Here is a 113,666-nt window from a genome sequence, read left to right as displayed (position 1 = left end):
CGCGAGCCTGGGCTCGATCGAATGGGCTTCCAGCCGCGAGATGTCGAGCAGGGTGTCCAGCAGGCCGCTGCTCTGGCGCAGCGCGCTGCCGATGCCGCGGCTGATTTCCTTGAGCAGGACGTCGTTGCCGCGCTGCGCGAGGATCTCCAGCGTGGTCGCATTGATCGACAGCGCGTGCAGCGGCTGGCGCAGGTCATGGCTGGCGGCGGCGAAGAAGCGCGTCTTGGCGGCGCTGGCGGCCTCGGCGCGGTCGCGCTCGAGTTCGACCGACTCCGAGAGCTTGGCGTTGTCCTCCACCAGCGCCATCAGTTCCTTGAGGTTGCGGTCATGGTCGCGCACGCTGGCCAGCAGCACCACGTACATGATCAGGACGCCGATGCCGAACGAGATGCCCAGCGTTCCGCCGCGCAGGAACCAGCCGCCGGCGATGAGCCCGAATGTCGGCGTGCACAAGCCCAGGAAGGCGGGCACCGAGCCTGCCATCGACGCGGCCGCCACCGTGCAGCCGGTCACCAGCATGATGCCCATGAGCAAGGGCGCCTCGTCGTTCGGAGCGGAGTAGGCGAGCAGGACGATCGGCGCGGTCACCAGCCCGCTCAAGGCGAATCCGCGGTTGAGCCGGGGCAGGGCGGCGGCTTTCTCGACCGCGGATTGCTTTTCCACGCGGCGCGCCAACGTCCAGCGGTAATACATCATCACGCCGGTGAGGGCCAGCCACACCCATGGCCACACCACCAGCCCTTGCCGCATGGCGACCACCGCCAGGATGACGTAACCCACGAACAACGCCGGCAAGCGCTTCAGGTAGCGCAGCATCAACTCGACACGCCGCTCGGCAATCCGACGCTCGATCCGCTCCGCACGAGGGATCGGGTCGTGCATTGGCACCTCAACCAATGTGCATGCCCTCGCGCGATGCCTGGTAGGCGGCCTCGGTGCGATTGCGCACGCCGAGCGCGCTGTAGACCGCACTGAGATGCGCCTTGACAGTCGATTCGGCAATGTCCAGCTGCCGCGCGATCAGCTTGTTGGACAGGCCCCGGGTGGCGGCGCGGTACACGGCCATCTGCCGCGCGGTCAGCCCTGCCAGGCGGGGGTCGAGTGCCGTTTCCGAATGAGGCCCGCTGGCCGCAGCTGGCGCGCCCGCGCCCGCTGCGCTACCGATGCCGCGCGCCGGGTAGGTTTCGGATGGCAGGAAGACGCGCCCCGCGAGCACGTGCCTGAGGGCTGCCACCATCATCTCGGAACTGTATTTCTTGGGAATGAAGCCGGCGGCGCCGAGCTCGATCGAGTGCCGTATCAGGGTGGCGTTCGTTTCGCCCGACAGCACCACGATGCGTGCCGTGCAGCCCGCGTCGCGCAGCCAGCGGATCGATTCCGTGCCTTCGCAATCGCTCAGGTGCCAGTCGAGCAAGACGATGTCGAACTCGGTCAGTTGCACCAACTGGACCGCATGGGCCATGTCACCGGTGGTTTCGACGCGAAGCTCGGGCACCAGTACGTTGAGCAGGTTCTTCATGCCCTGCAAAAACATCATGTGGTCGTCGACCATCAGCAAGTTCATTTTTGTATCCCCCCAACCGCAGTATTCACCAGATTCGCATTGTGCGAGTGCTCACTCATACTTTGGTCGTACTGTCAACGCCCCCATGGATGGGGAAACCGCAGCGCGCCACTCGTATGCTTGGGCATGAATGCCAGTTCCGACAGGCTTATAACCCCAACGCCCCTACGGTCAAGCGGCGGGCTCGTCGATTCGTACCTGATCAGCCACTACCCGACGAGCCTGATCGACGTGCGCCGGTTCAATGGCGACCATCGGCTCACGCTGCGGCCAGTGATGCCCCAGGACAACCGCCTGTTGGCGGAGTTGATCAACCGGATGTCGGAGCGCTCGCTTTCACACCGCTTTCCCAACGCGCAACTGCCTGCAACGGCTGACGAACTGGCGAGCCTCGTCTGCATCGATTACCGCCGCCATCTCGCGATGGTGGTGGCCGTGCATGAAGGCGGGCGCGAGCACCTGGTGGCGGAAGCGCGCTACCTGATCGATCCCGATGGGCAGTGCGCGGAGTTCATGCTGATGGTGGACGATGCCTGGCAACGTCGCGGCATCGCGACATGGGCGCTGCAGTCCCTGAGCCATGCGGCCTGCATGGCCGGCGTCAACTGGATTCGCTGCGACGTGCTGGCCGACAACGCACCGATGCTGGCGCTGATGCGGCGCCATCGCTTCTGCTGCACGGTCGATCGCGGCGACGACGATATCGTGCATGCCGAGACACGCCCGCGTGTCTTGCTGGCCTCGGCCTCGGCGCCTCGGCCCAAGCCAATTGCGCGGGCATTGCGCTGGCTGGAGGCCGCGCTCGCGGTGGACGCACCTTTCAGCCGTTCGACAACGCAGCGCTGACCTGGGCGAAGTCGGGACGCAGGGCGACGGCGTCCTCCAGGCAGCGTGACTGAAGCGCCCGCCATGGCGCCAACGCGGCTTCGTCGGCGTCGATGCAGCGATCGAGCAGCTCTTCCAGCAGGCAGCCGAAGGCGCGCACCTCGATGCGCTCGAGGGCGGGGGCTTGTGCACCCGTACCGACAAAGGATGCCGCGCCGAAGTCGCCAAGCAGCGCCTGGCCCGTTCCGTCGTGCAGGATGTTGTGGCCGTAGAGGTCGCCGTGCAGGATGCCGCGCGCATGCAATTGCGCGGCGGCTGAAGCCACCTGCCGCGCCATCGCCAGCGCGGTGGCCAGCGGCCAGCGGGCGTGCTCGTCATAGACGTCGCGCGTGCACGATCGGAAGCTCGGCGGCCCGGCCAGGTTGCGAAAGTGCGGCGGCACCAGTGCGAGCACCAGGGCTTCGACGTCCTCCGGGTGGTGGGCGATGCGGCCATGCACAGCGATCAGTCCACCGTTCTCCCCGGCCGCCATGCAGGCCGCCATCTCGCTGTGCGGCCAGCCGTCGCTGGTCACGGCGCCCTTGAACAGCTTCACCGCGACCGCCTCGCGCGCATCGGCCGTCCGCTGCCACGTGCCCCGGTGAATGACGCCGGACGCGCCTTCGCCAAGCCGCTCGTCGAGCGTGAGTTGCGACCAGTCGATGACCGGCACCGCTTGCCGCGACAGTGCGGCGGCCTCGTTGGCATCGCTGAACGGATTGCCCGCGCAAGCCAGCCAGGCGAGCCGTGGCATTTGCAGCAGCCAGTCCGGCAGGGTCTCGAATCGGTTGGCGGAGATTCGCAGCAGTTCGAGACGCTGGCAGCCGGCCATGTCATCGGGCAGCGAACGCAGGCGGTTCCCGGCCAGCATCAGCTTCTGCAAGCGCGGGAAGCGGCTCCAGCCGTTCGGCAAGGATTCGATGGCGTTGTCGGTCAGGATCAGCCAGCGCAGCCGCGGGGGCAGGGCGCTGGCGGACACGTCGCGAATCCGGCAGGACTTGAAGCCGATCATCTCCAGCGAGGCGCACGCGCCGAGCGACGCCGGCAATTCAGTGAAGGGGTTCTGGGAGCAGAACAGGATGCGCAGGCGGTGCAGCCGGCCCAGGTCGTCGGGCAGGGTTTGCAGCGCATTGCCCGAGAGGTTCAGCACCTCGAGCGTGTCGGCCAGGTCGAAGATCTCCCGCGGGAACTCGGTCAGCCCGCAGGAGACGAGGTCGAGCGCGCGGTGGCCCGCCAGTTCACCGCTGCGGAGCTGGGCGAGTGTGTGCCCCTTCGCCACTGCTCAGGGAGCGCCGAAGCGGTAGACGCCCTGTGCATCGACCGTGCGCCTGAGCTGCCCCGCGAAGCGCAGCAGGTGCAGGTGCGCCACCGTCTCGCCCATCGCAAAGGTCACCTGATGGAAGTCGAGCGGGCGCTTGAACATGATCGGCATCGCCTCGGCCGCGGTGTGCGGGCGCTCCGTGCAGGCCGCCAGCATCTCGGCAAGCCGGTCGCGGTGGTGTTCCTGCAACTGCCCGACGCGGCGATGCACGCCGGTGAAAGGTTTGCCGTGCGAGGGCAGGCACAGCGTGTCTTCTGGCAAGGTGAGAAAACGCTCGATGCTGTCGAGGAACAGGCGCAACGGGTTGGCATCCGGCTCGCCCGAATGCACGCTCACGTTGGTCGAGATGCGCGGCAGCATCATGTCGCCGCCGATGAGCGCGTGCAGCTCGTCGCAATACAGCGCGATGTGCTCGGGCGCGTGGCCGTAGCCGCTGATGCACTGCCAGTCGCGGCCGCCGATGCGCACCGTGTCGCCGTCGAGCATGCGCACGAAGCTGTCGGGCACCTCCGGCACCATGTTGGCGTAGTAGTTGCTGCGGCCGCGGATCTTTGCGATGGCCTCGCGATCCGTCATGCCATGCGCGGCGAAGAAATCGGCGGCGCCGTCGCCACCCGCCAGGCTGTCGCTGGCGCCGGGGCTCGTGAGCGTGCGGGCCACGTGGTAGTCGGTGGAGCTGATCCACAGCGGTGCGTTCCAGCGTGCGCAGATCCAACTGGCCAGGCCGATGTGGTCGGGATGCATGTGCGTGACGATCACGCGCAGGATCGGCAAGCCCTCCAGCTGCGTCGCGAAGATGTCTTCCCATTGCTTGCGCGATGCGTCGTGCGCGATGCAGCAGTCGACGACGGTCCAGCCCTCGACGCCATCGATGGTGTCGCGCAGCAGCCAGAGGTTGATGTGGTCGAGCGCAAAGGGCAGCGCCATGCGGATCCAGCGCACGCCGGGCAGGACCTCGTGGGTGGTGCCGGGGGCCGGCAGAAGGTCGCCCAGGGGGTAATGGAGTTCGCGTTCGAGCAAGTTCATGTACGATTGACGTTTACGTAAACGTCATGGGTGAATCGCCCATTGTAGAGACAGCCGCCTGATCGCGCTGTCACGCCCGCAACGCCCCTCACTTCGACCGGATGGATCCGCAGACCTTCACCATCAGCGACCTTGCCAGGGAATTCGACCTGACCACGCGCGCCATCCGTTTCTACGAGGACGTGGGCCTGCTCGCGCCCATGCGCAGCGGCCCGGGCGGCCGGCAGCGCGTCTACACCGCGCGCGACCGGGCGCGCCTCTTGCTGACCCTGCGTGCCAAGCGCCTGGGCCTGAGCCTGACCGAGGCGAAAGACATCCTCGACATGTACGACAGTCCGCGCGACACGGTGCTGCAACTCAAAAAATTCCTGGGCGTGCTGGGCGCGCACCGGGCACAGTTGGAGAGTCGGCACGCCGAGTTGCAGGCCAACCTCGACGAGGTGCGCGAGCAGGAGAAGAAGACGCGCGCCACCCTGGCCCGGGCGCTCAAGGCCAAGGCCGAATGAACCGGCCGCAAGAAATGTTCAATCCCGTTCATTAACGCTCATCGGACAATATCCGCCATGTCAGACAACCTCCCCGACCTTTTCGCACACAACCGTCACTGGGCCGCCCAGGTCGAGCGTGATCGCCCTGGCTTTTTCACCAGCCTGGTGAAGCAGCAGACGCCCAAGTACATGTGGATCGGCTGCTCCGACAGCCGCGTGCCGGCCAACCAGATCACCGGGCTGGAGCCCGGCGAGGTGTTCGTGCACCGCAATGTGGCCAACATCGTGGTGCACTCCGACCTGAACGCGCTGTCGGCGATCCAGTTCGCGGTCGAGCGCCTGAAGGTGCAACACATCATGGTGGTCGGCCACTATGGATGCTCCGGCGTGCAGGCCGCCATGGAGGGTGCCCGCATCGGCATCGCCGACAACTGGATCCGGCATATCCAGGACGTGCGCGACCGCCATCGCGTGCTGCTGGAGTCCGTGCCGGCCGAGTCGCGCGCCGATGCGTTGTGCGAGCTCAACGTGGCCGAACAGGTGGTCAACGTGGCGGTCAGCACCGTGATGGTCGATGCCTGGAGCCGCGGCCAGAACGTGAGCATCCATGGCTGGGCCTTCGGCGTGCACGACGGCCTGCTGCAGGACCTGGGAATCACCGCCGACAACACCAAGCCGCTGGAGACGCAGTACAAGGCCGCGGTGCAGCGCATCCGCTACAAGTGGACCGGCAACGGGAATGGGAACGGCAACGGCAATGGGAACGGCAACGGCAATGGGAACGGCAACGGCACACACAATCCGGAGGTCACCAAGGAGGCATAAGAACAAATGTTCCCGCAACGCCTGGATTCCCCGCTCGCGTACGACATCGCCAAGGCGCTGATCGACGGCTTCAACCGACATTACCGGCTGTTTCGCGCGGAGTCGTCACGGGCCAAGCATCGGTTCGAAACGGCGGACTGGCATGGCCAGCAACGCGCCCAGCGCGAGCGCATCGAGTTCTACGACCTGCGGGTGAACGAGGCCGTTGCCCGGCTGGAGAAGGAGTTCAAGGCGGGCGACCAGCCGATGGACGTGTGGCACCAGATCAAGCTGCACTTCATCGGCCTGCTCGTGAACCATCACCAGCCCGAACTGGCCGAGAGTTTCTTCAACTCGGTCACGACCAAGATCCTGCACCGCGCGTATTTCCAGAACGACTTCATCTTCGTGCGGCCCGCAATCAGCACCGAGTACATTGAGCCGCGCGGCGCGCCGCATTTCCGCGCCTACTACCCCACGCACGAGGGGCTGGCCGACACGGTCGAGCGGATCATCGAGGACTATGCGCTGCTGGGCACCTTTGCCAACAAGCGGCGCGACGCGGAGCGCGTGGCGGCCGCGATCCTCGGGCGCTTCCACCAGGTCAAGCTGCGTGCCAACTTCCAGCTGCAGGTGCTCTCGGGCCTGTTCTATCGCAACAAGGGGGCGTACCTGGTCGGCAAGATCATCAACGGCTTCGTCGAACTGCCTTTCGCGCTGCCGATCCTGCACGACCGCAAGGGCCATTTCTACGTCGACGCGGCGCTGTTCGGCGAAGACGACCTGCAGATGCTGTTCAGCTTTGCGCGCGCCTATTTCATGGTCGACATGGAAGTGCCATCGGCCTACGTGCAGTTCCTGCGATCGCTGATGCCGCGCAAGCCCCGCGCGGAGATCTACAACGCACTCGGGCTGGCCAAGCAGGGCAAGACGCTGTTCTACCGCGACTTCCTCTCGCACCTGAACTACTCGAGCGACAAGTTCCGCATCGCGCCCGGCATCAAGGGCATGGTGATGCTGGTGTTCGACCTGCCGTCGTTCCCGTACGTGTTCAAGGTGATCAAGGACTACTACCCGCCGCAGAAGGAAACCACGCGCGAGCAGATCAAGGGCAAGTACATGCTGGTGAAGCACCACGACCGCGTGGGTCGCATGGCCGACACGCTGGAGTACAGCGACGTTGGCTTCCCGCTGGACCGCTTCGAGCCCGACCTGATTGCGGAGATCGAGAAGTTCGCGCCGAGCCAGCTGGAAATCGGGGACCGCGACGCCAACGGGGAACTGGAAGTCGTCCTCAAGCACGTCTACATCGAGCGCCGGATGATCCCGCTCAACATCTACCTGCAGGAAGCCTTCGACCAGATCGCCTCGCCCGACAGCGCGACCATGGGCAAGCGGGCCCGGGACCAGCTGGAGCGTGCGGTGACCGAATACGGCAACGCCATCAAGGACATGGTGGCGGCCAATATCTTTCCGGGTGACATGCTGTGGAAAAACTTCGGTGTCACGCTCAACGGCAAGGTCGTTTTCTACGACTACGACGAGATCGAATACATCACCGACTGCAACTTCCGCAAGGTGCCCACGCCACGCAACGAGGAAGACGAGATGAGTGGCGAGGTCTGGTACAACGTCGGCCCGAAGGACGTGTTCCCCGAGACCTTCGGCCCGTTCCTGCTGGGCAACGATTCGGTGCGCAAGGCATTCATGGCGCACCATGCCGACTTGCTGGATGCCGCCTTCTGGCAAAGCCACAAGGAGCGCATCCAGGCGGGCCAGATGCTGGATGTTTTCCCTTATGACGAGGCGCAGCGATTCGAGCACGATGGCCACGCGCCGTATTTTTGAAATTCGAACACGAACAGCCGAACACGGATAGCCGAACGCAGAAGACGACCAATCGGAATTCCTTTTGCGACTTCTGCGAAACCTTTGCGACCGTGCGTTCGGCTGCGCCAATTTCCCAACCTTGAAAGAGACCGTCTATGTCTGAATCCATCGTTATCGTCGGCGCCGCGCGCACCCCCATGGGCGGCTTCCAGGGCGACTTTTCTTCATTGGCCGCGCACGACCTCGGCGGCGCGGCAATCAGGGCCGCCATCGAGCGCGCCGGCGTTGCGCCGGACTCGGTCGGCGAGGTGCTGTTCGGCAACTGCCTGATGGCGGGGCAGGGCCAGGCGCCGGCACGGCAGGCGGCCTACAAGGGCGGGCTGCCCGACGGCGCGGGGGCAGTCACGTTGAGCAAGATGTGCGGCTCGGCCATGAAGGCCGCGATGATGGCGCACGACATGCTGCTGGCCGGCACGCACGATGTGATGGTCGCGGGCGGCATGGAGAGCATGACCAATGCGCCCTACCTCATGCTCAAGGGCCGCGGCGGCTACCGCATGGGCCACGACCGGATCTTCGACCACATGATGCTTGACGGCCTCGAAGACGCGTACCAGCCGGGCCGCTCGATGGGCACTTTCGGCGAGGACTGCGCGGCCAAGTACAGCTTCACGCGCGAGCAGCAGGATGCGTTTGCCATCGCCAGCGTCGAGCGCGCGAAGAAGGCGACCGACACCGGGCTGTTCAAGGACGAGATCACGCCGGTCACGGTGAAGGGCCGCGGTGGCGACACGGTCGTCTCGATCGACGAAGGCCCTGGCAAGGTCAAGCTCGACAAGATCAAGACGCTGAAGCCCGCGTTCAAGAAAGACGGCGGCACCATCACGGCCGCATCCAGTTCCTCCATCAACGACGGCGCCGCCGCGCTGGTGATGATGACCGAGTCGCATGCGAAGAAGATCGGCGCGAAGCCGCTTGCACGCCTGGTCGGCCATGCCACGCACGCACAGCAGCCCGAATGGTTCTCGACCGCGCCGGTGGGCGCCGTGGGCAAGCTGTTCAAGAAGACCGGCTGGAGCGTGAAGGACGTGGACCTGTGGGAAGTCAACGAGGCCTTTGCCGTGGTGCCGATGGCGCTGATGCATGAGCTCAGCGTCTCGCACGACATCGTCAACGTGCATGGCGGCGCCTGCGCGCTGGGCCACCCGATCGGCGCCAGCGGCGCGCGCATCATGGTCACGCTGATCCATGCGCTGAAGTCGCGCGGGCTGAAGCGCGGCGTGGCCACGCTTTGCATCGGCGGCGGCGAAGGCACGGCCGTGGCGCTCGAAGTGCTTTGAGGCAGACTGCCGCCTGTGCGCAGGGGGCTTTGTGCAGACAACGATTCACGAGCGAGGAGATCCCGTGCGCCCGACCTTTTTCCGCACCACCCTGGCGATGGTGCTTGCCTCGGCCTTCCTGGCCCCGGCCACCCTTGCCCAACCCAAGCGCGACAACGCGCTGTTCGACGCCGCCACCGCCGAGCAGCCGGCCGTGCTCAAGACGCTGGAAAGACTCGTCAACATCGAAACCGGCACGGGCGACGCGGATGGCATCGCCGCCGCCGGCAGGTTTCTCGAAGAGGAACTCAAGGCCCTGGGCTTCACCGTCGCGCGGAGCAAGTCCGCGGGCCTCGTGGTCGGCGACAACATCGTCGGCAAGATCAAGGGCAAGGGCGGCAAGAACCTGCTGCTGATCTCGCACATGGACACCGTGTACCCCAAGGGCACGCTGGCCAAGGCGCCGTTCCGCATCGAGGGCAACAAGGCCTACGGCCCCGGCATCGCGGACGACAAGGGCGGCAATGCCGTCATCCTGCACACGCTCAAGCTGCTCAAGGCCTACGGCGTACGCGACTACGGCAGCATCACGGTGCTGTTCAACACCGACGAGGAAAAGGGCTCCTTCGGCTCGCGCGACCTCATCCAGGAAGAGGCGAAACAGGCCGACTACGTGCTCTCCTTCGAGCCCAGCCCGGCCGAAGCGGAGGTGTTCCCGAGCGGCACCTCGGGCATCGCCTACGTGCAAGCCAACGTCAAGGGCAAGGCCTCGCACGCCGGCGCCGCGCCCGAGCTTGGCGTGAACGCGGTGGTCGAGGCATCGGACCTGGTGCTGCGAACCATGGACCTGGACGACAAATCGAAGGGCCTGCGCTTCAACTGGACCATCATCAAGGGCGGTGGCCCGGCCAACAACATCATTCCCGAAAGCGCGACGGTGAACGCCGACGTGCGCTACGCGCGCAACGAAGATTTCGAAGCAGCGATGAAGACGCTGGAAGAGCGCGCGCAGAAGAAGAAGGTGCCGGGCGCCGAAGTCTCGATCGTCGTCACGCGCGGACGCCCCGCGTTCTACGGCGGCGAGGGTGGCCGGAAGCTCATCGACAAGGCCGTGGGTTTCTACAGGGAAGCCGGTGGCACGGTCGAGGTGGACGAGAAGATCACCGGCGGCGGCACCGACGCGTCCTATGCGTCGCTGTCCGGCAGGCCGGTGATCGAAAGCATGGGCCTGCCGGGCTTCGGCTATCACAGCGACAAGGCGGAATACGTGGTGGTCGATTCGATCCCGCGCCGGCTCTACATGGCTGCACGAATGATCATGGACCTGGGGCAAGGCAAGTAGGCATGATCGGCACGCTCTCCGAACTGCGCGCCTTGTATGCCGCACCGGGCGAACGGGCCGTGCGCAAGCAATTGGCGCAATTGGACGTGCATTGCAGGCGGTTCATCGAACTGTCGCCGTTCTGCGTGGTGGCGAGCGCGGGCACCTCGGACTGCCTGCTCGATGCGTCGCCACGCGGTGGCGCACCGGGCTTCGTCAAGGTGCCGGATGCTTCCACCCTGCTGCTGCCCGACAGCGGCGGCAACAACCGCCTCGACACGCTGGAGAACCTGCTGGCCGACCCGCGCATCGGCGTGATTTTCATGGTCCCGGGCGTTGACGAGACGCTGCGGGTCAACGGCACCGGGCGCCTGCGTGACGAACCTGCCTTCGTCGACCTGTTCGCGCAGGAACGCCAGCGGCCGAAGCTCGTGATCGAGGTGTGCGTGCAGGAGGCGTACCTGCATTGCGCCAAGGCCTTCATGCGCTCCGAGTTGTGGCAGCCGCGCACCTGGCCCGCGCGCGATGCATTGCCGACGATGGGCCAGATGATCCACGACCAGATGCGCGCCGATGCAGCGCCTGAATCCCAAGCCGAGATGCTCGCGCGCTACCGTGCGCAACTCGCCGACGAGCGCACGACTGCGCCCTGAACAACAACCTGGTTTCGGCACAGCTGCCGATTCCGGGTCTACCACGAGATACAACGCCATGCTGCTGACCCCCGACCAGGAAGCCATCCGCGACGCCGTCCGCGACTTTGCCCAAGCCGAGCTGTGGCCGCACGCGCCCACGTGGGACCGCGACCACAGCTTCCCCAAGGCCGTGCACCAGGGCCTGGCCGCGCTCGGCGCGTACGGCATCTGCGTGCCCGAGGAAGACGGCGGCGCCGGACTCGACTACCTCACGCTCGCGCTCGTGCTCGAGGAAATAGCCGCCGGCGATGGGGGCACCAGCACTGCCATCAGCGTCACCAACTGCCCGGTCAACGCCATCCTCATGCGCTACGGCAACGCGCAGCAGAAGAAGCAGTGGCTGCATCCGCTGGCGCAGGGCCAGATGCTCGGCGCCTTCTGCCTGACGGAACCGCAGGCCGGCAGCGACGCATCGTCCCTGCGCACCACGGCCAGGCGCGATGGCGATGGCTATGTGATCGACGGCGTCAAGCAGTTCATCACCAGCGGCAAGAACGGCCAGGTGGCCATCGTCATCGCCATGACCGACAAGGCCGCCGGCAAGAAGGGCATGAGCGCCTTCATCGTGCCCACCAACGCGCCCGGCTACAACGTGGCGCGGCTGGAGGACAAGCTCGGCCAGCACAGCAGCGACACGGCGCAGATCAATTTCGACGCTTGCCGCATTCCGTCGGAAAACCTGGTCGGCCAGGAGGGCGAGGGCTACAAGATCGCCCTGGGCGCGCTGGAAGGCGGGCGCATCGGCATCGCCGCGCAAAGCGTGGGCATGGCCCGTAGCGCCTTCGAGGTGGCGCTGGCCTATGCCAAGGAGCGGCAAGCTTTCGGCGGCGCCATCTTTGATCAGCAGGCGGTGGGCTTCCGGCTGGCCGAATGCGCGACTCAGCTGGAGGCGGCCCGGCAACTCATCTGGCATGCGGCCAGCCTGCGCGACGCCGGCCGGCCCTGCCTGAAGGAGGCCGCCATGGCCAAGCTGTTTGCCAGCGAGATGGCCGAGAAGGTGTGCAGCGCCGCGATCCAGACGCTGGGCGGCTATGGCTATGTCAACGACTTCCCGTTGGAGCGCATCTACCGCGACGTGCGGGTGTGCCAGATCTACGAGGGCACCTCGGACATCCAGAAGCTGTTGATCCAGCGCGCGCTGGCCTGACGCCGCCCGGGAACGACTGCGGAAAGTTCGGCTGAGGAGCGGGTCGGCTCGGCCTTGCGCGGGCCTGCTGGCTTGGCCCCTCGGTGGCCGACCGGCATGCAGAGTTCGACCAGCACCCCGTCCCGGCAACGGACATGGCGCCGCAAGCCCCTGGCGCCGGCAGCGACTGCCCTGGCATGGGCGGCCGGGACGTCGGCCGTGACGAATGATGATGTTCCCCTGAAAAGGACATGATAGGTATCCGCCACGTCGATGCCAACGCCGGTGGTCCTCTGCCGGCGACGGCGCCAGAATCGCTTCCTTTGACCGCGATCCATCCCAATGGCCGACCTTCCATGCCCTTGCGGCCTCGCCGATGCGCGCAAGCAGCCCTTGCCTTACGCCCAGTGCTGCGGCCGCTACCTCGACGACTTCGACGCCACGCCCGCGCCGGATGCCGAATCGCTGATGCGCTCGCGCTACACGGCCTTCGTGCGCGAGCGGGCCGACTACCTGCTGGCGACCTGGCACGCGAGCAGGCGGCCGTCGCGGGTGACTTTCGATGCGGGCGCGCGCTGGCTCGGCCTGGAGGTGCGGGCGCGGCGGCTGGTCGATGACGCGCATGCCGAGGTCGAGTTCGTGGCGCGCCAGCGCGATGCCTCCGGCCGCGCGAGCCGGCTGGTCGAGCACAGTCGCTTCGTGCGCGAGGGTGGGCGCTGGTTTTACGTCGATGGCGACCTGGGCTGAAGGGCTGGAGCACGGGTGGCCAAAAGAGCGGCCCCGGCGCGCCAGGCTTGCGTGATGCGCTATCAACTCAGGAGCAGGCCGCGCGATTGTCCGCAAGGCGGTGACAGACTGATTCCATCTGACGTATTTATCTCCGGGTGCGCGAGCGGCACACTCTGAGGCTCCGGTGATTCAGCCGCGTTGCGCGCTTGCCGGTCCACCCTTGCAGCAAGACTCGAAAGGCACATCACGATGTTCTCCACGGAAGGATCCTCCGGTATCCCGCTGCGGCAGCAACAGCAACAGGGGCTGCGGCATGGGCCGGCGGTGGCGGCAGCCTTGTGCCTGATCGGGTTCGCCGCCCTTGCGCAGGCGGAGGAATCGATCCGCGCGTTCTCCAACGCGATCGGCGACCAGCCGCCCGCACCCTGGCATTTCAGCGGCTTGCCGAACAAGGTGCCGACCAGGTTCGAAATAGTGCAGCAGGGCAGCCAGCGCGTGCTCAAGGTGGAATCCGACAAGTCCTACGGCACCTTGGTCCATCGCACGCTGGTTCCGCTGCAGCGCGATCCCACGTTGACCTGGCGCTGGCGCGTCGAGCAGTTCGTGCAGGGCACCGACCTCCATGCCAAATCCGGCGACGACAGCGCGGCCAAGCTCTGCCTGTTCTTCAACTTGCCGTCGGAAAGGCTATCGGTGACCGAGCGCGCCCAGTTGAAGCTGGCCCGCGCGCTGAGCGGGGAGGATGTGCCGACCGAGATCCTCTGCTACGTCTGGGACGCCAGGGAGCCCAAGGGCAGCCAGTTCGTGAATGCCTTTACCAACCGCATGCAGATGCTGGTGCTGCAGTCCGGCCCCACCACCGCGTCCGGCGGCTGGGTGAGCGAGAAGCGCAATGTGCTGGAGGACTACCGGCGCGCCTTCGGCCGCGAGGCGGGCACGACGGTGCCGGACGTGGCGGCGGTCGCGGTGGCGGCGGATTCGGACAACACGCAGGGCCACGGCCTGTCCTTCTTCTCCGACATCGACCTGCGCGCCAATGCGCCGGCGGAAATCGTCGGCGCCAAGTCGGCCCCGGCACCGGGCGCAGCCGAATAACCGCGGGCGAACCGCTTTTCCGTACCGAACCATGAACGATCTCCTCGCACTCCTCGCCAGCCAGGGCGCCGCCGTGGTGTTCCTCGCCACGCTCGCGGCTCGCCTGGGCGCGCCGGTGCCGGCGGTGCCGTTCCTGATCGTGGCGGGCGGGCTGTCGGTGGGCGGAGGGGTCTCCTTCGCGGCGGTGACGGCGGCCGCCGTGGTCGGCAACGTCCTGGGCGACGGTGCCTGGTTCCTGGCCGGGCGGCGCTGGGGCTACCGGGTGATGCGGCTGCTGTGCCGCATATCGCTCTCGGCGGACACCTGCGTGCAGCGCAGCGAATCGATCCTCGGCCGCTGGGGTGGGCTGTCGCTGGTTGCCGCCAAGTTCGTGCCGGGCGTGTCGGTGGTGGCGCCGCCGATGGCCGGCGCGCTGGGCATGTCGAATGCGCGTTTCCTGTCGTACGAGACGGCGGGGGCCTTGATCTGGACGCTGGGCTTCCTGCTGGTCGGCGTGGTCTTCCATGCGGCCATCAAGGACGTGCTGGCGGTGCTGTCGGAGATCGGCCTTGCCGCGGCTGCGATCTGCGGCGCGCTGCTGGGTCTGTTCATGGCATGGCGCTACCGCCTGCGCCGGGCCGCGCTGGCGGCGGACGGTATCGAGCACATCGCGGTCGATGTGCTGCGCGCGGCGCTGGCCGGCGCCAGTGCGCCGTCGGTGATCGACGTGCGCGGCGCAGCGGCTCGCGCGCTGGACACGCGGACCATACCGGGCGCGGTCGGCATCGAACTCAAGCACTTGCCGCAACGGCTCGGGCCCCTGGCGGACGGGCGCGAACTGGTGGTGTTCTGCGACTGCCCGGACGATGCCTCGGCGCTGGCCGCCGCGCGACTGCTGCTGGCCGCGGGCCTGCCGCGCGTGCGCGTGCTGGCGGGCGGCCTCGATGCCTGGGTGGCGGCGGAGGCCGCCGCGGCCGCGCCGGAGATCGAACCCGCGCCGGCCTGAACCCGCGGCAACGCGCCAGGGGCGTTGTTACGATCGGCGCATGCCCCGATTCCCCTTTGACGCCGTGCTGTTCGACTGCGACGGCGTGCTGGTCGACTCCGAACCCATCACCAACACCGTGCTGCGCGACATGCTCGAGGAACTCGGCTGGGCGCTGACACTGGAGGAATGCATGCGGACCTTCGTCGGCAAGGCGGTGAAGGACGAAGCCGCGCTCATCCAGCAGAAGACCGGCGTGGCCATCACGCCCGAATGGCTCAAGGGCTTCCAGGCGCGACGCAACGAGGCGCTCGACCGCGACCTGCTTGAAGTACCCGGCGCGCCCGAGGCGGTGCGCTCGCTACATGCCACGCTGCAGGGCCGCATCGCCTGCGCCTCGGGCGCCGACCTCGGCAAGGTGCGATTGCAACTGCAGAAGGTCGGCCTGCTGGATGCATTCGAGGGCCGCATATTCAGCGGCCACGACACGCCGCGCAGCAAGCCGTTTCCCGACGTCTATCTTGCGGCGGCTACATCGCTGGGCGTCGACCCGACGCGCTGCGCGGTGATCGAAGACACCGTGACGGGCGCCGCCGCAGGTGTCGCCGCGGGCGCCACGGTGTTCGGCTACAGCCCCGGCGGCCTGAGCCACAGCAGCGCCGACGCGCTGCGCGCCACCGGTGCGAGCCAAGTGTTCGTCGACATGGCGCAATTGCCTGCATTGCTGGCGAACTGGCGCCCCGCATCGCAGCCCCGCTGAACCGGTCGGCGCCGCGGCGCTGATCCAATCGGAGCGGCCCTGCGTATATGCATCAGATGTCCGGCCGGCGCACGAACGCGTGTGTCACGGACATGGAGATGCACATGCCGCAAAACGTCGCCGTCGCGATTCATTGGGTTGAGCAGGGGCTGGTTCCCGACCGCGTCGTCCGGCTGGGCATCCAGCGATTGCTGAAGGCGCGACTCGCCGAGTTGCACAGCGGCGACGCAGAGGCCACCGCGTCGCTGACGCGCGAGTTCATCAATGCGATGCGCACGGCAGAGGTCGCGCCATTGCCGGACAAGGCGAACGAGCAGCACTACGAGCTTCCCGCTGCCTTCTTCTGCGCGGTGCTGGGTCAACGTCGCAAGTACAGCAGCTGCCATTGGCCCGAGGGCGTCGACACTTTGGCGCAAGCCGAGGTCGCGGCCCTCGAAGCCACCTGCGAGCGCGCCGGCCTGGCCGACGGCCAGCAGGTGCTGGAACTGGGTTGCGGCTGGGGCTCGCTGACCTTGTGGATGGCCGAGCGCTACCCGCGCAGCCGGATCACCGCGCTGTCGAATTCGCAGGCCCAGCGCGCGTACATCGAGGCACAGCTGGCTGAGCGTGGCCTGGCCAACGTGAACGTGGTCACGCGCGATTTCAACGTCTTCGACACCCCGGAGCGATTCGACCGGATCGTTTCGGTCGAGATGTTCGAGCACCTGCGCAACTGGCCGCGGGCATTCGCCAACGTGGCCCGGTGGCTGTTGCCGGAGGGGCGCTTCTTCATGCACGTCTTCGCATATCGGGAGGCGCCCTATGCCTTCGTCGAGCAGGACGCGAGCGACTGGATGAGCAAGTATTTCTTCTCCGGCGGCATGATGCCGAGCGACGACCTCGCCCTGTATTTCCAGGATGATTTGCGCCTGTTGCAACGGTGGCGCTGGAGCGGCACGCACTACCAGCGCACGGCCGAGGCCTGGCTGCACAACATGGACGAGCGCCGCGGCGAATTGCGGCCGCTGTTCGACCACGTCTATGGCGACGACGCCGATGTGTGGTGGACGCGCTGGCGCTTGTTCTTCATGTCGGTGGCCGAACTGTTCGGCTACGACGGCGGGCAGCAGTGGTGGGTCGGCCACTACCTGTTCGAGAAACGCGCATGACGGGCCGCCCCACGCGCCCCATGCAGGTCGCGAACCTGGTGGTGTTCCAGCTGGCATGGTTCGCTGCCGTGCTGGGCGCGGCGCACGGGTTTCCGCTGCCGGGAACCGCCGGCGTCGTGGCGGCGATCGGCTGGCACCTCGGCATGTCCGCGCGGCCTGCAGCTGAAGCGAAGCTGGTGGGCCTCGCATGCCTGATCGGCTTCGCGTTCGAGTCCTTCACTGCGATGCGAGGCGTGGTCGCCTATCCGTCGGGCCAGCCGGATCCGCGCCTCGCGCCGTACTGGATGGTTGCGCTGTGGGGGCTGCTGGCCATCGCGCTGAACGTGACGATGCGCTGGCTCCGGCCGCGCCTCTGGCTGGCCGCGGTGCTGGGTGCGGTGGTGGGTCCTGCCTCGTTCGCGTCTGGCGTGAAGCTGGGCGGCGCGCGCTTCGTCGATGCGCCTTCCGCGCTGGCCGGACTGGCGTGTGCCTGGGCCGTCGCGTTGCCGCTGCTCGTCTGGCTGTCGATGCGTTTCGACGGCGTGGCCGTGCCGGAGCCAGCCCATGCTTGAACACTCGACGACGATCGGCGTGTCGCTCGCGGGCCTTGCCTTGACGCTCGTGCTGGCCTGCCTGACATGGCTGGCGAGTCTGGTGCGCCACGACGTGAGCCTGGTGGACCGGACCTGGTCCCTCTATATCGCCGGCGCCGGACTCCTGTACTTCGCGCTGCTTGCCGCGCCCGGCGCGCGCGGCCTGTGCATGGTCGTGCTGGCCGTGGCCTGGGCGCTGCGCCTCAGTCTCTTCATCAGCTGGCGCAACTGGGGCCATGGCGAGGATCGTCGATACCGGGAGATCCGCGCGCGCAACGAGCCCCACTTCGCGCTGAAAAGCCTCTACCTCGTCTTCCTGTTGCAGGGCGTGCTGGCATGGATGGTCTCTGCGCCCTTCCTGGCGGGCATGGCGGCAGGCGGGCCGATGAACGGGCTCGATGCCGCGGGGTTGGCGCTGGCTGCTTTCGGCATCGTCTTCGAGGCTGTCGGGGACTTCCAGATGTCGCGATTCCGGGCCGACCCCGCGAACCGGGGCAAGGTGATGGACCAGGGCCTGTGGCGCTTCACCCGGCATCCGAACTACTTCGGCGAGGCCTGCGTCTGGTGGGGCTTCTGGCTCGTGGCCATGGCCGGTGCGGGCTGGGCCGGTGCCTGGAGCGCGGTCTCGCCAGTGCTCATGACCGTATTGCTGCTGCAGGTCTCCGGCGTGCGCCTGCTCGAGAAGGACATTGCCGAACGCCGCCCCGGCTACCGCGAATACGTGCTGCGCACCAACGCCTTCATTCCGGGCCGACCGCACAGGGCGTCGCCGTGAGGGCGTCGACCCGGACCCGAGCACGCGCGTGGGTCCTGGCCGCGGCAGCTTCGGCTTCGGCTTCCGCAGCCACGGGCGGCGAATGGCGATTCCGCGTCCTGCTCGACAACGCGGAGATCGGCGAGCACCGGTTCAGCGTCGCGGCATCGGGCGACGACGAACGCAAGGTGACGAGCGAGGCGAACTTCGTGGTCCGCTTCCTGGGCATCGTGGCCTACCGCTACAGCCACAAGGCGACCGAGCGATGGCGCGGTAACTGCCTGGTGGAACTGCAGTCCACGACCGACGACGATGGCAAGTCGACGCGCGTGCATGCCGAAGCCCGCGACGAAGCAAGCCCGGCTTCCCTCGGTGCGTCGGTGCAGCCGCTGCCAGGTTGCGTGATGAGCTTCGCCTACTGGAACCCCTCGATGCGGAACCAGACGCAGCTGTTCAATGCACAGACCGGCCGGACCGAGGCGGTGCAGGTGAGCCGGGACGGCAGCGGCACCGTCGACGTCCGCGGCCAGCCGACCACCGCGACGCGCTGGCGCATCACCGGGCCGGCGAGGCCGGTCGACGTGTGGTACTCGGCAGGCGGTGAATGGATCGGGCTGGACTCGACGGTCGCCGGGGGTCGCAAGCTGAGCTATCGACTGAAGTGAAACAAGTCCGACGCTTGCAATCTTTTCTGCCGGCTGAGTTTGTCGGCGGTGCGCTGGATCACGCCGACGGCGTACTCTGCTCCGCGAATGCCCCCCGCCGTCAGCCTGCGGCTGCCGGCCCCTCCTCTATTTCGCTGCGCAGAGCACACCATCGACGTGATCCGGAGGCGCGGCGGTTGATCGGCCGGCACGACGCGACGTGTCCTGGGTCGAGGGCATCGGGTGTTCCCCGCAGCGAAATAAAGGAGGAGCCGAAGGCGGGGGACATTCGCGGAGGGGAATACCCGGTGTCCTCGGCCCGCGCCCCTGCTCGAGGTTCAGGTGCGTACCGCAATTGAAAGACTGAAGTGCCCCACGCAACAACCACAGCGAGCCCATCCATGTCCCTCCGACAAAGCGTCATCGCCTACTTCGCCACCGCGGTGGTCTTCCTCTCGCTCGACGCCCTGTGGCTGGTCACGATGGCCGACCGTCTCTACCGACCTGCGCTGGGAGACCTGATGCTTCAGCAGTTCGCCATCGGCCCTGCGCTGGCCTTCTATGCCATCTACTTCACCGGCATCGTCGTGTTCGCCATCGCGCCGGCTCTGCAGGCCGGGCGCGGGCGCTTGGCCTTTGGCCTGGGGGCGCTGCTGGGGCTCGTCGCCTACGCCACCTACGACCTCACCAACCAGGCCACGCTGAAAGACTGGCCCTTGCAGGTGACGCTGGCCGACCTGGTCTGGGGCACCTTCGTCACGGCAGTCTCCGCCACCGCCGCCTTCGCCATCACGCGCAGGCTCGCACGCGATCGACCCGGGTAGGAGGCGTCGTCGGCGAGGCGCCTACATGCCCACCATCGCGCCCAGCACCCGCGCGACCGCGCCATCGAACAACACCTTGCCCTGGACCGAGGCCAGGCAGATGCATTCGCCCGCGGCCTCCACCGTCGGCTGATGCCGGATGCTGCCGTCGGTCTCGTCGAAATCGCCAGGACCGAACAGGGCGCGGCCGTCGTGGAACTGGCCGTAGAGCACCTGCGTCAGCTCGGATTCGCTGTGTGTGTGCTGGGGCAGCATCTTGCCCGCGCCGATGCGCAGCAGGAACACGTTGGCCGCCTTGTCCCAGGGCAGCGTCACGCGGCTCCAGTGCATCCCCGGTCCGAGCCAGCGCCAGCGCGTGGCCACGCATCCGCGCATCGCGCGCGGCCAGGACATGCCCTCGGGCGCTGCCGGCAGGACGCCTGCTTCGGCAGGCGTGCGCGGCGCGGATGGTGAAAGAGCAGGTGAAGGCGCATCGATCGCGGCGAGGGTTCGCGCCAGCGCCTCTGCCTGCAACACTTCCGGCGACAGCGCTTCGAGCAGGGACCCGCCGGCCGCCTCGAAAAGGCGCATGCGCTCGCGGCAATGCGCGCAGCCCTCGACATGGGTGGCCACGAGCAATGAATGCCCGTTCAGGAGGCTGCCGGCCGCATGCGCCAGCAGGAGTTCGTCGTCGGGATGGTGGAGGATCATGATTCGGGTGCGTCGAGCAAACGGCGCAGGTGATTCACGGCAAGGCGCACGCGCGACTTGACGGTGCCGAGCGGAATGCCCAGCTCGCGCGCGATCTGCGCATGGGGCCGGTCTTCGAAGAAGGACAGTCGCAGCACCTGGGCCTGCTCGTCGGACAACTGCTGCAGGGCATCGCGCACGCCGACTTCGCGTTGCCGCGTGTTCATCTGCTCGTCGGGCGACGGTGCATCGCTGGCCACGGCGTCGCAGTCCAGGTCCTCGACGCCGACCGGCGCCCGGCCCTGATGCCGCAGATGATCGACGCGCAGGTTGCGCGCGATGGTGAAGATCCAGGTGGAGACGCTGGCCCGGTCCGCGTCGAACATCGCCGCCTTGCGCCAGACGCTCACCATCGCTTCCTGGGTCAGTTCCTCGGCAAGCCCTTCGGCGGTGCCCGAGCGCATGAGGTACGCCTTCACGCGGGGCGCGAAGTGCTTGAACAGGGCGGCAAAGGCCTCGCGGTCGCCGGCCAGCGCCACCGCCCTGGCCAGGGCGTTCAATTCCTCGATGGTTGGCATCGGTCCGCGGCCCTGCTGGAGTGTCACGACAGACAGGCAGGGCGAGCGCGACCGGATCGCGGTCACTGCCGATGGCGGTCGGACGGTGTTCATGCTGCTCTTACGCAGAGTCGGCCGGATTAGATCACAGCGAATTTGTGATCCGACCGGCCATCGGCCGCGTACAAGCACCAAGCCTTGCAACCCGCAGACCCGAGGATGACGCCATGACCCACGCCGCCGCGCCCCTTCGGCCGCCTCAGCCGCCCCATGCCGACGACAGGGTGCTGGACGTGGCCGTGATCGGGAGCGGCATCTCGGGCCTGTCGGCAGCCTGGTTGCTGGCACAGCGACACCGCGTGACGGTGTTCGAGGCGGACGGCCGTGCCGGCGGCCACAGCAACACGGTCGACGCGCCCGCGGCGGGCGGCGCGGTGCCGGTCGACACGGGATTCATCGTCTACAACGAGGCGGCCTACCCGAACCTCACGGCCTTGTTCGCGCATCTGGGCGTGCAGACCCAGCCGTCGGAGATGTCGTTCGCCGTCAGCATCGACGACGGCGCACTCGAATACGCCGGCACCAGCCTGGGCACGCTGTTCGCGCAGCGCGGCAATCTCGTCAGCCTGCGTTTCTGGTCGATGCTGCGCGACCTGGTCCGCTTCTACCGCCAGGCGCCGGCGGACGCCGCCGCCGTCGGCCTGATGCCGCTCGACGACTACCTCCGGCTGCGTGGCTACGGCCGCGCCTTCCGCGAAGACCACCTCTATCCGATGGCCGCCGCGATCTGGTCGACCCCGGCGGCACGCATCGGCGAATACCCGACCGAGGCCTTCGTGCGTTTCTGCGAGAACCACCGGCTTCTGAGCCTCGGCGAGCGACCGGCCTGGCGCACCGTCAGCGGCGGCAGCCGCCGCTATGTCGAACGCCTGGGCCAGGTGCTGGGCGAGCGCCTGCGGCTCGACAGCGCTGTCGTGGATGTGCAGCGCCGAGCGGATGGCATCGATGTGCGCACCGACGTCAACCGCGCGGCCCAGAGATTCGACCACGTCGTGATCGCGACCCACGCCGACCAGGCCCTGCGGCTGCTGGGCGATGCCAGTGCCGAGGAGTCGCGCGTGCTGGGCGCCTTCGGCTACAGCCGCAACCGCGCGCTGCTGCACAGCGACCCCTCGGTGATGCCGCAGCGCCGTGCCGTCTGGTCCAGCTGGAACTACGCAGCCGACCGCGCGAGGCCGGAGGCACTGAGCGTGACCTACTGGATGAACCGGCTGCAGGGCATCCGCGAGGACCTGCCGCTGTTCCTCACGCTCAATCCCCTGCACGAGCCGGCAAGCGCGCATGTCATTCACTCGGAAATCTACGAGCACCCGGTGTTCGATGCCGCGGCGGTGCGCGCACAAGGCCAGCTGCGGTCGCTGCAGGGGCAGCAGCGGACATGGTTCTGCGGCGCCTACTTCGGCGCGGGCTTCCATGAGGACGGGCTGCAGGCCGGGCTTGCCGTTGCGGAAGCGCTGGGCGGCGTGCGCCGGCCCTGGACCGTGGCGAACGAATCCGGCCGCATCCGATTGGGCATCCGATCCGTATCGACTACATGACAGTTCCTCAACCACGCAGCGTGCTGCCCGCAATGCGGGAACCCGGCCAGTCGCGCGAAGCCCCTTCGCGGGCACCCGCGGAACCGGCTTTGCCGGGCCGCCGGGTGCGCCCCCTTGAGGGGGCTGAGGGCCGCGGCTCCAAGCCTGCCCGCGCAGGCTTGGACGGCCCGCAAGAGCAGCCGCATCTGGCGGCCGCCCGGGCGCCGCAGGCGCATTCGGGGGGGAGCTTGTACGTCGGCACGGTGATGCACCAGCGGTCGCGGCCTGCGCGCCATCGTTTGCGCTACCGCGTGTTCTCGCTGCTGATCGATGTCGACGAGCTTGGGGCGCTCGCGCAGCGACTGCGGCTGTTTTCGCTCAACCGCTTCAACCTGTTCAGCCTGCACGAGCGCGACTACGGCACCGGCGACGGCCACGGGCTGCGGGCCCATGTGGAGCGGCAACTGGTCGCGGCCAATCTGTGCCCCGGCGGCCCGATCCGCCTGCTGACCATGCCGCGCATCCTCGGCTACGCATTCAACCCCCTCAGCGTGTACTTCTGCCACCACCCCGAAGGCGGCCTGCAGGCCATCCTCTACGAGGTCAACAACACCTTTGGCGAAAGGCACAGCTACTTCGTCGCGGTGGACGAATCCCGGCGTGACGACAGGCAGATCAGGCAGCGCTGCGACAAGCAGTTCCACGTCTCGCCCTTCCTTCCGATGCAGATGGCCTACGGCTTCTGCATCGAGCCGCCGCATGCCGACAGGGAGGGCCTGCGCGTCGAAGTGACGGTCGAGGATGCGCAGGGTGTGGTGCTCACCGCCCGCTTCGACGCCCGCCGGCGCGCGCTGAGCGATACGGCGCTGGCACTCGTCTTCTTCTCTCATCCACTTCTCACGCTCAAGGTCATGGCAGCAATTCACTGGGAGGCATTGCGCCTCTGGTTCAAGGGTGTGCGTCCGCATCGACATCCGCCCGCTCCGGCGCGTGCGGTGACCATCGTCGAGCCGGTGGAACGATGAGTGCGTCTTCGTCATCCTCGGGCAGCCGTCATCGGCCAGTTCGTCCGCACGGGTGGGTGGGCGCAACGCTCTCGGCCTGGGCCGGCTGGCCGCTCCGGCGACTGTTGCTGAGCCTGCTGCAAAGGCTGTCGATCGGCACGCTGACGGTGGAACTGCCGGGCGGCGAACGCATCGAAGGCCGCGGTGCGGGCCCGGGGCCGCAGGCCTCGATCTCGCTGCATCGCTGGCGCCCTCTCTGGCGCTTGCTGCTGCGCGGCGACATCGGGCTGGCGGAGTCCTATCGCGACGGGGACTGGTCGAGCCCGGACCTGCCGGCGTTGCTGGACCTGGGCCTGCGCAACGAAGCGGGCTGGGGCCGCGCGCTCGATGCCTCCTGGCCGGCGCGCTGGCTCGGGCGGCTGCTGCACTTCGGCAATGCCAACACACGCCGCGGGAGCCGGCAGAACATCGCGTTTCACTACGACCTCGGCAATGCGTTCTACGCGCTGTGGCTCGATCCGGAGCTGATCTATTCGAGCGCCCTCTACGCGCAGGGCGACGAATCGCTGGAGCAGGCGCAGGCCCTCAAGCTCGCGCGCATCGTCGGGTTGCTCGACCTGGAAGAGAACGCGAAGGTGCTGGAGATCGGCTGCGGATGGGGTGCGCTGGCCCTCGCGCTTGCGCGCCGGCCGGGCGTCCAGGTCACCGGCTTGACGCTGTCCGCGCAGCAGCTGACCCACGCACGGCGGCGGGCAAGCGAGCTGGGGCTGGAGGCATGGGTCGACTTGCGGCTGCAGGACTATCGCGACGTGGAGGGCCAGTACGACCGCATCGTTTCCATCGAGATGCTCGAAGCGGTGGGCGAGCGCTACTGGCCGCGCTACTTCGAGACGCTGCGGCAGCGCCTGCGCCCCGGCGGCACGGCAGTCGTGCAGGTCATCACGATCGCGGACGAACACTTCGACCGCTATCGCAGCCAAGCCGATTTCATCCAGCACTTCATCTTCCCCGGCGGCATGCTGCCGTCCTTCGCCGCGATGCAGTCGCAAGCCCGGCGCGCAGGCCTGAGCCTGCGGAAGGACCTTTGCTTTGGCGAGAGCTATGCAAGCACGCTGGCCGAATGGCGGCACCGCTTCCTGCAGGCCTGGCCGCAGGTCGCGGCGCTCGGCTTCGACGCCTCGTTCCGGCGGCTCTGGGAGTACTACCTGTGCTATTGCGAAGCCGGCTTTCGCTCAGGGCGGGTGGACGTGGGGCTCTACACCCTTGCCCATGCCGAGCAGCCGCCGATTGAGCCCTCACTTCCTGACACAACTCCGCGCGCATCTGTCAGGGTTCGGCGAGCAGGCAGGCCTAGAATCCGCCCCGCTCCGGGGTACACGCATCAGCGTGCTGAGATGGTCGTCAGGCGACCGAACCCGCGAACTTGAACCGGTTAGTACCGGCGGAAGAAGAGCTGCAGTTCCCCAGGATTCCACAGGCCGTCAGGGCCGGGGGTCCGTCGAGCGATCGCGGAGCACCCCTCATCAACCTGGAGTGCCCCACATGAATGCAGTCGACAAGTTTGCCTCGTTGCTCACACTGACGCGCGAGCCCTTCCCCGCTTCCACCAAGTCCACCATCACCGGCAGCCGGCCCGACCTGCGCGTGCCTGTGCGCGACGTGGCGCTGACCAATGGCGAGCGCGTGTCGCTCTACGACACCTCGGGGCCGTACACCGATGCCGCCGTCGACATCGACGTGCGACGCGGCCTGCCCGACGTGCGCGCCGCATGGATCGCCGAGCGCGGCGACACCGAGCGCTACGAAGGCCGCCTGCGCGCGGCGCTCGACGACGGCGTGAAGCATGAGGAACGCATGTCCGACAAGGAGGGCGAGCGCATCGCGCAACTGCGCGCCGAAGCCTCCGCCCTGCAACGAACGCCGCGCCGCGCGCGCAGCGGCGCCAACGTCACGCAGATGCACTACGCCCGCCGCGGCATCGTCACGCCCGAGATGGAATACGTGGCCTTGCGCGAGAACGGCAAGCGCGAGTGGATGGCCGAATACCTCGACAACGACGAGCGCGCCAAGCGCGTGGCCGGCAATCCGATGGGTGCGCGCATCCCGCAGATCATCACGCCCGAGTTTGTGCGCGACGAGGTGGCGCGCGGCCGCGCGATCATCCCGGCCAACATCAACCATCCCGAGGTCGAACCGATGGCGATCGGGCGCAACTTCAGGGTAAAGATCAACGCCAACATCGGCAACTCGGCCGTCACGTCGAGCATCGAGGAAGAGGTCGAGAAGCTGGTCTGGGCGATCCGCTGGGGCGCGGACAACGTGATGGATCTTTCCACCGGCAAGAACATCCACACCACGCGCGACTGGATCGTGCGCAACTCGCCGGTGCCCATCGGCACGGTGCCGATCTACCAGGCGCTGGAGAAGGTCGGCGGCGTGGCGGAAGACCTCACCTGGGAGATCTACCGCGACACGCTGATCGAGCAGGCAGAGCAGGGCATCGACTACTTCACCATCCACGCCGGCCTGCGCCTGCCCTTCATCCACCTGACGGCGAACCGCATGACCGGCATCGTCTCGCGCGGCGGATCGATCATGGCCAAGTGGTGCATCGCCCATCACAAGGAGAGCTTCCTCTACACGCACTTCGAGGACATCTGCGACATCATGAAGGCCTACGACGTGAGCTTCTCGCTCGGCGACGGCCTGCGCCCCGGCTCGGGCGCCGATGCGAACGACGAGGCCCAGTTCGCCGAACTGCGCACGCTCGGCGAACTCACGAAGGTGGCATGGAAGCACGACGTGCAGACCATGATCGAGGGCCCCGGCCACGTGCCGATGCACATGATCCAGGCCAACATGGACGAGCAGTTGAAGACCTGCCACGAGGCGCCGTTCTACACGCTCGGCCCGCTGACCATCGACATCGCGCCGGGCTACGACCACATCGCCAGCGCGATCGGCGCCGCGATGATCGGCTGGGCCGGCACCGCGATGCTGTGCTACGTCACGCCGAAAGAACACCTGGGCCTGCCGGACCGCGACGACGTGAAGCAGGGGATCATCGCGTACAAGATCGCCGCGCACGCGGCCGACGTGGCAAAGGGCCACCCCGGTGCGCGCTCGCGCGACGATGCGTTGAGCAAGGCGCGCTTCGAGTTCCGCTGGCAGGACCAGTTCAACCTCGGCCTCGACCCGGACACCGCGCGCGATTTCCACGACGAGACGCTGCCGAAGGACGCGAGCAAGACGGCGCACTTCTGCTCGATGTGCGGACCGAAGTTCTGCTCGATGAAGATCACGCAGGAGGTGCGCGAGTACGCCGCGGCGAAGGGGCTGGCAGAGGATGCGGCGCTCGCGCAGGGCATGAGCGCCAAGTCGGCCGAGTTCAAGGCCGGCGGCGGCGAGTTCTACATCCCGCTACAGCCTGCGGCTTGAGCGGCGGCCGTTGACGGAGCGCGACTTGCGTCGACTCGCTGCGACTTGCAGGTCGCCCCCGGAATTCGCGGGTTTGCACGGGTCTGCAGGGCACGCCCGCGTCTGGACTGCGGACGATGCCGGCCCGTAGACTTCTCCGATGATCGTTCTCCACCACTGCATGAGCGCCCGCTCCTTCCGCCCGCTCTGGACCCTCGAGGAACTCGGCGTGCCCTATGAATTGCGCATGCTGCCCTTTCCGCCGCGCGTGTTTGCCAAGGAGTACCTCGCCCTCAATCCTCTGGGGACGATTCCGCTGCTGGAAGACGGCGCCACCCGCATGACCGAGTCGGCCGCGATATGCCAGTACCTCTCGGTGCGCTGCGATCCCGACAACCGCACCGGCATGCAGGTGCGCCCCGACGAGCCGGCCTACGGCGCATGGCTCAACTGGCTGCATCACGGCGAGGCGACGCTGACCTTTCCGCAGACCATCGTGCTGCGCTACCGCTACTTCGAGTCGCCCGAGCGCAAGCTGCCGCAGGCGGCGGAGGACTATGCCAAGTGGTTCCTGTCGCGCCTGCGCGGGATCGAGGCGGCGCTGGAGGGCAACGAATGGCTTTGCGCGGGCCGCTTCACCGCCGCCGACGTGTCGGTGGGCTATGCGTTGCTGCTCGGCAACCAGATCCATCTCGCGAAGCAGTTCCCGCCGAACGTGGCAGCGTATTGGGAGCGGCTGCAGCAACGCGAGGGCTACAAGCGCGCGATGGTCGCGCAGCAGGAGGCAGCGGTGGCGCAGGGCGTCGCGACGAATGCCTCGGCGGCACTGCAGGACTGACATCGCCCATGTCGACCCACGATAGCCTTCCGGCGCTGGCGGACCTGGCTGCGCGCGTCGGTGCCACGCTGCGCGAACGGGGCCAGCGGGTGGCCGTGGCCGAGTCGTCCGCGGGCGGACTGGTGTCGGCGGCGCTGCTGGCCGTGCCGGGCGCGTCGGCCTACTTCCTTGGCGGCGCGGTCGTCTACTCGCGGCGCGCCGGCCGCAACATGCTCGGCGTGACCGCGGAGGACATGGCCGGCATGCGCGCCGAGACCGAGCCCTATGCCACCTTCATCGCCGGCCGCATGCGCGACCGGCTGCATGCGACCTGGGGCATCGCCGAGAGCGGCGCAGCCGGCCCGATGGGCAGCCCCTACGGCGATGCGCCGGGGCATGTGTGCGTCGCAGTCGTCGGCGAAGCCTCGTCGCGCGTGCGAACCATCGAGACCGGCGACACGAATCGTGCAGCCAACATGGATGTGTTCGCGCGCCAGCTGCTCGCGCTGTTCGACGAAGTGCTGCAATCGTCGGGCTGATACGACTTCGCGATCAAACGCATAACTGCGTTGGATCGCCTTGCCGTGCTGCAGCACTGTCTGCGGCGCAAGTCAGCTTCCTTCAAGCATTGCGAACGTAAGGTGCGGCCTCCCGACACACTGCGGGCCAGCGCACGGCCCGACCGTCCGCTGCATGCCGTCCGCCCAGATCACCACAGTCTCCAGACCCGAACCCACGCCCGTGCAGAAGGGCATGGTGCTCGCCTGCGCGTTGCTGTTCATCGCCGGCCTGGTCTATGCCAGCAAGCTGCCACCCTTCCTGCCGGATGAATTCCTGCTGGCGCTGGCCTGGAAGTATTCGGCGCTGCTGTCGATACCGCTGGCCTACCTGCTGCTGCACGCCAACCGGGATAGGCACATGCCGAAGGGGCCGTACCTGGTGATCCTTCCGTTCGTCCTCTACTTCGGACTGGCGCAGTTCGTGCTGTTCGTGCCCGACCTCCTCGCGGGCTTCACCAGCGGGCCGGGGGCGAGCAGGATCGTGTCGGTGTCGCAAGTGCAGGAGAACAGCACGATCTGCGGCAAGCAGGCGCACATCGAGGTGGCCGGCTATTCACCGGTGTCCTTCGACCTCTGCGTGTCGCAGGCGCTTGCGCAGACGCTGCTGGCGGGCGACAAGCTGCTGCTCGAAGGCAAGGCCGGGCTGGGCGGCCTGCTCGTGCTGCGGCAGGTCAAGCTGTAAGCATGTCCTCGATCCATTCGCCGATGTCGGCGCCGGGGTCGGAGATGGGGTGCAGCTTGTCGCTGCGGCAGAAGTACGTCCAGCCTTCGAAAGCCACGTCGTAGTAGGTGCCGGGCAGGTAGCTCAGGTCCGGCGCCTCGTAGGGCGCCGACACCACTTCGACGATGCGATTGACCGCGCCGCGGGTGGCGGGGCTGGCCTCGCAGCTGCTGTCGACGTAGCAGAGAGTGCCGATCTGGATGGTCATCGCGAATCCTCCTTGGGAGAAATGACGGTGAAGCGGCCATTGTGGGGTGCGTGGCTACTTCTTGTGGAGTTCCGGGGCTATTCAGCCGCGGCCGCGCGGCGCCGCAGCGCGCCAGGCGACTCGCCCGTCCACTCGCGGAAGGCGCGGGAGAAGCTCTTTTCGTTGCGAAAGCCAACCGCCAGCGCCACCTGCTTGATGGGACGCGCGGTGCGGCGCAGCTGCTCGATGGCCTGGTCCTTGCGCACTTCGTCCTTCAGCGCCTGCAGGGACACGCCTTCGTCGTGCAGTTGCCGGTGCAGCGTGCGCGCGGAGATGTGGAGCAGGGCGGCCAGTGCCTCTGCATGGATCACCTCCGCAGGGCGTGCCCGCATCAGCTCGCGCACGCGCTGGCCCAGCAGCCGGTCGCGGCGGTACTGCAGGACGGTGAGCGGCAGCGCGCGCTTGAGCATCGTGCGCAAGGCGCGCTCGTCGCGTTGCAGCGGCAGCGCCAGGTAGCGCGCGTCGAAGCTGTAGCTGGCTTTCGGCGCACCGAAGTGCAGGTCGCCGCCGAACATCAACGGGTAGGCATCGCGGTGCGGCGGCGCGTCGAATGGAAAGCGGGCCTCGCGCAACGAGATGCGCGAGTCGATGGCCCAACAGGCGTAGCCGTGCAGGAAGCGCAGGTTCGACACCAGGCAGAACTCGCGGAACGCGCCAAGGTCGCGCTGCTCGGTGATGGTCACGGTGGCCATGCCTCCGGCAACGTGCAGGTCGAGCAGGATGTCGTCCGTCAACAGGCGCAGATGGCGGCACCAGCGCTTGATGGCCACGCCGAGATCTGGCGAACCGAGCGAGGCGCGGCACAGCATGCCGTAGGAGCCCCAAGGCAACTTGCGCGAGAACCAGCCGAGCGCCTCATCGTCCAGTTCCTGCATCGCATGGGCATTGAGCGCCTCGAACTGCGCGGCGGTCACGCGCGCCTGTGGGCGGGCCAGTTCGCGCGGCGCAATCTGTGCCTGCCTCAGTGCTTCTGCCGGGTCCCTGCCGTAACGCTGGTAGCCCTGCACGATCGCTCGCACAAAGGCCATCGGCGTGGCCGCGCGGCCGGACGGAAGGAGCTGAGAGGAAGACATCGGGCGGGGCAATCCAGGTGGCGCAATTTGCAACCATTGTGGCGCCAATTGAGGCGGCACAGGGCGTAAGCTGCGGTTCTGCAAGCGCCGACTCGCGGCGTTCCGTGACCCCACAGGAGACAAAAACCCATGCACGATCCCGGCCTGAACTTCGACCTGGGCGACACCATCGACTCGCTGCGCGACGCCATCCAGGACTTCGCCGCCAACGAGATCGCGCCGCGCGCGGCCGACATCGACCGCGACAACCTGTTCCCGCACGACCTGTGGAAGAAGCTCGGCGACCTCGGGCTGCATGGCATGACGGTGAAAGAGGAATACGGTGGCACCGAACTGGGCTACCTCGCGCACATCGTGGCGATGGAAGAGGTCTCGCGTGCATCGGCCTCGGTGGGCCTGTCGTATGGCGCGCACTCCAACCTGTGCGTGAACCAGATCCACCGCAACGGCACCGATGCGCAGAAGAAGAAATACCTGCCCAAGCTGGTGAGCGGCGAGCATGTCGGCGCGCTGGCGATGAGCGAGCCCAACGCCGGCTCCGACGTGGTCAGCATGAAGCTCAAGGCCGAGAAGAAGAGCGGCTACTACGTCCTCAACGGCGGCAAGATGTGGATCACCAACGGCGGCGACGCCGACACGCTGGTCATCTACGGCAAGAGCGAGCCCGAGATGGGCGCGCGCGGCATGACGGCCTTCATCGTCGAGAAGAACTTCAAGGGCTTCAGCGCCGGCACCAAGCTCGACAAGCTGGGCATGCGCGGTTCCAACACCTATCCGCTGTTCTTCGACAATTGCGAAGTGCCCGAAGAGAACGTGCTCGGAGGCGAAGGCCAGGGCGCCAAGGTGCTGATGAGCGGCCTCGACTACGAGCGCGCCGTGCTCTCCGGCGGCCCGCTGGGCATCATGGCCGCCTGCATGGACGCGGTGCTGCCGTACATCCACGAGCGCAAGCAGTTCGGCCAGAGCATCGGCGAGTTCCAGTTGATGCAGGGCAAGCTGGCGGACATGTATTCGACCTGGCAGGCCACGCGCGCCTATGTCTACGCGGTCGGCAAGGCCTGCGATCGCAACGACCATGCGCGCACCTTCCGCAAGGACGCGGCCGGCGCCATCCTGTACTCGGCCGAGAAGGCGACGTGGATGGCCGGCGAGGCGATCCAGACACTGGGCGGGGTGGGCTACACCAAGGACTTCTCGGTGGAGCGCCTGTGGCGCGACGCCAAGCTGTACGAGATCGGCGCGGGCACGAGCGAGGTGCGGCGCATGCTGATCGGCCGCGAGCTGTTCGCCGAGACGGCCTGAGGAGCACGCCGCATGGTGACCGATGAACTTCGGCAGCGCATCGCAGCCAGCTTCGACAAGCAGGGCCTGATGGCGACCCTGGGCGCCCGGATCGTCCGGGTGGCTGCCGGTGAAGTGGACATCGAACTGCCATTTGCCGCGGCGTTGTCGCAGCAGCATGGCTACGTCCATGCAGGCGCCATCACGAGCGTGGTCGACAGCGCCTGCGGCTATGCGGCGCTGACTGTCGCGCCACCGGACTGCGGCATCGTCACGGCGGAGTTCAAGGTGAATTTCCTGCGACCCGCCATCGGCCAGCGCTTCCTGGCGACGGGCAGGGTGCAGAACGCAGGCAAGCTCATGACGGTGTGCACGGGCGAGGTCCGTGCCATCACCGATGAAGGCGAGGGCAAGGTGGTGGCATTGATGCAGGCCACCATGGTCAACGTGCGCCAATGAAGCCATCACAGAGGAGACATCCCGGATGAACCCGACAACCAGCCTGGCCCACGGGGCCACCGACATTGCGCTGATCGAGCAGACCATCGGCGACTTCTTCGACGACATGGTGGCCAGGCAGGGCGACCGCGAGGCGCTGGTGAGCCGCCACGAAGGCAAGCGCTTCAGCTACCGCGAGTTGCAGGCCGAATCCAACCGGCTGGCCAGCGCATTGCTGAACCTCGGCCTGGTGCCGGGCGACCGCATCGGCATCTGGTCGCACAACAACGCGCCGTGGGTGCTGTTGCAGATCGCGACCGCCAAGATTGGCCTGGTCCTCGTCAACATCAACCCGGCGTACCGCACGTCCGAGGTCGAGTACGCGCTCAACAAGGTCGGCTGCAAAGCGCTGGTGTCGATGGCGCAGTTCAAGACCAGCGACTACCTCGGCATGCTGCGCGAACTCGGCGCCGCCAAGCTGCCGTCCTTGCTGCACACGGTGTGGATCGACAAGCCGGGCGAAGGCCCCAAGCAAGGCCTGCTGCGCTTCTCCGACCTGCTCGCGAGCGGTGACCCGGCCGATCCACGCATCGCGCAGATCGGCAAGACATTGAAGGCGACCGATGCCGTCAACATCCAGTTCACCAGCGGCACCACCGGCTTTCCGAAGGGCGCGACGCTGACGCACCGCAACATCCTGAACAACGGCTTCTTCATCGGCGAGTGCATGAAGCTCACGCCGGAAGACCGCCTCTGCATTCCCGTACCGCTGTACCACTGCTTCGGCATGGTGCTGGGCAATCTGGCCTGCCTCACGCACGGTTCGTCCATCGTGTACCCGAACGACGGCTTCGACCCGCTCACTGTGCTCGAAACGGTGCAGGCCGAGAAGTGCACCGGCCTGCACGGCGTGCCGACCATGTTCATTGCCGAGCTCGACCATCCTCGCTTCAAGGAGTTCGACCTGTCGAGCCTGCGCACCGGCATCATGGCTGGCTCGCCGTGCCCGACCGAGGTGATGAAGCGCGTGGTCGAGCAGATGCACCTGCGCGAGATCACCATCGCTTATGGCATGACCGAGACCAGCCCAGTCAGTTGCCAGAGCAGCACCGACACGCCGCTGGCCAAGCGCGTGTCGACCGTCGGCACCGTGCAGCCGCACATCGACATCAAGATCGTCGATCCGGAGACGGGTGCGGTGGTGCCGCGCGGGCAGTCTGGCGAGTTCTGCACGCGCGGCTATTCGGTGATGCTGGGCTACTGGGAAGACGAGGCGAAGACCCGCGAAGCCATCGACGCCGAGGACTGGATGCACACCGGCGACCTCGCGACGATGGACGACGAGGGCTACGTCAACATCGTCGGGCGCATCAAGGACCTTGTGATCCGCGGCGGCGAGAACATCTACCCGCGCGAGATCGAGGAGTTCCTGTACAGACATCCGAAGGTGCAGGACGTGCAGGTGGTCGGCCTGCCTGACAAGAAGTATGGCGAAGAGCTGTGCGCCTGGATCATTTCCAAGCCCGGCCAGACCGTGAGCGAAGACGAGGTGCGCGACTTCTGCAAGGGCCAGATCGCGCACTACAAGGTGCCGAAGTACATCAAGTTCGTGCCGGAGTTTCCGATGACGGTGACCGGCAAGATCCAGAAGTTCAAGATCCGGGACGCGATGAAGGATGAGCTGGGCTTGAACGAGGAGAAGACGGCATGAATGCGGACTTGACCGTACGCGAAGGGCGCGAAGGTACGCGAAGGACGCGAAAAAGGCAAAAGAAGGAGAAACAAGTTTCTTTGGTTTTCTTTCGCGTCCTTCGCGGTACCTTTGCGTCCTCTGCGTCCGGTACCCGCATTTCCTGACGCCCTCCGTACAGAACAACACCACCCATGAGCAAACTCGAATCCAAACTCAACCCCCGTTCGGCCGACTTCCAGGCCAACGCCGCTGCGATGCGCGCCTTGGTCGATGACCTGCACAAGCAGTTCGCGAAAGTCGAGGCCGGCGGTGGCGAGGCCGCGCGGGCCAAGCACGTGGCCCGCGGCAAGCTGCTGCCCCGTGACCGCGTGGCCGAGTTGCTCGACCCCGGCACGCCCTTCCTGGAGATCGCGCCGCTCGCTGCGCACGCGATGTACCTCGACGGCAAGGGTGTCGAGTCCGCACCCGGCGCCGGCATCATCGCCGGCATCGGCCGCGTGAGCGGGGTCGACTGCATGATCGTCTGCAACGACGCGACGGTGAAGGGCGGCACCTACTACCCGATGACGGTGAAGAAGCACTTGCGCGCGCAGGAGATCGCCGAGCAGAACCGCCTGCCGTGCATCTACCTCGTCGACTCGGGCGGCGCCAACCTGCCGAACCAGGACGAGGTTTTCCCCGACCGCGAACACTTCGGCCGCATCTTCTACAACCAGGCGCAGATGAGCGCGCAGGGCATTCCGCAGATCGCGGTGGTGATGGGCTCCTGCACGGCAGGTGGCGCCTACGTGCCGGCGATGAGCGACGAGTCGATCATCGTGAAGAACCAGGGCACGATTTTCCTGGGCGGCCCGCCGCTGGTGAAGGCAGCGACCGGTGAAGTCGTCACGGCCGAAGACCTCGGCGGCGGCGACGTGCACACGCGGCTCTCCGGCGTGGTCGACCACCTCGCGCAGAACGACCTGCATGCGCTGGCGCTCGCACGTTCGGCCATCGCCAACATCAACCGCAAGGATGCGACCGACGCGCCGCACCCCGGCGTGGCCGCGCCGGACTTTCCGCGCGAAGAGCTGTACGGCGTGATCCCGACCGACACGCGCAAGCCCTTTGACGTGCGCGAGATCATCGCCCGCATCGTCGACGCCAGCGAGTTCCACGAGTTCAAGTCCCGCTTCGGCGCGACGCTGGTCTGCGGCTTTTCCGAGATCGAGGGCATGCCGGTCGGCATCATCGCCAACAACGGCATCCTGTTTTCCGAGTCGGCGCAGAAGGGCGCGCACTTCATCGAGCTGTGCTGCCAGCGCAAGATCCCGCTGGTGTTCCTGCAGAACATCACCGGCTTCATGGTCGGCCGCAAGTACGAGAACGAAGGCATCGCGCGCCACGGCGCCAAGATGGTGACGGCGGTGGCCACGGCCAATGTGCCGAAGTTCACCATCATCATCGGCGGCAGCTTCGGCGCGGGCAACTACGGCATGTGCGGCCGCGCCTACTCGCCGCGCTTCCTCTGGATGTGGCCCAACGCGCGCATCAGCGTGATGGGCGGCGAGCAGGCCGCGAGCGTGCTCGCCACGGTCAAGCGCGATGGCATCGAGCTCAAGGGCGGCCAATGGAGTGCCGAAGAGGAAGAAGCCTTCAAGGCGCCGATCCGCCAGCAGTACGAGGACCAGGGCCATCCGTACTACGCCACCGCGCGCCTGTGGGACGACGGCATCATCGATCCGGCCGATACGCGCCGCGTGCTGGCGCTGGGCCTGTCCGCCGCGCGCAATGCGCCGATCCCCGAGCCGAAGTTCGGCATCTTCCGCATGTGATGGATGCAAAGGGAGGTCGCGATGCAGCTCCAGAAATACTTTGCCTCGCTCGCGCGCTATCACGCGTGGGCGACGGCGCGGTTGCTCGACACCAACCTCGCGCCGATCAGCGACGACGAGTGGCATCGCCCCAGCGGCCTGTACTTCGGCTCGGTGCATCGCACGATCAACCACCTGCTGGTGACCGACAACATCTGGTACGCACGCTTTGCCGAGAGCCATTCGTTGCGCCTGCCACTGGACACCGAGCTGCACGCCGATCGCGAATCGGTGGTCGCCGGGCTCGGCGCTGCCGTCCAGCGTTGGTCGCCCTGGATTGCCACGCTCGATGCGCCACGTTTCGAAGGTGAATTGATCTACACGCGCAACAACGGCGAGACGGTGCACATTCCCTTCGCGCCCGCGCTCGGCCACGCCTTCAACCACGCGACCCATCATCGCGGCCAGCTTTCGGCCGCGCTCACGGCCATGGGCCGGCCCGGCCCTGAACTCGACTGGGTCTACCTTCTTCAACAAAAGGCACGCGTCTCATGACGACCGCTACGCTTCCTTCATTCACCACGCTCGAAGTCCAGGCCGAGGGCCCGGTCGCGCGTATCTGGCTCAACCGGCCCGAGCTGCGCAATGCCTTCGACGAAGTCGTCATCGCCGAACTGAGCGCGGCCTTCGCGGCCGTGTCGGCGATGGCGGCGGTGCGCGTGATCGTGCTCGGCGCACGCGGCCCGGCGTTCTGCGCCGGCGCCAACCTGAACTGGATGCGCCGCGCCGCGGACTTCACGCGCGAGCAGAACATCGCCGATGCTGGCGGGCTCGCCCGCATGCTGCGCGCCATCCACGAATGCCCCAAGCCGGTGGTCGCGCGCGTGCAGGGCGACGTGTATGCCGGCGGCCTGGGACTGGTCGCCGCCTGCGACATGGCGGTGACTGCCGACACGGCCTGGTACTGCGTGAGCGAAGTGAAGATCGGCCTCATCCCCGCGACCATCAGCCCGTATCTGCTGCGCGCGATGGGCACGCGCGCGGCGCAACGCTACTTCCTGACGGCCGAACGCTTCACCGCGGCCGAGGCGCATCGCATCGGGCTGGTGCATGAAGTGGTCGCTGCCGATGCGCTGGATGCCAAGATCGAGGAACTCGTCAAGGCGCTGTGCAATGCCAGCCCCGCGGCCGTGCGCGCCTGCAAGTCACTGATCGCCGACGTCGCGGGGCGGGAGATCGACGACGCGCTGATCGCGCAGACCGTGGACGGCATCGCCGACATCCGTGCCAGCGAAGAGGGCCGCGAAGGCGTGCAGTCCTTCCTGCAGAAGCGCAAGCCTTCGTGGCTGACGTGACGGCCACACAGCGGCGCACGCCCTCATGACCTCGCTCGACATGCCACAGCTGCTCGCCCTGGCCGGCGCCATCGGCTGGGCCAGCGGCGTGCGCCTCTACCTGGTGATCCTGCTCGTGGGGCTGGCCGGCTTCTTCGGCTGGATGCCCTTGCCCGGCGGGCTGCAGATGCTGTCGCATCCGGTGGTGCTGGCGGCCAGCGGCTTCATGGTGTTTGTAGAGTTCTTTGCCGACAAGATCCCCGGCCTCGATTCGCTGTGGGACATGGTGCACACCGTGATCCGCGTGCCGGCCGGCGCGGCGCTCGCGGCCGGCGTGTTCGGCGCGGACAACGGTGCGATGGCGCTGGTGGCTGCGGTGCTCGGCGGCGGGCTCGCGGCGACGGCGCACACCGCCAAGGCGACCACGCGGGCGGCCATCAACACATCGCCGGAGCCGTTCAGCAACGTGGGCGCCTCGCTGGTGGAAGACAGCCTGGTGCCGGCCAGCCTGTGGCTCGCGGTGGCGCACCCGGTGGTGTTCTTCATCGTGTTCGCGATCGTGCTGGTGATGAGCGTGTGGCTCATCCGCAAGAGCTGGCGATTCCTGCGCGGGCTCGTCAGCCGCGTTCGCAAGATCTTCAGCGGCAAGCCGGACCCGGGCGTGGTGCCGGCGTTCCAACTCAAGAAACCCTCCTCGGAAGACAAGTCCCATGTTTAGGAAGACCCGCCATGTTTAAGAAGATCCTTATCGCCAACCGAGGCGAGATCGCTTGTCGGGTTGCGGCCACCGCACGCCGCATGGCCATCCGTACGGTCGCCGTGTATTCCGACGCGGACGCCCATGCCAACCATGTGCGTGCCTGCGACGAGTCGGTCTACCTCGGCGGCAGCGCCCCGAAAGACAGCTACCTGCGCTGGGAAAAGATCCTCGAGGCCGCAAAGGCCACCGGCGCCGAAGCCATCCACCCCGGCTACGGCTTCCTCAGCGAGAACGAGGAGTTCGCACAAGCCTGCGCCGACGCGGGCCTGGTCTTCATCGGGCCGCCGCCGTCGGCGATCAAGGCGATGGGCCTGAAGGCCGAGTCCAAGCAGCTCATGGAAAAGGCCGGCGTGCCACTGGTGCCCGGCTACCACGGCAGCGAACAGGATCCCGCGCTGCTGCAGCGCGAGGCCGACCGCATTGGCTACCCGGTGCTCATCAAGGCCAGCGCGGGCGGCGGCGGCAAGGGCATGCGCGCGGTCGACAAGTCGGAGGACTTCGCCGCGGCGCTCGCGTCGTGCCAGCGCGAGGCGATCAACAGCTTCGGCGACGACGCGGTGCTCATCGAGAAGTACGTGCAACGCCCGCGCCATATCGAGATCCAGGTGTTCGGCGACACGCACGGCGACTGCGTCTACCTGTTCGAGCGTGATTGCTCGGTTCAGCGCCGGCACCAGAAGGTGCTGGAGGAAGCGCCCGCGCCGGGCATGACCGAGGCGATGCGCGCGGAGATGGGCGCCGCGGCGGTGGCGGCTGCGAAGGCTGTGAACTACGTGGGTGCTGGCACCGTGGAATTCATCGTCGAGCAGCGCGATGGTGGCGCGACGAGCGCCGCGCCGGGCCGCCCCAAGCAAGCGAGCACCCCCTCGGGGGGCAGTGAGGACACGTCAGTGCCGAGCGTGGGGGCCAACATGTCCTTCTTCTTCATGGAGATGAACACCCGCCTGCAGGTCGAGCACCCGGTGACCGAAGCCATCACCGGCCTCGATCTCGTCGAATGGCAACTGCGCGTCGCCTCCGGAGAGCCGTTGCCGCTCAAGCAGGAGCAACTGCAGATCCACGGCCACGCGATCGAGGCGCGCATCTGCGCCGAGAACCCCGACAACAACTTCCTGCCCGCCACCGGCACGCTGCACGTCTACCGCAAGCCGCACGCGACGGCCTTCCAGCGCAGCCGCGTGCGCATCGACGACGGCGTGCGCGAAGGCGGCGAGATCTCGCCGTTCTACGACTCGATGATCGCCAAGCTCATCGTGCACGGCAGCACGCGCGCCGAGGCCCTGGCCCGGCTCGACGCCGCGCTGGCGCAGGTGCACATCGTCGGTGTGGCAACCAACGTGCAATTCCTGCGCGGCATCCTCGCCACCGATTCCTTCGCCCACGCCAACCTCGATACGGCATTGATCGAACGCGAGCGCGCCGTGCTGTTCGACCGCGAACCGCTGGGCTTGCCTCTCGCCGCCGCGGCAGCCATCGCGCGCCAGTGCATCACCGAATGGCCCGCGGCCATGCCCGAGCCCTTCGCGCGCCGCGACGGCTTCCGCGCGCTCGGCGAATACAAGCGCCGCTTCGACTACGAGTTCCGCGGCGAACCAGCGTCGGCCACGCTGACCTACAAGCGCGACGGCAGCTTCTGGCTCGAAGCCGGCGGGGTCTCGGGTGCGCTGGTGGTCGGGCAGTTCCCCTCCGGCGAGTTCGAAGTCGAGTTCAACGGCGGCCGCCATACCCTGAACGTCTACGAACGTGATGGCAGTTCGCACGTCTTCGCGGCGCAAGGCGCTACGAAGATCCTTGCCGTCGACCGTCTCGCGCATGCCGGCGACACGCAGGCCGAAGGCGGCCGGCTCACCGCGCCGATGCCCGGCAAGGTCGTGTCCTTTGCGGTGAAGGCCGGGGACAAGGTCAGCAAGGGCCAGCCGCTCGCGGTGATGGAAGCGATGAAGATGGAGCACACCATCGCCGCGCCGGCTGATGGCACCGTCGAGGAACTGATGTTCGCGCCGGGCGACCAGGTGGCCGAGGGCAATGAGTTGCTGCGCATCAGCGCCTGATTGGATCGAGTGGCATCGAGTTCGCCCTTCTGCTTCAGAATGCCGGGTTGCCGGAGATACTCCTCCCCTTAAATTTGCTAGGCGCAAACGCGTTGGGCGTCGATCGGGCGCCAACGAAGAAGGCAGTTGTCCATCAATGAGTCAAATCCCATTCCTGACGCGCGTCGTGCTTCGCAACTACAAGAGCATCGGTGCTTGCGACGTGCGTCTAGGCCCGCTGACTTATCTTGTGGGCGCGAATGGCTCCGGCAAGAGCAACTTTCTCGATGCGCTGCATCTCGTGCGCGATGCATTGTCGTCGTCCCTGGACAATGCACTGAACGAACGCGGGGGACTCACTGAAGTCCGGCGAAGGTCCAGCGGCCACCCGACGCACTTTGGAATCCGAGTTGAATTCGTCTTGCCTGACCTAAGACTGGGTCACTACGCTTTCAATATTGGCGCATTGCCCGGCAGAGGCTATGAAGTACAACGTGAGGAATGCGCTGTGGGTGGGGCGAGCGGCGGCCCGTTCTACAAAATTGAGCGGGGCCAGTTATTGGCCAGCAGCGAGGCCACGTTTCCGGCTGTCACGTCCGATCGCTTGGCACTCGTCAGCGTTTCAGGCCTGGCGGTCTTTCGACCCGTCTTCGATGCATTGATTGCGATGGGGTTTTACAACCTCAATCCCAAACTCATGCGTGAACCACAAAAGCCTCAGGACGGTCGCTTGCTCAAGCCCGCTGGCGAAAATATCGTCAGTGTGATTGGCCATCTCGAACGAGTCGCCCCGGAGAGCATGAGTTCGATTCAGGAGTACCTTCAAACGGTCGTTCCGACGGTGCAGGGCGTGCGGCGGGAGCAAATGGGACCGCTGGAGACTTTGGAATTTCGGCAGGACATGGCAGGTTCAAAGCATCCGTGGCGATTCCCGGCCCAGAACATGTCGGACGGCACCTTGCGCGCATTGGGAGTCCTTACAGCACTCTTCCAAGCGAATCGAGACTATGCGCCTTTGCTGGTAGGTATCGAGGAGCCTGAGACTGCATTGCACCCCGCCGCAGGTGCAGCATTGCGCGAGGCGTTGCTGCAGGCCTCGCGGGGAACCCAGATCATCGTCACAAGTCACAGCCCCGATCTACTGGACGACCGCGACATTGATCCCGCCCATTTTCTGGCGGTGATCTCTGAAGGTGGCGAGACTCGCATAGGTCCGCTGGACGAGGCATCGAAGTCAATGATGCACAAGCAGCTTTTCTCTGCCGGGGAGTTGCTGCGCCTCAATCAGCTTGAGCCCGATCGCGCAATTCTCAACGCGCAGTTGCAGAAACAGGCCGAATTGTTCGGCAATTCCACACCGTGATCACCGTTGCTTCGATTGTGGAGGGCGATGGCGAAGTCCTCGCTTTGCCGGTGCTGTTGCGACGCCTGCAAGTATGGCGAACGCCCGAAGTGCAAGCGGATATTCTTCGCCCGATTCGTGTTCGACGAGACCAGTTTCTCAACAAGGAATCCGAATTCAATCGACACCTTCAGTTGGCCGCCGCGAAATGCGGAGAGTCAGGCTGGATATTGATTCTGATGGATGCCGACGACGATTGTCCGGCGGACAAAGGCGCCGAAGTCCTGAAGCGAGCTACGGAACTCGCGCCTCACCGCAGACTCGGCGTTGTCTTCGCCAATCGGGAGTATGAAGCCTGGTTTATCGCTGCGTCGTCGTCGCTCCATGGTCGCAGGGGCTTTGAATCCCGTGCAGATGACGAGCAAGTGGACCCGGAATCGCCCAGGAATGCGAAGGGTTGGATCAATGACCGCCTCGTAGATGGGACCTACGGGGAAACGACGGATCAGCCAGCGTTCTCGCACGTCTTCGACCTTGAATTGGCGCATCACAGAAGCAGGTCATTTCGCAAGCTGTGCGATGAATGGACCAAACATGCCTTCGCACTCGAGTCTTAGCAAACCATGCGTATCACCGTCTGCCTCACCGACAACAACCGCCCCGAACCTTGGGTCGACAACCTGCGGGCCGAACTGCCTGACGCCGACATCGCGCCCTGGTCGCCGGGCGATGCGCCGGCTGATCACGCGGTGGTGTGGGCGCCGGCGCAGGAGTTCCTCGACGAGCAGCAGACGCTGCGCGGCCTGTTCAACATCGGCGCCGGCGTGGATGCCTTGCTCAAGCTCAAGCTGCCGCCGCAGACCCGCATCGTGCGGCTCGACGACGCCGGCATGTCGGTGCAGATGGCCGAGTACGTCTGCCATGCGCTGATCCGCCATTTCCGCGAGTTCGACGGCTACGAGGCCGACGCGCGTGAAGGCAAGTGGAGCTACCGCCGCCCGCGCGCCCGCAACGACTTCCCGGTTGGCGTGATGGGCCTCGGCGTGCTCGGCGAACGCGTGGGAAAGGCGATCGGCCAGTTCGAGTTTCCGGTGATGGGCTGGAGCAGATCGCCAAAGCAGATCGACGGCATCCGCTGCTTCTCGGGCGACAAGGGCTTCGATGACTTCCTGGCCGCCAGCCGCGTGCTGGTCTGCCTGCTGCCGCTCACCCCCGGGACGCGCGGCATCCTGCGCCGCGACAACCTGCTGAAGCTCAACGCCGGCCAGCCCGGCGGCTACATCATCAACGTCGCCCGCGGCGCGCACCTGGTCGACGAGGACCTGATCCCGCTGCTGGACGCCGGCCAACTCGCGGGCGCGACGCTCGACGTGTTCCAGTCCGAGCCCCTGGCCTCCGACCACCCCTTCTGGCGCCACCCCAGGATCACCGTGACCCCGCACGCATCCGCTCGCACCCAGCGCGAAGAGTCTGTCGCCCAGATCGTCACCAAGATCCGCGCCCTCGAAGCAGGTGCCAGCTTCGACGAATTGCCCGGCGTGGTCGATGCCTCCCGCGGCTACTGAGAACGCAAGGGTGTGCCTGCCGCCCGACACGGGCAATTCATTGCGGGTATCGTTGGTGCCCGCCGGAGAGAGACCATGAAACTACCCACACGCGTGAAGATCGTCGACGTCGGGCCGCGCGACGGCCTGCAGAACGAAAAGCAACCCGTGCCCGCCGAAGTCAAGATCGGCCTGGTGCATCGCCTGCAGGACGCGGGCTTGCGCGAGATCGAGGTCACCAGCTTCGTCAGCCCGAAGTGGGTGCCGCAGATGGCCGACAACGCCGAGGTGATGCACGGCATCCAGCGCAAGCCGGGCGTGCGCTACTCGGTGCTCACGCCCAACATGAAGGGCTTCGAGGCCGCCATCGCGGCGCCGCGAGAGGAATGGCCCGACGAGATCGTGGTGTTCGGCGCCGCCAGCGAGGCCTTCAGCCAGAAGAACATCAACTGTTCCATTGCCGAGAGCATCGAGCGCTTCGCACCCGTGGTGGCCGCCGCGCGGGACAAGGGCATCTACGTGCGCGGCGCGATGTCGTGCACGGTGGGCTGCCCGTACGAAGGCGAAGTCGCGCCCGAGGCCGTGGGCCGGCTCGCGAAGCTCATGAAGGACATCGGCGTGCAGCACGTTGGGGTGGCCGACACCATCGGCGTCGGCACGCCCGTGAAGGTGCAGCGCGCCATCGAGGCCACGCTCGCGCACTACGACATCGACGACATTTCCGGCCACTACCACGACACCTACGGCCAGGCGCTGGGCAACACGCTGGCCAGCCTGGAGATGGGCGTGTGGCAGTTCGACACCTCGTCGGCCGGGCTGGGCGGCTGCCCCTACGCGAAGGGCGCGACCGGCAATGTTGCGACCGAGGACGTGGTCTACATGCTGCACGGCATGGGCATCGAGACCGGCATCGACCTCGACAAGCTCATCGACGCCGGCGTCTACATCAGCGATGCGCTGGGCCGCGAGCCGAACTCGCGTGCGTCGAAGGCGATTCGCACGAAACGCGCGGGGTGAGGCATCCATGAACGCGGACTTGGCCGTACGCGAAGGACGCGAAGGTTTCGCGAAGGACGCGAAAGAAGACAATTCAAGAATGACTTCCTTGCAATCCTTTCGCGTCCTTCGCGGAACCTTCGCGTCCTCTGCGTCCGGCTCCCGTATTCCTTGCCTTGATCATGTGCGGCTCTGAACTTCATTCCCTGCCCGAGGGCGTTCAGCGCGTGGCGCGCGTGTTGCAGGAGGCCGGCCATCCGCATGCGCCGCAAATGCTCGACGATGCCGCCCGCACCGCGCAACAGGCGGCCGACGCGCTGGGTATTGCGGTGGGGCAGATCGCCAAGAGCATCATCTTCCGCCGCAAGAGCGACGAGTCGGCCGTGCTGGTCATCACCTCGGGCGACAAGCGTGTGGACGAGAAGAAGGTCGACGCCATCGTCGGCAAGACGGGCCGCGCCGATGCGGATTTCGTCAAGTCGAAGACGGGCTTCTCCATCGGCGGCGTCTCGCCCTTCGCGCAGGCCACGCCGGCCGTCACGCTGATCGATCGCGAGCTGTTCCGCTTCGACGAGATCTGGGCCGCCGCCGGCCATCCGCATGCGGTGGTTCGACTTGCGCCGCAAGACCTCGAACGCCTGACCGGCGCGCCCGTCGCCGACGTGGTGTGAACGCCGTGCGCGGCGAGGGCGCGGCCGTGCCGGATGCACCGGCCTCGATACGCGACGACGCCGACTTCGATCCGATGGCTGCCCGTGCCGTCGCGGCGCGTGCAGTCGAGGTGGGAGATTCGGAGTCGGTGCCATCGCCATGCACTTCCGTTTGCCGCATCCACGAAGGCAGCGGCCTCTGCCGCGGGTGTTTTCGGACGCTGGCCGAAATCGCGCAGTGGAGTCGCATGGACGACCCCGGCAAGCGCCGGGTCTGGGCCTGCATCGCACGACGCATCGAAGAGGCGACAGCGCCATGAAGCACATCGACTTCTACCTGGATTTCATCTCGCCCTACGCCTACCTCGCGTTCGAGCAACTGCCCAAGGCGCTGGAGGGGCTGAGTTGCAGCGTGGCCTACAAGCCGATCCTGTTCGGCGCGGTGCTCAAGCAGCATGGGCAGCTCGGCCCCGCGGAAATTCCGACGAAGCGCGAATGGACCTACCGGCAGGTGCTGTGGCTCGGGCATGTCCACGGCATCCCCATCGAGATGCCGGCCGCGCATCCGTTCAACCCGCTGGCCCATCTGCGGCTGGCGCTGGCCACCTCGCCGGACGGCAACATCAGCCGCTACGTGGCCGAGACGGTCTTTCGCGAGGTGTGGCGCGGCGGCCAGGAGGCAACTGATGCCGCGCGGCTGGCGGCGCTGGCCGAGCGCCTGGAATTGCGTCGCGAGCCCGGCAGCGATGCGGTCAAGGCGCAACTCAAGGCCAATACCGACGAGGCGCTGTCGCGAGGTGCGTTCGGCGTGCCGGCCTATGCGGTCGACGGCCGGCTGATCTGGGGATTCGACAGCCTAATGATGCTGCGTGCGGCGCTGCTGGATGACCCGTGGTTCGACGGCCCGCAATGGCACGGCGCGGCAGACCGGCCATCGCTGCAGCGGGGCCAACGCTGACACTGAAAAATCGCGCAACCGTGCCATATGGCGGTTTTTCCCAGTGTTGAATTCCGCATCTTGAAACCCTCCCAAGGGGTTTCACCCTAGTTTGTAAGCATCTGTCAGTTTCGCGAAAGTCTCGGGTCAGTCCCAAGGCGAAGAATTTGGCACGGTTCCGACTGGGGCCGCATTCATTTTCAGGAGACGACGATGGCAGCAACACTGGATTCCAGAGGAGTGCCGATAGCCGGGCCGATGACGGCGGAAGAAAAGAAGGTCATCTTCGCTTCCTCGCTCGGCACGGTGTTCGAGTGGTACGACTTCTACGTCTACCTGGCGCTCGCGACGATCATTTCGAAGCAGTTCTTCTCGGGCCTCGACCCGACGGCCGGCTTCATCTTCACGCTGCTCGGCGCCGCCGCCGGCTTCGTGGTGCGGCCCTTCGGCGCGCTGGTGTTCGGCCGGCTCGGCGACATGATCGGACGCAAGTACACCTTCCTGGTCACCATCATGATCATGGGCTTGTCGACCTTCGTGCTCGGCCTGTTGCCCAGCTACTCCACCATCGGCGTCGCCGCCCCGGTCATCCTGATCGCGTTGCGCCTGCTGCAGGGCCTGGCGCTCGGCGGTGAGTACGGCGGTGCCGCCACCTATGTCGCCGAGCACGCCCCCAAGGGCAAGCGCGGCGCCTACACGGCGTGGATCCAGACCACGGCCACGCTCGGCTTCTTCCTGTCGCTGATCGTGGTGCTGGCCATCCGCAGTGCGATGGGTGCCGATGCGTTCGGCGACTGGGGCTGGCGCCTGCCGTTCCTGATGTCGATCCTGCTGCTGGCCATCAGCATCTGGATCCGCCTGTCGCTGAATGAATCCCCCGCCTTCCAGAAGATGAAGGCCGAAGGCAAGACCTCCAAGAAGCCGCTGATCGAATCATTCGGCGAATGGCGCAACCTGAAGATCGTGATCATCGCGCTGCTCGGCCTCACCGCCGGCCAGGCCGTGGTCTGGTACACGGGCCAGTTCTATGCGCAGCTGTTCCTGATCCAGTCGCTCAAGGTCGACCTCGATACCGCATACATCCTGCTGGGCGTGGCGCTGCTCATCGGCACGCCCTTCTTCGTGGTGTTCGGTACGCTGTCGGACAGGATCGGCCGCAAGCCGATCATCATGGCCGGTTGCCTGATCGCAGCGCTCGCCTACATCCCGCTGTTCCACATGCTGACGCAGTACGCCAACCCGGACCTCGCGAAGGCCCAGGAAGTGAACAAGGTGGTGGTCCATTCGAACCCGGCGGAGTGCTCGTTCCAGGGCAACCCGGTGGCACGCGACATCGACTTCACGACCTCCTGCGACATCGCCAAGCGTTTCCTGGCGCAAAGCTCGGTGAGCTACGACAACGCAGAAGTCCCGGCCGGCGCGCCCGCCACCGTGACCATCGGCGACAAGGTCATCACCGCGCCGTCGGCCCTCGTGACGAATTCGCGCTTCGACGCCGACAGCACCAAGAAGATCGCCGACTTCAAGAAGGAAATGGGCGAGTCGCTGAAGACGGCCGGCTACCCGACCAAGGCCGATCCGGCCAAGATCAACAAGCCGATGGTGGTCTTCATCCTGACGCTGCTGGTGATCCTGGTGACCATGGTCTACGGCCCGATCGCCGCCATGCTGGTGGAAATGTTCCCCACGCGCATCCGCTACACCTCGATGAGCTTGCCGTACCACATCGGCAATGGCTGGTTCGGCGGCTTGCTGCCGAGTACCGGCTTTGCGATCGTGGCGCAGACCGGCAACATGTACAACGCGCTGTGGTATCCGATCGCGATCGCCGCGATGACCTTCGTGATCGGCATGATCTTCGTGCGCGAGACGAAGGACGTCGACATCTACGCCGACGACTGATCCAGCCCACGCGGCACCCGGCTGGCCGGGTGCTTCGCAAGAAGAAGCCTCATGCCGCGCGAGCGCCATGAGGCTTTTCACATGGACTTTTCTTCAGGCAGCGGCGCGTCTTGGCAGGCGCCAGCCTTTCCGGACGAAGTGACAGGTATAGCCGTCGGGAAGGCGCTCCAGGTAGTCCTGGTGCTCAGGCTCGGCCTCCCAGAACGTCGGCGCTGGGGTCACTTCTGTGACCACCTTGCCGGGCCAGAGCCCCGAGGCATCGACATCCTGGATGGTGTCGAGGGCCACGGCCTTCTGCGCTTCGCTGGTGAAGAAGATGGCCGAACGGTAGCTGGTGCCCACATCATTGCCCTGGCGGTTCTTCGTGCTGGGATCGTGAATCTGGAAGAAGAACTCCAGCAGGTCGCGATAGCTGATGGCCTCGTTGTCGAAAACGATCTCGATGCCTTCGGCATGCCCCGGATGACTGCGGTAGGTGGGGTGGTCGTTGCTGCCGCCCACGTAGCCCACGCGCGTGGCTTTCACGCCCGGCAGCTTGCGGATGAGGTCTTGCATGCCCCAGAAACAGCCACCAGCGAGCACTGCGGTTTCGGTCGTCATTTGGAGGCTTCCTTTTCTCAGAGTTGAGGGATGTATTCGCCGTAGCCTGCCGCTTCCATTTCCGCTTCCGGAATGAAACGCAGCGAGGCCGAATTGATGCAGTAGCGCAGGCCGCCGAGCGCCTTGGGTCCATCGTCGAAGACATGGCCCAGGTGGCTGTCGCCATGCGTCGAACGCACCTCGGTTCGCATCATGCCGTGGCTGCGGTCCTTGATCTCGTTGACGTTCTCATCGACAACCGTCTTGGCGAATGCGGGCCATCCGCAGCCGGAATTGAACTTGTCGCGCGACGAAAACAGCGGCTCGCCGGAGACGATGTCGACGTAGAGGCCGCGCTCGAAGTGCTCGTCGTACTCGCCGGTGAACGGGCGCTCCGTGCCGCTTTGCTGCGTCACGCGCCGCTGCTCCGGCGTGAGACGGGCAATTGCCTCGGCGCTCTTCTCATACCTGTTGCCTGCCATTCGAGCCTCCGTAAAGTTGAACGAACACCCTACATGGTGCTTCAGGTTGGAATATCCAGTGTTTGGTGTGGGCGGTGTTCGTCACAGGACCGGCCCGTGCAGGCGCCTGGATATGCAGGTCAAACGGCGTGGCGGCCGACGGATGCAAGCGCAAGACCCTGCCACGGCGGGGTCGCAGTGTGCTCCCTAGAATGTTTGCCCCACACCCAAGGCACGCATGACACAGGGCTCCATCCGGATTCGCGGCGCACGCCAGCATAACCTCCAGAACATCGACATCGACATCCGCACGGGCGAGATGACGGTGGTCACCGGCCCGAGCGGCTCCGGCAAGTCCAGCCTGGTGTTCGACACGCTGTACGCGGAAGGGCAGCGTCGGTATGTCGAGACCTTCTCGGCCTACGCGCGCCAGTTCCTCGATCGCATGGACAAGCCGGCGGTGGACAAGGTCGAGGGCGTGCCGCCCGCGATCGCCATCGACCAGACCAACCCGGTGCGTTCCTCGCGCTCCACCGTGGGCACGATGACGGAGCTGAACGACCACCTGAAGCTGCTGTTCGCACGGGCCGCCGAGCTGTTCGACCGCGAGACCGCGCTGCAGGTACGGCATGACTCGCCCGATTCGATCTACGCGGCGCTGGTCGAGCGCGCGAAGGACGCGGGCGACCCGCGCGTGGTGCTGACCTTTCCGGTGGAGCTGCCGGCGACGACCAGCGCGGAGGAAGTGACGCAATGGCTGTCCGCCAGCGGCTTCACGCGCGTGCACGGCGAGCGCGAGGTCGCCACGCCGACCGGGCCGCGCAAGGTGCTCGACGTGGTGGCGGACCGCTTCCGCATGGCGGGTGCGGAACGGGCGCGCGTGATCGAGGCGATCGAAGTGGCGTTGAAGCGTGGCAGCGGGCGGCTCACGGTCTATGCGCTGGCGGCGGACGAAGGGCGCCCCGCGGGGGGGAGCGAAGCACAGGCGGCGGCGAGCGTGGGGGCGGCAGGCACGCCCGAGGCGTGGAAGTTCTCCACCGGCCTGCACTGCCCCGAGAGCGACATCCGCTACGGCGACCCGCTGCCGTCGATGTTCTCGTTCAACTCGGCCGTCGGTGCCTGCGAGACCTGCCGTGGCTTCGGCCGCGTGATCGGTGTCGACCTGGGGCTCGTCATTCCCAACGACAAGCTCACGCTGCGCGCCGGCGCGATCAAGACGATCCAGACGCCCGCATGGAAGGAGGCGCAGGACGATCTCATGCGCCACGCGGAAGCGGCCGGTGTCCCGCGCGACACGCCCTGGGCCAAGCTCACGCAAGAACAGAAGGACTGGGTCATCGAAGGCTCGCCCAACTACAAGGGCAAGTGGAACCAGCAGTGGTACGGCATCAGGCGCTTCTTCGGCTACCTGGAGAGCAAGGCCTACAAGATGCACATCCGCGTGCTCCTGTCGAAGTACCGCAGCTACACGCCATGCCCGGTGTGCGCGGGGGCGCGGCTCAAGCTGGAAAGCCTGCTGTGGCGCATCGGCAGCAAGGAAGACGCCGACGCGGTGCTGCCGCCGGAGAAGCGCTTCATGCCGGTGGGCGTGAAGTGGTCGCGCGCGCAGCTGGAGGCGCTGCCGGGGCTTTGCCTGCATGACTTGATGCTGCTGTCGATCGAGCGGCTGCGGCGGTTCTTTGATCGGCAGGTTGCAAGCGGAGAGAGACCCTCACCCCAACCCTCTCCCGCAAGCGGGAGAGGGAGTGAATTGCCTTCTCCCGCGCGCGGGGAAGGGGCTCGGACGAATCTCCTCCCTCTCCCGCGCGCGGGAGAGGGCCGGGGTGAGGGCGAGTTGCAAGCCCTCAAACTCCTCTTCGACGAAATCACCACCCGCCTGCGCTACCTGCACGATGTCGGCATCGGCTACCTCACGCTCGACCGCCAGAGCCGCACGCTCTCCGGCGGCGAAGTTCAGCGCATCAACCTCACGACCGCGCTCGGCACTTCGCTTGTCAACACGCTGTTCGTGCTGGACGAGCCCAGCATCGGCCTGCACCCGCGCGACATGAGCCGCATCACCGAGGCCATGCTGCGCCTGCGCGATGCGGGCAACACGCTGGTCGTGGTCGAGCACGACCCGGCCGTGATGCTCGCGGCCGACCGCGTCATCGACATGGGCCCGGGGCCCGGCGTGCGTGGCGGACAGGTGGTGTTCGACGGCACGGTCGATGCGCTGCGCAATGCCGACACGCTCACCGGCGCCTACCTCGGCGGCCGCAAGCAGATCGGCATGGGCTTCAAGCGCCTCGTGAGCGAGAACACGCACCGCCTGATCCTCGAAGGCGCGCGCGAGCACAACCTGCAGGACGTGACGGTCGAGATACCGCTGCATCGGCTCGTCGTGGTCACTGGCGTCAGCGGCTCCGGCAAGTCGACCTTGATCCAGGACGTGCTGGCGCCGGCGCTGATGCGTCACTTCGGCAAGCAGACCGAGACGCCGGGCGCGCACGACCGCCTGCTCGGCGCGGACTACCTGAGCGACGTGGTCTTCGTCGACCAGTCGCCCATCGGCAAGACCGCGCGCTCCAACCCGGCGAGCTATGTCGGCGCCTGGGACGCGGTGCGCGAGATCTTCGCGACCGCGGGCCTGTCCAGGCAACGCGGCTACACCGCCAGCAAGTTCAGCTTCAACAGCGGCGATGGGCGCTGCCCGACCTGCGGCGGCTCCGGCTTCGAGCATGTGGAGATGCAGTTCCTGAGCGACGTGTACCTGCGCTGCCCCGACTGCGATGGCCAGCGCTACCGGCCGGAGATCCTGGAGGTGACGATCGAGCGCGCCGGCAAGACGCTCAATGTGGCGGACGTGCTCGAACTCACCGTGGCCGAGGCGGCGCAGGTGTTCGTGGAAGACCGCGATGTGCTGCGCATGCTGCAACCCATCGTCGATGTCGGCCTGGACTATGTGAAGCTGGGCCAGCCCGTGCCGACGCTCTCGGGCGGCGAGGCACAGCGCCTCAAGCTCGCGGGTTTCCTGGCAGAGGCTGCGAAGAACGCGACTTCGAGCAAGCAGGCGGTGGCGCGCAAGGGCACCTTGTTCCTGTTCGACGAACCGACTACCGGCCTGCACTTCGACGACATCGCGCGCCTGATGCGGGCGTTGCGCAAGCTGCTCGAGGCCGGGCACTCGCTGGTCGTGATCGAGCACAACCTCGATGTGATCCGCGCGAGCGACTGGCTCATCGACCTGGGGCCCGAAGGCGGGGAGGGTGGCGGCCGCGTCGTGGCCGAAGGAACGCCTGAGCATGTGCGCGAGATGAAGGGCACCTTCACCGGCGAGGCCTTGCGCGACTATGAGCTGGCCATCGGGCCGTCGCGCCTGCGCGCAGCCGAACCTACCGCGCGGTATGGCGCCCCCTCCGAGCGGGAGAAGGCGGGCGCGGGAGAGGGAGCAAGAGGGGAGGGGGCCATCCAGATCGTCAACGCGCGAGAGCACAACCTCAAGAACCTGACGGTCGACATCCCGCGCGGCAAGTTCAGCGTGGTCACGGGTGTGAGCGGCTCCGGCAAGTCCACGCTCGCTTTCGACATCCTCTTCAACGAAGGCCAGCGCCGCTACCTCGAATCGCTCAACGCCTACGCCCGCAGCATCGTGCAGCCCGCGGGCCGGCCCGAGGTCGATGCGGTCTACGGCATCCCGCCGACGGTCGCGATCGAGCAGCGCCTCTCGCGCGGCGGCCGCAAGAGCACCGTCGGCACCACCACCGAGGTCTGGCACTTCCTGCGCCTGCTCTACGTCAAGCTCGGCATCCAGCATTGCATCCACGATGGCGCCGCGGTGCAGCCGCAGACGCCGGACAGCATTGCGGCGCAGTTGTTGAAGACCTTCCGCGGCCAGCACATCGGCCTGCTGGCGCCGCTGGTGAGCAACCGCAAGGGCGTCTACACCGAACTCGCCGATTGGGCGCGACCGCGCGGCTACACCCACCTGCGCGTGGACGGCGCCTTCCTGCCGACGCTGAACTTCCCGCGCATCGACCGCTTCAAGGAGCACAGCATCGAACTGCCCGTGGCCAGCCTCGACGTGCTGCCGGAGAACGAGGCGCTGCTGCGCGAATCGCTCACGCGCGCGCTCGAACATGGCAAGGGCGTGGTGCATGTGCTGAGCCAACTCACCGGCCTCAAGGCCGCGATGATGGCGGGCGCGCCGACCACCGGCATCGGCCGCGTGCAGGTGTTCTCCACGCTGCGCGCCTGCCCCGTCTGCAGCACCAGCTACGCGGAACTCGACCCGCGCCTGTTCAGCTACAACAGCAAGCACGGCTGGTGCCCTGACTGCGTGGGCACCGGCGTGAAGCTCACCAAGGACCAGCGCAAGGTCTACGACGATTCGGTCATGGCCGACGACCAGAAGGGGCGCGAGCAGACCTTTGCGGAGCCTGAGGCAGAGGACGTGGGCGATGTGGATTGCCCGACATGCACCGGCACGCGGTTGAATGCGACGGCGCGTGCGGTGCTGTTCGCGGGGGGCGGGGCCGCCCCTCACCCCGGCCCTCTCCCCGGAGGGGAGAGGGAGGAGGTCGCTTCGGCGCGGGCGCCGGTATTCCTCCCTCTCCCGCTTGCGGGAGAGGGCCGGGGTGAGGGTGCATTCCAAGGCATCGGCATCACCGAACTCGCCCGCATGAGCGTCACCGACATCCGCCAATGGTTCGAAGGCCTCGAACTCATCGGCCGCGATGCCGAGATCGCCCGTGACCTGGTCCCCGAGATCAGGAGCCGCCTCGAATTCCTCGAAGAAGTCGGCCTCGGCTACCTCACGCTCGACCGCGGCGCACCCACGCTCAGCGGCGGCGAAGCGCAGCGCATCCGGCTCGCCGCCCAGCTCGGCAGCAACCTGCAAGGCGTCTGCTACGTGCTCGACGAGCCGACCATCGGCCTGCACGCGCGCGACAACCAGATCCTGCTCGACGCGCTGCACAAGCTCGGCGACAAGGGCAACACGCTGGTTGTCGTGGAGCATGACGAGGACACGATCCGCCGCGCCGATCACATCATCGACATCGGCCCCAGCGCCGGCAAGCGCGGTGGCAAGCTCGTCGCGGAAGGCACGGTGGCCGACATCCAGGCCGCCGTCGATTCGCAGACCGGCCGCTACCTTCGCGATGCCATCAAGCACCCCTTGCAACCCCGCAGGGCTGTCTTGCTCCCTCTCCCCGCCGGGGAGAGGGCAGGGGCGAGGGGCGGCACCGCACAGGCTGCTGCGCCATCCACAGAACCTCATCCCAACCCTCTCCCGCCAGCGGGAGAGGGAGCCAACAAATGGCTCACCGTCCATGGCGCCTACCTGCACAACCTGCAGGACATCACCGCCACGCTGCCGCTGCATCGCCTCGTCGCCGTCACCGGCGTCAGCGGCTCCGGCAAATCCACGCTCGCGCGCGACGTGTTGCTCGCCAACGTGCAGGCGGTCGTCGTGCAGCGCATGACCAGGGCCGGTCGCGACAACGACGATGCCGGCAAGCGCCCGGCGTGGGCGGGCTGCAAGTCGGTGAACGGCTACAGCACCATCGACCGCGTGCTCGAAGTCGACCAGACCCCCATCGGCAAGACCCCGCGCAGTTGCCCGGCCACCTACATCGGCTTCTGGGACACCATCCGCAAGCTCTTCGCCGACACGCTGGAGGCCAAGGCGCGCGGCTATGGCCCGACGCGCTTCAGCTTCAACACCGGCGAAGGGCGTTGCCCCGGCTGCGACGGCGCCGGCATCCGCACCATCGCGATGAGCTTCCTGCCCGACGTGAAGGTGCCCTGCGAGGTCTGCCACGGCGCGCGCTTCAATCCCGAAACCTTGGCCGTCAGCTGGCGCGGCAAGAGCATCGGCGAGGTGCTGCAGATGGAGGTCGACGAGGCGGTCGACTTCTTCGCCGCCATGCCGAACATCAGCCATCCGCTGCAGTTGCTCAAGGACGTGGGGCTGGGCTACCTCACGCTTGGCCAGCCCTCGCCCACGCTGAGCGGCGGCGAGGCGCAACGCATCAAGCTCGTCACCGAACTCAGCAAGGTGCGTGACGACGTCACGCGCCGCGGCAACAAGGCGCCGCACACGCTCTACGTGCTCGACGAGCCCACGGTGGGCCTGCACATGGCCGATGTGGAGAAGCTCATCCACGTGCTGCACCGCCTGGTCAACGGCGGCCACAGCGTGGTGGTGATCGAGCATGACCTCGACGTGATCGCCGAGGCCGACTGGATCATCGACCTCGGCCCTGAAGGTGGCAACGCCGGCGGCCGCATCGTCGCCGCCGCGCCGCCGGAAGAGGTGGTGCGCATCGGCACGCACACCGGCGTCGCATTGGCGCCTGTCTTGGCGCGCGGAACATCATGAGTCGGTCCGCGCCTTCTGGCTGAAGAGACCCCAATGGCCGGCCCGAGCCGGACGGGTCAAAGCTTCCACCAACCAGGAAATCCTGACCGACACCTTGGGCCTGCAAGAGGCCAAGGACAGTTCCGAGATTGAGAACATCGTCACCACGCCCGATGAATTGTTCAAGGGCGATGTGTTGCCCGAGGCCTTCGCGAATCCGGCGGCGAAGGAAGTCTTGCGTTATCGCCAGGCGTTGCGCGTGGGATTCGAGCAGGTCCGATCAAGCGGCCTGATCACGGCGAATCATATTGTTCAGGTCCAGGCCGAACTGGAGCGCAACAACGCAGGCTTTCGCAAACTCCCAGGTCCGGCGCTGAAGGACGGAGCGGGGCGCACGGCCTACACCCCACCGCAGGACCCCGCCGAAACTGTGGCGCCGATGAGTGGGCTGGAGCGCTTCATCAACGACTCGGAGAACTTCGCCGCCGCGGCAACTACTACGTCAATCTGGCGCTCACTGCGATTCTGCCGGGCGAGAACCTCCGCGCAACACAGGGCGCCTGACCCACTCACCAAACCAGCCAACGCGCCGGCTTGCCCACCGGGCTGCTCTATCATTTGCGCGCTGACGGCCGGAGGGACCGCCAGTGCGCCACGACAGGCGCATCCGCGTAGACATAACGACAACCAGAACGGGACGACACCCCTATGCCTGAGCACACGCCGCGCGCCAGCGTGCCCGCCGTTTCCGCAACCGCCGCTTCCGCGACCGAACCCGCCCCCACGCTGCATCGCGTCCTGCGCGCCCGCCACCTGACGATGATCGCCATCGGCGGCTCCATCGGCACGGGGCTGTTCGTCGCATCGGGCGCCACCATTTCGCAGGCCGGCCCAGGCGGGGCCTTGCTGGCCTACCTGCTGATCGGCGCAATGGTCTATTTCCTCATGACCAGCCTGGGCGAGCTGGCCGCGTACATGCCGGTGTCGGGCTCCTTCGCCACCTACGGCGCGCTGTACGTGGACGAGGGCTTCGGCTTCGCGCTGGGCTGGAACTATTGGTACAACTGGGCCGTCACCATCGCGGTCGAACTGGCCGCCGCACAGCTGGTGATGCAGTACTGGTTTCCGGGCAGCTCCGGCGTGCTGTGGAGCGCGCTGTTCCTGGGGCTCATGTTCCTGCTCAACGCCATCTCGGTGAAGGGATTCGGCGAAGCCGAGTTCTGGTTTGCGCTCATCAAGGTGGTGACGGTGATCGCGTTCATCACCCTGGGCCTGTTGATGATCTTCGGCGTGCTGCGCGGCGAAACAGCGCCGGGACTGCACAACCTCACCATCGGCGACGCGCCTTTCGTGGGCGGCCTGCCCGCGATGATCGGCGTGGCCTTGATCGCCGGCTTTTCCTTCCAGGGCACGGAACTGATCGGCGTGGCCGCCGGCGAATCGGCCGACCCGGCCACGCAGATTCCGAAGGCGGTGCGCCAAGTGTTCTGGCGCATCCTGCTGTTCTACGTGCTGGCCATCGCGGTCATCGGCGTGCTCATCCCGTACACCGACCCGAACCTCATCAAGACCGACATCGGGCAGGTCGGCGTGAGCCCCTTCACGCTGGTCTTCCAGCGCGCGGGCCTGGCCTTCGCGGCGGGGCTGATGAACGCCGTGATCCTGACGGCGGTGCTGTCGGCCGGCAACTCCGGCATGTACGCGTCCACGCGGATGCTCTTCAACATGGGTGTGGAGGGCGGGGCGCCCAAGGTCTTCGCGAAGCTCACGCGCAACGGCGTGCCCATCAACGCACTGTTCGCGACCACGGCAGTCGGTGCGCTGTGCTTCCTCACCTCCTTGTTCGAGAGCCAGTCGGTGTACCTGTGGTTGCTGAATCTGTCGGGCATGACCGGCTTTGTCGCCTGGCTGGGCATCGCGATCTGCCACTACCGCTTCCGCCGAGGGATGGAGGCGCAGGGCATCGACCCGGACCGGCTGCCGTACCGCTCGCCCTTCTTTCCCTGGGGCCCGATCTTCGCCTTCGGCCTGTGCCTCGTCGTGACCTTGGGGCAGAACTACGCCGCCTTCACCGCCAACCGCATCGACTGGGTGGGCGTGACCGCAACCTACATCGGCATTCCGATTTTTCTGACCTTGTGGCTGGGCTACAAGGTCCTGCGAAAGACGCGCTACGTGCGCTACCAGGACATGAAGTTCGACGAGACACCACTCAAACCAATCAGGGGGAAAAAATGAGATTTCGCGTTTCCGTCATGGCCGTGGCATGCGCTGCCACGAGCATCCTTGTCGTCCCGGCGGCCATGGCCGCACCCACCGTGGTCACCAACGTCCAGGGCTACACGCTCGCCAACAACAAGCTCGTGAGCTTCAGCGGCCTGGCCTTCGACAAAGGCAAGGTGCTGGCGACGGGCAACAACACGGCACTCGTCAAGCGCTACCGCGCCGCCACGCTCGTGGATGGCGAAGGCAAGACGATGCTCCCCGGCCTGTTCGACGTGCACGGCCACGTATTCCGGCTGGGCTTTCGGCGCAACGAGGTGCTGATGGGTGGCACCCAGAACCTCGACGAGGCACTCTCGAAAATCCGCGACTACGCCAAGGCCAACCCCAACCGGCAATGGCTGCTGGGCTCCGGCTGGAACCAGGTGATCTGGAAGCTCGGGCGCTTCCCCACGGCGGTTGAACTCGACAGCGCGGTCGCCGACCGGCCGATGACATTGCGACGCGTCGACGGCCATGCCACCTGGGCCAACAGCAAGGCGTTGCAGGCCGCGGGCATCACCCGCGACACGCCCGATCCGGCGGGCGGGCGCATCGAACGCGACGCCGCGGGCAATCCCAGCGGCGTGCTGGTGGACAAGGCCCAGCTGCTGGTCACGAACATCATTCCCGCGCCCAGCGACGACGAACGCCGGCTGGCACTGAGCACTGCGCTTGCGCACTTCGGCTCGCTCGGGCTCACCAGCGTCGGCGACGCCGGCATCGGCGTGGACGAGGCGCGCATCTACCGCGAGTTCGCCGACCAGAAGAAGCTGACCACGCGCGTCTACGCCATGATCAGCGACGTAGGCGACGACTTCCGCGCATTGAACACGAAGGGTCCGCTCAAGGGCTACGCGCAGGACCGCTACAACCTGCGCGCGGTCAAGCTGCGCGGCGACGGCGCGCTGGGCAGCCGGGGCGCCGCCATGCTCGAGCCCTATTCGGACGACCACGGGAACAAGGGCTTGCTGCTGTCGGACGATGCGACCATGAACAGCAAGGTGCGCATCGCGCTCAAGGCCGGCTACCAGGTCAACACGCATGCCATCGGCGATGCTGCCAACCACCAGATACTCAATGCCTACGAGGCGGCATACAAGGACGTTGGTGGGCGCGGCCTGCGCAACCGCATCGAGCACGCACAGGTGGTGACGCCGGCCGACATTCCGCGCTTCAAGACGCTGGACCTGATCGCCTCCATGCAACCCACGCACGCCACCAGCGACATGAACATGGCAGAAGACCGCATCGGCAAGGAGCGGCTGAAGGGCGCTTACGCATGGCACACCTTCCTGCAGCAGGGAACGGTGGTGGCGGGCGGGTCGGACTTCCCGGTGGAGTCGGCCAATCCGTTCTACGGCCTGCACGCCGCCGTGACACGTACCGACCACGAAGGCAAGCCCGCCCAGGGCTGGCACCCCGAGGAGGCCATGACCCTGCTCCAGGCCTTCCGCGCCTTCACGCTCGATGCCGCTTACGCGCAGCACCAGGAGAAGGTGCTGGGCTCATTGCAGCGTGGCAAGTGGGCCGACTTCATCCTGGTCGACCAGGACCCATTCAAGGCGCCGGCGGCCGACCTGTGGAAGACGCAGGTGCTGCAGACCTGGGTGGGCGGCGAGCGGGTGTTCCGCAAGGAGTGATGCGCTGGAGCGCGGGCGACGGCCCGCTCGGTGGCCGGAACGCCCCGCGCGCCCGCCATCGTCCTCAACGCGCGTCGAGCGGCGCGCGGCTTTCAAGAATGGCGCCCGCGACTTCGGCGAAGCCCGCGCCACGTTCGCTCGGTGCGACATAGCGCGGCAGGTGCGTCAGCGACGCCTCGAACCGGCGCACATTGGCCACGCCGATGCTGTGTTCGAAGTGCTGGAACATCAGTGCATCGTTGGTCGAATCGCCCACGTACGCCCAGCTGCTCATCTCGCCATCGAGTGAACGGCCAAACAGTTCGCGCACGATCCATCGCGCGCCTTCCAGCTTGTTGTGCTCGCCGTACCAGCCGTTGACGTGGATGCTGCTCACCGTGGCATGCATGCCTTCGCTCTTCATGAGGGCGACGACAGCGGCGATCCGTGCATCGTCGAGCTGCACGAACTCGCTGTGATCGACGGCGATGTCGCATTCACGCCCGACCGAGTCGGTCGCTCGCTGCGCGCCGGGAATCTCGCGCTCGATGCGATCGAGCACTGACTGCATGCGCACGAAGTTGCGCGCTCGCGTCATGGCGTCCTGCTGGTAGCGCTTGGTGATCGTGCCGTCGACCGAGCGCACGAGCGCGACCGCGCCGTTTTCCGCGACGATGGAATCCACGGGCCATGAAGCGGCAAACGGTTCGCTCCACCCCACCGGCCGACCGGTGATGGCGACGAGGTGATAGCCCGCGGCCTTCAGGTCGGAGAGCGATTGCAGTGCGTCGGGGCTGATCGCGCCTTCGGTGGTCAGCGTGTCGTCGATGTCGGTGAACACGCCGACCAGGCCGGCGCGTGCTTCGCAAGGCCATCGCGAAAGCGGCAGCATCGGTCCGTCGCCGGGCTGCTCCAAGGCGGGCTGGCCGGCGGGCAACGAGGACACGCTGGTACCGAGCGTGGAGGCCATTCAGCCGGCGGTCTGCAACGCCAGGCCCGCATGCTCGCGCAGCGGATGGAAATGGATCTTCGGAAAGCGCTCCTGAGCCAGCCGCACGTCGTAGGGCGACGTGCACAGGAAGGCCAGCGTGTCGGCCGCATCCTTGGCCATGCGCACCGGATAGGCGTTGACGAACTCGCGCAACTCGGCCGGCGTGTCGGCGGTGATCCAGCGCGCGCCGGTGTACTGGCAGCCTTCGAGTTTCACATCGGCGTCGTACTCTGCCTTCAGGCGGTGCTGCACCACTTCGAACTGGAGTTGCCCGACCGCGCCCAGCAGCATCGGGCCGCCCACTTCGGGACGGAAGACCTGGATGGCGCCTTCCTCGCCCAGCTGCGCCAGTCCCTGCTGCAGTTGCTTGGTGCGCAGCGGATTCTTCAGGATCACCGTCATGAAGAGCTCCGGCGCGAAGAACGGCAACCCGGTGAACTGCAGGCTCGCCCCATCGGTGATGGTGTCGCCGAGTTGCACGCCGCCATGCGTGGTGAAGCCCACGATGTCTCCCGCATAGGCCTCGTCCACGGCCTCGCGTCGCTGGCTCATGAAGGTCACCACGCTGGTCGGCCGCAGCTCCTTCGCAGTGCGCTGCACGCGCAGCTTCATGCCGGGCGTGTACTTGCCCGAGGCCATTCGCACGAAGGCGATGCGGTCGCGGTGGTTGGCGTCCATGTTGGCCTGCACCTTGAACACGACGCCAGCGAAGTCCTTGTCCTCGGGCTGGATCTCCTTCACGACCGACTGGCGATTCACCAGCGTGGTGCTGGTGCGCGACTGCGGCGAAGGCGCCAGGTCGACCAGCGCATCCAGCACTTCCATCACGCCGAAGTTGTTCACGCCGGAGCCGAAGAACACCGGCGTCTGCTTGCCGGCGAGAAAGGCCTCGTGGTCCCAGGCATGCGATGCGCCGGTGGCCAGTTCCATGCTCTCCATCGCGTCCTCGAAGTCGGTGCCGAAGCGCTTGGTCAGCGTTTCGCGGTCCGACAGCGGAATCGTCTCGAAGTCCTGCGGCAGCCGTTCGCTGCCCGACTCGAACACCGTCATCGCCTGCGTGCGCAGGTTCATGATCCCGCGGAAGGTCTTGCCCTGGCCGACGGGCCAGGTCATCGGCACGCAGGCCATGCCGAGTTCGCGTTCCACTTCGTCGAGGATGTCCAGCGGCTCGCGCACCTCGCGGTCCATCTTGTTGACGAAGGTGATGATGGGCGTGTCGCGCTGGCGGCAGACTTCGATGAGGCGCCGCGTCTGCGCTTCGACGCCATTGGCAGCGTCGATCACCATCAGCGCCGAGTCCACGGCGGTGAGCACGCGGTAGGTGTCTTCCGAGAAGTCCTTGTGGCCGGGCGTGTCGAGCAGGTTGATCACGTGGTCGCGGTACGCCATCTGCATCACCGACGAGGCCACCGAGATGCCGCGCTGCTTCTCGATTTCCATCCAGTCGGAGGTCGCATGGCGTGAGGCCTTGCGCGCCTTCACCGAGCCGGCGATCTGGATCGCGCCCGAGAACAGCAGCAGCTTCTCGGTCAGCGTGGTCTTGCCGGCGTCAGGGTGGGAGATGATCGCGAAGGTGCGACGGCGGCGGGTTTCGGAAAGATAGGACACGAAGAGGGTTCCAGAGACAGGATGTGGCCGCAAGGATTGCGGACCGCGCAGTCGCCATGAGGAGGCGAGGCGCGGCGGACCAGGGGTCGAGGAGAACCCGCAATTATCGCCGCCCCGGCTTGGGCAGTCACTTGCGGGACGCCGCAGCGGACGCCTACCGTTGACGGCACCCGCTGTCCCCGGGGAGACTGGGCAGGCACAGACCGACGCACAACAGCCGTCCGCCCATGAGCGGATGCAAGGAGGAGACCACCGCACACCAGCGCTTCACGCGCACGGGTCGGGCCGCCACGGCCATCCGTCCCGACTCGCGCTTCCACATGCCACCGACGCGAAACGTCCGCCCCGCGGCGTGACGCAGTACGTGGCCTCATTTGAAAAAACAACGGGGAGACAACAACATGAATGAGTTGGAGACAAGAACGATCCGCAAGGTGATGCGGCGCATTGTTCCTTTTTTGATCCTTTGCTATTTCGTCGCTTATCTCGACCGCGTCAACGTCGGCTTTGCCAAGCTGCAGATGAACGCCGCGCTCGGCCTCAGCGAAACCGCCTATGCGCTGGGCGCGGGCCTGTTCTTCGTGGCGTACTTCCTGCTGGAGGTGCCGTCGAACCTGGCACTCAACCGCTTCGGGGCGCGCTTGTGGATCGCACGGATCATGGCCTCGTGGGGCCTGGTGTCCGCGCTGTTCGCCTTCATCGACCCCATCTCCAGATCGCTCGGTGTCAGCAACGAGGTGACCTTCTATACGCTGCGCTTCCTGCTCGGCGTGATGGAGGCGGGCTTCTATCCCGGCGTCATCTTCTACCTGACCCTGTGGTTCCCCGCGATCTACCGGGCGCGGGTGGTGTCGCTGTTCATGCTGGCCATTCCGTTCTCGTCGATCATCGGTGCGCCGCTGTCGGGCGCGTTGCTCGGGATCACTGGCGCCGGGCTGGCTGGGTGGCAGTGGCTGTTCGTGCTGGAGGCCGCGCCATCGGTACTGCTCTCCATCGGCGTGATCTTCTACCTGACGGACCGCCCGGTCCTGGCCACCTGGCTCAACAAGGAGGAAATCGACTGGCTGGACACACGGCTTGCGCAAGAAGCCAAGGAAAAGGTCGCCGCCGGCCACGGCCACATGAGCCTCTGGCAATCGATTTCCAACCCGCGCATCCTTGCATGCGCCGCCGTGTATTTCTGCCTCAACGCGGCGAGCTACGGCGTGGCCTTCTTCCTGCCGTCGATCATCAAGGGCTTTGGCGTCTCCAACCTGCAGGCCGGTTTCCTGGCCGCGCTGCCCTTCGTCTTCGGCGCCATCGGCATGGTGACGCTGAGCCGCAACTCCGACCGCACGCTCAAGCGGCGTGAGCACGTGGCCTTCGCACTGGCGCTCGCCGCCGTTGGCGTGGCTGGCGCAGGCATGGTGAGTGCACCGGTACTGATCCTCGGGCTGCTGTGCCTGGGGCAGATTGGCGTGTCGTCGGTGCCGCCGCTGTTCTGGCCGATCCCGAGCAGTTTCCTGACCGGGGCTTCGGCGGCGGCAGGCATCGCAGCGATCAACTCGATCGGCAACCTCTCGGGCTTCTTCGGTCCCTACATGATGGGCTACCTGCACGACAAGACCGGCAGCTTCACCACCGGGCTGATCCTGCTCGGCTCCGTGGCGGCCATCGGCACCGTGATCGCGCTGCGGCTCAAGGTGGAGTCCGAGACGCCCTCGGCGGCCGTCGCGCCCAAGGGCGCCGTCGCGCACTGACCGAAGAATGGCGCGGGCCAACCCGACGAGGGCAGGGGCCGCGCCATTCCCGAGTCCCTCCCCGGACTCACATCGGTGGCTGGAAACCGTTGCGCCCGACCAGCATGCGCAGCGCGGTCGGCTTGCCTTCCTTCTCCTGCGCCGTGATGACCACCTTGGCGCCCGGCACCACCAGCGCGGCCTGGTCCTGGTTGCCCGGCTTGAAGGTGACGACCGGCGTGCCCGCAGGCACGATCACCGTCTGCTCGCCGTCCTTGTACTTGAGCAACAGCTTCTGCCCGCCCGGCACCGATGCCGGCGCAGCAGAGAGCGTGGAAACGGTGGCGTTCGTCATCGTGCTCTCGGGCATGTAGTCCCAGGGCCGGAAGCCTTCGCCGGTGCCGCGTGCGGACTCCGGAAACACCACGATCTCCATCGCGCGCTGCGTGCCGTCGGGTTGCGGCATCGACCCGGCGCCGACGAAGCTGTCGGCCTTGATGTCCGCCATCGTGAGCGGCACGACCTCCGAGACGCTCATGTCCGCGGGCCGCACCAGCGTGACCACTTCACCGCTGCGGTCCTTGACGACCATCGAGTTGGCGTCGACACGTTCAATGACCCCGCGCACTCGGACCTGCGCGGGCGCTTGCGCCGCGGCGACCAGGGGCAGCGCGGACGTGGCCGCAATAACGATCGAAATGGCGAGTTGCTGAGCTTTCATCATGGCTTGGGTCTCCGGACAGGCGATGGGAATCGGCAGTCTAGGACGATCCTTCCAATCCCGCTGGCCAGGGCAGGCTGATGAACGACGTTTCAGGGTCGCAATCCCGTCGGGCCAGTGTCTTTGCGGGCGATCTGTGGCGTTGCGACGCTCGCATGCGCAGGCAGTGAGTGCGGCGCGCCGCGGCTTGCAACCCACCCGGCAAAGGCGCCGTCGCGACCCCGAAACACAGTTCGGCAGCTGTCAAATCGCACCCGCGCTAAAATCCGCCGTTCCGAGGAGCGTTGCAGCGCCGACAGGCGTGAGGCTCGGACCCTTATCGCAACCACGCTCACCCGCTGTTCTCGCGGTGAGTTTTCATACCCCGAACGCAGTGGCATTCTTCAAACCAGCTTTGTTGGAGTTCACATGAGCGCAGTTCTCAAGCCCACCCCCGTTTCCACCGTTGACCAGGCCATCGCCGACCTGTCGCTTGCCGCCTGGGGCCGCAAGGAAATCCGCATCGCCGAGACCGAAATGCCCGGCCTGATGGCCATCCGCGAGGAGTTCTCGAAGGCGCAGCCGCTCAAGGGCGCGCGCATCACCGGCTCGCTGCACATGACCATCCAGACGGCCGTGCTGATCGAGACGCTGCAAGCCCTCGGCGCCGACGTGCGCTGGGCCTCGTGCAACATCTTCTCGACGCAAGACCATGCCGCCGCCGCCATCGCCGCCGCCGGCACGCCGGTGTTCGCCATCAAGGGCGAGTCGCTGAAGGACTACTGGGACTACACCCACAGCATCTTCGACTTCGGCTCCAAGGGCACGAAGGGCGAAGGCCCGAACATGATCCTCGATGACGGCGGCGATGCCACGCTGCTGATGCACCTGGGCCAGCGCGCCGAGAAGGACCAGTCCGTGCTGGCCAACCCGACCAGCGAGGAAGAACGCATCCTCTACGCCGCCATCAAGGCCAAGCTCGCCGTCGACAACACCTGGTACACCCGCAAGTCCGCCGAGATCATCGGCGTGACCGAAGAGACCACCACCGGCGTGCACCGCCTGAACGAAATGTCGGCCAAGGGCACGCTGCTGTTCCGCGCCATCAACGTGAACGACTCGGTCACCAAGAGCAAGTTCGACAACCTCTACGGCTGCCGCGAATCGCTGGTCGATGGCATCAAGCGCGCCACCGACGTGATGATCGCGGGCAAGGTCGCCTGTGTGGCTGGCTACGGCGACGTGGGCAAGGGCTCGGCGCAGGCGCTGCGTGCATTGAGCGCGCAAGTGTGGGTCACCGAGATCGACCCCATCAACGCACTGCAAGCCGCGATGGAAGGCTACAAGGTCGTGACCATGGAGTACGCCGCCGACAAGGCCGACATCTTCGTGACCACCACCGGCAACAAGGATGTCATCACGCACGACACCATGGTCAAGATGAAGGACCAGGCCATCGTCTGCAACATCGGCCACTTCGACAACGAGATCGACGTCGCGTCGATCGAGAAGTACGAGTGGGAAGAGATCAAGCCGCAGGTGGACCACATCACCTTCCCGGACGGCAAGAAGATCATCCTGCTGGCCAAGGGCCGCCTGGTGAACCTGGGCTGCGGCACGGGCCACCCGAGCTTCGTGATGTCGTCGTCGTTCGCCAACCAGACCATCGCGCAGATCGAGTTGTTCACCAAGCAGGACGCCTATCAGGCCGGCAAGGTCTACGTGCTGCCCAAGCATCTCGACGAGAAGGTTGCACGCCTGCACCTGAAGAAGGTCGGCGCGATGCTGACCGAGCTGACCGATGCACAGGCTGCCTACATCGGCGTCGACAAGAAGGGTCCGTACAAGGCGGACACCTACCGCTACTGATCGGCGAAGGATGCAAAGCCTTCGTGCTTCGCACTGCGGTGCGAGCTTGCTTGGGGCGGCCCGGCGCTTCGCTCATGCGCGCTGATCAATTGCTCGTCGAGCGCGGCATGGCCGCGTCCCGATCGCAGGCCGTGCGCCTCATCGCCGGTGGCTTGCGCTGGCGTGATGCCGGCACCACCGACGCGTGGCGCAACGTGGTGAAGAACCGCGACGACCTGCCCGAAACCGCGGAGCTCGAGCTGCTCGACGCGGCCGAATCGCGCTACGTCTCGCGCGGCGGGCTCAAGCTCGAAAGCGCCTTGCGCGTCGCGGGACTCAAGCCATCCGGCAAGCGTTGCCTCGACGTGGGTCAGTCGACGGGTGGCTTCACCGATTGCCTGCTGCAGCATGGCGCATTGCACGTGACCGGCATCGATGTCGGCCACGGGCAACTGCATGCGCGGCTGCGTGGAGATGAGCGCGTCACCGCCATCGAGAAGGTCAACGCGCGCGCCCTGACGGCCACCGACCTGATGCCCGACGACGCGGACGATGGCGCCCTGTCAGAACCGCCGCCCGAGCCATCTTTCGACATCATCGTTGGCGATTTGTCTTTCATTTCACAGACGCTGGTGCTCCCGGCCGTCGTGCAGTTCCTCACGCCTGCTGGCGATTTGCTCATGCTCGTCAAGCCGCAATTCGAATTGCAGCCCGGGCAAGTCGGCAAAGGCGGTATCGTTCGCGACCCGGCCCTTTTCGCAGTGGTCGAGCAGCGCTTGCGGGAGGCATGCGCCGCGCTGAGTCTGCGCGTGGTGAACTGGTTCGACAGCCCCATCGAGGGTGGCGACGGAAACCACGAATTTTTCTTGCACGCCGTTCGCGCAGAGCGGTGAACCGGAGTTGGCCATGCGCCTTCCATTGAGCTTTGAGTTTTTCCCGACCAAGACGCCAGAAGGCGCGGTCAAGCTGCGCGCGGTGCGCCAGCAGTTGTATGCCATGAAGCCCGAGTTCTGCTCGGTCACCTACGGTGCCGGCGGCTCGACGCATGCAGGCACCTTCAATGCCGTGCGCGAGATCCTTGCTGAGGGGGTCGACGCGGCCAGCCATTTCTCCTGCATCGGCGCCACCAACGCCACCGTGCGCGAGCAGTTGGCCGAGCTCAAGGCCATGGGTGTCAAGCGCCTGGTGGCGTTGCGTGGGGACCTGCCCAGCGGCTACGGCGCTGGCGGCGAGTTCCAGTACGCCAGCGACCTGATCGCCTTCATCCGCAACGAGACCGGCAACGATTTCCACATCGAGGTGGCTTGCTACCCAGAAGTGCATCCGCAGGCACGTTCGCCGGAAGCCGATCTCAAGGCCTTCGCAACCAAGGTGCGCGCAGGCGCCGACTCGGCCATCACGCAGTACTTCTTCAGCCCCGAGGCGTACTTCCGCTTCGTGGATGAAGTGCGCGCGCTGGGCATCGACACGCCCATCGTGCCGGGCGTGATGCCGATCATCAGCTCGACGCAACTGATGCGCTTCTCCGACGCCTGCGGCGCCGAGATTCCCCGCTGGATCCGGCTGCGCCTGCAGAGCTATGGTGACGACGTGGAATCGATCAAGTCCTTCGGCGCCGACGTGGTGGCCACGCTGTGCGAACGCCTGCGTGCAGGTGGTGCGCCGGCCATGCATTTCTATACGATGAACCAGTCGGTGGCGACCCTCGGGCTGCTGCAGCGATTGGGCTGGGGTCCATGAGTTCCTGGCGCGTCGGTTGCAGGATTGCAGCGTTGCTCGCGGCGGCATTCACCGCCGGCTGCGTTGTTCCGCCCGCCGCGCCTGGATCGGCCGATACCGAGGATGGGGCGGCTCCGGTGGCCGGCGCCGAGACACCCTCGACGTCTTCCTTTTCCTGGCCGCGCCTGCGTCCACTCTCGCGCCTGCCCGCGACACCGCCCGGGGCTGCGCCGCAGTCGGCCGTCGCGACGGTCAACTACGACATCTACAACTCGGAGTCGGTTGACGACGGCGTGCCGGGCGACAACGCCGGTCCGCGGGAGATCATCGAACGCGGCAATGCCTCGTGGTACGGCATCGAGTTCCACCTGAAGCGAACGGCGAACGGTGAGCGCTTCGACATGAGCGCCATGACCGCGGCCCACAAGACCCTGCCCTTCGGCACCAAGGTTTGCGTGCGCAGCCTGGTCAATGGCAAGGAAGTCCTGGTTCGCATCAATGACCGCGGCCCTTACGCGGCCGGTCGCATCATCGATCTCAGCCGCGCGGCGGCCGAACAGATCGGCATGATGGGCCTGGGCATCAAGCAGGTGTCCCTCTCCGTGATCGATCGCAAGGAGCAACGATGCGGCGGTGCCACGGGTGACGCCGACGGCTTCGAGCCGACGGCCTACACGCCGGCTGCGCCCACGAAGCGCAAGGCGCCCGAGGGCACGCCCAAGGCCGTCAATCCGCGCCAGCGGCGTTGATCACTGCCGTCGCCCCCCAAGGTAGGCGGCCATCCTGTCCAGGATCTTCTCAACCTCCGCTGTCGAGCGAAAACGCCGCATGCCGGTCTTGCGCGAGCAAGACCTTGAGTTGCTCCAGCGCTGGCTGCAGCCGGCCCTTGAGCGTGTAGGGCGGGTTGATGAGGAACATGCCGCTGGCCGGCAATCCCGGCCGCTTCTGGTCGCCGGTCACGGTGGTCAACACCTTGCTCGACTTGACCGTCAGTGTCGCGTGCAGCCACGACTTGCCCGCCTTCGTGGCCATGGTCTTGAGCCGGCGCGGCAGGTCGTGCGCCTCGGGCCGCGGAATGATCGGGTACCACACGGCGTAGGTGCCGGTCGCAAAGCGCTTGAGCGATTCGCCGATCAGGTCCAGTACGCGACCGTAGTCGGTCTTCATCTCGTAGCTTGGGTCGCACAGCACCAGCGCGCGGCGCGAGGGCGGCGGCAGGAACTTGGTGGCGCTGCCAAAACCGTCTTCGCGCAGCACGGCGATCTGGCGGCCGGCTTCGAGCTGCGCGATGTTGGCGTCGAGCGTGCGCGCGTCGGTGGGATGCAACTCGAACAGCTTGAGCTTGTCGTGATCGCGCAGCAGGTGATGCGTGATGAAGGGCGAGCCCGGATAGACGCGTGCGCCGCCATTGGGGTTGAACGCACGCACCAGGTCCAGGTAGGCGTGGATCGCTGGCGCCATCGGCGCATCTGGCGGCGCGGCCGGCTTGGGGGACTTCTTCGCCGCGCCCTGGGCAGGCGCCGCCAGCGCGACCGCGGCCGCAGCCTGCTTCGGCGCCAGGAGACGCAGGATGCCATCGCTCGCCTCGCCGCTGGTCCCGGCGTAGTCGCCATCGAGCCGGTAGAGGCCCGCGCCGGCATGGGTGTCGACGACGGTGAGCGCGGTGTCCTTTTCGAGCAGATGCTCCAGGGTGGCGATCAGCACCGTGTGCTTGAGCACATCGGCGTGGTTGCCGGCGTGGAATGCGTGGCGATAGCTGAACATGTCTTGTCGAGTCCCTGTCGGATGAACGGGTAAACGCCGGGCGCCCGACGCGCAGCCAGTGGGAGCTGCGAGTCGTGCGCCTGCGTTCGAGGAGCCTCCGATTTTGAGGCCTGTGCGCTGCCAAAGGCCGGATTTGCCCGAATTGGGCTTTCCTTCGTATAATGGAAGGCTTCGCAGCGCTTTTGTGGCCCCGCGGCGAAGGTATCAAACCCACCTAAGAGATTCCCGCCAGAGGAACGCCGACCGTGGAAAAGGGCCCGCCAAACCCTCTTCAAAAGAGAAAACTCATGACCAAAACGTTCAGCGCCAAGCCCGCTGACGTGACGCACGAGTGGTTTGTGATTGACGCGACCGACAAGGTCCTCGGACGAGTAGCCAGCGAAGTTGCTCTCCGTTTGCGCGGCAAACACAAGGCCATTTACACGCCTCACGTCGACACCGGTGACTTCATCGTCATCATCAACGCATCGCAACTCCGCGTGACCGGCGCCAAGCCGATCGACAAGGTGTACTACCGTCACTCGGGCTACCCGGGCGGTATCACCGCGACGAACTTCCGCGACATGCAAGCCAAGCATCCGGGCCGCGCCCTGGAAAAGGCCGTCAAGGGCATGCTGCCCAAGGGTCCGCTCGGCTACGCGATGATCAAGAAACTCAAGGTCTACGGTGGCGCAGAGCACCCGCATACCGCCCAACAGCCTAAAGCGCTGGAAATCTAAGGAGCCTTGAGATGATTGGTGAATGGAACAACGGCACCGGCCGTCGCAAATCCAGCGTCGCTCGCGTGTTCCTGAAGAAGGGCACCGGCAAGATCACGGTCAATGGCAAGGACATCCAGGCCTATTTCGGCCGCGAGACCTCGATCATGATCGCGAAGCAACCCCTGTTCTTGACGAACCATGTCGAAACCTTCGACATCATGGTCAACGTCAACGGCGGCGGCGAATCGGGCCAGGCAGGCGCCACGCGCCACGGCATCACGCGTGCGCTGATGGACTACGACGCGAGCCTCAAGCCCGTGCTGAGCCAAGCCGGCTTCGTCACGCGCGATGCCCGCGAAGTGGAACGCAAGAAGGTCGGCCTGCACTCCGCACGCCGCCGCAAGCAGTTCTCCAAACGCTAAGGCTTTGCTGCTGCGCCCCTCCATGGCGGCGTTGCAAATCCTCACCGGGCGCGAGCCCGGTACCGGTTTGCGCCTTGCCCTGGAGCGGCTCGCGACGCAAATCCTCAGCGTTTGCCAGCGAAGCATATACTTGCGATAAAGACCGCCTTCGGGCGGTTTTTTGTTGATTGCAGTAGCATGATCCCATTGGCCGGCACATCGGCCCCCCAACGGAGTTTCCCAATGAGCGCTGTCGCTGAACAAATCCAGACCGAAATGCCCGCCCCGATCGTCTTCACCGACAGCGCGGCGGCCAAGGTGGCTGACCTGATCGCCGAAGAAGGCAATCCCGACCTGAAGCTGCGCGTGTTCGTGCAGGGCGGCGGTTGCTCCGGCTTCCAGTATGGTTTCACCTTTGACGAAATCACCAACGAAGACGACACCACCATGACCAAGAACGGTGTCTCGCTGCTGATCGACGCAATGAGCTACCAGTACCTGGTCGGCGCCGAGATCGATTACAAGGAAGACCTGCAAGGCGCCCAGTTCGTGATCAAGAACCCGAACGCCACCAGTACCTGCGGCTGCGGCTCTAGCTTCTCGGCCTGATGCCCCTGCAACCGGCATCGCCCACACAGAAAAACCGCCCGAGGGCGGTTTTTTCTTGCGTGTCGTTTGAATGAGCGCCTCAAAAGTCTCCGCCCAGAAGAGCCTGCTCTGGCTGGTGGCCGTCGGTTTCTTCATGCAGACGCTGGACGCCACCATCATCAACACGGCCTTGCCGGCGATGGCGGCCAGCATGGGCGAGAGCCCGCTGCGCATGCAGTCGGTCATCGTGGCCTATGCGTTGACGATGGCGATGCTGATTCCCGCCTCCGGCTGGATCACCGATCGCTTTGGCGCGAGGCGCGTGTTTTTCGCGGCCATCGTCCTGTTCGTGCTGGGGTCGATCGGCTGCGCCATGTCGCGCGGGCTGGGGCAGCTGGTCGCGGCCCGGGTGATCCAGGGCGCCGGCGGCGCGTTTCTGCTGCCGGTCGGGCGCCTGGCCCTGCTGCGCACGGTGCCACGCAGCGAATTCGTGCAGGCGATGAGTTTCGTCGCGATTCCCGGCCTGATCGGGCCGCTGCTCGGGCCCACCTTGGGCGGCTGGCTGGTGCAGTACGCGTCCTGGCACTGGATCTTCCTGATCAACGTGCCGGTGGGGCTGGCAGGCTGCATCGCCACGCTGAAGATCATGCCGGAACTGCGCGCGACCACACTCGCGAGCTTCGACGGCGTGGGCTATACGCTCCTGGCCTTCGGGATGGTGGCGCTTTCGCTCGCGCTCGATGGCGTTTCCGAACTGGGGCTGCACCAGGTCGGCGTGCTGCTGCTGATGGTCTTCGGCTTTGCCAGCCTCGTGGCCTATTGGGCGCATGCCGCGCGCCGGCCCGATCCACTCTTTTCACCGGCCATGTTGCGGATCCCGACCTACAGCGTCGGTCTGGCCGGCAACCTGTTCTCCCGCCTGGGCAGTGGCTGCATGCCCTTCCTGGTGCCATTGCTGCTCCAGGTCTCGATGGGCTACTCGCCCCTGCAAGCAGGGCTGACGATGCTGCCGATCGCCATGGCCGGCATGGCCATGAAGCGATTCGCCGCGCCCCTTATCACGCGCCACGGCTATCGGCGCGTGCTGGTCGGCAACACGGTGCTGGTCGGTGGGTCCATGGCGACCTTCGCGCTGGCCGCGCCGGGCCAGCCCTTGGCGTTGCTGTTGCTCCAGTTGCTCGTCTTCGGCGCCGTGAACTCGCTGCAGTTCACGGCCATGAACACCGTGACCCTGCGCGACTTGCCGCCCGACACGGCCAGCAGCGGCAACAGCCTGTTTTCCATGGTGCAGATGCTCGCCATGAGCTTGGCCGTGGCAGCGTCGGGCATGGTGCTGGCGGGTTTCACCGAGCTGTTCGGCAAGAATGCACCGATCGACACGCTGCACGCGTTCCAGGCGACATTTGCGGGGATGGGCCTGGTCACGATCGCGTCGGCGCTGATCTTCTGGCATCTGCCGCCGGAAGCGAAGCTCGTCCAGCCGGAACCGCCAGAAGTCTCTGGCCAGGGCTGACGCAGCACCGCAGGCGCTACGCAGGAAAGTCCATTCAAGCCGGGTAGATCGCCCCGAGCACCCGTCCACCGCGCGCACCGGTGACGCTGGCCAGATTGCCTTGCTCGCGGCGGATGGCGGCGCGCGCCAGCCATGCGAAGGCTGCCGCTTCGACCTGCTGCGGCGGCAAGCCGCGCTCGCTCGAGGAGACGACCTCCAGGCCGGGCAGCAATGCACGCAAGCGTCCGACGAGGTGATCGTTCAGGGCACCGCCGCCGCAGATGATCAGTTCCTTGCTCTCGATGCCGTGGCGTTGAACGTCCGCCGCGCATGCGCTTGCGGTCAATTCGGCCAACGTAGCCTGGACGTCGACCGGGGCGGCGTCGCTCGCGGCGCCCAGGTGCGTGGCCAGCCAGGCGGCGTTGAACAGGTCGCGCCCGGTGCTCTTGGGCGGCGCCTTGCTGAAGTAGGGGCCGCCTATCAGGCGTGCCAGCAATTCCGGCAGGACCTCGCCGCTGGCGGCCCACTGGCCACCGCGATCGAAGGGTTCGCCAATGTGGCTCTGGCACCAGTGGTCCATCAACGCATTGCCGGGGCCGCAATCGAAGCCGAGCACGGTCTGCCGGGCGCCGCGGGTGGCCGGCAGCAGGCTGAGGTTGGCAATGCCGCCGATGTTGAGCACCGCGACCGCGTGGTCCGGGTGGGCGAACAGCGCGCGATGAAAGGCCGGAACCAGCGGTGCACCCTGGCCGCCCGCAGCCACGTCGCGACTGCGGAAGTCGGCCACCACGTCGATGCCGGTCCACTCGGCCAGTGCCGCCGGGTTGTTGATCTGCAGGGTGTAGCCGGTTTCGTCGAATTCGCCGGGACGATGCCGCACGGTCTGCCCGTGGGCGCCGATGGCGCGGACGGCGCTCGGCGGGAGGCCGGTCTCGTCCAGCAATTGCTGCACAACGGAGGCATAGAGCCTGGCCAAGCCATTGCCCGCCAGGGCGGCCCGGTGCAATTCGTTGTCGCCGTGCGGGAGGTTGAGCGCGAGAAGTTCGGCTCGCAGCGCCACCGGAAAGTGGGCCGTGGCATGGGCCCTCACGGCAATGTGACCGCCGGCGAAGTCGGCCAGCACGCCATCCACGCCATCGAGCGAGGTGCCGGACATCAAGCCGATGAAAAGATCCTCGGCCATGGCGGAAGCGGGCAGGAGAGTCAGTCGGCGCTCGCCTGCACAACGGAGAAGGCCGCCGCCAACTCGGTGCGGGTGGCTTTGGCCACACGCTCGAAAGCCTGGCGCGACGAGGCGGCGATCGGCATGCCGCCGCCCTGGTCGGCGATGGTGGTGGGGTCGGCGTAGTCGCCATTCACCCGGAATTCGAAGTGCAGGTGCGGGCCGGTGGACCAGCCGGTCATGCCGACGGCACCGATGAACTGGCTCTGGGTCACAGGCTGGCCGACCCTGACGTCGATGCGGCTCAGGTGGGCGTACACCGTGGCCTGGTGGTTGCGATGGTTGAGGATGATCATGTTGCCGTAGCCGCTCTGCACGCCCGCAAACTCGACAACGCCGTCTCCGACCGCGCGGACGCCGGTGCCGATGGGCGCCGAGAAGTCGATCCCGTGGTGCTGGCGCCAGTCATTGAAGATGGGGTGATTGCGCATCGCGAAGCCGCTGGTGATGCGCGAGTATTCCACCGGCGAACTCAGGTAGGCCTTGCGCAGGCTGTCGCCATTCGGGCGGTAGTAGCTACCTTTCTTGCCGGGTTCCTGGAACCACACAGCCTGATACAGCTTGCCGGCGCTTTCGAACTCGGCGGAAAGTACGCGGCCGCTGCGCAGCGGTTGGCCATCGGCTTCGAAGGATTCGTACACCACGGCGAACCGGTCGCCGTCGCGCAACTGGCGGATGTCGATGTCGGTGCCGAAGATGTCGGCCAACTGGCTGGCGACGCCGTCGGGAATGCGGGCTTCGCCGGTGGCGGCGAGCAGGGACGTGCGGACCACGCCGCTGGCCAGGCGCGTGCTGGAGGTCAGCGGATCGGCTTCGGTCTTCAGGGCGAAGCCGTTGGGCGTCCGGCTGATGACGACGCGCTTGAAGCCGCCGTCAGCATCGGGAATCCAGCGGGCGCTGAGCTTCTGGAGTTGGTTGTCTTGTCCGGCTTCGGCGGTGACCGTGCGGCCGGGGCGGCCGAACAGTGCCGCGCGGGCGTCCGCGTTGGCACGGATGAAGGCGGCCGCGCGCGAGTCGGCAACGCCAAGGCGCTTGAACAGCGCTTCCGCCGTGTCGCTGGAGCGGGTCAGGTCGCTGCGAAACAGCGTGAATCCGAATGCATCGAGCGCCTCGGTCTGGGCTTCGACGGGCAGCGGCGCCACCGCTTCGAGCACCTGCCGGACGGGATGGTCGCCGGAGTCGGTACCGAGTGCGGCCACGGCAAATGCACCGCCGCCGGCGCAAAGCAGCATCGCCGCAATGGCAGCGGTGATCTGCTTCGGATACGTCCGGAATGTGTGCGCCACGCGAGAAGCAAGTAGCTCCTCGGCAGCAAGAATGCCTTTGATCAAATTGAGTCAGTCCAAAATTCTGTTCAGCCAACCCGCGCTGAAAAGGCCTTGATGACGAAGGCGGCAGAGCGGTGCGGAAGGCGCGCCGCTTAGAATCCGGCGCTCGAAAGTCGGGCTGAGTATAGCTTCGGCAGTACTCAAGACAGCCGTAAAAATCCAATGAATGCCAATTCTGTTACATCCACAAGTCTGTCCAAAGGTGTAGGACAGGCGCTTGAAGTGTCCCTGCGCGGCGCTGACGAGCTCTTGCCGCAGGACGAGTGGATCCGCAAGCTCCAGCGTTCCGAAGCGACCGGCCAGCCGCTGCGCATCAAGCTCGGCCTCGATCCGACCGCCCCCGACATCCACATCGGCCATACCGTCGTGCTGAACAAGATGCGCCAGTTGCAGGATCTCGGGCACACCGTGATCTTCCTGATCGGCGACTTCACGACGACCATCGGCGACCCCTCCGGCCGCAACAGCACGCGCCCGCCGCTGACACGCGAACAGATCGAGGCCAACGCGCAAACCTATTACCGCCAAGCCAGCATGGTGCTGGACCCGGACAGGACCGAGATTCGCTACAACTCCGAATGGAGCGACCCGCTGGGCGCCCGCGGCATGATCCAGTTGGCGGCCAAGTACACCGTGGCCCGGATGATGGAGCGCGACGATTTCAACAAGCGCTTCAAGGCCGGCCAGTCGATCTCGGTGCATGAATTCCTGTATCCGCTGATGCAGGGCTACGACTCGGTGGCGCTCAAGTCCGACCTGGAACTCGGTGGCACCGACCAGAAGTTCAACCTGCTGGTCGGGCGTCACCTGCAGCAGGAATACGGGCAAGAGCCGCAGTGCATACTCACCATGCCTTTGCTGGAAGGGCTTGACGGCGTCGAGAAGATGTCCAAGAGCAAGAACAACTACATTGGTATCAGCGAAGACGCTTCGACGATGTACGCCAAGGTGCTGTCGATTTCTGACGTGCTGATGTGGCGCTGGTACACGCTCCTGAGCTTCAGGTCGCTTGCGGAAATCGAGGCGCTGAAGGCCGAGGTCGAGGCCGGGCGGAACCCGAAGGACGCCAAGGTGGCGTTGGCCAAGGAGATCACCGCCCGGTTTCACAGCGCCGCCGCTGCCGATGCGGCCGAGCAGGATTTCAACAATCGCAGCAAGGGCGGCATCCCAGACGAGATCCCGCAGCGGACGGTGACAGGCGCGCCGATCGGCATCGCCCAATTGCTGAAGCAGGCCGGGCTGGTGGAATCGAACGGCGAGGGCAATCGCATGATCGATGGCGGCGGGGTCCGCGTCGATTCGACCGTGATCAGTGACAAGGGCCTGAAGCTGCCCGCTGGCAACTATGTGCTGCAGGTGGGCAAGCGGAAGTTCGCGCGGGTCCTGCTGAGTTGAGCGCGCCCGGCCAGGAGGCCGGGTCGACTGGCGAAGGCGCACCGACCCGAGAGGCCCGCAGGACCGGGCGGTGCCCGGCCCCGCCCCCGCGGGCGATTGAGTCGAGATGGCGAAGCCACATCGACTCAAGAGCGGCGACCGCCGCAGGCCGCGGGGCCTGCCCACGGCCGGGGTCTGCGAGGACAGCCCTTAGCGAACGACGACCGTCACGCGCCGGTTGCGCGGTTCGTCCACGTCGGGGCCGGTTTGCACGGCCAGGTCGCGCGAGCCGCGGCCTGCAGCCTCGACACGGTTTGGCGGGAATCCGCGCGCGATGAGCATGTCGCGCACCTGCGATGCGCGCTGGAGCGATAGCGTGTCGTTCTGGGCGGCCGCGCCGGTGGTGTCGGTGTGGCCGGTGACCACGATGTCGCCACCGCTGCGGGCGACCGCGGCAACCAGCAGGTCCTGCAAGTCCTGCTGCGACGCCGCCGCCAGCGCGGTGCCGCCCGCCTCGAAGTAGAGGGTGTAGCGCTGGGCCTTGGGCGGCGCCATGTCGAACAGCGTGCCGTTGGCCTTGCGGACTTTCGCCGGGTCGGCCTGGTCGACCACGGGAGGGCCGCTGGCGCTCAGTGGCGCCTCGGCACGTTCAAAGGGCTTGCCCAATACTTTCTCGCCACCCTTCGACGCCACGACCACGGCCGAGGGCGTGCCGTCTTCCTGGGGCAGCAGCACGACGCGGGTTCCCGGCGTGGAGCAGGCGGCGAGCAAGAGCGCGCAGCAGGCGGCAAGGCAAAGACTAATTCGACCTTGGATCATTGGGGCTCCACCTCGACGATGAAGTCGGTGCCCCGGATGCCGATGGTCGCGGTCTGGGTTTCGATGCGAACCGCATCGGGATGCGACTTGCCGATCAGGCCGGTGATCATTCGAAGCGAGCCGCGCAGCAGCGCAACCAGTACGTTGCCATCCTGCGTGGTCGATTCGTAGCTGAAGCCCTTGAGATCGAGCCGCGATGACGGGCCGATCACGAGCACGGTTCCATCGCGCAGGACCACGCTGGCGCCGGAGTCAGGCCCGGTGACCACGCGCTCGACGGGCGACACCTCATCGCCGGTGCGGGCGGCGCGCATCACGCCATTGGCGTCGAGCAGCTTGACGTCGCCGCGCAAGTTCTTGACAAAGCCGGCATGTGTGGGTGTGGCGGGCGTTGGCGCGGCGGGCGTGGCCGGCGTCTGTGCCGAGGCGGTGGCCGTTGCACAAACCAGTGCGAACAAGGCCAAGCCAGTTCTTATATTCATGAAATACCCCCTTCTCTCTGTTCAGCGAGCTTCTATATCCGTCGATGGTACGCGACCTTGGGGCGGTCTGTCGCCGGACATAATCAACGCCTCGAGGCCTCGTTTCGCTTCCCGTGCCCTCCAACGACTCCCATTTCCCCGCAACTTCCGCGTCCGCGCCGCTGAGCCCGGCGGCGTGGCTGCGCTGGTCGATCGCAGTGGCTTTGCTCACCATCGTCCTCAAGGGGCTGGCTGGCTACCTCACGAATTCGATGGGCCTGATCTCGGATGCGATGGAGTCGTTCGTGAACCTGGCGAGCGCGATGTTTGCGCTGGCGATGGTGACCATTGCAGTACGTCCGGCGGATGCGGATCATCCTTATGGCCATCACAAGGCCGAGTACTTCTCCTCCGGATTCGAAGGCGTGCTGATCGTCGGCGCGGCGCTGGCGATCCTCTGGGTCTCGGTGCAACGACTGCTGGCGCCGCAGCCGGTCGAGCAAGTTGGCTGGGGCCTGGGGCTGTCGATCGTCAGCTCGGGGTTCAACGGGGCCTTGGCCTGGGCCTTGTTCCGGGCGGCGCGGGCGCACCGCTCCGTCGCGCTCGACGCCGACGCCCGGCATCTGCTGGCGGATGTGTGGACCTCGGCTGCCGTGGTGATCGGCATCGTGGCCGTGCATTTCACCGGCTGGCTTTGGCTCGACCCGCTGCTGGCGATCGGCGTGGCGCTCAACATCGTGCGGGAGGGGGTGAGGCTCGTCTGGCGTTCCTCTCAGGGCCTGATGGACGAGGCGCTCGATGCCGATTCGCAGGCCGCGTTGATGGCCACGCTCGATCGTTTCAAGGCCACGGCGCCCGAGGGTGCGCAGCTGCGCTTCGACGACATCGTGACGCGCGGAGCGGCCCAGCGCCGCTTTGCCGATCTCCACATGCATGTGCCTGGCGACTGGTCGCTGCAGCGTGCGGCGGACCTGCGCGATGGGCTTGAGCAGGCGCTCATGGACGCGGTGCCCGGGCTGCGCGTGACGATCCAGCTGTTGCCGCTCGGCATGGAAGCGCGGACCACGAGGGTCGAGGAATCCGCTGGATGAAGGCCTTGCTGCAGCGAGTGCGCGAGGCGCGGGTCGACATCGCCGGACAGACCGTGGGACGGATCGACGGCGGCCTGCTCGTGCTGGTCTGCGCCGAGCGTGGCGATGGCGATGCGGTGGCGGATCGCTTGCTGGCCAAGATACTGAAGCTGCGCATCTTTTCCGACGAGGCCGGCAAGATGAATCGCAGCGTGCAGGACGTGGGCGGCGGCCTGCTCATCGTCAGCCAGTTCACGCTGGCGGCCGATGTGAGCGGCGGGAACCGGCCGAGCTTCACGCAGGCGGCGCCGCCGGACGAGGGGAAGCGCCTGTACGACTACTTCGTGGCGAAGGCGCGGGCGGGACATCCGCAGGTCGCGACGGGTGAGTTTGGCGCCGACATGCAGGTGCACCTGGTCAATGACGGGCCGGTGACGATTCCGCTGCAGATGGCGTAGTGGGTCAGCGCTTCAGTATGGGTTCTTGACGCCGAGGCCGGCGAGGATCTCGATCTCCCGCGCTTCCATCTCCTCGGCGTCCTGCTCGCCGGTTTCGTGGTCCCAGCCCTGCGCGTGCAGGGTGCCGTGCACCAGCAAGTGCGCGTAGTGCGCGGCGAGGGTCTTGCGTTGCTCCTTCGCCTCGCGGGCGACCACCGGGGCGCACAGCACCAGATCGGCCATGACGAGCGGGCTCTGCGCGTAGTCGAAGGTCAGCACGTTGGTCGCATAGTCCTTGCCGCGGAACTCGCGGTTCAGGCGCTGGCCTTCGTCGGCGTCGACGATGCGCACCGTGAGTTCGCCTTCGCAGTCGAGCGCGTGGCGGATCCAGCGCGTGACACTGTGGCGCGGCAAGGCGGCGCGATGCCGCTCCACGCCCTTGAAGCGGCCAAACTGCAAGGACAACGAAAGTGCAGGAAGGCTCATCGCGGGTCGGCGCGCTTGCGCTGGTTGTCGTAGGCGTCGACGATGCGCGCCACCAGCGGATGCCGCACCACGTCGGCCGAGGTGAAACGCGTGATCGCGATGCCCTTGACGCGGCGGAGCACCCGCTCCGCATCGATCAACCCGCTGAGCTGGTGCTTGGGGAGGTCGATCTGGCTCACGTCGCCGGTGACCACGGCCTTGGCGCCGAAGCCGATGCGGGTGAGGAACATCTTCATCTGCTCCTGCGTGGTGTTCTGCGCCTCGTCGAGGATCACGAAGGCGTTGTTGAGGGTGCGGCCGCGCATGAAGGCCAGCGGCGCGATCTCGAGGGCGTTGCGTTCGAAGGCCTTCTGCACCTTGTCGTAACCCATGAGGTCGTAAAGCGCGTCGTAGAGCGGGCGCAGGTAGGGGTCGACCTTTTGCGACAGGTCGCCGGGCAGGAAGCCGAGCCGCTCCCCGGCCTCCACCGCCGGCCGCGTGAGGACGATGCGCTGCACGGCGCTGCGCTCCAGCGCGTCGACGGCGCAGGCCACGGCGAGGTAGGTCTTGCCGGTCCCGGCAGGGCCGATGCCGAAGGTGATGTCGTGGGCCGCGATGTTCTCCAGGTAGGTCGCCTGCGTCGGGGTGCGGGCGCGCAGGTCGGCCCGGCGCGTGACGAGCATCGGGCCGGGCTCGCCGTCTTCCGTCATCCCTGAATCGCTGGCGAGCGTGAGCTGGACCACGGCCGGGTCGATGGCGCGGTCGGCGATCTCGTAGAGCGCCTGCAGCACGTCCATGGCCTGCTCGGCCTGGACCTTGGACCCTTCGACCTTGAACTGCTCGTGGCGGTGCGCGACCTTCACGTCGAGCGCTTCCTCGATGCGGCGCAGGTGCTCGTCGAGCGGGCCGCAGAGATGGCTCAGGCGGGTGTTGTTCAGCGGCTTGAAGGTATGACGAATGATCAAAGGGATAATTCCGATCCACTTTCAAATCAGGCCGATACTTTGTCGCGCCGCCTTGCCGTGCTGGAGCACTGTCTGCGGCGGCGCTTCGCGTCTCGGCCTGATTTGAAAGTGGATCTTTTGAAAAGGCACGAAGAAGGGCTCCGATGATAGGCAAGTTGACCGGCACGCTGGCCGAACGCAATCCACCGCAGGTGGTGGTGGACTGCAACGGCGTGGGCTACGAAGTCGATGTGCCGATGAGCACGTTCTACAACCTGCCGCAGACCGGCGCGCGGGTGTCGCTGCTGACGCACTTCGTGGTGCGCGAGGATGCGCAGATCCTTTACGGCTTCGGCACGCCGGAAGAGCGCATGGCGTTCCGGCAATTGATCAAGATCTCGGGCATTGGGCCGCGCATGGCGCTGGGCGTGTTGTCGGGCTTGAGCGTGGCGGAACTGGCGCAGGTTGTGACGCTGCAGGACACGGGCCGCCTGGTCAAGATTCCAGGCATCGGCAAGAAGACGGCGGAGCGCCTGCTGCTCGAACTCAAGGGCAAGCTGGGCGCCGACATCGCGCTGCCCGCGCACGCGGCCAGCGACTCGCAGGCCGACATCCTGCAGGCGCTGGTGGCGCTGGGCTACAGCGACAAGGAGGCAGCGGCATCGCTCAAGGCCTTGCCGAAGGATGTCGGCGTGAGCGAGGGCATCAAGCTGGCGCTGCGGGCGCTGGCGAAGTAGCTTGTCCGCACCGGAAGTGCGAATCGTTCTGCTGCGGCTGTGCTGCTCGACCTGAGCTCGGCGCCCTCGCTACGAAATCTTCACGCTTCCTCACGGGTGCAACTTCTCGCCGCGAGCCAGCATCGCCACGAATTGCGCGACGCGCTTCGCCCGTGTTTCCGGTTTCTTCGCGGTCTGCGTACGGAACAGTACGGCGTAGCGATTGGTTGAATCGAGCGTGGCGAAAAAGTCCGCGGCGCGCGGTTCGGCCTCGAGCGCGGCTTGCAGGTCGGCGGGCACCGTCGATGTGCGGGCACCGTCGTAGGCCGCGTCCCATCGGCCGTCCGACTTCGCGCGGTCGATCTCGGCCAGGCCGGCGGGCTGCATGCGGCCTGCCCGCAACAGCTTCATGGCCTTGTCGCAATTGATCTTCGACCAGATGCTGCGCGACGACCGGGGCGTGAAGCGCTTGAGCCAATAGTGGTCGCCCTCGGACTGGCTGCGAGCGTCGATCCAGCCCTGGCACAGCGCGATGTCGAGCGCTTCGGCGTAGCTGAGGGTCTGGCGTTCGGCACCTTTCTTTGCGAGCCGCAGCCACGCGCCCGTCGACCTGGCATGGTTGCGCTGCAGCCAGGCCGCCCACTTCGCGGCGGTTGCGCATTCGAGGATGGGCTCTTCGGCGCGCACGGCGGGTCCAGCTTCAGGGCACCCACCAGTACCGCAGCACGTGGAAATAGATCGGCGCCGCGAAGATCACCGAATCGAGCCGGTCGAGCATGCCGCCGTGGCCTTCGATCATGGTGCCCCAGTCCTTGACGCCGCGGTCGCGTTTGATGGCCGACATGACGAGCCCGCCGAAGAAGCCCATCAGGCAGATCGTGAGCGCCATCAGCGCGGCCTGCCAGGGAGTGAATGGCGTGGCCCATGAAAGCGCAGCGCCCAGGGCGGTGGCGCTGGCCACGCCGCCGATCAGGCCTTCCCAGGTCTTGGAGGGCGACAACTCGGGCGCGACCTTTCGCTTGCCGAAGAGCTTGCCCCACACGTACTGCAGCACGTCGCTGCCCTGCACCACGATCACGAGGAAGGCGATCAGCAACAGGTTGCGGTCTTCGAAGCCCGGTATCGGCAGGGTGAGCAAGGCCGGCACGTGGCTGATGCAGAACACGCACACCATCAGGCCCCACTGGATCTTCGAGGTGCGTTCCAGGAAACGCCGCGTGTCGCCGCCCATCGCCGCGAGGATGGGCAGCACGAGGAATGCATAGACGGGGATGAAGATCTCGTACAGGCCGTACCAGTCGATCCAGATCAGGAAATACTGCACCGGCAGCGCCACGAAGAAGGCGAGTGCGATCGCATGGTGGTCGCCGCGTCGCGTGTAGGCCAGGCTGATGAACTCGCGCAAAGCGTAGAACGAGATCAGATAGAACAGCACGATCACGCCGCCCTTGCCGAAGGCGAAGGCCACGCCGATGACCGCGACCATGACCCACCACGCGTTGACACGCGAGTTCAGGTTGTCGATGACGGCATTGGGCTGCCCCTTGGCCACGCGCCACTTGAGCAGCGCACCGATGGCCGAGGCCACGATCAGGACGCAGGCCACGCCGCCGAAGAGGGTCAGCGTGGTCTGGGTGGAGGACGCGGTGTTCATTCGAAAGCCTTCGCGGTGCGCGCCGGAGTACGAGGCCGGGCGGCACCCCCTGCGATCCCGCGATCCATGCCAGTGCCTGCCGGATCGAAATCTCTCAAGAGGGTTGACACCGGACGTCTCATGCCGCCGCCTCTTCCCGGTCGTACTCCGGCCGCAGGTCCAGCATCGCGGCTCGTGCGCGCGCGATGAAGCTGTTCTTGTCCTCACCCTCGACGAGCGCGATCGGCGTGCCGTAGCGCACCGTGCAGGCCAGCGGAATCGGGACCAGCGTGCCCTTGGGCAGCACGCGTTTCAGGTTCTCGATCCACACCGGGACCAGCCGCACGTTGGGGCAGGCGCGCGCCAGGTGGTAGAGGCCGCTCTTGAGTGGCAACAGCACGTCGTCGCCCATGTTGCGCGTGCCTTCGGGGAACATGATGAGCGAGTCGCCGGCGTGCAGGGCATCGGCCATCTGCTGCACCGGATTGCTGCCGTCGGCGGAGCCATCGCGCTTGATCATCAGCGCGTTGAAGACCTGTTCGCCGACGAAGCGGCGACCGTTCGATGCGAGCCAGTAATCCTGCCCCGCCACCGGGCGCGTGATGGCGCGCAAGTCGGGCGGCAGCGTGGCCCAGAGCAGCACGAAGTCGCCATGGCTGGTGTGATTGGCGAAGTAGAGCGTCTGCTCGGCCTTGGGCGTGGCGCCGCTCCAGATGGCGCGCACGCCGGTGAGCAGCCTGGCGATGCCGACGATCAGCCACGCCGCGACGGCGGCCGCGAACTTGCGGCCTTCCCTTTGCACGGATGCGTTCATGTATCCCTCTCCCTTTGGTTCGTTGTCTTCTTGTGGTTCATTGCATGTCCTGCGTCAGCAAGGCCAGGAGGAACATCGCGGCTTGGCAGGCGACGGTGATGCCGTGCCGCTGCAGCAACTGGCGCGTGCCGAACACACGCTCGGCCAGCGCGCGCGAAGCATCGGGCAACTGGCGCACGCCGATGCGCCCCAATGCGCTGTCGAGTGCGCTCAGCGATGCGATGTTGCCGCGCGCGAGCCCCTCGAACAGGCCGGCGTCGAGCCGTAGCCGCAGTGCGAGGTAGCGCTCGAGCACGCCGATGATCGCGACGGCGCCAAAGCCCATGCAGGAGGTGAGCGAGAGCGAGCGTGCCGTGAGGGCGAGCACGCCGAGCGCAATGCCGCTCAGCGCCAGGCCGAGCGCCGCAATGCCGCCGGCAGCATGCAGCAGGCTCGCCGTGGTGGCGCAGAGGGCGCGGTCGTTGTCGTTCATCTCACGACGGTTCCGGATCGGGGGTCAAGCGTCATGCGTGTCGTTCTCGCTGATGGCCTGCGCAAGCGCGGTGCGCCAAGCCGGGCGCAGCACGATCTGCGGGCGCGTTTGTCGCACCAGTTCCTCCGCGTCGGCCAGCGCCTGCGCCACCTTGGCATCGCGCGCATGCGCGGCGATCCAGCCGACCAGGGACGCGGCGCTGCGCGAGAAGCCCAGCGCGCAGCAGATCCAGACCGTTCCGCCCGCGCGATGCTGGGCTTCGATGATGAGTGCGGCGCGGCGCAAGTGCTCGGGGGAGGGCACGACCAGGTCGAGCATCGGCAGGCAGTGCGCGCCGGCGCCGGAAGGCAACTGCAATTCGGCGCTGAGGCTGACCATGCGCGGCTTTCCGGCGGCCAGCCATTCCACGAAATCGGGAATGCGCCCGAGCCAGAGGCCCGGCAGGACTTCGGAAGAAGCCCGCATCCTGCGCGTCCAGATCATGGCGTTGAGCCCCGCCCCGGCGCGGTAGGGCAACAGCAGCCAGCGCGCTGCCCATGCCATGTGCCCCCGCGCGTTCATCTGGAACCCGCGTGCGCCGAAGCCGAGGTAGTTGAGTGCCACAAGCGCCAGCGAGGCGGCGGGCCAGCCGAGCCACAACGCACCGCCGCCGAGTAGCAAGGCAGCGGCCAGGCATGAGGCTGCGCCGATGGCGTAGATCGCGGCCAGCTTCCATCGTTGCGGGTCGCGTGCGAGGATCCACGCGCGTGGCATGGAGGGCACGCGTTCCAGCGGCCACAGCCAGACGCAGAACAGTCCCAGCAGGGCGCCCGTGGGAATGTCGATGAAGTGGTGTTGCCAGGTGGTCAGCACCGAGGCGCAGATGGCGAAGGTCCACAGGTGCAGCACCCCTCGCGCCCAGGAATTCTTCAACAGGCGCTGGTACCAGTCCCAGAGGATGACGGCCAGCGCGATGTGCAGCGACGGTGCCTGGTTGAAGGGCTTGTCGAAGCCGCGCAGCGCATCGAACAGGTAGGCCGGCGCGCCCTCGACCGGGGGCTGGCCGAAGCTGAATTGCAGCGGCCACAGCACGAAGCAGGTGACGGCAATGACGGTGGCGGTCAGCAGCCGCAGTGCATGCCGGTCGACCACATGCTTGCTGCGCCCGAAGAAGAGCGACAGCGCGTAGAAGACGTTGATGGTCCAGTACGGGAAGATCGTCCAGGGCCAGAACGGGATCTGCCGCTCCCATTCGAAAGCCGCAGTCGGCACATGGGTGCGTGTGGTGGCCCACCAGTTGGCGAAGCCGTAGGCGGCATAGAACAGCGGCCCGAGCAGCACGAGCCACGCCGCGGCGCGTTTCCAGGGGCGCGCGGCGTTGCGGCTCATGGCCCGGTCCGGACCGCCAGCGAGACGGTGAAGATGCCCCATTCGTCGACCCGCTGCGTGATCTTGCGGAAGCCGGCGGCCTCGACGAGCTGGTCCATCTCGGCCTGCGTGCGGCGGCGCATCACCCAGGCCTGGCCCTGGCGGTGGCTGGTGAGTGCCCGCGCGATCATCTCGAGCTGCGGATGCCACGGCTGGCCGGTGTAGACGAGGTAGCCGCCGTCTTCCACCGCATCGCCGACGCCGGCCAGCGAGCGGCAGACCATCTCGTTGTCGGGGAACAGCTCGTACAGGCCCGACACCACGGCCAGCGTCGGGCGTGGCGTGACGCTGGCCAGGCTCAGGCGGTCGAACGCATCGGCCTGCACGAACTGCGCGATGTCCTGAAGTCCCTTCTCGGCAATGAGCGCGCGGCCGTCCCGCACATTGATGTCGCTGTAGTCGCGCAGCAGGACCGAGGCGACCTTGACCGGGCTCGCCGCCACCGCGTCCAGCACATAGCGGCCGTGGCCGGCGGCGATGTCCATGAGCCGCACGTCGCGATGCTTCGCGGCCAGGCGCTCCATGGCCTCGCGCAGCAGTTCCTCGACGTGGATCTTGCGCTGGCGGATGCCGCGCCAGCCGATGGACTGCAGGTAGGTCTTGTCGATGTTGCGGCCGAGCGGTCCCTTGCCCTGGGGCGTGTTGCGGTAGACGTAATCCAGCGTGCTGCCGGAATCGAAGCCCGTCTGGTGGCCGAGCGCGACGCCGCTCGACAGCGTGCCGCCCAGGCGCAGGCCGGCGCGCGTCAGCGCCCAGTACGCGCCACGCGGCGACATCGGGGACAGGGGCTGGGCCAGCGCGCGCGATTCGTCGGCGGTGTCGCCGCGCAGGTGAGCGTCCTGGCGGTCGACGCGCATCGGCGGCTGGTCGAACAACTGCAGCACGAAGGCGCGGATGGCGGCGACAGCCGGTGCGCGGTCTTTCTCGCCGAGCGTGTCGTGGAAGAAGCCGGGCAGTTCCATCTTCGTCTTGGTGGCGCTGCCGAGGCGCTTGAAGAATTCATGCTGCGGCTTGTGGTGCACCACCCAGTCGGCGCCGGAGATCAACAGTTGCACCGGCTGCGTGATCGCGTTGGCATCGGCCACGATGCGGTCGGCCGCTTCGTAGAGGCCGAGCAGGATGTTCACTGCGATGGGGCGGGAGATCAGCGGGTCTGCTTCGTAGCTGGCGATGCGTTCCGGGTCGTGCGTGAGGAACCTGGCCTTGACGTAGCTGTTGACGAAGAACAGGCCGCGCAGCTTGTGCATCAGGCCCAGCCCGGCGCGCGCGAAGGGCACGTACAACTTGACCTTGAAGGCCGGCGAGGCGAGCGTGAGGCCGCGCACCCTGGGCGCGTAGTCGTGCGCCCAGGTGGCGACCAGCACGGCGCCCACGCTTTGCGCGATCACATGGATGTCTTGCGGCGGCACGCCGTAGGCCTGGCCGATGTGGTCGATGAAGGTCTGCACATCGCGCACCGAGGTGGCGAAGCTGGGGCTGTAGCCCCGCTGTCCAGGCGACTTGCCGTAGCCGCGCGCGTCCCAGGCGTAGAAGTCGAATTCGGGCAGGTCGAGTTCATCGACCAGATGCGCCATGCGGGCGCCATGTTCATGGCCGCGGTGGAACAGGACGATGGCCCCGCGGCGCACTGTGCCGGTGGCCGGCCAGCGACGGTAGAAAAGGGAGACGCCATCGTGCGTCGCGAAGTGCTGCTCCTGGGCAGCGCGTGGGGTGGTCATCTTGTTGTGCTGGAGCGGGCGGGCCGGATTCTCATGGTTTTGCTTGCGGTGAGGCGGGCTCGGCCAGTGCACGGCGGACGCGATTCGCGATGGTCCACGCGACGCCCGCGGCAAGCAAGGGCATAAGCCACGACAACGGCTGGGGCATGGGCCAGCCGAGCGCCACGTAGAGGCCCAGCACACCAAAGACGAAGGCCCGGTCGCTCTTGCCCAGCGGGCCGTCGTAGCGGCGCGAGGCACCGACCGTCGGGCCGAGCGCGCCGGCGAATTCGCTCAGGCCTGCGAGCACGATCACCGTGCCGACCCAGAACGGGCTGAACGGCGCGACGAGCGCGAAGGGCAGGTACAGCGCCGCGTCGGAGATCACGTCGGTCAGTTCGTTGAGGAAGGCGCCGAGCCGGGATTGCTGGTTGTGCTCGCGCGCCAGCATGCCGTCGATGGCGTTGAAGGCCATGCGGATCAGCATCCACATCGGCACCAGCGCGAACGCGGCTGCGGCAGGTCGCGCGAAAAAAAGCCAGAGTCCCAGCGCGACGGAGATGGCGCAAGCGATCAGCGTGACCTGGTTGGCCGTGGCGCCCGATGCGCGCAGGCGTACCACCAGCGGGCGCAGCAGGGCCTGAAAACGCGGTTTCAGTTCATAGATCGACACGCAGCATTCCCATCCTCTCCCTTATTGGAACGGCATTCTGCCAGCCAGTCATCTGGCTAAACTGCCGGATCCGCCCTATGCCTTATGACCATCCAGACCGATGATTTCGCCCCAGCCCCGCAACGCGTGGTCTCCGCCGCCCCGGCTTCGCCGAACGAGGAGGCGATCGAGCGGGCGCTGCGGCCCAAGCTGCTGCAGGAGTACGTCGGCCAGGCCAAGGTGCGGGAGCAACTGGAGATCTTCATCGGCGCGGCACGCAAGCGCGAAGAGGCGCTGGACCATGTGCTGCTGTTCGGCCCGCCCGGGCTGGGCAAGACCACGCTGAGCCACATCATCGCGGCCGAACTGGGCGTGAACCTGCGCCAGACCTCGGGCCCGGTGCTCGAGAAGCCCAAGGACCTGGCGGCGCTGCTCACCAATCTCGAGCGCAACGACGTGCTCTTCATCGACGAGATCCACCGCCTGAGCCCGGTGGTCGAGGAAATCCTCTATCCCGCGCTGGAGGACTACCAGATCGACATCATGATCGGCGAGGGCCCGGCCGCGCGCAGCATCAAGCTCGACCTGCAGCCGTTCACGCTGGTGGGCGCCACCACGCGCGCCGGCATGCTGACCAACCCGTTGCGGGACCGCTTCGGCATCGTGGCTCGGCTGGAGTTCTACACGGCCGAGGAACTGGCGCACATCGTGCGACGCAGCGCCGGGCTGCTCAAGGTGGCGATGGACGAGGCCGGCGGCTTCGAGATCGCACGCCGTTCGCGCGGCACGCCGCGCATTGCCAACCGGCTGCTGCGGCGCGTGCGCGATTACGCGGAGGTGAAGGGCGACGGCCGCATCACCGAGGACATCGCGCACAAGGCGCTGGCGATGCTGGACGTCGATCCGCAAGGCTTCGACCTGATGGACCGGAAGTTGCTCGAAGCGGTGATCCATCGCTTCGACGGCGGCCCGGTCGGGCTCGACAACGTGGCGGCCAGCATCGGCGAGGAGCGCGAGACCATCGAGGACGTGATCGAGCCGTACCTGATCCAGCAGGGTTACCTGCAGCGGACGCCGCGCGGGCGGATTGCGACGCTGGCGGCGTACCGGCACCTGGGAGTCGCGCCGCCTTCCCGAGACGGCGACATGTTCGGGGCCTGAACCCATGCACACCCACGATCTGGGCGCCTGGCGCCGCGACCATCGCTTCACCGACGACAAATGCGCGCCGAGCGGGGCACGCGGCTGGCGATGTGGATCACCTCGCCGCGCTGATCGGCGGCTGGCTCTAGGGCTGGGCCTGGCTCGATCGCGAGATGGGCGACCCCGTGGTCGACGAGATCCGCGAGGGCATCGAGCCCACGCTCGCTGCCAGGGAGACGCGCGTGGCCGACCTGCATGTCTGGCGCGTCGGCCGCGGCGCCTATGTCTGCGCCGTCGCCGCGGTCACGCACTCACCGACCTTGAGCGCGGACGAGGTGCGGGCCTGCTTCTCGATGCACGAGGAGATCCGGCATTCCACAGTGGAGATCCAGCGCTGCCCCGATCAAGCGGCCGGCTGAGACACGGGTCGCGCGTGCCGCACGATCAGCATCTGCGCCGCGTAATACGTCGCCAGCACCCACAGTGAGGCCAGCGGTAGCGGGGTGACGAAGCGATTCATCGCCAGCAGCGCGTCGCTGAGCATGAAGAAGCAGGCGCCGACCGCGACCCAGCGCGCCGCCGCATCGGCGGTCACCGTCGCGCGCCCGATCGCCTGCGCCGCCATGCAGGCAATGACGATCACATAGAGACCGACCGGCGCACGCAACGCAACAGGCAATCCGCCAAACCAGAGCACCGCATACATCGCGGCGCCGACGGCCAGCGTGGCCGCGAGCGCGACCCGCCGCGGGAACAGGCCGACCCCCATGCGAAACAGCGCGATGTACGCCAGGTGCGCGAGCAGGAAGCACACGAGGCCGGGCACGAAGAACTGCGGCCACATCAGCAGCACGTCACCGGCCAGCGATGCGACCAGGCCGGCGATCAACCAGGCATGAAACCTGGTCACAACGCCCTCCCGCGGGGCGCGGACGATCACGAACGCAATCAACAGCAGCAAGGCCATCGGCTTGAAGACCACATGCAGCCCGTCCAGTGCCAGCACGCCGCTCGCAGCCGCCAATGCGGCAGCTTCGACGTACAACACTTCCAGCACGCTCAACCGCGCCTGCAGCACGCCGCCGATCGCCCACAGCGCGGCCGTCAGGGCGGCCAGCCACACGGCGCTGCGCTCCAGCGGCATGGCATCCGAAACCCAGAGGAAGCTCGCCACCCCACCCAGCAACAGCAGAAACTGTGCCCCCGCGAACCACAGCACGCCGCGCGACACGGGCGGCTCGTAGCGCGTCACTTGCGCGATGTCGAAGTCGCTCTTCGGAAAGCGCGCCGCCACGTCCGCCGGTCGCCAGCCCGGCGGCTTGATCCACACGCGCAGCTTGTCGGCCCAACTGTGCGCATGCCACGAATCCTTCGCGAGCGACCAGTACACCTCCGCATTGGCCCACAGCGGGTCCCAGCTCTGCAGCGGGCTGCGCGTGCCGTAGACGCAGCGCTCGCCTTCCTCCTTGAAGCTGCCGAACAGACGGTCCCACACGATGAGGATGCCGCCGTAGTTGCGGTCGACATACTCGTCATTGACGGCATGGTGCACCCGATGGTTGGACGGCGAGCAGAACCAGCGGTCGAACCAGCCAAGCTTGCCGACCTGCTCGGTGTGCACCCAGAACTGGTAGAGCAGGTCGACCAGCGCCACCACGCCGAACACCAGCGGCGGCACGCCCGCCACCGCCATCGGCAGGTAGAACACCCAGCCGAGCAGCGCGCCGCTCGATGTCTGGCGCAGCGCGGTCGAAAGGTTGTAGTGCTGGCTCTGGTGGTGCACCACATGCGCGGCCCAGAGGATGGCCGACTCGTGCCCCATGCGGTGCAGCCAGTAGTAGCAGAGGTCGTAGAACACCAGCGCCAGCAGCCAGCCGTACCACTGCATCCAGAAGTCCGCGTCGAACAAGGCCACGGACGAGTAGACAGCCGTGTAGATGCCGATGCGCAGCAGCCCGGTCAGCACCGTCGTGATCTGGCTCAGCATGCCCAGGCCGATGCTGTTGACCGCATCGGCCAGCCGGTAGGTGTCCTGCCCGGTGCCGCGCCGCGCCCGCACGCGGCCCACGGCAAACTCGATCGCAATCAGCAGGAAGAAGACAGGGGTCGCAAGAACGATGATCTGGCCGGGTCGCATAGGCCGGGATTGTCGTGTGGCCGAATGCCCACGGTCACGCGGGTGTCACCCCATTGCCATGGCGTCGTCACGCCGTCCTGCGAACCTACCCGTCCATGCAAAGAGAAGACGCATTCCTGCGCGCATGGCGCGACACCCCCGACCTCGACAGCGACGCGGCGACCCGCCCGCGCCAGCGCTATCGCACGCTGTGGATCTCCGACCTGCACCTGGGCACGCCCGGCTGCCAGGCCCGCGCTCTGCTCGACTTCCTCAAGCACACCGAGTGCGACACGCTGTTCCTCGTCGGCGACATCATCGATGGCTGGCAACTGCGCCGCCACTGGTACTGGCCTCAGGCGCACAACGACGTGGTGCAGAAGCTATTGCGCAAGGCCCGCAACGGCACCCGCGTGATCTTCATTCCCGGCAACCATGACGAGTTTGCGCGCAAGTACCTCAACCACAACTTCGGCGGCATCGAGGTGGCCGAGGAATGGATCCACGAGACCGCCGACGGTCGCAAGCTGTGGATCATCCATGGCGACCTGTTCGACGGCGTCATCCAGTGCGCCAAGTGGCTGGCGCATGTGGGCGACTCGCTCTATGAATTCACGCTCAAGCTGAACCGGCACCTCAACTCGCTGCGCGCGCGCATGGGCTTGCCGTATTGGTCGTTGTCGAACTACCTCAAGCAGAAGGTGAAGCGCGCGGTGAGCTATGTTGGCGACTTCGAGACCGCCGTGGCGCGCGAGGCGCGCAAGCGGGGCGTGCAGGGCGTGGTCTGTGGGCACATCCACCATGCGGAGATGCGCGACATCGACGGCATCCTCTATTGCAACGACGGTGACTGGGTCGAGAGCCTGACGGCGCTGGCCGAGCAGGCCGATGGCGCGCTGGAGGTCATCCGCTGGGCGGAGCACATGGCGCTCGGTGCGGGGGAGTCGGTGCCCGCGCGGCGTCGGAGCGCAGGGTCGCCTGAAAGGGCGCTGGCTGGCCCGCATACGCCGGGTCAAGCGTTTTAGAGGCTCCTAGGAGTCCGCGCGGCAGAACGTTTTGATGCCGGCGATGGCGCGCGATTTATGTCGCCACGAAGTGGCCCTTCAACTCAATGACTCCAGCGCCCCAACGCAAGCGTTGATGCGACTGTCGAGTCGCCCTGATGTTCTTGTCTGCGAGTGCCTTTGGGCCTTCGATGCCTCTTAGGCAGCGCGCAATGCGCACATCCTCCTCAGATTCAGCGCCATGCACACGAGCTTGAACTCGGCTTCGACCTTCTTCAGCCCCCGCACGCTGAACTGCCGGAAGCCCAGCACGCTCTTGATCCACCCGTTGGGCGCCTCCACGATCCACTTCCTCTTTCGGTACGCCGCCTGTGTTTCTGGCGTCTTGAACTTGGCTTCCATCGCCGCGGTGCGTGGGTACTTTTCGGCGTCGATCGCCACCGCCTGCTTACCCTCCCGGCCCAATGCCACGATCAGCTCGCTCGCTCCATCCTTGAACTGCTCGAACACGGCCTCCGAGCGGAACCCGGCATCGGCCAGAACCTGCCGGGCATCCTCGCCCAGGTTGGCCTTCACGCCCGCCAGCATCGCCGGCAGTCGCTCACCATCGGACGCGTTGTTGGTGAGCTCTGCGACCACCACGATCTGCGCCGTCTCGTCCACCGCGATGTGGGCGTTGTAGCTGTAGTCGTAGCCCCCGCCCGCGCGTTTCATGACGCGACTGTCCGGATCGGTGAAGCTCTCCTGGGCGCTGTCCTTGGGAACGCCGAAGTCGCGACTGAATTGCCTGCCTCGCTTGGGCTTGCCATCCTTGTCTCGGGGCTTGCGCTCATCGTCCTTGCTGCGCCCGCGGGCCGCATCGGCTTCTCGCTGGCGTTGCTCCAGCCGCAGCTTGGCCGCGGTGATCGCGGCCAGCCGGTCAGTCCTGCGTTTGATCTCGCCGGGAATGTCCAGATCGGGCTCGTTTTTCTCCAGGTCGTCGGCCGCCTTGGCGCGATTGAGCAGGCCCTCGATCTGCGCCTTGAGTTCGGCCTCGGCCTTGACCATGCGGTCATAGCTCATGGCCTTGTGACGGCTCGCATTCGCCTTGAGCTTGGTGCCGTCCACGGCCACCGTGCCCAGCTTGACCAGGCCGCACTCGCGCGCCAGGCGCACCACCTGCACGAACAGGGCGGCCAGTTCCTCCAGGTGCAGCGCCCGGAAGTCCGAGAGCGTGCGATGCGCGGGGTAGTTGTCTGCGGCCAGCACGCGCAGCGCAAGGTCTTCATGGAGCTTGGCCGCCAGCTTGCGCGAGCTGAAGGTGCCCGTCGCGTAGCCGTAGATGAGCACCTTGACCATCATGGCTGGGTGGAACGGCTGGTTGCGCGGGCCGCCCTTGGCATACCGGGCGTGGAACGCGCTCAGATCAAGACTGTCGACGCTGTCGCTGATGAAATACGCCAAGTGCCCTTCGGGCAACCAGTCTTGCAGTGCATCGGGAAGCAGTCGTTGCTGCTGCGGCTCATAGGGCAGGTAGCTTGCGGGCATGGGATCGCAATCTACCAAGCCATCACGCGTTCGTCACGCTTCTGCCGCGCGGACTCCTAGCCGGCCCCAATCGGGCGCTCTCTCGCGCCCGCCCAGTGCATCGGTTCCGAGGCTTGCGTCGACGATAGGGCGCGGCAAGTCTGGCCTGAACCCAAATTCCCTTTCCAGTGCGCCCCGTCGCTTCTGCGGCCTGCATTTGTAAACGAGAATTGCCGGCTCAGGGAGGCAGAGCGGCGCCACATTTGCCTTGCTGTTTCTGGATTGCCAGTGATCCGCAGCCGGCATGCACGACGCTTGCGGATCGAGTCAGGGAGAGAACAATGAAATTGCTCGACAGGGCATCGCTGATCGAGCCTGCGCGCTTGGTCTGGCCGTGCGCGTGGGTCGGCCACATACCTTTCGCATCGTGGGTCGTTGGTGCATTACGCCCTTCCGTGCTTGTGGAGCTCGGGCTCCGATCCGGCAACGCCTTCAACACTTTTTGTCAGGCTGTCGCGGAACAGGCGCTATCGACGCGTACCTTTGCGGTGCCCAAGGGGGACGCGCAGGCGCTGACGCGGTTGCGCGACGGCAGCGTCGATCTGCTCCATATCGGTCGATTGCACGCCAGTGACGAGGCCTTGGTTTCGTTCGAGGCATGGTTGCCCAAGTTGTCCGACCGCAGCGTCGTGTTGTTGAGCAACATTGAAGTTCGTCGTTCCAACGCCGGAGCGTCCAGGCTATGGGAAGAACTGCTTGCGCGATTCCCGGGCTTTGCTTTCACGCACGCCAACGGGCTGGGCGTGCTGCTGGTCGGTGCGCGAGTGCCTGAACCGCTTCGGGAACTGGCTGAAGGCGTCGGGGCCGCCGAGGCGCTCGACCACGCGCAAGAAATTTTCGAGATATTGGGGCAGCGACTGGAACAGCAGGCGGCAATGCAGGGAGGCAGCCAGCGATTGGCGAACCCCGCGCCCGACATCGTCGATGCGCTGATCGAACAGGCCGCCTTGCTGGACGAAAAACTCGCGATCCGCGACGCAGAGGTGCGAATGTTGACCGACCAGCGAGATGCGCAGGCGGCACAGGTCGCAGCGCTTCGACGCAGTGGTTCCTGGCGCATCACCGCGCCCGTACGGCTCGCAGGATTGATCGCACGCGGCCGCTTTCGCGATGCCGGGCAACGCCTGAAAGGCTGGCGATCCAGAGCGCGAGGGGCGGCGCGCGGCATGGTCGAGCGCATACGAGGCCGGATGATTCTCGCAGCCGGGACAAGGGCCGACGACGCCTTCAATCGGGCCGCATCCGATGCGCTCGTCGATGAGCGCAACGAGTTGACCTCGGGGCCTGTATTCGCCGATCCGATGACGGCCCCCGCGCCAGCGGAATGGCCGCGCGTGGACATGAGCGTCGTGACGTTCAACAGCAAGCGCTGGATCGACAGTTTTGTCGACAGCCTGGAGGCGCTCGACTATCCAAAAGTCCGGATCCATCTGCGATTCGTCGACAACCAGTCGACCGATGGCACTCCGTGCAGATTGCAGGAGGTGTTCCCGCGCCTGCGGCATCTCGGCATGACGGTCGACTTGATCGAGCGCCCCAACCTTGGCTTCGGGGCCGGGCACAATGCCGGCCTCGCGGGCGGCTCGGCGGAGTTCTGCCTGGTGGCGAACATCGACCTCGAGTTTGTGCCTGATGCGCTGTCTCGCGTCGTCGCGATGGCGGCAGCCGACGCCGCGCGCGCCGTCGCGTGGGAGTTCAGGCAGAAGCCATACGAGCACCCCAAGGTCTACGATCCTGTGACCGGAACGACCACGTGGAACAGCCATGCGTGTGTGTTGTTGCGCCGGAGCGCGTTCGATGCGGCGGGAGGCTACGACCCTGCACTGTTCATGTATGGCGAGGACGTGGAGTTGTCGTATCGCTTGAGGCAGCGGGGCGGCTTGCTTCGCTACTGCCCGGCAGCAGTGGTCATGCACTACAGCTACGAGTCGGCGGGCCAGGTCAAGCCGCTGCAGTTCACGGGCAGCACTTTTGCCAGCCTCTACCTTCGCGTGAAGTACGGCAGCCGCGAAAGCCTGCGCCACGTGCCCGGCATGGGACTCGCCCTGTTGGCAATGACCCAAACCTTCCCGGGCGCGCGACGCGCCGTGTTCAAGAACCTCCTGCGTCTGCTGGCCAGGGCGCCCACAGTGCTGTGTCAACGCAAGGCCAGCCAATGCGCATTCCCGTTTCGCGGATGGGACTACGAGCGGGTGCGCGATGGCGCTTTCGTTGAATCGGGACCGCTGCCAGCCAATCGCCCGCTAGTGAGCGTCATCACGCGAACCTATCGCGGTCGAGACCGATTTCTCCGCCAGGCCATGCTGTCGGTCGCACACCAGACCTATCCGGAGATCGAGCATGTCGTCGTGGAGGACGGTTCGGAGTCGCTGCGCTCGATCGTCGATGAGGTGGCAAGCGTGACTGGACGCACGATTCGCTATTTCGCGATCGGCAAGGCGGGGCGGTCAGCGGCAGGCAATGCGGGGCTTGCGGCAGCGCGAGGGCGCTGGTGTGTGTTTCTCGACGATGACGATCTGCTGTTCGCAGACCACGTCGAAGTGCTTGCGCAGGCACTGGGCGAGGCGCCCGGCGCCGTAGCCGCTTATTCCCCGGCGATAGAGGTGCTGACCCACTATCCATCCTCCCCATCGGAGCACTATCGTGAGGCTGCATATGTGATGCATCCGGCACATCGGCAGCCATTCGATGGCCGGGCCCTGCGCAACTACAACTACATCGCAATCCAGTCGCTCTTGTTCGAGCGCAGGCTTTACCTCGAGCGCGGGGGATTTGAACTAGATCTGGACGCGCTGGAAGACTGGGTGCTGTGGAATCTCTACGCCTGTCGAAACACGTTTGCCTATGTCCCGAAGGCAACCTCGCTCTATCGCGTCCCGGCCGATGAAGCGATTCGCAACCGGCGCAACGATAGCTTCGTTGCTACCCATGCGGGGGCAAGCGAACGCATTGCGATGCGGTTGCTGGAAGTCAGTCGCAGCGCCCTCCGAAGGCAGATGTGGCGGGAAGTGGCACAAGTCTCGCCGCGCGAAGCAACCCTCTCGGACGACTTGGCTGCATCGTGAGTATTCGGTGTAATTTCCCGTTCGCCGTGCCGGATCGGGTGAACCGTTTTGAATGTTTTTCGTCGCCTCCCTGGCGCCAGTGTCAGTCAGTCCTGTTTCGAATCACCATCTGCTTGCCGTTCATCGTGATCTCGAAGTGCGACAGGAAACTCTGCCCGAGCAGGACGTCGTTGCCCAGGCCGATTGTGCCCACAGCGACCTTGACGCCGTTGGGCACGCCGAGCGACCCCGCCATCACATTGACGCCTTCGACGACGCGGCTGGCCTGGACACCGTTGGCGGTCTGGAACTGTACCGGCGCGCCTCCTTGCAGGTTGGCGCGACGCGCGAGGTCGTCCGAGATGCCGACGAAGGTTGCGCCGGTGTCCACCAGGAATACCGCGGGCTGGCCGTTGACCGTGCCCCGCACCCGATAGTGGCCATCGTCATCGACCGGCACCGTCATCGCCGAGGGCTGCTTCGTCGACGACTTGCCCAGCCCGGTATCCCTGCACCCCCGCTGCCGCGCGATATGCGGGTCGTTGATGAATTCGTTCCCGCACCGCCAGATCCGCTCCTGGGCGGACGCCGAGCCTGCGCACGCCAGCGCAAGGGCCCAAAGCAAATACTTCATGGTTCTTCTTCTGAAACACCAACTGACTGCTGTCCGTGTGAGCCGGACGACCATCGCGTGTGCTCGCTGCCCCGGGTGCCCGACCCAGTGACGTGCAGGCGACGCGCTCCCTTGCCTGCAACAGTTTAAGGGTTTTGTGACGTTTACTTACGAAAAAGCTTGGACCGGCCGGCGCGCCGGTGGTCGAGACCCATGCAAAAAGCCCGCTACCAAATGGATAGCGGGCTTTTGTTGGATGGTGGCTCTTCACGGATTCGAACCGCGGACCTGTGGATTATGATTCCATCGCTCTAACCGACTGAGCTAAAGAGCCGAGCCTCGCATTATAGCCCGACTTTGCAGCCCCTTTTGGGTCGATGCGGCTTTGGCTCTCGAGCCCGGAGGGGAGCCTGCCCGGACGGCTTGTGCTGGGGATCGCTTGTTACAAATATCCGCAGCCCCGACCGGTCCCGCCGTCCGTACAAGGCCGGGTGAGAATCACTTCATGCCACCGGTCTCCTCCGTCCGTGCCGAAAACACCGAAAACGCCCCCAGCGCCGATGCCCCGGTGCCGGACGACCAGTTGATGCTTGCCTACGTCGGTGGCGACCGGACCGCGTTCGATGCGTTGTACGCCCGCCACGAGAGCGGGCTGTACCGGTTCGTGCGCCGCTTGATGGGCGTGCGCCTGTCCTCGGAGGTCGACGAGGTGTTCCAGGAAACCTGGGAGCGGATCGTCAAGGCGCGGGCGAGTTTTTCGCCGGAGCGCGCCAGCTGGCGGACCTGGGCCTTCACCCTCGCGCACAACCTGGCAATGGATCGCCTCCGCCTGAGCGGCCGCGAGGTGTCGTTCTATGCCCACGACGAGGACGGCGACGGGCTGGAGGCGGGCGTATTGTTCAGCCGCGGCGTGCTGCGCGCCGATGCTGCGCAGCATCCATCCACCGAGGACATTGCCTTCTGGCGCGCGGCCGGTCGCCGCCTGCTGGCCTGCCTGGACGAACTGCCAGACGAACAACGCGCCGCCTTCCTGCTGCAGCAGGAGGAGGGCTTCACCATCGAGGCGATGTCCCTCAGCCTGGACGTCGGCTTCGAGACCGTGCGCAGCCGGTTGCGCTACGGCTTGCAGAAACTGCGCGTCTGCATGGAGCGCTACCTGTCTGCACTGGGGCGCGCGACATGAACGACAAGTACGCCATGCCCGAGGACGACGACCTGCCCGATCCGGCACTGCGCCGTGCGCTTGAAAACGCGCCGGACCATGCCGCCGTGCCCGGTTTCCACCTGCGCAGGACCATTCGCCAGATGGCGCACGAGGCCGTCGGGCCGAGCGACGCGGAGGTGACCGAGTCGCTGGACCGGTCCTGGTGGCGCCAACTGCTCGGCTTGGGCGCACCCGCCAAATCCCGTGGGCCATGGCGCGCGGCCTTCGCGACGGTGCTGGTCGCCGTCCTCGTGGGTGTGCTGTGGCAGCGTCAGCCCGTGCCGGGCCCGCAGCTCGACAGCCAGGCGCCCACAGCCCCGTCCTTGAGTACTGTCGCGCCCGCTACCCCTGCTGCCCCCGCCGCACCTGCAGCCGCAAAGGACGAGCCCAGCGCGCCAGCGGCGGATGCGTCCGCCAGCGCAGGTGGATCGCAAATCGCATTGCCGCCGACCATGTCTCCGGCGCGTGAATTGCCGCCGGAGCAGCCCCCGGCGCGCCTGGCATTTCCGCAGCCGACAGCGCGCGACATCGAGATCGAGGCCGCCTTGAGAAAGGCGCAGGAGGCGGAGCGCGAGGCGCAGGAAATTGCCAGCAAGGCGGTGCCGATCCCCTTCCCCGGAACCGGCGCTGCTCGCCCACCCAGCCCCTCGCCGGTCGCGCCGCCGACCACCGGGTCCCGGCGCGCGGACGAACGCGCGCTTTCCGGTGCGGCGCCTGCGGCCGCTGCGGACCGCCGCAATGCGCGCACACGCGACGAATTCGCGGCCGCCGCGCCAGCGCCAACGCCGCCAGCAGCCATGGCGCCCCCACCGCTACAGGCCGGCGCATCGAAGCAGGCCATGTCCCCATCTGGGGCGGCTCCCAATGCTGCAGCGAGCATCGCTCCCGGGGCCGCCCCATCGTCGCCGGTGCGCACGGAGGCCGGCGAGCCGCCGACCTTCGCGGCGCTGGGCCAGTGGACCCGCATGACGGTGATCGGCCCGCATGGCGAGAGCCGGACCTACACGCGCGGCGAAGCGGGCGAACTCGGCACGCTGATGGGGTCCGCAGCATTGGCAGCCGTGGGGCCGCAGCCCCTGCGCAACAAGGTGGAATGGCGCGTCATGCTGGAGCGCAATGGCAAGCCGCTGGCGCAGTTCGAACTGGCGCGTGGCGAGGTGCGCTGGCGCGAGGGCGGATCGGCGCCGGCCACCGGCCAGCCGCCGGAAGGCGCGCTCGATGGCTTGCGCGAGGCGCTGCGCGACGCGACTGCCCCGGCGCCGCCTGCGTCGAATCAATCGGCGCCTGCCCCCGCGACTGTGCCGCCCGCGCAACCGACCGCGCCGTCCGCGCAACCCGCGCAACCCGCGCGAGCGGCCGCACCGGCCGCTCAATCTGTAGCGCCGCCAGCCGCCCAATCTGCCGAACCGGAGGCGCCGAACACCGACTCCGCTCCGTTGCCCCGGCAATAAGACCGGGGCCGCCGTCGGACTGTGCGACCCGACCTCCAGTCACCGTCCCCGCAGCAGCGAGCCCGGGTCAGTTTGCCGGGGCGCTGCACCCCTTACGCGCCGGCCGTGCGAATCAGGTGTGCGTGAACGTCGGCTCGCGCTTGTTCACGAACGCGTCCATGCCTTCCTTCTGGTCGTTGGTCGCGAACAGCGAATGGAACAGTCGGCGCTCGAACATCACGCCGTCGCTGAGGCCACTTTCGAAGGCGCGGTTGACCGACTCCTTGGCCGCCATCACCGCTATGCGCGAGAAGCCCGCAATGACCAGCGCCGCGCCGAGCGCCTCGTCGGCCAGCTTGTCGAGGGGCACCACGCGGCTGACCAGGCCGGCGCGTTCGGCCTCGGCCGCGTCCATCATGCGGGCGGTGAGCGCCATGTCCATCGCCTTGCTCTTGCCGACCGCGCGCGGCAGGCGCTGCGTGCCGCCGGCGCCGGGGATCACGCCGATCTTGATCTCGGGCTGGCCGAACTTCGCGTTGTCCGCCGCGATGATGAAGTCGCACATCATCGCCAGCTCGCAGCCGCCGCCGAGCGCAAAGCCGGCCACCGCGGCGATCACGGGCTTGCGGATCGAGCGGATGATTTCCCAGTTGCGGGTGATGAAGTCGCCCTTGTAGACGTCGGCGAAGCTGTAGCTGGCCATGGCGCGGATGTCGGCGCCCGCCGCAAAGGCGCGCTCGCTGCCGGTGACGATGATGCAGCCGATGGCTTCGTCGGCATCGAAGGCCTTGAGTGCGCTGCCCAGTTCGGTCATCAATGCATCGTTGAGTGCGTTGAGCGCCTTGGGACGGTTCAGCGTGATGATGCCGACTGTGCCGGCCTCGGTGCGCACTTCGATGTTCTCGTAGCTCATGGTGGTCTCCGTTGGGATGGGGAGGAATGGGAGGGAATGGGGAAAGCGGGATCGAACGACTATAGCGAGACGGGGCAGCCCGCGCGGTGCACACTCGACGCTCTGCAAGAGGTGCCCCGATGAGCTTGATAAGCGCCGTGCTGTTGTTCCTTCACCTGGCCTCGGCCGCCTTCTGGGTGGGCGGAATGGCGGTGATGCACTTTGCCGTACGCCCCGCGGCGGTGGCCGTGCTGGAGCCGCCGTTGCGCCTGCCGATGCTGGCCGCGGCGCTGGGGCGTTTCTTCGTGGGGGTGAACGTGGCGATCGTGCTGTTGCTGCTGAGCGGCTTCGTGATGATCACGTTCGCAGGCGGCATGGGCGCGGCGCGCTGGAACGTGCATGCGATGCTTGGAATCGGGTTGGTGATGATGGCCGTGTATGGCCACATCCGCTTTGGCATCTATCCGAAGCTGCGGCGCGCAATCGCGGTCAGGGAGTGGCCTGCCGCGGCCAAGCGGCTTCACTTGATCCGCATGCTGGTCGCGTTGAATCTCGTCCTCGGCGTGCTCGTGTTCGCGCTGGCCGTGGCCGGTCGCACGAGCTGAAGCGGGTCAGTCCACGAGCCAGGCCGCGAGCAGCGCGGGGTCTTGCGCGAACAGGCGCCAGGTCGTCAACCCCGTCGGCAGCGTGAGCGGCAGCCGCAGGATGCGCCGGTCGCGCGCGACGATCGCCGTCATCTTCTTCTGCGGACCGAGGTAGAGCGCCAGGTCGTCCAGCTTGGTGATGCGCCAGGCCTGCGCGGGGTGGCCCTTTTTCGCGGGCACTTCGATGCCGAGCCATTCGTCGTTGGCTGCGAAGCCGGCCTGCTCGGCCGCGCCGCCGCGCAGCACGACCTTCACTTGCACGCTGCCGTTCGTCTCGCTGACGCGCAGGCCCAGTTCCTGCGCGCGCTGCGACGGGTCGTCGAGCGCGGCCACGCCGTGTGCGCGCAGCAACTCCGACAGGGGCAGCTCGTCGGTGCCATGCACCCAGGCTGCCATCTCCTCGTCGAAGGTGCGGCCGCCGATGGCCAGCAACGCGCTGGCGAAGTCGGCCTCGGTGATCGGGCCGCCCGCGCTCACGTTCCACAACAGCCGCATCACATCGTCGAGCGAGCCATTGCCTTCGCGGCGCAGCGTGAGGTCGAAGCACAGTGCGACCAGCGAGCCCTTGGTGTAGTAGCTGATGGTGCTGTTGGGCGTCTGCTCGTCTTGCCGGTAGTACTTGATCCAGGCATCGAAGCTGGCCTGCGCCACCGACTGCACCAAGCGCCCGGGAGACTGCAGCACGCCGTTGATGGTCTTGTTGATGAGCCTCAGGTAGCCCGCGTTGTCGATGCGTTCCGCGCGGCGCAGCAGCAGGTCGTCGTAGTAGCTGGTGAAGCCTTCGAAGAGCCAGAGCAGTTCGGTGTGGTTCTCTTGCCCGTAGTCGTAGCGCGCGAATTCCGCGGGTCGCAGGCGCTTCACGTTCCACGTGTGGAAGTACTCGTGGCTGATCAGGCCCAGCAGCGTGGTGTAGCCCTCGGGCTGCTTGCGGGCTTCGAGTTGCGGCAGGTCGCGGCGGGTGCAGATCAGCGCGGTGGAATGGCGATGCTCGAGGCCGCCGTAGCCGTCGTCGACGGCGTTCAGCATGAACACGTAGCGGTCGAAAGGCGCGCTCGGACCGCCGCGCTTGCCGACCTTGTCGCCATGCCAGAAGCGCATCTCGGTCTCGCAGATGGCGCGGGTGTCGGCGATCAGCTTGTCGCCGTCGAAGGATGCGGTGGCGCCAGCGACCACGAAGCAATGCGGCACGCCGCAGACGCTGAAGTCGGCGCTCCAGAAGGCGCCCATCTCGACCGGCGAGTCGGCCAGTTCGTCGTAGTTGGCGGCCCAATGCAGGCCGAAACCCTGGGCGTCGGTCACCACGCCGTGCAGGGCGGTGGCGCAGGACCACTGTGCGCCGCCGGGCACGGGTTCGGGCGCGACGATCTCGATGCCGTGCGGGTTTTCGGTCTGCCCCTCGACACGCAGGCAAAGGCTGGTGCCATTGAAGAAGCCGCGGTCGGCATCGAGCCAGGCGGTGCGCACCGAATGGTCGTAGGCACAGACCTCGTAGCGCAGCACGAGCGTCTTGCCGGCGGCGCAGTCGACTTGCCAGCTGTGCTTGTCGAGCTGCTGAATGGCCAGCGCGCGGCGGCCTTGCGATGCGCTCAGCTTCTGCAGGTTCTTGGCGAATTCGCGGACCAGGTAGCTGCCCGGTATCCACACCGGCAGCGACACGCGCTGCAGCGCGGCCGGGCTGTCGATGGTGAGCGTGATGGCGAACAGGTGCGCGTGGCGGTCGGCGCATTCGACGCGGTAGCGCAGCGCCGGCGCTTTGCGGCGCGGGGTGGCAACGGCCGGCGCCATCAATTGGCCGCGGCGAGTTGTTTCTCGACCTGGGCTGCCGGAATGGCGCCCGGTGCGCGCGTGCCGTCCGCAAAGATAAGCGTGGGCGTGCCCGTGATGTTGTACTTGCGGCCGAAGGCGACGTTGCGCTCAAGCGCCGCCGTGTCGCAGTTGGCGGGTGCGTCCTGCGGCTTGACCTCGCCGGACATCCAGTCGTTCCAGCTCTTCGCCTTGTCCTTGCTGCACCAGATGTTCTTCGACTTGACGGTCGAATCCGGGCCCAGGACCGGGTAGAGGAACAGGTAGACGGTGACGTTGTCGACGTTCTTCATGTCGCGCTCGAAGTGCTTGCAGTAGCCGCAGTTCGGGTCCTCGAACACCGCCAGCTTGCGCTTGCCGTTGCCGCGCACGATCTTGAAGGCGTCGTTGACGGGCAGCTTGTCGAAGGCGACTTCGCTGAGCTTCTCGACGCGCTCCTCGGTCAGGTTGCGGCGCGCCTTCACGTCGATCAGGTTGCCCTGCAGCAAGTAGTTGCCGTCGGCGTCGGTGTAGAAGATCTCGAAGCCGTTGATGCGCACTTCGAAGAGGCCCGGCATCGGCGACTTGGTGATCTCGTCGATCTTGGCGAATTGCGGGATGCGTGCGGCCAGGTTCTTGCGGATCTCGGCTTCGCCGGCGTGTGCCTGCAGCGTGACGGCAAGAACACTGCCGAAGGCCAGGGTAGCGAGGAGGTTGCGAGCGAGCTTCATCATGGTTGGACTTGTTGGTGGATCAGCGAAGGCCCATGGCCTGCCGGGCGATCCAGTTCTTGAGCAGTTGGGTCTGGTTGAAGCCGCGCATGCCCCAGTTGCGCAACGTGGGGATTGGATCCACGGTCTGCGAAAAAAGTTGCTGGAGACCGTCGGTGGTGAGGCTCATCGCCAGCACGTCGGCACGGCGGGCGCGTTCGTAGCGGCGCAGCAGGCGCGGGTCCCCCACGCTGCGCCAGTATTCGCGGTCTTTGAGGACGCCGGCCAGTGCGGCGGCGTCGGCCAGGCCGAGGTTCAGGCCCTGGCCGGCCAGCGGGTGCACGGTGTGTGCGGCATCGCCGGCCAGGGCCCAGGACTTGCCGTCCGGGAAGGCGCCGGTCCAGCGGTCGGCCATGGCGCGCTGCAGCGGCCAGGCGGCGCGTTCGCTGGTGAGCGTGAGGGCGCCGAGGGCGTTGCGCGTGGCCTGGCCCAACGCCGCCGCGAACTGGGCGGCGTCCTGCGCCATCAGTTCGGGCGCGCGGAACTGGTCGACCGACCACACCAGCGCCACCTGCCGGCCGGCCGCGCCGCCGAGGGGCAGCAAGGCCAGCACCTCGCCCTTGTCGTTGAACCATTGGCGGGCCATGCCATCGTGCGGGCGCTCGGCTTCGAGGCGGGCCGCAATGGCGTGCTGCGGGTAGCGGGTGACCTCATAGCGCACACCCAGGCCCTCGCGCGTCGCGCTGCCCTTGCCTTCGCAGACCACGGTCAGTGCGGCCGGGACCGGAGTTTCACGCACGTCGATCATGGGCTGGAAGCGCACGGCATCGGCCAGCTGGCGTTCCAGCGCGGGCACATCGACGATCCAGGCCAGCGCGTCGACCTTCTGGCGCTGCGCATCGAACTGCACGCGCCCGCCGTCGTCGCCATGCACCTGCATCTCGCGCACGGCGGTAGCGTGCGCATCGTCGGGCCAGGCGCGCAGCGATTCGAGCATGGTGCGCGAGGCGGTATTGAGCGCATAGGCGCGCACGTCGTCCTGGCTCGAGCGGGTCGCCGGCGCGACGAGGGCTACGCGCACGCGCTCGCGCGCGAGCAGAAGCGCCAGTGTGCGGCCGACGATGCCGGCGCCGCGAATGCAAACCTCGGGGGGAAGAGCCATCGCGGGATTGTAGGAGTTGGGGCTGGGCGGCGTGGACTGCGGGAGAATCCCGCTTCTTCCCCAAGGATCCATTCGTGACATCTGCCGCCTTCGATCTCCAGGCCACCATCGCCCGTCTTCTCGTCTACCCGGTCAAGTCTTGTGCCGGGGTGGACCTGCCGGAAGTGCTGCTGACCGAAACCGGCCTGGAGTTCGACCGCGCCTGGATGGTGGTCGACGCCGGGGGCGAGTTCGTCTCGCAGCGGGAACTGCCCCGGATGGCGCTGATCCAGCCCAAGCTCAAGCAGTTCGAGATGGTGCTGCGCGCCCCCGGCATGCTGGCGCTGCACGTCGCCTACGACCGGGTCGAGCAGCCGATGCGCGTGCGGGTGTGGAGCGACGAGGTGGCGGCCTACGACATGGGCGACGTCGCGGCCCAGTGGTTCAGCGATTTCCTCTCGGAGCCCGGAAAGCCGCAGAAGCTGCGCCTGGTGCGCTTCGACCCAGAGCACAAGCGCATCTCCAGCCTGAAGTGGACCGATGGTGTCGAGGCCCAGAACCAGTTTGCCGATGGCTTTGCGTTGCTGGTGGCGAGCGAGGCGTCGCTGGCGGAGCTCAACGAGAAGCTGGTCGCCGAGGGCCACGAGGCAGTCGTCATGGAACGGTTCCGGCCCAACATCGTGCTGGCCGGTGTCGAGGCACAGGACGAGGACCGCCTGGAGACCATGCACATCGCGACGGGCGAGGGCGAGGCGCTGCTGCAGCCGGTCAAGCCCTGTCCGCGCTGCCCGATGCCCGACATCGATCCCAAGACCGCCATCAGCAGCCCCGAGGTGGGCGACATGTTGCGCACCTACCGGCAGAATGCGCGCGTCGACGGTGCGGTCACCTTCGGCATGAACGCGATCGTGCTGCAAGGCATCGATTACATGCTGAAGGTCGGCCAGCCTGTCGCGGCCAACTACCGCTTCGAATAGCCGTAACGTGCCCAATGCCCCGGCCGCTAAAATCGCCGGCTCCCCAGATTCCCTGAAAGAACCCCGCCATGAGTCTCCAGTGCGGCATCGTCGGCTTGCCGAACGTCGGCAAGTCCACCCTTTTCAACGCATTGACCAAGGCAGGCATCGCGGCGGAAAACTATCCCTTCTGCACCATCGAGCCGAACACCGGCGTGGTGGAAGTGCCTGACCCGCGCCTGGCGCAGCTCAGCGCGATCGTCAAGCCCGAGCGCATCGTGCCGGCCATCGTCGAGTTCGTCGACATCGCAGGCCTCGTGGCGGGTGCGAGCACCGGCGAAGGTCTGGGCAACAAGTTTCTCGCCCACATCCGCGAGACCGATGCCACGGTCAACGTGGTGCGCTGCTTCGACGACGACAACGTGATCCACGTGGCCGGCAAGGTCGACCCGATCTCCGACATCGAAGTGATCCAGACCGAGCTCTGCCTGGCCGACCTCTCGACGGTCGAGAAGGCCTTGCACCGCCACACCAAGGTGGCGCGTTCGGGCGACAAGGACGCGCAGAAGCTAGTCGGCCTGCTGGAGCGCTGCCAGAAGGCGTTGAACGAGAACATCCCGGTGCGCGCGCTCGAGTTCTCGAAGGAAGAGATGCCGCTGGTCAAGTCCTTCACGCTGATCACGGCGAAGCCGGCGATGTTCGTAGGCAACGTGTCGGAGACCGGCTTCGATAACAACCCCTACCTCGACCGCCTGCGCGAATATGCCGCCAGGCAGGGCGCGCCCGTCGTCGCCATCTGCGCCAAGATCGAAGCCGAACTCGCCGACATGGACGACGAGGACAAGAAGATGTTCCTTGCCGAGATCGGCCAGGACGAGCCGGGCCTCAACCGCCTAATCCGCGCCGCGTTCAAGCTGCTGGGCCTGCAGACCTACTTCACCGCCGGCGTGAAGGAAGTGCGCGCCTGGACCATCCACATCGGCGACACCGGCCCGCAAGCCGCCGGCGTGATCCACGGCGATTTCGAGAAGGGCTACATCCGCGCCCAGACCATCGCCTTCGACGACTACATCGCCTTCAAGGGCGAGCAGGGCGCGAAGGACGCGGGCAAGATGCGCAGCGAAGGCAAGGAATACGTCGTCAAGGATGGCGACGTGATGAACTTCCTGTTCAGCCCTTGATGCGATTGCGGCCTCGTTCGCAGGGCCGCTTTCTTCTATTTGGCGACGACCAGCCGCAAGCCGCTGGTCACGCTCGCCACCGCCGCGAAGGCCGCGCCCAGCCACAGCGCATTCGTTGCGCCGTGCACGCCGGCCAGGCTGAAGCACAGCGCGGTCAATGCGGCGCCCGTGGCCTGGCCCAGCAAGCGTGAAGTGGCGATGGTCCCGCTCGCACCGCCGGCACGCTCGGGCGGTGCGGCCGACATGAGGGCGCGCAGGTTGGGTGCCTGGAAGAAGCCGAAGCCCGCGCCGCAGATCGCCATGCGGATCGCGATGTCGAGCACGCTGGGGTCGGCCGGCAGCAGCGCCAGCGAGACCATGCCCGCGCTCAGCACGGCGAGGCCGATGCCACCCAGCATCCCCGGCGGATAGTGGTCGGCGAGCCGGCCCGCGAGCGGCGCGGCAAAGGCCACCACCAGCGACCACGGCGACATCAGGAAACCCGTGTCGACCTGGTTGCGATGCAGCACGCCTTCGAAGTAGAACGGTAGAGAGACGAAAGCCAGCCCCTGCGCGGCAAAGGTGCAGACCGAGGTGATCGACGACAGCGCGAAGGCTGGGCGTCGGAACAAATCGACCGGCAGGATCGGCGAGGGCCGGCCATGCTCGCGTCGCACCAGCAGCATGCCGAACACCAATGCCACCGCGAGCGCGCCCAGCCACCAGCCCATCGGCTCGCGCTGCGCGGCCGAACCCAATGCGAGGATCAGCGCCGTGAAGGCCACCACGTTGTAGACGGCCGCGAGCTTGTCGAAGCCGTGCGTGCCGCGCGGCGAGGCCGGCAGAGACGGCATGGCGACCGCCAGCGCTGCAATGCCGAGCGGCACGTTGATGCCGAACAGCCACGGCCATGGCGCAACGCTCAGCACCAGCGAGGCCACGCTCGGCCCGACCGCGAAGCCGATGCCCACCACCAGCGCATTGAGGCCCACGCCGCGGCCGAGCCGATGCGGCGGATAGATGAAGCGCAGCAGTGCGGCATTCACGCTCATGATTCCGCTGGCGCCGAGGCCCTGCAGCGCGCGTGCGGCCGCGAGTGCAGGCAGCGTGGTGGCGAGCGCGCAGGCCAGCGAGGCGAGCGTGAAGATCGCGAGCCCGCCGATGTAGATGCGCCGGTGCCCCACGATGTCGCCCAGCGCCGCGAGCGGCAGGATGGTCGCGACCATCGCGAGCTGGTAGGCGTTGATGACCCAGACCGAGGCCGCCGGCGCGGCCAGCAAGTCGGCCGCGATCGCGGGCAGGGCGGTGTTGGCGATGGCCGTGTCGAGCGTGGCCAGCAGAACGGCCACCATGATTGCGGCGAGGGCGCGGCGGCCGCGGGGCGTGAGTGCATCGGCCGATGCGTTGTAGAGAGTCGACGGGCGATCCATGAGGGCGCAGGGTGATGCGACCGGAATGCCGCGTGTGGCATCGATGGTAGCGGTGCACCGTTCATCGCGTCGGCGAGCGCTTCGGCACACGCTGACATAGACTGCGCCGTCCCATCAGGCCCCCGTCCATGCTCACCGTCCATCACCTCAACAACTCGCGCTCGCAACGCGTCCTCTGGCTGCTCGAGGAACTCGGCCTTCCGTACGAGATCGTGCACTACCAGCGCGATGCGAAGACGATGCTCGCGCCGCCCGAACTGAGCAAGGTGCATCCGCTGGGCAAGTCGCCTGTAGTGACCACTGACGACGGCCTGGTGCTGGCCGAATCGGGCGCGATCATCGAGACGATCATCGAGCGCTTCGGCCAGGGCAGGTTGGCGCCGGTGGCAGGTTCACCGGAGGCAGTGCGCTACCGCTATTGGCTGCACTTCGCCGAAGGCTCGGCCATGTCTCCGCTGCTGATGAAGCTGGTCTTCGATCGGATCGAGAGCAGCGACATGCCCTTCTTCGCCAAGCCGATCGCGAAGGGCATTGCCGACAAGGCGAAGAGCCGGTTCGTCATGCCGAACATCGCAGCCCATCTCGACTTCATGGAAGGCGAATTGGGCAAGAGTGAATGGTTTGCTGGCGATGCGTTGACCGGTGCGGACATCCAGATGAGCTTTCCCGTTGAAGCCGCCAAAGCGCGCGGCGGGCTGGATGCATCGAGGCCGAAGTTGATGGCGTTCCTTGAACGCATTCACGCGCGCCCGGCGTACCAGCGTGCGCTGGAGCGCGGCGGGCCTTACGGACTGTTGAGTTGAGCTGAACTCAGCTCGGCCAGATATACAAGAGGGCCACCGTCATCGTCAGGTAGCGCGCAAACTTGCCGATGGCCATGTAGAAGACGCATGGCCAGAACGGCAGCTTGAGCCACCCGGCCACGGCGCAGAGCGGGTCGCCGACAAGCGGCAACCAGGCGAGCAGGCAGGCCTTGGGCCCCAGCCTTTCGAGCCAGCCCAGCACGCGCACGTGATGCTTGGAGTGTGAGTACTTATCTGCAATCTCGTGCGCGCCGTAACCCATCCACCAGTCGACCGCGCCGCCCAGCGTGTTGCCTGCGGTCGCCACGAAGATCGCGGGCCAGAACATGTCGGGGCTGAGCCTGAGCAATCCGAACAGCGCGGGCTCCGAGCCCAGCGGCAACAACGTAGCCGAAACGAACGAAACAAAAAACAGCGACGACAGGCCGTACTGCGGAAGCGCCAGCAACGCGAGGAGGGAGTCGAACCATGCTTGCATGTGCGCAGGAGTATAGGAACGTGTCGCAATATCGGCGTGTGGGAAAACGCGAGATGCGCATGTCAAGCGAATGAACGATAGCCATGACGGCGCATTCTGTTTCAGTCTCTGAAATCGAGCGCCAGTACAATCGTGCCTCATTTTTCAGCAGCCCCCGCTCGCTCCCCTTCCTCCTCCCACCATGCAGATCGGCCCTATCGCGCTGGAAAACCGCCTGTTCGTCGCGCCCATGGCCGGCGTGACCGACCGGCCGTTCCGCATGCTGTGCCGCGAACTGGGGGCGGGCTACGCGGTGAGCGAAATGGTGACCTCGCGCAAGGAGTTGTGGAACACGCTCAAGACCTCGCGCCGCGCCAACCATGAGGGCGAGCCCGGCCCGATCGCAGTGCAGATTGCCGGTACCGAAGCGGCCATGATGGCGGAGGCCACCGCCTACAACATCGACCGCGGCGCGCAGGTCATCGACATCAACATGGGATGTCCGGCCAAGAAGGTCTGCAACAAGTGGGCCGGTTCCGCATTGATGCGCGACGAGCCGCTGGCGCTGGAAATCGTGCAGGCAGTGGTCGATGCGGCGGCGCCGCATGGCGTGCCGGTGACCCTGAAGATGCGCACCGGCTGGAGTGCGGACCATCGCAACGCGGTCAAGCTGGCGCGCGATTTCGAAGCGGCCGGCGTGCAGATGCTCACCGTGCATGGACGCACGCGCGAGCAGGGCTACAAGGGCGACGCCGAGTACGACACCATCGCGGCGGTCAAGGCCGCGGTGCGTGTGCCGGTGGTGGCCAACGGCGACATCACGTCACCGCAAAAGGCGCGCGATGTGTTGGCGCTCACTGGCGCGGATGCGGTGATGGTCGGACGCGCTGCGCAAGGACGGCCATGGATCTTTCGCGAGATCGCGCACTACCTGGCCACGGGCAGCGAACTCGCGCCGCCGCTCGTCGCGGAAGTGCGGCGCCTGATGCTCGACCACCTGCAGGCGCACTACGCGCTCTACGGCGAGTTCAGCGGTGTGCGCACCGCGCGCAAGCACATCGGCTGGTATGTGCGCGCGCTGCCGGGGGGCGAAGCCTTCCGCGCCCACATGAACACCCTCGACGACTGCGCCTTGCAACTGCGTGCGGTCGCGGACTTTTTTGATGCGCTTGCGGTCCACACGGACCGCATGCCAGCCCGGGGCGCGGACGAAGATCTGCTCCCGGACGAGGAGGCGGCCACTGCCGCCGGATGAGTGAGAAGAAGAGAACCCCGACATGAGCAAAAAACAAATTGAAGACTGCGTGCGCAGCAGTCTGGAGACCTACTTTCGCGATTTGCGCGGCACCGAGCCTGACGGCGTGTACGACATGATCGTGCAGGTGGTGGAGAAACCGCTGCTCGACGTGGTGATGACACGCGCCGAAGGCAACCAGTCGCGCGCCGCGCAATGGCTGGGTCTCAACCGCAACACGCTGCGGAAAAAGCTTGTCGAGCACAAGCTCCTCAAATAACAACCAAACCTGATTCATGGCACTGACCGCACTGCTTTCCGTTTCCGACAAGACCGGCATCCTCGAATTCGCGCAAGCGCTCGACGCACTCGGCATCCGACTCCTCTCCACCGGTGGCACCGCAAAATTGCTGGCCGATGCCGGCCTGCCGGTGACCGAGGTGGCCGACCACACCGGCTTTCCGGAAATGCTCGATGGCCGCGTGAAGACGCTGCATCCCAAGATCCATGGTGGCCTGCTCGCGCGCCGCGATGTGCCAGCGCACGTGGCCGCCATCCAGGAGCACGGCATCGACACCATCGACCTGCTGGTGGTGAACCTCTACCCTTTCGAAGCCACGGTAGCCAAGACCGGCTGCACGCTGGAGGACGCCATCGAGAACATCGACATCGGCGGCCCGGCCATGGTGCGCAGCGCGGCCAAGAACTGGAAGGACGTCGGCGTGCTCACCGACGCCTCGCAATACCCGGGCGCGCTGGCCGAACTGAAGGCCGACGGCAAGCTCAGCGACAAGACGAAGTTCACGTTGTCGGTGGCCGCGTTCAATCGCATCGCCGACTACGACGGCGCCATCAGCGACTACCTCTCGGGCATCGACTTCGACGCCAGCGTGGGCCAGCCATCGCCGAGGCGCTCGCTGTTCCCGGCGCAGAGCAACGGCCGCTTCATCAAGCTGCAGGACCTGCGCTACGGGGAGAACCCGCACCAGCAAGCCGCGTTCTATCGCGACCTGTACCCGGCGCCAGGCTCGCTCGTGAGCGCGAAGCAGTTGCAGGGCAAGGAACTCAGCTACAACAACATCGCCGATGCCGACGCGGCCTGGGAATGCGTCAAGAGCTTCGACGTGCCGGCCTGCGTGATCGTCAAGCACGCAAACCCGTGCGGCGTGGCCATCGGCGCGAATTCGCTCGAGGCCTATTCGAAGGCCTTCAAGACCGATCCGACCTCGGCCTTCGGCGGCATCATTGCCTTCAACCGTACGGTGGATGTCGCGGCCGCGCAGGAGATCAACAAGCAGTTCGTCGAAGTGCTGATGGCGCCGGGCTACACGCCGGAAGCGCTGGAAGTGTTCAAGGCCACCAAGGCCAAGCTCAACGTGCGCATTCTCGAGATCGCCTTGCCGCCTGGCGGCGCGACGGATTGGGACAACGGGCGCAACGCGGTGGATGTGAAGCGCATCGGCTCGGGTCTCTTGATGCAGACGGCGGACAACCGCGTGCTCGCGGAAAGCGAACTCAAGGTGGTCAGCAAGAAGCAGCCGACGGCCGAGCAGTTGCAGGACCTGCTGTTCGCCTGGAAGGTCGCCAAGTACGTGAAGAGCAACGCCATCGTCTTCTGTGCGGGCGGCATGACGATGGGTGTCGGCGCGGGCCAGATGAGCCGGCTCGACTCGGCGCGCATCGCCAGCATCAAGGCCGAGCATGCGGGGCTGTCGCTGGCAGGCACCGCGGTGGCGAGCGATGCGTTCTTTCCGTTCCGCGATGGACTCGATGTCGTTGTCGATGCGGGTGCGACGGCTGTGATTCAGCCAGGTGGGTCGATGCGCGACCAGGAAGTGATCGATGCTGCGGATGAGCGTGGCGTCGTGATGGTCCTGAGCGGCGTTCGCCACTTCAGGCACTGAAACTTCGCCGCTCGGCTACTGCGCGGTCGCAGGGCGGCGTTGAGCCGCTGCTCGGGATCCTCACGTACTTGAGTACGTTCCGGTCCCTGCGCTGCGTTCGCCTTGCCCTGCAACCGCTCGCTACGCCGCTCGGCGAAGTTTTTGCGCCAGTCTCGGACGGTGCGTCCTCTGCTGTGAGGGGCGCGCTTACAGCGCCTTGAAGGTCTCGCGTGCCGCTTCGACGGTGGCGGCGATGTCTTCGTCGCTGTGCGCGGCGCTCACGAAGCCGGCCTCATACAACGCGGGCGCGATGTAGACGCCACGGTCGAGCAGGCCGTGGAACAGGGTGTTGAACTTCTTGTTGTCGGTGGTCATCACCGCGGCGTAGTTCTGCGGCAATTCGTCGAACAGGAAGAAGCCGAACATGCCGCCTTCGCTGTCGGCGCTGAAGGGCAGGCCTTCGGCCGCGGCGGCGGACTTCAGGCCGTCGATCAATGAGCGCGTCTTCAAGCCCAGTGCTTCATAGAAGCCGGGCTTGGCGATTTCCTTGAGCGTCGCGAGGCCGCAGGCCGTGGCCACCGGGTTGCCGGAGAGCGTGCCGGCCTGGTAGACCGGGCCGAGCGGGGCCAATTGCTCCATGATGGCGCGCGGTCCGCCGAAGGCCGCGAGCGGCATGCCGCCGCCGATGACCTTGCCGAGCACCGTGAGGTCCGGCGTGATGCCGAGCACGCCTTGTGCGCCATGCAGGCCCACGCGAAAGCCCGTCATCACCTCGTCGAACACCAGCAGCGCGCCATGCTGCGTGCACAACTCGCGGCAGCGCCTGGCGAACTCGGGCGTGGCGCGCACAAAGTTCATGTTGCCCGCAATGGCCTCGATCATCAGGCAGGCCAACTCGTGGCCGTGCAACGCAAAGGCTTCTTCCAGTTGCGCGAGGTTGTTGTATTCGAGGACCA

Annotated in this window: 106 protein-coding genes, 1 tRNA gene, 1 pseudogene and 2 riboswitches (2 of these 110 cut by a window edge); of the genes and pseudogenes, 70 read left to right on the top strand and 38 right to left on the bottom strand. The window is 66.6% G+C overall.

Annotated features, from left to right (window positions below; genetic code table 11):
- Window positions 1–882, bottom strand: the 5' portion of a protein-coding gene (locus HB681_RS24390; protein ID WP_213957447.1) for a hybrid sensor histidine kinase/response regulator. 909 nt of this gene lie to the left of the window's left edge; the window shows 882 of its 1,791 coding nt (coding positions 1–882); it begins with the start codon at window positions 880–882; its stop codon lies off the left edge, out of view.
- A 7-nt stretch (window positions 883–889) separates the two neighbouring features.
- Window positions 890–1,564, bottom strand: a complete 675-nt coding sequence (locus HB681_RS24385; protein ID WP_213957446.1) for a response regulator transcription factor — start codon at window positions 1,562–1,564, stop codon at window positions 890–892.
- A gap of 126 nt (window positions 1,565–1,690) precedes the next feature.
- On the opposite strand from HB681_RS24385, the gene HB681_RS24380 reads away from it, so the two are divergent.
- On the top strand, window positions 1,691–2,410 hold the full coding sequence (locus HB681_RS24380; protein ID WP_213957445.1) for a GNAT family N-acetyltransferase: 720 nt from the start codon (window positions 1,691–1,693) through the stop codon (window positions 2,408–2,410).
- On the opposite strand, the gene HB681_RS24375 is transcribed toward HB681_RS24380, so the two are convergent.
- Window positions 2,385–3,707 carry a protein kinase gene (locus HB681_RS24375; RefSeq protein ID WP_213957444.1) on the bottom strand — a complete coding sequence of 441 codons (1,323 nt, stop codon included), beginning with the start codon at window positions 3,705–3,707 and terminating at the stop codon, window positions 2,385–2,387. The genes HB681_RS24380 and HB681_RS24375 overlap by 26 nt on opposite strands.
- Window positions 3,708–3,710: 3 nt before the next feature.
- Complete coding sequence (locus HB681_RS24370) at window positions 3,711–4,775, bottom strand: MBL fold metallo-hydrolase (RefSeq protein WP_213957443.1); 1,065 nt, start codon at window positions 4,773–4,775, stop codon at window positions 3,711–3,713.
- Window positions 4,776–4,876: 101 nt separating this feature from the next.
- On the opposite strand from HB681_RS24370, the gene HB681_RS24365 reads away from it, so the two are divergent.
- The 16 genes from HB681_RS24365 to HB681_RS24290 all read left to right on the top strand — a co-directional run bounded on the left by HB681_RS24365 (window position 4,877) and on the right by HB681_RS24290 (window position 19,848).
- Entirely contained in the window at window positions 4,877–5,281 is a 405-nt protein-coding gene (locus tag HB681_RS24365; RefSeq protein ID WP_213957442.1) for a MerR family DNA-binding transcriptional regulator, read from the top strand.
- Between the two features lie 57 nt (window positions 5,282–5,338).
- Window positions 5,339–6,088, top strand: a complete 750-nt coding sequence (gene can / locus HB681_RS24360) for a carbonate dehydratase (RefSeq protein ID WP_256735083.1) — start codon at window positions 5,339–5,341, stop codon at window positions 6,086–6,088.
- A 6-nt stretch (window positions 6,089–6,094) separates the two neighbouring features.
- Window positions 6,095–7,915 carry a bifunctional isocitrate dehydrogenase kinase/phosphatase gene (aceK, locus tag HB681_RS24355; RefSeq protein ID WP_213957441.1) on the top strand — a complete coding sequence of 607 codons (1,821 nt, stop codon included), beginning with the start codon at window positions 6,095–6,097 and terminating at the stop codon, window positions 7,913–7,915.
- A 137-nt stretch (window positions 7,916–8,052) separates the two neighbouring features.
- Window positions 8,053–9,237, top strand: a complete 1,185-nt coding sequence (locus HB681_RS24350) for an acetyl-CoA C-acyltransferase (protein WP_213957440.1) — start codon at window positions 8,053–8,055, stop codon at window positions 9,235–9,237.
- Window positions 9,238–9,301: 64 nt separating this feature from the next.
- The gene (locus HB681_RS24345) at window positions 9,302–10,558 is read left to right on the top strand and encodes a glutamate carboxypeptidase (protein ID WP_213957439.1); all 1,257 of its coding nucleotides are present in this window, start codon (window positions 9,302–9,304) and stop codon (window positions 10,556–10,558) included.
- A 2-nt stretch (window positions 10,559–10,560) separates the two neighbouring features.
- On the top strand, window positions 10,561–11,190 hold the full coding sequence (locus HB681_RS24340) for a pyridoxamine 5'-phosphate oxidase family protein (RefSeq protein ID WP_213957438.1): 630 nt from the start codon (window positions 10,561–10,563) through the stop codon (window positions 11,188–11,190).
- A 58-nt stretch (window positions 11,191–11,248) separates the two neighbouring features.
- Entirely contained in the window at window positions 11,249–12,379 is a 1,131-nt protein-coding gene (locus tag HB681_RS24335; protein ID WP_213957437.1) for an acyl-CoA dehydrogenase family protein, read from the top strand.
- Between the two features lie 321 nt (window positions 12,380–12,700).
- A complete protein-coding gene (locus HB681_RS24330) occupies window positions 12,701–13,105 on the top strand; it encodes a YchJ family metal-binding protein (protein ID WP_213957436.1) in 405 nt (134 codons plus the stop codon).
- A 231-nt stretch (window positions 13,106–13,336) separates the two neighbouring features.
- Window positions 13,337–14,182, top strand: a complete 846-nt coding sequence (locus HB681_RS24325) for a DUF3047 domain-containing protein (RefSeq protein WP_213957435.1) — start codon at window positions 13,337–13,339, stop codon at window positions 14,180–14,182.
- 31 nt (window positions 14,183–14,213) lie between these two features.
- A complete protein-coding gene (locus HB681_RS24320; protein WP_213957434.1) occupies window positions 14,214–15,167 on the top strand; it encodes a VTT domain-containing protein in 954 nt (317 codons plus the stop codon).
- A 40-nt stretch (window positions 15,168–15,207) separates the two neighbouring features.
- Entirely contained in the window at window positions 15,208–15,906 is a 699-nt protein-coding gene (locus HB681_RS24315) for an HAD family phosphatase (RefSeq protein ID WP_213957433.1), read from the top strand.
- Between the two features lie 104 nt (window positions 15,907–16,010).
- A complete protein-coding gene (locus HB681_RS24310) occupies window positions 16,011–17,054 on the top strand; it encodes a cyclopropane-fatty-acyl-phospholipid synthase family protein (RefSeq protein ID WP_213957432.1) in 1,044 nt (347 codons plus the stop codon).
- Window positions 17,051–17,605, top strand: coding sequence for a DUF2878 domain-containing protein (locus tag HB681_RS24305; protein ID WP_213957431.1), 555 nt, complete (start codon window positions 17,051–17,053; stop codon window positions 17,603–17,605). The genes HB681_RS24310 and HB681_RS24305 overlap by 4 nt, the downstream gene beginning before the upstream one ends.
- Window positions 17,598–18,401, top strand: coding sequence for a DUF1295 domain-containing protein (locus HB681_RS24300; protein ID WP_213957430.1), 804 nt, complete (start codon window positions 17,598–17,600; stop codon window positions 18,399–18,401). Before HB681_RS24305 ends, HB681_RS24300 begins: the two co-directional genes overlap by 8 nt.
- Window positions 18,398–19,045, top strand: coding sequence for a DUF6134 family protein (locus HB681_RS24295; protein ID WP_213957429.1), 648 nt, complete (start codon window positions 18,398–18,400; stop codon window positions 19,043–19,045). The genes HB681_RS24300 and HB681_RS24295 overlap by 4 nt, the downstream gene beginning before the upstream one ends.
- Window positions 19,046–19,425: 380 nt before the next feature.
- Window positions 19,426–19,848 (top strand): DUF2177 family protein, encoded by a 423-nt coding sequence (locus HB681_RS24290; RefSeq protein WP_213957428.1) that lies wholly within the window; start codon window positions 19,426–19,428, stop codon window positions 19,846–19,848.
- Between the two features lie 21 nt (window positions 19,849–19,869).
- Here the strand turns inward: HB681_RS24290 and HB681_RS24285 are convergent, their stop codons facing one another.
- Window positions 19,870–20,538, bottom strand: a complete 669-nt coding sequence (locus tag HB681_RS24285) for a ChrR family anti-sigma-E factor (protein WP_218628293.1) — start codon at window positions 20,536–20,538, stop codon at window positions 19,870–19,872.
- The gene (locus HB681_RS24280; protein WP_213957427.1) at window positions 20,535–21,188 is read right to left on the bottom strand and encodes a sigma-70 family RNA polymerase sigma factor; all 654 of its coding nucleotides are present in this window, start codon (window positions 21,186–21,188) and stop codon (window positions 20,535–20,537) included. The genes HB681_RS24285 and HB681_RS24280 overlap by 4 nt, the downstream gene beginning before the upstream one ends.
- Before the next feature lie 113 nt (window positions 21,189–21,301).
- On the opposite strand from HB681_RS24280, the gene HB681_RS24275 reads away from it, so the two are divergent.
- The 7 genes and pseudogenes from HB681_RS24275 to HB681_RS24245 all read left to right on the top strand — a co-directional run bounded on the left by HB681_RS24275 (window position 21,302) and on the right by HB681_RS24245 (window position 29,131).
- Window positions 21,302–22,672 carry an FAD-dependent oxidoreductase gene (locus tag HB681_RS24275; protein ID WP_213957426.1) on the top strand — a complete coding sequence of 457 codons (1,371 nt, stop codon included), beginning with the start codon at window positions 21,302–21,304 and terminating at the stop codon, window positions 22,670–22,672.
- Window positions 22,673–22,830: 158 nt separating this feature from the next.
- A complete protein-coding gene (locus tag HB681_RS24270) occupies window positions 22,831–23,676 on the top strand; it encodes a DUF1365 domain-containing protein (RefSeq protein ID WP_256354581.1) in 846 nt (281 codons plus the stop codon).
- Window positions 23,673–24,845, top strand: a pseudogene (locus HB681_RS24265) (cyclopropane-fatty-acyl-phospholipid synthase family protein); the annotation flags it as partial. The gene HB681_RS24270 and the pseudogene HB681_RS24265, both read left to right, overlap by 4 nt.
- A gap of 168 nt (window positions 24,846–25,013) precedes the next feature.
- Window positions 25,014–25,122: riboswitch (TPP riboswitch) on the top strand.
- A gap of 75 nt (window positions 25,123–25,197) precedes the next feature.
- On the top strand, window positions 25,198–27,093 hold the full coding sequence (thiC, locus tag HB681_RS24260) for a phosphomethylpyrimidine synthase ThiC (RefSeq protein ID WP_213957425.1): 1,896 nt from the start codon (window positions 25,198–25,200) through the stop codon (window positions 27,091–27,093).
- Window positions 27,094–27,232: 139 nt separating this feature from the next.
- The gene (locus HB681_RS24255; RefSeq protein WP_213957424.1) at window positions 27,233–27,910 is read left to right on the top strand and encodes a glutathione S-transferase family protein; all 678 of its coding nucleotides are present in this window, start codon (window positions 27,233–27,235) and stop codon (window positions 27,908–27,910) included.
- An 8-nt stretch (window positions 27,911–27,918) separates the two neighbouring features.
- A complete protein-coding gene (locus tag HB681_RS24250; protein WP_213957423.1) occupies window positions 27,919–28,428 on the top strand; it encodes a CinA family protein in 510 nt (169 codons plus the stop codon).
- Between the two features lie 154 nt (window positions 28,429–28,582).
- Entirely contained in the window at window positions 28,583–29,131 is a 549-nt protein-coding gene (locus HB681_RS24245; protein WP_213957422.1) for a hypothetical protein, read from the top strand.
- On the opposite strand, the gene HB681_RS24240 is transcribed toward HB681_RS24245, so the two are convergent.
- Together HB681_RS24240 and HB681_RS24235 are read right to left on the bottom strand one after the other, a co-directional pair.
- Window positions 29,121–29,378 carry a hypothetical protein gene (locus HB681_RS24240; protein ID WP_256354582.1) on the bottom strand — a complete coding sequence of 86 codons (258 nt, stop codon included), beginning with the start codon at window positions 29,376–29,378 and terminating at the stop codon, window positions 29,121–29,123. The two genes, HB681_RS24245 and HB681_RS24240, sit on opposite strands and share 11 nt — an antisense overlap.
- 77 nt (window positions 29,379–29,455) lie before the next feature.
- Window positions 29,456–30,490 (bottom strand): AraC family transcriptional regulator, encoded by a 1,035-nt coding sequence (locus HB681_RS24235; protein WP_256354583.1) that lies wholly within the window; start codon window positions 30,488–30,490, stop codon window positions 29,456–29,458.
- A 129-nt stretch (window positions 30,491–30,619) separates the two neighbouring features.
- Between HB681_RS24235 and HB681_RS24230 the strand changes: the two genes are divergently transcribed.
- From HB681_RS24230 to HB681_RS24155, 16 genes are all read left to right on the top strand, one after another.
- Window positions 30,620–31,792 (top strand): isovaleryl-CoA dehydrogenase, encoded by a 1,173-nt coding sequence (locus HB681_RS24230; protein WP_213957421.1) that lies wholly within the window; start codon window positions 30,620–30,622, stop codon window positions 31,790–31,792.
- Between the two features lie 12 nt (window positions 31,793–31,804).
- Complete coding sequence (locus HB681_RS24225) at window positions 31,805–32,230, top strand: PaaI family thioesterase (RefSeq protein ID WP_213957420.1); 426 nt, start codon at window positions 31,805–31,807, stop codon at window positions 32,228–32,230.
- A 25-nt stretch (window positions 32,231–32,255) separates the two neighbouring features.
- Window positions 32,256–33,920 carry an AMP-binding protein gene (locus tag HB681_RS24220; RefSeq protein WP_213957419.1) on the top strand — a complete coding sequence of 555 codons (1,665 nt, stop codon included), beginning with the start codon at window positions 32,256–32,258 and terminating at the stop codon, window positions 33,918–33,920.
- Between the two features lie 173 nt (window positions 33,921–34,093).
- Complete coding sequence (locus tag HB681_RS24215) at window positions 34,094–35,716, top strand: carboxyl transferase domain-containing protein (RefSeq protein ID WP_213957418.1); 1,623 nt, start codon at window positions 34,094–34,096, stop codon at window positions 35,714–35,716.
- Between the two features lie 21 nt (window positions 35,717–35,737).
- Window positions 35,738–36,250: a DinB family protein gene (locus HB681_RS24210; RefSeq protein ID WP_213957417.1), complete on the top strand. Its 513-nt coding sequence runs from the start codon at window positions 35,738–35,740 to the stop codon at window positions 36,248–36,250.
- Window positions 36,247–37,050 (top strand): enoyl-CoA hydratase/isomerase family protein, encoded by an 804-nt coding sequence (locus tag HB681_RS24205; protein WP_213957416.1) that lies wholly within the window; start codon window positions 36,247–36,249, stop codon window positions 37,048–37,050. The genes HB681_RS24210 and HB681_RS24205 overlap by 4 nt, the downstream gene beginning before the upstream one ends.
- Before the next feature lie 25 nt (window positions 37,051–37,075).
- Entirely contained in the window at window positions 37,076–37,747 is a 672-nt protein-coding gene (locus tag HB681_RS24200; protein WP_213957415.1) for a DUF4126 domain-containing protein, read from the top strand.
- An 11-nt stretch (window positions 37,748–37,758) separates the two neighbouring features.
- On the top strand, window positions 37,759–39,840 hold the full coding sequence (locus HB681_RS24195) for an acetyl/propionyl/methylcrotonyl-CoA carboxylase subunit alpha (RefSeq protein WP_213957414.1): 2,082 nt from the start codon (window positions 37,759–37,761) through the stop codon (window positions 39,838–39,840).
- A 136-nt stretch (window positions 39,841–39,976) separates the two neighbouring features.
- Window positions 39,977–41,182, top strand: coding sequence for an AAA family ATPase (locus HB681_RS24190; RefSeq protein ID WP_213957413.1), 1,206 nt, complete (start codon window positions 39,977–39,979; stop codon window positions 41,180–41,182).
- Window positions 41,179–41,778, top strand: a complete 600-nt coding sequence (locus HB681_RS24185; RefSeq protein WP_345944736.1) for a DUF4276 family protein — start codon at window positions 41,179–41,181, stop codon at window positions 41,776–41,778. The genes HB681_RS24190 and HB681_RS24185 overlap by 4 nt, the downstream gene beginning before the upstream one ends.
- 6 nt (window positions 41,779–41,784) lie before the next feature.
- Entirely contained in the window at window positions 41,785–42,726 is a 942-nt protein-coding gene (locus tag HB681_RS24180) for a glyoxylate/hydroxypyruvate reductase A (RefSeq protein WP_213957412.1), read from the top strand.
- Window positions 42,727–42,801: 75 nt separating this feature from the next.
- Window positions 42,802–43,722 carry a hydroxymethylglutaryl-CoA lyase gene (locus HB681_RS24175; RefSeq protein WP_213957411.1) on the top strand — a complete coding sequence of 307 codons (921 nt, stop codon included), beginning with the start codon at window positions 42,802–42,804 and terminating at the stop codon, window positions 43,720–43,722.
- 161 nt (window positions 43,723–43,883) lie between these two features.
- Window positions 43,884–44,372 carry a YbaK/EbsC family protein gene (locus HB681_RS24170; protein ID WP_213957410.1) on the top strand — a complete coding sequence of 163 codons (489 nt, stop codon included), beginning with the start codon at window positions 43,884–43,886 and terminating at the stop codon, window positions 44,370–44,372.
- Window positions 44,369–44,671 (top strand): DUF1289 domain-containing protein, encoded by a 303-nt coding sequence (locus tag HB681_RS24165; RefSeq protein ID WP_345944735.1) that lies wholly within the window; start codon window positions 44,369–44,371, stop codon window positions 44,669–44,671. Before HB681_RS24170 ends, HB681_RS24165 begins: the two co-directional genes overlap by 4 nt.
- A complete protein-coding gene (locus HB681_RS24160; RefSeq protein ID WP_213957409.1) occupies window positions 44,668–45,309 on the top strand; it encodes a 2-hydroxychromene-2-carboxylate isomerase in 642 nt (213 codons plus the stop codon). Before HB681_RS24165 ends, HB681_RS24160 begins: the two co-directional genes overlap by 4 nt.
- A gap of 192 nt (window positions 45,310–45,501) precedes the next feature.
- On the top strand, window positions 45,502–47,190 hold the full coding sequence (locus tag HB681_RS24155) for an MFS transporter (protein WP_213957408.1): 1,689 nt from the start codon (window positions 45,502–45,504) through the stop codon (window positions 47,188–47,190).
- A 93-nt stretch (window positions 47,191–47,283) separates the two neighbouring features.
- Here HB681_RS24155 and msrA read toward each other — a convergent pair whose 3' ends face one another.
- Both msrA and msrB read right to left on the bottom strand, forming a co-directional pair.
- On the bottom strand, window positions 47,284–47,790 hold the full coding sequence (msrA, locus tag HB681_RS24150) for a peptide-methionine (S)-S-oxide reductase MsrA (RefSeq protein WP_213957407.1): 507 nt from the start codon (window positions 47,788–47,790) through the stop codon (window positions 47,284–47,286).
- Between the two features lie 17 nt (window positions 47,791–47,807).
- Entirely contained in the window at window positions 47,808–48,251 is a 444-nt protein-coding gene (msrB, locus tag HB681_RS24145) for a peptide-methionine (R)-S-oxide reductase MsrB (RefSeq protein WP_213957406.1), read from the bottom strand.
- Window positions 48,252–48,468: 217 nt separating this feature from the next.
- On the opposite strand from msrB, the gene uvrA reads away from it, so the two are divergent.
- From uvrA to HB681_RS24125, 4 genes are read left to right on the top strand one after another with little or no spacing between them, the layout of a single operon-like run.
- Complete coding sequence (gene uvrA, locus HB681_RS24140; protein WP_213957405.1) at window positions 48,469–54,594, top strand: excinuclease ABC subunit UvrA; 6,126 nt, start codon at window positions 48,469–48,471, stop codon at window positions 54,592–54,594.
- The gene (locus tag HB681_RS38295; protein WP_345944734.1) at window positions 54,482–55,390 is read left to right on the top strand and encodes a Fic/DOC family N-terminal domain-containing protein; all 909 of its coding nucleotides are present in this window, start codon (window positions 54,482–54,484) and stop codon (window positions 55,388–55,390) included. Before uvrA ends, HB681_RS38295 begins: the two co-directional genes overlap by 113 nt.
- A complete protein-coding gene (locus HB681_RS24130; protein WP_213957404.1) occupies window positions 55,282–56,811 on the top strand; it encodes an amino acid permease in 1,530 nt (509 codons plus the stop codon). The genes HB681_RS38295 and HB681_RS24130 overlap by 109 nt, the downstream gene beginning before the upstream one ends.
- The gene (locus HB681_RS24125) at window positions 56,808–58,478 is read left to right on the top strand and encodes an amidohydrolase (protein ID WP_213957403.1); all 1,671 of its coding nucleotides are present in this window, start codon (window positions 56,808–56,810) and stop codon (window positions 58,476–58,478) included. Before HB681_RS24130 ends, HB681_RS24125 begins: the two co-directional genes overlap by 4 nt.
- A 64-nt stretch (window positions 58,479–58,542) precedes the next feature.
- Here the strand turns inward: HB681_RS24125 and HB681_RS24120 are convergent, their stop codons facing one another.
- Complete coding sequence (locus tag HB681_RS24120) at window positions 58,543–59,349, bottom strand: HAD-IIB family hydrolase (protein WP_213957472.1); 807 nt, start codon at window positions 59,347–59,349, stop codon at window positions 58,543–58,545.
- Window positions 59,350–59,427: 78 nt separating this feature from the next.
- A complete protein-coding gene (locus tag HB681_RS24115; protein WP_213957402.1) occupies window positions 59,428–61,056 on the bottom strand; it encodes a peptide chain release factor 3 in 1,629 nt (542 codons plus the stop codon).
- Window positions 61,057–61,457: 401 nt separating this feature from the next.
- Between HB681_RS24115 and HB681_RS24110 the strand changes: the two genes are divergently transcribed.
- Complete coding sequence (locus tag HB681_RS24110) at window positions 61,458–62,795, top strand: MFS transporter (RefSeq protein WP_213957401.1); 1,338 nt, start codon at window positions 61,458–61,460, stop codon at window positions 62,793–62,795.
- 67 nt (window positions 62,796–62,862) lie between these two features.
- On the opposite strand, the gene HB681_RS24105 is transcribed toward HB681_RS24110, so the two are convergent.
- A complete protein-coding gene (locus HB681_RS24105; protein ID WP_256735081.1) occupies window positions 62,863–63,498 on the bottom strand; it encodes a hypothetical protein in 636 nt (211 codons plus the stop codon).
- A gap of 267 nt (window positions 63,499–63,765) precedes the next feature.
- Window positions 63,766–63,835: riboswitch (S-adenosyl-L-homocysteine riboswitch) on the top strand.
- A 68-nt stretch (window positions 63,836–63,903) separates the two neighbouring features.
- Between HB681_RS24105 and ahcY the strand changes: the two genes are divergently transcribed.
- From ahcY to HB681_RS24085, 4 genes are all read left to right on the top strand, one after another.
- A complete protein-coding gene (gene ahcY, locus HB681_RS24100; RefSeq protein ID WP_213957400.1) occupies window positions 63,904–65,343 on the top strand; it encodes an adenosylhomocysteinase in 1,440 nt (479 codons plus the stop codon).
- 74 nt (window positions 65,344–65,417) lie between these two features.
- Window positions 65,418–66,215 (top strand): TlyA family RNA methyltransferase, encoded by a 798-nt coding sequence (locus tag HB681_RS24095; protein ID WP_213957399.1) that lies wholly within the window; start codon window positions 65,418–65,420, stop codon window positions 66,213–66,215.
- 13 nt (window positions 66,216–66,228) lie between these two features.
- A complete protein-coding gene (gene metF / locus HB681_RS24090) occupies window positions 66,229–67,062 on the top strand; it encodes a methylenetetrahydrofolate reductase [NAD(P)H] (RefSeq protein ID WP_213957398.1) in 834 nt (277 codons plus the stop codon).
- The gene (locus tag HB681_RS24085; protein ID WP_213957397.1) at window positions 67,059–67,790 is read left to right on the top strand and encodes a septal ring lytic transglycosylase RlpA family protein; all 732 of its coding nucleotides are present in this window, start codon (window positions 67,059–67,061) and stop codon (window positions 67,788–67,790) included. The genes metF and HB681_RS24085 overlap by 4 nt, the downstream gene beginning before the upstream one ends.
- Window positions 67,791–67,839: 49 nt before the next feature.
- Here HB681_RS24085 and rlmJ read toward each other — a convergent pair whose 3' ends face one another.
- On the bottom strand, window positions 67,840–68,805 hold the full coding sequence (rlmJ, locus tag HB681_RS24080; RefSeq protein ID WP_213957396.1) for a 23S rRNA (adenine(2030)-N(6))-methyltransferase RlmJ: 966 nt from the start codon (window positions 68,803–68,805) through the stop codon (window positions 67,840–67,842).
- 287 nt (window positions 68,806–69,092) lie between these two features.
- Between rlmJ and rplM the strand changes: the two genes are divergently transcribed.
- From rplM to mdtD, 4 genes are all read left to right on the top strand, one after another.
- A complete protein-coding gene (gene rplM / locus HB681_RS24075) occupies window positions 69,093–69,524 on the top strand; it encodes a 50S ribosomal protein L13 (RefSeq protein ID WP_213957395.1) in 432 nt (143 codons plus the stop codon).
- Between the two features lie 11 nt (window positions 69,525–69,535).
- Complete coding sequence (gene rpsI, locus HB681_RS24070; RefSeq protein WP_213957394.1) at window positions 69,536–69,928, top strand: 30S ribosomal protein S9; 393 nt, start codon at window positions 69,536–69,538, stop codon at window positions 69,926–69,928.
- Window positions 69,929–70,150: 222 nt separating this feature from the next.
- Window positions 70,151–70,516, top strand: a complete 366-nt coding sequence (gene erpA / locus HB681_RS24065; protein ID WP_213957393.1) for an iron-sulfur cluster insertion protein ErpA — start codon at window positions 70,151–70,153, stop codon at window positions 70,514–70,516.
- Between the two features lie 70 nt (window positions 70,517–70,586).
- A complete protein-coding gene (gene mdtD / locus HB681_RS24060; RefSeq protein ID WP_213957392.1) occupies window positions 70,587–72,008 on the top strand; it encodes a multidrug transporter subunit MdtD in 1,422 nt (473 codons plus the stop codon).
- Between the two features lie 34 nt (window positions 72,009–72,042).
- Here mdtD and HB681_RS24055 read toward each other — a convergent pair whose 3' ends face one another.
- Both HB681_RS24055 and HB681_RS24050 read right to left on the bottom strand, forming a co-directional pair.
- Complete coding sequence (locus tag HB681_RS24055; protein ID WP_213957391.1) at window positions 72,043–73,170, bottom strand: anhydro-N-acetylmuramic acid kinase; 1,128 nt, start codon at window positions 73,168–73,170, stop codon at window positions 72,043–72,045.
- Between the two features lie 20 nt (window positions 73,171–73,190).
- Window positions 73,191–74,540, bottom strand: coding sequence for a M23 family metallopeptidase (locus tag HB681_RS24050; protein ID WP_213957390.1), 1,350 nt, complete (start codon window positions 74,538–74,540; stop codon window positions 73,191–73,193).
- Between the two features lie 159 nt (window positions 74,541–74,699).
- Here HB681_RS24050 and tyrS point away from each other — a divergent pair, with 159 nt between their 5' ends.
- The gene (gene tyrS, locus HB681_RS24045; RefSeq protein ID WP_213957389.1) at window positions 74,700–75,932 is read left to right on the top strand and encodes a tyrosine--tRNA ligase; all 1,233 of its coding nucleotides are present in this window, start codon (window positions 74,700–74,702) and stop codon (window positions 75,930–75,932) included.
- Window positions 75,933–76,121: 189 nt separating this feature from the next.
- On the opposite strand, the gene HB681_RS24040 is transcribed toward tyrS, so the two are convergent.
- Entirely contained in the window at window positions 76,122–76,730 is a 609-nt protein-coding gene (locus HB681_RS24040; protein ID WP_213957388.1) for an OmpA family protein, read from the bottom strand.
- Window positions 76,727–77,212, bottom strand: a complete 486-nt coding sequence (locus tag HB681_RS24035; protein ID WP_213957387.1) for a FecR domain-containing protein — start codon at window positions 77,210–77,212, stop codon at window positions 76,727–76,729. Before HB681_RS24035 ends, HB681_RS24040 begins: the two co-directional genes overlap by 4 nt.
- 161 nt (window positions 77,213–77,373) lie before the next feature.
- Between HB681_RS24035 and HB681_RS24030 the strand changes: the two genes are divergently transcribed.
- Entirely contained in the window at window positions 77,374–78,282 is a 909-nt protein-coding gene (locus HB681_RS24030) for a cation diffusion facilitator family transporter (RefSeq protein ID WP_213957470.1), read from the top strand.
- The gene (gene dtd / locus HB681_RS24025; RefSeq protein ID WP_213957386.1) at window positions 78,279–78,719 is read left to right on the top strand and encodes a D-aminoacyl-tRNA deacylase; all 441 of its coding nucleotides are present in this window, start codon (window positions 78,279–78,281) and stop codon (window positions 78,717–78,719) included. The genes HB681_RS24030 and dtd overlap by 4 nt, the downstream gene beginning before the upstream one ends.
- Before the next feature lie 12 nt (window positions 78,720–78,731).
- Here dtd and ybeY read toward each other — a convergent pair whose 3' ends face one another.
- Both ybeY and HB681_RS24015 read right to left on the bottom strand, forming a co-directional pair.
- Window positions 78,732–79,184, bottom strand: coding sequence for an rRNA maturation RNase YbeY (gene ybeY / locus HB681_RS24020; RefSeq protein WP_213957385.1), 453 nt, complete (start codon window positions 79,182–79,184; stop codon window positions 78,732–78,734).
- Window positions 79,181–80,128, bottom strand: a complete 948-nt coding sequence (locus HB681_RS24015) for a PhoH family protein (protein ID WP_213957384.1) — start codon at window positions 80,126–80,128, stop codon at window positions 79,181–79,183. The genes ybeY and HB681_RS24015 overlap by 4 nt, the downstream gene beginning before the upstream one ends.
- A 143-nt stretch (window positions 80,129–80,271) precedes the next feature.
- On the opposite strand from HB681_RS24015, the gene ruvA reads away from it, so the two are divergent.
- Window positions 80,272–80,844 carry a Holliday junction branch migration protein RuvA gene (gene ruvA / locus HB681_RS24010; protein WP_213957383.1) on the top strand — a complete coding sequence of 191 codons (573 nt, stop codon included), beginning with the start codon at window positions 80,272–80,274 and terminating at the stop codon, window positions 80,842–80,844.
- A 90-nt stretch (window positions 80,845–80,934) separates the two neighbouring features.
- Here ruvA and HB681_RS24005 read toward each other — a convergent pair whose 3' ends face one another.
- The 7 genes from HB681_RS24005 to HB681_RS23975 form a co-directional block, all read right to left on the bottom strand.
- Window positions 80,935–81,510: a YdeI/OmpD-associated family protein gene (locus tag HB681_RS24005; protein WP_213957382.1), complete on the bottom strand. Its 576-nt coding sequence runs from the start codon at window positions 81,508–81,510 to the stop codon at window positions 80,935–80,937.
- 13 nt (window positions 81,511–81,523) lie between these two features.
- The gene (locus tag HB681_RS24000; RefSeq protein ID WP_213957381.1) at window positions 81,524–82,477 is read right to left on the bottom strand and encodes a phosphatidate cytidylyltransferase; all 954 of its coding nucleotides are present in this window, start codon (window positions 82,475–82,477) and stop codon (window positions 81,524–81,526) included.
- A 118-nt stretch (window positions 82,478–82,595) separates the two neighbouring features.
- Entirely contained in the window at window positions 82,596–83,270 is a 675-nt protein-coding gene (locus HB681_RS23995) for a lysophospholipid acyltransferase family protein (RefSeq protein ID WP_213957380.1), read from the bottom strand.
- A gap of 37 nt (window positions 83,271–83,307) precedes the next feature.
- A complete protein-coding gene (locus HB681_RS23990) occupies window positions 83,308–83,742 on the bottom strand; it encodes a hypothetical protein (RefSeq protein ID WP_213957379.1) in 435 nt (144 codons plus the stop codon).
- A 24-nt stretch (window positions 83,743–83,766) separates the two neighbouring features.
- On the bottom strand, window positions 83,767–85,110 hold the full coding sequence (locus HB681_RS23985; RefSeq protein WP_213957378.1) for a phosphatase PAP2/dual specificity phosphatase family protein: 1,344 nt from the start codon (window positions 85,108–85,110) through the stop codon (window positions 83,767–83,769).
- Complete coding sequence (locus HB681_RS23980) at window positions 85,107–86,867, bottom strand: bifunctional alpha/beta hydrolase/class I SAM-dependent methyltransferase (protein ID WP_213957377.1); 1,761 nt, start codon at window positions 86,865–86,867, stop codon at window positions 85,107–85,109. Before HB681_RS23980 ends, HB681_RS23985 begins: the two co-directional genes overlap by 4 nt.
- A 31-nt stretch (window positions 86,868–86,898) precedes the next feature.
- Window positions 86,899–87,519 carry a CDP-alcohol phosphatidyltransferase family protein gene (locus tag HB681_RS23975; protein WP_213957376.1) on the bottom strand — a complete coding sequence of 207 codons (621 nt, stop codon included), beginning with the start codon at window positions 87,517–87,519 and terminating at the stop codon, window positions 86,899–86,901.
- 84 nt (window positions 87,520–87,603) lie between these two features.
- Between HB681_RS23975 and ruvB the strand changes: the two genes are divergently transcribed.
- A complete protein-coding gene (ruvB, locus tag HB681_RS23970) occupies window positions 87,604–88,659 on the top strand; it encodes a Holliday junction branch migration DNA helicase RuvB (protein WP_213957375.1) in 1,056 nt (351 codons plus the stop codon).
- Between the two features lie 155 nt (window positions 88,660–88,814).
- Window positions 88,815–89,060 (top strand): hypothetical protein, encoded by a 246-nt coding sequence (locus HB681_RS23965; protein ID WP_256354587.1) that lies wholly within the window; start codon window positions 88,815–88,817, stop codon window positions 89,058–89,060.
- Here HB681_RS23965 and HB681_RS23960 read toward each other — a convergent pair.
- On the bottom strand, window positions 89,045–90,778 hold the full coding sequence (locus HB681_RS23960; RefSeq protein ID WP_213957374.1) for a lysoplasmalogenase family protein: 1,734 nt from the start codon (window positions 90,776–90,778) through the stop codon (window positions 89,045–89,047). The genes HB681_RS23965 and HB681_RS23960 overlap by 16 nt on opposite strands.
- Window positions 90,779–90,873: 95 nt before the next feature.
- On the opposite strand from HB681_RS23960, the gene HB681_RS23955 reads away from it, so the two are divergent.
- Window positions 90,874–91,782, top strand: a complete 909-nt coding sequence (locus HB681_RS23955) for a UDP-2,3-diacylglucosamine diphosphatase (protein WP_213957373.1) — start codon at window positions 90,874–90,876, stop codon at window positions 91,780–91,782.
- Between the two features lie 177 nt (window positions 91,783–91,959).
- Here the strand turns inward: HB681_RS23955 and HB681_RS23950 are convergent, their stop codons facing one another.
- Entirely contained in the window at window positions 91,960–93,288 is a 1,329-nt protein-coding gene (locus HB681_RS23950; protein WP_213957372.1) for an IS1182 family transposase, read from the bottom strand.
- Between the two features lie 320 nt (window positions 93,289–93,608).
- On the opposite strand from HB681_RS23950, the gene HB681_RS23945 reads away from it, so the two are divergent.
- Entirely contained in the window at window positions 93,609–96,392 is a 2,784-nt protein-coding gene (locus HB681_RS23945) for a glycosyltransferase (protein WP_213957371.1), read from the top strand.
- A gap of 82 nt (window positions 96,393–96,474) precedes the next feature.
- Here the strand turns inward: HB681_RS23945 and HB681_RS23940 are convergent, their stop codons facing one another.
- On the bottom strand, window positions 96,475–97,005 hold the full coding sequence (locus HB681_RS23940) for a retropepsin-like aspartic protease (protein ID WP_213957370.1): 531 nt from the start codon (window positions 97,003–97,005) through the stop codon (window positions 96,475–96,477).
- Between the two features lie 236 nt (window positions 97,006–97,241).
- Window positions 97,242–97,318: transfer RNA gene (locus HB681_RS23935), tRNA-Met, on the bottom strand.
- A gap of 234 nt (window positions 97,319–97,552) precedes the next feature.
- On the opposite strand from HB681_RS23935, the gene HB681_RS23930 reads away from it, so the two are divergent.
- Window positions 97,553–98,167 carry a sigma-70 family RNA polymerase sigma factor gene (locus HB681_RS23930; protein ID WP_345944733.1) on the top strand — a complete coding sequence of 205 codons (615 nt, stop codon included), beginning with the start codon at window positions 97,553–97,555 and terminating at the stop codon, window positions 98,165–98,167.
- Window positions 98,164–99,639: a hypothetical protein gene (locus HB681_RS23925; protein WP_213957368.1), complete on the top strand. Its 1,476-nt coding sequence runs from the start codon at window positions 98,164–98,166 to the stop codon at window positions 99,637–99,639. Before HB681_RS23930 ends, HB681_RS23925 begins: the two co-directional genes overlap by 4 nt.
- A gap of 112 nt (window positions 99,640–99,751) precedes the next feature.
- Here HB681_RS23925 and HB681_RS23920 read toward each other — a convergent pair whose 3' ends face one another.
- On the bottom strand, window positions 99,752–100,531 hold the full coding sequence (locus tag HB681_RS23920) for an enoyl-CoA hydratase (protein ID WP_213957367.1): 780 nt from the start codon (window positions 100,529–100,531) through the stop codon (window positions 99,752–99,754).
- Window positions 100,532–100,650: 119 nt separating this feature from the next.
- On the opposite strand from HB681_RS23920, the gene HB681_RS23915 reads away from it, so the two are divergent.
- On the top strand, window positions 100,651–101,115 hold the full coding sequence (locus HB681_RS23915) for a CopD family protein (protein WP_213957366.1): 465 nt from the start codon (window positions 100,651–100,653) through the stop codon (window positions 101,113–101,115).
- A gap of 6 nt (window positions 101,116–101,121) precedes the next feature.
- Here HB681_RS23915 and HB681_RS23910 read toward each other — a convergent pair whose 3' ends face one another.
- The 3 genes from HB681_RS23910 to HB681_RS23900 are packed head-to-tail and all read right to left on the bottom strand — an operon-like array spanning window position 101,122 to window position 104,808.
- Window positions 101,122–102,939 carry a peptidase M61 gene (locus HB681_RS23910; RefSeq protein ID WP_213957365.1) on the bottom strand — a complete coding sequence of 606 codons (1,818 nt, stop codon included), beginning with the start codon at window positions 102,937–102,939 and terminating at the stop codon, window positions 101,122–101,124.
- Entirely contained in the window at window positions 102,939–103,667 is a 729-nt protein-coding gene (locus HB681_RS23905; protein ID WP_213957469.1) for a DsbC family protein, read from the bottom strand. The genes HB681_RS23910 and HB681_RS23905 overlap by 1 nt, the downstream gene beginning before the upstream one ends.
- Before the next feature lie 22 nt (window positions 103,668–103,689).
- On the bottom strand, window positions 103,690–104,808 hold the full coding sequence (locus HB681_RS23900; protein ID WP_213957364.1) for an FAD-dependent monooxygenase: 1,119 nt from the start codon (window positions 104,806–104,808) through the stop codon (window positions 103,690–103,692).
- A 74-nt stretch (window positions 104,809–104,882) separates the two neighbouring features.
- Between HB681_RS23900 and HB681_RS23895 the strand changes: the two genes are divergently transcribed.
- Together HB681_RS23895 and ychF are read left to right on the top strand one after the other, a co-directional pair.
- The gene (locus HB681_RS23895) at window positions 104,883–105,764 is read left to right on the top strand and encodes an MOSC N-terminal beta barrel domain-containing protein (protein ID WP_213957363.1); all 882 of its coding nucleotides are present in this window, start codon (window positions 104,883–104,885) and stop codon (window positions 105,762–105,764) included.
- A gap of 68 nt (window positions 105,765–105,832) precedes the next feature.
- Window positions 105,833–106,924, top strand: coding sequence for a redox-regulated ATPase YchF (ychF, locus tag HB681_RS23890; protein ID WP_213957362.1), 1,092 nt, complete (start codon window positions 105,833–105,835; stop codon window positions 106,922–106,924).
- A gap of 35 nt (window positions 106,925–106,959) precedes the next feature.
- Here the strand turns inward: ychF and HB681_RS23885 are convergent, their stop codons facing one another.
- Window positions 106,960–108,333: an MFS transporter gene (locus HB681_RS23885; protein WP_213957361.1), complete on the bottom strand. Its 1,374-nt coding sequence runs from the start codon at window positions 108,331–108,333 to the stop codon at window positions 106,960–106,962.
- A 128-nt stretch (window positions 108,334–108,461) separates the two neighbouring features.
- On the opposite strand from HB681_RS23885, the gene HB681_RS23880 reads away from it, so the two are divergent.
- Window positions 108,462–109,136 (top strand): glutathione S-transferase, encoded by a 675-nt coding sequence (locus HB681_RS23880; RefSeq protein ID WP_213957360.1) that lies wholly within the window; start codon window positions 108,462–108,464, stop codon window positions 109,134–109,136.
- 7 nt (window positions 109,137–109,143) lie between these two features.
- On the opposite strand, the gene HB681_RS23875 is transcribed toward HB681_RS23880, so the two are convergent.
- Window positions 109,144–109,614, bottom strand: coding sequence for a YqaA family protein (locus tag HB681_RS23875; protein ID WP_213957359.1), 471 nt, complete (start codon window positions 109,612–109,614; stop codon window positions 109,144–109,146).
- Between the two features lie 181 nt (window positions 109,615–109,795).
- Here HB681_RS23875 and dusB point away from each other — a divergent pair, with 181 nt between their 5' ends.
- Genes dusB through purH form a run of 3 tightly spaced genes read left to right on the top strand, consistent with a single transcriptional unit; the run spans window position 109,796 to window position 112,731 of the window.
- The gene (dusB, locus tag HB681_RS23870; protein WP_213957358.1) at window positions 109,796–110,848 is read left to right on the top strand and encodes a tRNA dihydrouridine synthase DusB; all 1,053 of its coding nucleotides are present in this window, start codon (window positions 109,796–109,798) and stop codon (window positions 110,846–110,848) included.
- Between the two features lie 22 nt (window positions 110,849–110,870).
- Window positions 110,871–111,107 carry a Fis family transcriptional regulator gene (locus HB681_RS23865; protein ID WP_213957357.1) on the top strand — a complete coding sequence of 79 codons (237 nt, stop codon included), beginning with the start codon at window positions 110,871–110,873 and terminating at the stop codon, window positions 111,105–111,107.
- Between the two features lie 16 nt (window positions 111,108–111,123).
- Window positions 111,124–112,731, top strand: coding sequence for a bifunctional phosphoribosylaminoimidazolecarboxamide formyltransferase/IMP cyclohydrolase (purH, locus tag HB681_RS23860; protein ID WP_213957356.1), 1,608 nt, complete (start codon window positions 111,124–111,126; stop codon window positions 112,729–112,731).
- A 186-nt stretch (window positions 112,732–112,917) separates the two neighbouring features.
- Here the strand turns inward: purH and hemL are convergent, their stop codons facing one another.
- Window positions 112,918–113,666, bottom strand: partial view of a glutamate-1-semialdehyde 2,1-aminomutase gene (hemL, locus tag HB681_RS23855; protein WP_213957355.1) — the 3' portion only. 532 nt of this gene lie beyond the right edge of the window; 749 of the gene's 1,281 nt are visible here — the last part of the coding sequence; its start codon lies off the right edge, out of view — the gene reads right to left on this strand; the stop codon is at window positions 112,918–112,920.

Source organism: Variovorax sp. dw_954, assembly GCF_018449755.1.
GTDB lineage: Bacteria > Pseudomonadota > Gammaproteobacteria > Burkholderiales > Burkholderiaceae_C > Variovorax.
The sequence above is the reverse complement of the archived record's forward strand: the minus strand, read 5'-3'. Positions and strand labels throughout refer to the sequence as shown.

Coding starts and splice junctions, on each gene's coding strand:
- HB681_RS24275 (WP_213957426.1), top strand. CDS start 21,302: ATGACCCACGCCGCCGCGCCCCTTCGGCCGCCTCAGCCGCCCCATGCC.
- msrA (WP_213957407.1), bottom strand. CDS start 47,790: ATGACGACCGAAACCGCAGTGCTCGCTGGTGGCTGTTTCTGGGGCATG.
- HB681_RS24190 (WP_213957413.1), top strand. CDS start 39,977: ATGAGTCAAATCCCATTCCTGACGCGCGTCGTGCTTCGCAACTACAAG.
- HB681_RS24000 (WP_213957381.1), bottom strand. CDS start 82,477: ATGAACACCGCGTCCTCCACCCAGACCACGCTGACCCTCTTCGGCGGC.
- HB681_RS23885 (WP_213957361.1), bottom strand. CDS start 108,333: ATGGATCGCCCGTCGACTCTCTACAACGCATCGGCCGATGCACTCACG.
- HB681_RS24230 (WP_213957421.1), top strand. CDS start 30,620: ATGCACGATCCCGGCCTGAACTTCGACCTGGGCGACACCATCGACTCG.
- can (WP_256735083.1), top strand. CDS start 5,339: ATGTCAGACAACCTCCCCGACCTTTTCGCACACAACCGTCACTGGGCC.
- HB681_RS24175 (WP_213957411.1), top strand. CDS start 42,802: ATGAAACTACCCACACGCGTGAAGATCGTCGACGTCGGGCCGCGCGAC.
- HB681_RS24035 (WP_213957387.1), bottom strand. CDS start 77,212: ATGAATATAAGAACTGGCTTGGCCTTGTTCGCACTGGTTTGTGCAACG.
- HB681_RS24350 (WP_213957440.1), top strand. CDS start 8,053: ATGTCTGAATCCATCGTTATCGTCGGCGCCGCGCGCACCCCCATGGGC.
- dtd (WP_213957386.1), top strand. CDS start 78,279: ATGAAGGCCTTGCTGCAGCGAGTGCGCGAGGCGCGGGTCGACATCGCC.
- HB681_RS24370 (WP_213957443.1), bottom strand. CDS start 4,775: ATGAACTTGCTCGAACGCGAACTCCATTACCCCCTGGGCGACCTTCTG.
- HB681_RS24155 (WP_213957408.1), top strand. CDS start 45,502: ATGGCAGCAACACTGGATTCCAGAGGAGTGCCGATAGCCGGGCCGATG.
- HB681_RS23960 (WP_213957374.1), bottom strand. CDS start 90,778: ATGCGACCCGGCCAGATCATCGTTCTTGCGACCCCTGTCTTCTTCCTG.
- ruvA (WP_213957383.1), top strand. CDS start 80,272: ATGATAGGCAAGTTGACCGGCACGCTGGCCGAACGCAATCCACCGCAG.
- HB681_RS23955 (WP_213957373.1), top strand. CDS start 90,874: ATGCAAAGAGAAGACGCATTCCTGCGCGCATGGCGCGACACCCCCGAC.
- HB681_RS24385 (WP_213957446.1), bottom strand. CDS start 1,564: ATGAACTTGCTGATGGTCGACGACCACATGATGTTTTTGCAGGGCATG.
- HB681_RS23995 (WP_213957380.1), bottom strand. CDS start 83,270: ATGAACGCATCCGTGCAAAGGGAAGGCCGCAAGTTCGCGGCCGCCGTC.
- HB681_RS23910 (WP_213957365.1), bottom strand. CDS start 102,939: ATGGCGCCGGCCGTTGCCACCCCGCGCCGCAAAGCGCCGGCGCTGCGC.
- HB681_RS23865 (WP_213957357.1), top strand. CDS start 110,871: ATGAGCAAAAAACAAATTGAAGACTGCGTGCGCAGCAGTCTGGAGACC.
- HB681_RS24110 (WP_213957401.1), top strand. CDS start 61,458: ATGAATGAGTTGGAGACAAGAACGATCCGCAAGGTGATGCGGCGCATT.
- ybeY (WP_213957385.1), bottom strand. CDS start 79,184: ATGAGCCTTCCTGCACTTTCGTTGTCCTTGCAGTTTGGCCGCTTCAAG.
- rplM (WP_213957395.1), top strand. CDS start 69,093: ATGACCAAAACGTTCAGCGCCAAGCCCGCTGACGTGACGCACGAGTGG.
- HB681_RS24205 (WP_213957416.1), top strand. CDS start 36,247: ATGACGACCGCTACGCTTCCTTCATTCACCACGCTCGAAGTCCAGGCC.
- HB681_RS24210 (WP_213957417.1), top strand. CDS start 35,738: ATGCAGCTCCAGAAATACTTTGCCTCGCTCGCGCGCTATCACGCGTGG.
- erpA (WP_213957393.1), top strand. CDS start 70,151: ATGAGCGCTGTCGCTGAACAAATCCAGACCGAAATGCCCGCCCCGATC.
- HB681_RS24220 (WP_213957419.1), top strand. CDS start 32,256: ATGAACCCGACAACCAGCCTGGCCCACGGGGCCACCGACATTGCGCTG.
- HB681_RS24195 (WP_213957414.1), top strand. CDS start 37,759: ATGTTTAAGAAGATCCTTATCGCCAACCGAGGCGAGATCGCTTGTCGG.
- ychF (WP_213957362.1), top strand. CDS start 105,833: ATGAGTCTCCAGTGCGGCATCGTCGGCTTGCCGAACGTCGGCAAGTCC.
- ruvB (WP_213957375.1), top strand. CDS start 87,604: ATGACCATCCAGACCGATGATTTCGCCCCAGCCCCGCAACGCGTGGTC.
- HB681_RS24285 (WP_218628293.1), bottom strand. CDS start 20,538: ATGATCCTCCACCATCCCGACGACGAACTCCTGCTGGCGCATGCGGCC.
- HB681_RS23880 (WP_213957360.1), top strand. CDS start 108,462: ATGCTCACCGTCCATCACCTCAACAACTCGCGCTCGCAACGCGTCCTC.
- HB681_RS24055 (WP_213957391.1), bottom strand. CDS start 73,170: ATGGCCGAGGATCTTTTCATCGGCTTGATGTCCGGCACCTCGCTCGAT.
- HB681_RS24380 (WP_213957445.1), top strand. CDS start 1,691: ATGAATGCCAGTTCCGACAGGCTTATAACCCCAACGCCCCTACGGTCA.
- HB681_RS24250 (WP_213957423.1), top strand. CDS start 27,919: ATGTCGACCCACGATAGCCTTCCGGCGCTGGCGGACCTGGCTGCGCGC.
- HB681_RS23940 (WP_213957370.1), bottom strand. CDS start 97,005: ATGAAGTATTTGCTTTGGGCCCTTGCGCTGGCGTGCGCAGGCTCGGCG.
- HB681_RS23915 (WP_213957366.1), top strand. CDS start 100,651: ATGAGCTTGATAAGCGCCGTGCTGTTGTTCCTTCACCTGGCCTCGGCC.
- ahcY (WP_213957400.1), top strand. CDS start 63,904: ATGAGCGCAGTTCTCAAGCCCACCCCCGTTTCCACCGTTGACCAGGCC.
- HB681_RS24290 (WP_213957428.1), top strand. CDS start 19,426: ATGTCCCTCCGACAAAGCGTCATCGCCTACTTCGCCACCGCGGTGGTC.
- HB681_RS24320 (WP_213957434.1), top strand. CDS start 14,214: ATGAACGATCTCCTCGCACTCCTCGCCAGCCAGGGCGCCGCCGTGGTG.
- HB681_RS24325 (WP_213957435.1), top strand. CDS start 13,337: ATGTTCTCCACGGAAGGATCCTCCGGTATCCCGCTGCGGCAGCAACAG.
- HB681_RS24315 (WP_213957433.1), top strand. CDS start 15,208: ATGCCCCGATTCCCCTTTGACGCCGTGCTGTTCGACTGCGACGGCGTG.
- HB681_RS24240 (WP_256354582.1), bottom strand. CDS start 29,378: ATGACCATCCAGATCGGCACTCTCTGCTACGTCGACAGCAGCTGCGAG.
- HB681_RS23950 (WP_213957372.1), bottom strand. CDS start 93,288: ATGCCCGCAAGCTACCTGCCCTATGAGCCGCAGCAGCAACGACTGCTT.
- HB681_RS23965 (WP_256354587.1), top strand. CDS start 88,815: ATGGGCGACCCCGTGGTCGACGAGATCCGCGAGGGCATCGAGCCCACG.
- HB681_RS24105 (WP_256735081.1), bottom strand. CDS start 63,498: ATGATGAAAGCTCAGCAACTCGCCATTTCGATCGTTATTGCGGCCACG.
- HB681_RS24310 (WP_213957432.1), top strand. CDS start 16,011: ATGCCGCAAAACGTCGCCGTCGCGATTCATTGGGTTGAGCAGGGGCTG.
- HB681_RS24130 (WP_213957404.1), top strand. CDS start 55,282: ATGCCTGAGCACACGCCGCGCGCCAGCGTGCCCGCCGTTTCCGCAACC.
- HB681_RS24200 (WP_213957415.1), top strand. CDS start 37,076: ATGACCTCGCTCGACATGCCACAGCTGCTCGCCCTGGCCGGCGCCATC.
- HB681_RS24125 (WP_213957403.1), top strand. CDS start 56,808: ATGAGATTTCGCGTTTCCGTCATGGCCGTGGCATGCGCTGCCACGAGC.
- HB681_RS24160 (WP_213957409.1), top strand. CDS start 44,668: ATGAAGCACATCGACTTCTACCTGGATTTCATCTCGCCCTACGCCTAC.
- HB681_RS24215 (WP_213957418.1), top strand. CDS start 34,094: ATGAGCAAACTCGAATCCAAACTCAACCCCCGTTCGGCCGACTTCCAG.
- HB681_RS24335 (WP_213957437.1), top strand. CDS start 11,249: ATGCTGCTGACCCCCGACCAGGAAGCCATCCGCGACGCCGTCCGCGAC.
- HB681_RS24040 (WP_213957388.1), bottom strand. CDS start 76,730: ATGATCCAAGGTCGAATTAGTCTTTGCCTTGCCGCCTGCTGCGCGCTC.
- mdtD (WP_213957392.1), top strand. CDS start 70,587: ATGAGCGCCTCAAAAGTCTCCGCCCAGAAGAGCCTGCTCTGGCTGGTG.
- HB681_RS24120 (WP_213957472.1), bottom strand. CDS start 59,349: ATGCTGCCGCTTTCGCGATGGCCTTGCGAAGCACGCGCCGGCCTGGTC.
- HB681_RS24330 (WP_213957436.1), top strand. CDS start 12,701: ATGGCCGACCTTCCATGCCCTTGCGGCCTCGCCGATGCGCGCAAGCAG.
- tyrS (WP_213957389.1), top strand. CDS start 74,700: ATGAATGCCAATTCTGTTACATCCACAAGTCTGTCCAAAGGTGTAGGA.
- aceK (WP_213957441.1), top strand. CDS start 6,095: ATGTTCCCGCAACGCCTGGATTCCCCGCTCGCGTACGACATCGCCAAG.
- HB681_RS23900 (WP_213957364.1), bottom strand. CDS start 104,808: ATGGCTCTTCCCCCCGAGGTTTGCATTCGCGGCGCCGGCATCGTCGGC.
- rlmJ (WP_213957396.1), bottom strand. CDS start 68,805: ATGTTCAGCTATCGCCACGCATTCCACGCCGGCAACCACGCCGATGTG.
- HB681_RS24085 (WP_213957397.1), top strand. CDS start 67,059: ATGAGTTCCTGGCGCGTCGGTTGCAGGATTGCAGCGTTGCTCGCGGCG.
- rpsI (WP_213957394.1), top strand. CDS start 69,536: ATGATTGGTGAATGGAACAACGGCACCGGCCGTCGCAAATCCAGCGTC.
- HB681_RS24305 (WP_213957431.1), top strand. CDS start 17,051: ATGACGGGCCGCCCCACGCGCCCCATGCAGGTCGCGAACCTGGTGGTG.
- HB681_RS23905 (WP_213957469.1), bottom strand. CDS start 103,667: ATGAAGCTCGCTCGCAACCTCCTCGCTACCCTGGCCTTCGGCAGTGTT.
- HB681_RS23980 (WP_213957377.1), bottom strand. CDS start 86,867: ATGACCACCCCACGCGCTGCCCAGGAGCAGCACTTCGCGACGCACGAT.
- metF (WP_213957398.1), top strand. CDS start 66,229: ATGCGCCTTCCATTGAGCTTTGAGTTTTTCCCGACCAAGACGCCAGAA.
- HB681_RS23990 (WP_213957379.1), bottom strand. CDS start 83,742: ATGAACGACAACGACCGCGCCCTCTGCGCCACCACGGCGAGCCTGCTG.
- thiC (WP_213957425.1), top strand. CDS start 25,198: ATGAATGCAGTCGACAAGTTTGCCTCGTTGCTCACACTGACGCGCGAG.
- HB681_RS24180 (WP_213957412.1), top strand. CDS start 41,785: ATGCGTATCACCGTCTGCCTCACCGACAACAACCGCCCCGAACCTTGG.
- HB681_RS24300 (WP_213957430.1), top strand. CDS start 17,598: ATGCTTGAACACTCGACGACGATCGGCGTGTCGCTCGCGGGCCTTGCC.
- HB681_RS24255 (WP_213957424.1), top strand. CDS start 27,233: ATGATCGTTCTCCACCACTGCATGAGCGCCCGCTCCTTCCGCCCGCTC.
- HB681_RS24170 (WP_213957410.1), top strand. CDS start 43,884: ATGTGCGGCTCTGAACTTCATTCCCTGCCCGAGGGCGTTCAGCGCGTG.
- HB681_RS23920 (WP_213957367.1), bottom strand. CDS start 100,531: ATGAGCTACGAGAACATCGAAGTGCGCACCGAGGCCGGCACAGTCGGC.
- HB681_RS24365 (WP_213957442.1), top strand. CDS start 4,877: ATGGATCCGCAGACCTTCACCATCAGCGACCTTGCCAGGGAATTCGAC.
- HB681_RS24225 (WP_213957420.1), top strand. CDS start 31,805: ATGGTGACCGATGAACTTCGGCAGCGCATCGCAGCCAGCTTCGACAAG.
- purH (WP_213957356.1), top strand. CDS start 111,124: ATGGCACTGACCGCACTGCTTTCCGTTTCCGACAAGACCGGCATCCTC.
- HB681_RS24245 (WP_213957422.1), top strand. CDS start 28,583: ATGCCGTCCGCCCAGATCACCACAGTCTCCAGACCCGAACCCACGCCC.
- msrB (WP_213957406.1), bottom strand. CDS start 48,251: ATGGCAGGCAACAGGTATGAGAAGAGCGCCGAGGCAATTGCCCGTCTC.
- dusB (WP_213957358.1), top strand. CDS start 109,796: ATGCAGATCGGCCCTATCGCGCTGGAAAACCGCCTGTTCGTCGCGCCC.
- HB681_RS23925 (WP_213957368.1), top strand. CDS start 98,164: ATGAACGACAAGTACGCCATGCCCGAGGACGACGACCTGCCCGATCCG.
- HB681_RS23875 (WP_213957359.1), bottom strand. CDS start 109,614: ATGCAAGCATGGTTCGACTCCCTCCTCGCGTTGCTGGCGCTTCCGCAG.
- uvrA (WP_213957405.1), top strand. CDS start 48,469: ATGACACAGGGCTCCATCCGGATTCGCGGCGCACGCCAGCATAACCTC.
- HB681_RS24280 (WP_213957427.1), bottom strand. CDS start 21,188: ATGAACACCGTCCGACCGCCATCGGCAGTGACCGCGATCCGGTCGCGC.
- HB681_RS24235 (WP_256354583.1), bottom strand. CDS start 30,490: ATGTCTTCCTCTCAGCTCCTTCCGTCCGGCCGCGCGGCCACGCCGATG.
- HB681_RS24340 (WP_213957438.1), top strand. CDS start 10,561: ATGATCGGCACGCTCTCCGAACTGCGCGCCTTGTATGCCGCACCGGGC.
- HB681_RS23945 (WP_213957371.1), top strand. CDS start 93,609: ATGAAATTGCTCGACAGGGCATCGCTGATCGAGCCTGCGCGCTTGGTC.
- HB681_RS24095 (WP_213957399.1), top strand. CDS start 65,418: ATGCGCGCTGATCAATTGCTCGTCGAGCGCGGCATGGCCGCGTCCCGA.
- HB681_RS23985 (WP_213957378.1), bottom strand. CDS start 85,110: ATGAGCCGCAACGCCGCGCGCCCCTGGAAACGCGCCGCGGCGTGGCTC.